This is a genomic window from Acidobacteriaceae bacterium, from assembly GCA_035944135.1.
In the GTDB taxonomy this organism is placed as follows: domain Bacteria; phylum Acidobacteriota; class Terriglobia; order Terriglobales; family Acidobacteriaceae; genus Granulicella.
This window is the reverse complement of record DASZBM010000008.1, coordinates 115,343-230,685: the sequence shown is the minus strand read 5'-3', so window position 1 is coordinate 230,685 and position 115,343 is coordinate 115,343. Positions and strand designations below refer to the sequence as shown.

Annotated in this window: 95 protein-coding genes and 1 other RNA gene (2 of these 96 running past the window's edge); 50 read left to right on the top strand and 46 right to left on the bottom strand. The window is 60.9% G+C overall.

Going from position 1 to position 115,343, the window contains the following annotated elements; genetic code table 11:
• Nucleotides 1-729, top strand: partial view of an NAD(P)-dependent alcohol dehydrogenase gene (locus VGU25_13560; protein ID HEV2578229.1) — the 3' portion only. The gene continues 300 nt to the left of window position 1, outside the view; 729 of the gene's 1,029 nt are visible here — the last part of the coding sequence; its start codon lies off the left edge, out of view; it ends in the stop codon at nt 727-729.
• A 72-nt stretch (nt 730-801) separates the two neighbouring features.
• Here the strand turns inward: VGU25_13560 and VGU25_13555 are convergent, their stop codons facing one another.
• The 3 genes from VGU25_13555 to dprA all read right to left on the bottom strand — a co-directional run bounded on the left by VGU25_13555 (nt 802) and on the right by dprA (nt 5,513).
• Nucleotides 802-1,089 carry a DUF427 domain-containing protein gene (locus VGU25_13555; GenBank protein ID HEV2578228.1) on the bottom strand — a complete coding sequence of 96 codons (288 nt, stop codon included), beginning with the start codon at nt 1,087-1,089 and terminating at the stop codon, nt 802-804.
• A gap of 275 nt (nt 1,090-1,364) precedes the next feature.
• Nucleotides 1,365-4,304, bottom strand: a complete 2,940-nt coding sequence (gene topA, locus VGU25_13550) for a type I DNA topoisomerase (GenBank protein HEV2578227.1) — start codon at nt 4,302-4,304, stop codon at nt 1,365-1,367.
• A gap of 201 nt (nt 4,305-4,505) precedes the next feature.
• A complete protein-coding gene (gene dprA / locus VGU25_13545) occupies nt 4,506-5,513 on the bottom strand; it encodes a DNA-processing protein DprA (GenBank protein ID HEV2578226.1) in 1,008 nt (335 codons plus the stop codon).
• A gap of 281 nt (nt 5,514-5,794) precedes the next feature.
• Here dprA and VGU25_13540 point away from each other — a divergent pair, with 281 nt between their 5' ends.
• The 5 genes from VGU25_13540 to VGU25_13520 all read left to right on the top strand — a co-directional run bounded on the left by VGU25_13540 (nt 5,795) and on the right by VGU25_13520 (nt 9,147).
• Nucleotides 5,795-6,679, top strand: coding sequence for a menaquinone biosynthesis protein (locus tag VGU25_13540; GenBank protein ID HEV2578225.1), 885 nt, complete (start codon nt 5,795-5,797; stop codon nt 6,677-6,679).
• Nucleotides 6,680-6,744: 65 nt separating this feature from the next.
• Nucleotides 6,745-7,434, top strand: a complete 690-nt coding sequence (locus VGU25_13535; GenBank protein HEV2578224.1) for a VTT domain-containing protein — start codon at nt 6,745-6,747, stop codon at nt 7,432-7,434.
• A 53-nt stretch (nt 7,435-7,487) separates the two neighbouring features.
• Nucleotides 7,488-7,586: signal recognition particle sRNA small type (ffs, locus tag VGU25_13530), an RNA gene on the top strand.
• A 92-nt stretch (nt 7,587-7,678) separates the two neighbouring features.
• Entirely contained in the window at nt 7,679-8,695 is a 1,017-nt protein-coding gene (locus tag VGU25_13525; protein ID HEV2578223.1) for a beta-ketoacyl-ACP synthase III, read from the top strand.
• 113 nt (nt 8,696-8,808) lie between these two features.
• Entirely contained in the window at nt 8,809-9,147 is a 339-nt protein-coding gene (locus VGU25_13520) for a hypothetical protein (protein ID HEV2578222.1), read from the top strand.
• 37 nt (nt 9,148-9,184) lie between these two features.
• Here the strand turns inward: VGU25_13520 and VGU25_13515 are convergent, their stop codons facing one another.
• The 3 genes from VGU25_13515 to VGU25_13505 all read right to left on the bottom strand — a co-directional run bounded on the left by VGU25_13515 (nt 9,185) and on the right by VGU25_13505 (nt 12,872).
• A complete protein-coding gene (locus VGU25_13515; GenBank protein HEV2578221.1) occupies nt 9,185-10,873 on the bottom strand; it encodes a hypothetical protein in 1,689 nt (562 codons plus the stop codon).
• 49 nt (nt 10,874-10,922) lie between these two features.
• Entirely contained in the window at nt 10,923-12,038 is a 1,116-nt protein-coding gene (locus VGU25_13510; GenBank protein ID HEV2578220.1) for an acyltransferase, read from the bottom strand.
• A 102-nt stretch (nt 12,039-12,140) separates the two neighbouring features.
• Nucleotides 12,141-12,872, bottom strand: a complete 732-nt coding sequence (locus VGU25_13505) for a choice-of-anchor R domain-containing protein (GenBank protein ID HEV2578219.1) — start codon at nt 12,870-12,872, stop codon at nt 12,141-12,143.
• Between the two features lie 150 nt (nt 12,873-13,022).
• Here VGU25_13505 and VGU25_13500 point away from each other — a divergent pair, with 150 nt between their 5' ends.
• The 4 genes from VGU25_13500 to VGU25_13485 all read left to right on the top strand — a co-directional run bounded on the left by VGU25_13500 (nt 13,023) and on the right by VGU25_13485 (nt 18,999).
• Nucleotides 13,023-13,493, top strand: coding sequence for a GNAT family N-acetyltransferase (locus VGU25_13500; GenBank protein ID HEV2578218.1), 471 nt, complete (start codon nt 13,023-13,025; stop codon nt 13,491-13,493).
• Between the two features lie 27 nt (nt 13,494-13,520).
• Nucleotides 13,521-14,225 (top strand): 2-C-methyl-D-erythritol 4-phosphate cytidylyltransferase, encoded by a 705-nt coding sequence (gene ispD, locus VGU25_13495; GenBank protein ID HEV2578217.1) that lies wholly within the window; start codon nt 13,521-13,523, stop codon nt 14,223-14,225.
• 232 nt (nt 14,226-14,457) lie between these two features.
• The gene (locus VGU25_13490; protein HEV2578216.1) at nt 14,458-18,384 is read left to right on the top strand and encodes an FG-GAP-like repeat-containing protein; all 3,927 of its coding nucleotides are present in this window, start codon (nt 14,458-14,460) and stop codon (nt 18,382-18,384) included.
• A 15-nt stretch (nt 18,385-18,399) separates the two neighbouring features.
• Nucleotides 18,400-18,999: a hypothetical protein gene (locus VGU25_13485; protein HEV2578215.1), complete on the top strand. Its 600-nt coding sequence runs from the start codon at nt 18,400-18,402 to the stop codon at nt 18,997-18,999.
• Between the two features lie 5 nt (nt 19,000-19,004).
• On the opposite strand, the gene VGU25_13480 is transcribed toward VGU25_13485, so the two are convergent.
• Nucleotides 19,005-19,775, bottom strand: coding sequence for a LytTR family DNA-binding domain-containing protein (locus VGU25_13480; GenBank protein ID HEV2578214.1), 771 nt, complete (start codon nt 19,773-19,775; stop codon nt 19,005-19,007).
• 2 nt (nt 19,776-19,777) lie between these two features.
• On the bottom strand, nt 19,778-20,953 hold the full coding sequence (locus VGU25_13475) for a histidine kinase (GenBank protein HEV2578213.1): 1,176 nt from the start codon (nt 20,951-20,953) through the stop codon (nt 19,778-19,780).
• Nucleotides 20,954-21,140: 187 nt separating this feature from the next.
• Here VGU25_13475 and VGU25_13470 point away from each other — a divergent pair, with 187 nt between their 5' ends.
• The 6 genes from VGU25_13470 to VGU25_13445 all read left to right on the top strand — a co-directional run bounded on the left by VGU25_13470 (nt 21,141) and on the right by VGU25_13445 (nt 28,689).
• Nucleotides 21,141-22,094, top strand: coding sequence for a tetratricopeptide repeat protein (locus VGU25_13470; GenBank protein ID HEV2578212.1), 954 nt, complete (start codon nt 21,141-21,143; stop codon nt 22,092-22,094).
• Between the two features lie 158 nt (nt 22,095-22,252).
• On the top strand, nt 22,253-25,522 hold the full coding sequence (locus tag VGU25_13465) for a choice-of-anchor D domain-containing protein (protein ID HEV2578211.1): 3,270 nt from the start codon (nt 22,253-22,255) through the stop codon (nt 25,520-25,522).
• A 178-nt stretch (nt 25,523-25,700) separates the two neighbouring features.
• Nucleotides 25,701-26,324 (top strand): 2-C-methyl-D-erythritol 2,4-cyclodiphosphate synthase, encoded by a 624-nt coding sequence (ispF, locus tag VGU25_13460; GenBank protein ID HEV2578210.1) that lies wholly within the window; start codon nt 25,701-25,703, stop codon nt 26,322-26,324.
• A gap of 72 nt (nt 26,325-26,396) precedes the next feature.
• Nucleotides 26,397-26,705, top strand: coding sequence for a hypothetical protein (locus VGU25_13455; GenBank protein HEV2578209.1), 309 nt, complete (start codon nt 26,397-26,399; stop codon nt 26,703-26,705).
• A gap of 48 nt (nt 26,706-26,753) precedes the next feature.
• Nucleotides 26,754-28,268, top strand: a complete 1,515-nt coding sequence (gene gltX / locus VGU25_13450) for a glutamate--tRNA ligase (protein ID HEV2578208.1) — start codon at nt 26,754-26,756, stop codon at nt 28,266-28,268.
• Between the two features lie 31 nt (nt 28,269-28,299).
• Nucleotides 28,300-28,689: a VOC family protein gene (locus VGU25_13445; protein HEV2578207.1), complete on the top strand. Its 390-nt coding sequence runs from the start codon at nt 28,300-28,302 to the stop codon at nt 28,687-28,689.
• Here VGU25_13445 and VGU25_13440 read toward each other — a convergent pair.
• The gene (locus tag VGU25_13440; GenBank protein HEV2578206.1) at nt 28,686-29,192 is read right to left on the bottom strand and encodes a protein-disulfide reductase DsbD domain-containing protein; all 507 of its coding nucleotides are present in this window, start codon (nt 29,190-29,192) and stop codon (nt 28,686-28,688) included. The two genes, VGU25_13445 and VGU25_13440, sit on opposite strands and share 4 nt — an antisense overlap.
• Complete coding sequence (locus tag VGU25_13435) at nt 29,189-29,800, bottom strand: redoxin domain-containing protein (protein HEV2578205.1); 612 nt, start codon at nt 29,798-29,800, stop codon at nt 29,189-29,191. The genes VGU25_13440 and VGU25_13435 overlap by 4 nt, the downstream gene beginning before the upstream one ends.
• Nucleotides 29,801-29,888: 88 nt before the next feature.
• On the opposite strand from VGU25_13435, the gene VGU25_13430 reads away from it, so the two are divergent.
• The gene (locus tag VGU25_13430) at nt 29,889-30,938 is read left to right on the top strand and encodes a KpsF/GutQ family sugar-phosphate isomerase (protein ID HEV2578204.1); all 1,050 of its coding nucleotides are present in this window, start codon (nt 29,889-29,891) and stop codon (nt 30,936-30,938) included.
• Here the strand turns inward: VGU25_13430 and VGU25_13425 are convergent.
• Nucleotides 30,935-31,705, bottom strand: a complete 771-nt coding sequence (locus tag VGU25_13425) for a Crp/Fnr family transcriptional regulator (protein ID HEV2578203.1) — start codon at nt 31,703-31,705, stop codon at nt 30,935-30,937. The genes VGU25_13430 and VGU25_13425 overlap by 4 nt on opposite strands.
• A gap of 90 nt (nt 31,706-31,795) precedes the next feature.
• On the opposite strand from VGU25_13425, the gene VGU25_13420 reads away from it, so the two are divergent.
• Together VGU25_13420 and VGU25_13415 are read left to right on the top strand one after the other, a co-directional pair.
• Nucleotides 31,796-33,673: a proline--tRNA ligase gene (locus VGU25_13420; protein HEV2578202.1), complete on the top strand. Its 1,878-nt coding sequence runs from the start codon at nt 31,796-31,798 to the stop codon at nt 33,671-33,673.
• A 35-nt stretch (nt 33,674-33,708) separates the two neighbouring features.
• Nucleotides 33,709-36,216 (top strand): transglycosylase domain-containing protein, encoded by a 2,508-nt coding sequence (locus VGU25_13415; protein ID HEV2578201.1) that lies wholly within the window; start codon nt 33,709-33,711, stop codon nt 36,214-36,216.
• On the opposite strand, the gene VGU25_13410 is transcribed toward VGU25_13415, so the two are convergent.
• Both VGU25_13410 and VGU25_13405 read right to left on the bottom strand, forming a co-directional pair.
• Nucleotides 36,213-37,088, bottom strand: coding sequence for a DNA-formamidopyrimidine glycosylase family protein (locus VGU25_13410; protein HEV2578200.1), 876 nt, complete (start codon nt 37,086-37,088; stop codon nt 36,213-36,215). The two genes, VGU25_13415 and VGU25_13410, sit on opposite strands and share 4 nt — an antisense overlap.
• The gene (locus tag VGU25_13405; GenBank protein HEV2578199.1) at nt 37,081-41,823 is read right to left on the bottom strand and encodes a DEAD/DEAH box helicase; all 4,743 of its coding nucleotides are present in this window, start codon (nt 41,821-41,823) and stop codon (nt 37,081-37,083) included. Before VGU25_13405 ends, VGU25_13410 begins: the two co-directional genes overlap by 8 nt.
• A gap of 190 nt (nt 41,824-42,013) precedes the next feature.
• Between VGU25_13405 and VGU25_13400 the strand changes: the two genes are divergently transcribed.
• Nucleotides 42,014-42,454: a cytidine deaminase gene (locus VGU25_13400; GenBank protein ID HEV2578198.1), complete on the top strand. Its 441-nt coding sequence runs from the start codon at nt 42,014-42,016 to the stop codon at nt 42,452-42,454.
• Nucleotides 42,455-42,473: 19 nt separating this feature from the next.
• Entirely contained in the window at nt 42,474-43,847 is a 1,374-nt protein-coding gene (locus VGU25_13395; GenBank protein ID HEV2578197.1) for a thymidine phosphorylase, read from the top strand.
• A gap of 9 nt (nt 43,848-43,856) precedes the next feature.
• Here VGU25_13395 and VGU25_13390 read toward each other — a convergent pair whose 3' ends face one another.
• Nucleotides 43,857-44,267: a hypothetical protein gene (locus tag VGU25_13390; protein ID HEV2578196.1), complete on the bottom strand. Its 411-nt coding sequence runs from the start codon at nt 44,265-44,267 to the stop codon at nt 43,857-43,859.
• Between the two features lie 136 nt (nt 44,268-44,403).
• Nucleotides 44,404-44,604, bottom strand: coding sequence for a cold-shock protein (locus VGU25_13385; GenBank protein ID HEV2578195.1), 201 nt, complete (start codon nt 44,602-44,604; stop codon nt 44,404-44,406).
• A 257-nt stretch (nt 44,605-44,861) separates the two neighbouring features.
• Here VGU25_13385 and VGU25_13380 point away from each other — a divergent pair, with 257 nt between their 5' ends.
• The 5 genes from VGU25_13380 (at nt 44,862) to udk (ending at nt 49,352) form a co-directional block, all read left to right on the top strand.
• The gene (locus VGU25_13380) at nt 44,862-46,112 is read left to right on the top strand and encodes a nucleoside transporter C-terminal domain-containing protein (GenBank protein HEV2578194.1); all 1,251 of its coding nucleotides are present in this window, start codon (nt 44,862-44,864) and stop codon (nt 46,110-46,112) included.
• A gap of 5 nt (nt 46,113-46,117) precedes the next feature.
• On the top strand, nt 46,118-46,474 hold the full coding sequence (locus VGU25_13375; protein HEV2578193.1) for an MmcQ/YjbR family DNA-binding protein: 357 nt from the start codon (nt 46,118-46,120) through the stop codon (nt 46,472-46,474).
• A 238-nt stretch (nt 46,475-46,712) separates the two neighbouring features.
• Nucleotides 46,713-47,624, top strand: a complete 912-nt coding sequence (locus VGU25_13370; protein ID HEV2578192.1) for a hypothetical protein — start codon at nt 46,713-46,715, stop codon at nt 47,622-47,624.
• Nucleotides 47,625-47,668: 44 nt separating this feature from the next.
• Nucleotides 47,669-48,571 (top strand): purine-nucleoside phosphorylase, encoded by a 903-nt coding sequence (locus tag VGU25_13365; GenBank protein ID HEV2578191.1) that lies wholly within the window; start codon nt 47,669-47,671, stop codon nt 48,569-48,571.
• 139 nt (nt 48,572-48,710) lie between these two features.
• Nucleotides 48,711-49,352 (top strand): uridine kinase, encoded by a 642-nt coding sequence (gene udk, locus VGU25_13360; GenBank protein HEV2578190.1) that lies wholly within the window; start codon nt 48,711-48,713, stop codon nt 49,350-49,352.
• A gap of 555 nt (nt 49,353-49,907) precedes the next feature.
• Here the strand turns inward: udk and VGU25_13355 are convergent.
• The 5 genes from VGU25_13355 to VGU25_13335 form a co-directional block, all read right to left on the bottom strand.
• Nucleotides 49,908-50,969, bottom strand: a complete 1,062-nt coding sequence (locus tag VGU25_13355) for a deoxyhypusine synthase (GenBank protein ID HEV2578189.1) — start codon at nt 50,967-50,969, stop codon at nt 49,908-49,910.
• 64 nt (nt 50,970-51,033) lie between these two features.
• Nucleotides 51,034-51,207, bottom strand: a complete 174-nt coding sequence (locus VGU25_13350; GenBank protein HEV2578188.1) for a hypothetical protein — start codon at nt 51,205-51,207, stop codon at nt 51,034-51,036.
• 86 nt (nt 51,208-51,293) lie between these two features.
• Complete coding sequence (locus VGU25_13345; GenBank protein HEV2578187.1) at nt 51,294-51,419, bottom strand: hypothetical protein; 126 nt, start codon at nt 51,417-51,419, stop codon at nt 51,294-51,296.
• Nucleotides 51,420-51,521: 102 nt separating this feature from the next.
• A complete protein-coding gene (locus tag VGU25_13340; protein ID HEV2578186.1) occupies nt 51,522-51,710 on the bottom strand; it encodes a helix-turn-helix transcriptional regulator in 189 nt (62 codons plus the stop codon).
• Nucleotides 51,703-52,125 (bottom strand): hypothetical protein, encoded by a 423-nt coding sequence (locus tag VGU25_13335; protein HEV2578185.1) that lies wholly within the window; start codon nt 52,123-52,125, stop codon nt 51,703-51,705. The genes VGU25_13340 and VGU25_13335 overlap by 8 nt, the downstream gene beginning before the upstream one ends.
• Nucleotides 52,126-52,413: 288 nt before the next feature.
• Between VGU25_13335 and VGU25_13330 the strand changes: the two genes are divergently transcribed.
• The 3 genes from VGU25_13330 to VGU25_13320 all read left to right on the top strand — a co-directional run bounded on the left by VGU25_13330 (nt 52,414) and on the right by VGU25_13320 (nt 55,675).
• Nucleotides 52,414-53,043, top strand: a complete 630-nt coding sequence (locus tag VGU25_13330) for a PEP-CTERM sorting domain-containing protein (GenBank protein ID HEV2578184.1) — start codon at nt 52,414-52,416, stop codon at nt 53,041-53,043.
• A gap of 102 nt (nt 53,044-53,145) precedes the next feature.
• A complete protein-coding gene (gene pncB / locus VGU25_13325) occupies nt 53,146-54,465 on the top strand; it encodes a nicotinate phosphoribosyltransferase (GenBank protein HEV2578183.1) in 1,320 nt (439 codons plus the stop codon).
• Nucleotides 54,466-55,021: 556 nt separating this feature from the next.
• Complete coding sequence (locus tag VGU25_13320) at nt 55,022-55,675, top strand: TIGR03435 family protein (protein ID HEV2578182.1); 654 nt, start codon at nt 55,022-55,024, stop codon at nt 55,673-55,675.
• A 176-nt stretch (nt 55,676-55,851) separates the two neighbouring features.
• On the opposite strand, the gene VGU25_13315 is transcribed toward VGU25_13320, so the two are convergent.
• Nucleotides 55,852-57,132, bottom strand: coding sequence for a hypothetical protein (locus VGU25_13315; GenBank protein ID HEV2578181.1), 1,281 nt, complete (start codon nt 57,130-57,132; stop codon nt 55,852-55,854).
• A gap of 446 nt (nt 57,133-57,578) precedes the next feature.
• Here VGU25_13315 and VGU25_13310 point away from each other — a divergent pair, with 446 nt between their 5' ends.
• The 5 genes from VGU25_13310 (at nt 57,579) to VGU25_13290 (ending at nt 62,113) form a co-directional block, all read left to right on the top strand.
• Complete coding sequence (locus VGU25_13310; protein HEV2578180.1) at nt 57,579-58,559, top strand: nuclease; 981 nt, start codon at nt 57,579-57,581, stop codon at nt 58,557-58,559.
• Nucleotides 58,560-58,573: 14 nt separating this feature from the next.
• Nucleotides 58,574-59,344 (top strand): lysophospholipid acyltransferase family protein, encoded by a 771-nt coding sequence (locus tag VGU25_13305; protein ID HEV2578179.1) that lies wholly within the window; start codon nt 58,574-58,576, stop codon nt 59,342-59,344.
• A gap of 315 nt (nt 59,345-59,659) precedes the next feature.
• Complete coding sequence (locus tag VGU25_13300) at nt 59,660-61,231, top strand: response regulator (GenBank protein HEV2578178.1); 1,572 nt, start codon at nt 59,660-59,662, stop codon at nt 61,229-61,231.
• Between the two features lie 35 nt (nt 61,232-61,266).
• A complete protein-coding gene (locus VGU25_13295) occupies nt 61,267-61,638 on the top strand; it encodes a response regulator (GenBank protein ID HEV2578177.1) in 372 nt (123 codons plus the stop codon).
• Between the two features lie 7 nt (nt 61,639-61,645).
• A complete protein-coding gene (locus VGU25_13290) occupies nt 61,646-62,113 on the top strand; it encodes an Hpt domain-containing protein (GenBank protein ID HEV2578176.1) in 468 nt (155 codons plus the stop codon).
• Between the two features lie 69 nt (nt 62,114-62,182).
• Here the strand turns inward: VGU25_13290 and VGU25_13285 are convergent, their stop codons facing one another.
• On the bottom strand, nt 62,183-65,113 hold the full coding sequence (locus tag VGU25_13285) for a DNRLRE domain-containing protein (GenBank protein ID HEV2578175.1): 2,931 nt from the start codon (nt 65,111-65,113) through the stop codon (nt 62,183-62,185).
• Nucleotides 65,114-65,299: 186 nt separating this feature from the next.
• Here VGU25_13285 and VGU25_13280 point away from each other — a divergent pair, with 186 nt between their 5' ends.
• Complete coding sequence (locus tag VGU25_13280; GenBank protein ID HEV2578174.1) at nt 65,300-65,905, top strand: TonB family protein; 606 nt, start codon at nt 65,300-65,302, stop codon at nt 65,903-65,905.
• A gap of 101 nt (nt 65,906-66,006) precedes the next feature.
• On the opposite strand, the gene VGU25_13275 is transcribed toward VGU25_13280, so the two are convergent.
• The gene (locus VGU25_13275) at nt 66,007-67,206 is read right to left on the bottom strand and encodes a YncE family protein (protein ID HEV2578173.1); all 1,200 of its coding nucleotides are present in this window, start codon (nt 67,204-67,206) and stop codon (nt 66,007-66,009) included.
• A gap of 102 nt (nt 67,207-67,308) precedes the next feature.
• On the opposite strand from VGU25_13275, the gene pgm reads away from it, so the two are divergent.
• Nucleotides 67,309-68,970 (top strand): phosphoglucomutase (alpha-D-glucose-1,6-bisphosphate-dependent), encoded by a 1,662-nt coding sequence (gene pgm, locus VGU25_13270; GenBank protein ID HEV2578172.1) that lies wholly within the window; start codon nt 67,309-67,311, stop codon nt 68,968-68,970.
• A 23-nt stretch (nt 68,971-68,993) separates the two neighbouring features.
• Nucleotides 68,994-69,434, top strand: a complete 441-nt coding sequence (locus VGU25_13265) for an SRPBCC domain-containing protein (GenBank protein HEV2578171.1) — start codon at nt 68,994-68,996, stop codon at nt 69,432-69,434.
• Between the two features lie 94 nt (nt 69,435-69,528).
• Here the strand turns inward: VGU25_13265 and dxs are convergent, their stop codons facing one another.
• The gene (dxs, locus tag VGU25_13260; protein ID HEV2578170.1) at nt 69,529-71,403 is read right to left on the bottom strand and encodes a 1-deoxy-D-xylulose-5-phosphate synthase; all 1,875 of its coding nucleotides are present in this window, start codon (nt 71,401-71,403) and stop codon (nt 69,529-69,531) included.
• A gap of 144 nt (nt 71,404-71,547) precedes the next feature.
• Between dxs and VGU25_13255 the strand changes: the two genes are divergently transcribed.
• Nucleotides 71,548-72,591 carry an alpha/beta hydrolase gene (locus tag VGU25_13255; GenBank protein ID HEV2578169.1) on the top strand — a complete coding sequence of 348 codons (1,044 nt, stop codon included), beginning with the start codon at nt 71,548-71,550 and terminating at the stop codon, nt 72,589-72,591.
• A 9-nt stretch (nt 72,592-72,600) separates the two neighbouring features.
• Here VGU25_13255 and VGU25_13250 read toward each other — a convergent pair whose 3' ends face one another.
• Nucleotides 72,601-74,040, bottom strand: coding sequence for a cation:dicarboxylase symporter family transporter (locus VGU25_13250; protein HEV2578168.1), 1,440 nt, complete (start codon nt 74,038-74,040; stop codon nt 72,601-72,603).
• Nucleotides 74,041-74,155: 115 nt separating this feature from the next.
• Here VGU25_13250 and VGU25_13245 point away from each other — a divergent pair, with 115 nt between their 5' ends.
• From VGU25_13245 to VGU25_13235, 3 genes are all read left to right on the top strand, one after another.
• A complete protein-coding gene (locus VGU25_13245) occupies nt 74,156-77,572 on the top strand; it encodes a PDZ domain-containing protein (GenBank protein HEV2578167.1) in 3,417 nt (1,138 codons plus the stop codon).
• Nucleotides 77,573-77,628: 56 nt separating this feature from the next.
• Complete coding sequence (locus tag VGU25_13240) at nt 77,629-78,174, top strand: nuclear transport factor 2 family protein (GenBank protein HEV2578166.1); 546 nt, start codon at nt 77,629-77,631, stop codon at nt 78,172-78,174.
• Between the two features lie 115 nt (nt 78,175-78,289).
• A complete protein-coding gene (locus tag VGU25_13235) occupies nt 78,290-80,839 on the top strand; it encodes a PAS domain S-box protein (GenBank protein HEV2578165.1) in 2,550 nt (849 codons plus the stop codon).
• 5 nt (nt 80,840-80,844) lie between these two features.
• Here VGU25_13235 and VGU25_13230 read toward each other — a convergent pair whose 3' ends face one another.
• The 5 genes from VGU25_13230 to VGU25_13210 form a co-directional block, all read right to left on the bottom strand.
• On the bottom strand, nt 80,845-81,372 hold the full coding sequence (locus VGU25_13230; protein HEV2578164.1) for an SRPBCC family protein: 528 nt from the start codon (nt 81,370-81,372) through the stop codon (nt 80,845-80,847).
• Nucleotides 81,373-81,459: 87 nt separating this feature from the next.
• On the bottom strand, nt 81,460-82,011 hold the full coding sequence (locus VGU25_13225) for a hypothetical protein (protein HEV2578163.1): 552 nt from the start codon (nt 82,009-82,011) through the stop codon (nt 81,460-81,462).
• Entirely contained in the window at nt 82,011-82,856 is an 846-nt protein-coding gene (locus VGU25_13220; protein ID HEV2578162.1) for an SPFH domain-containing protein, read from the bottom strand. Before VGU25_13220 ends, VGU25_13225 begins: the two co-directional genes overlap by 1 nt.
• Nucleotides 82,857-83,011: 155 nt before the next feature.
• Nucleotides 83,012-84,823, bottom strand: a complete 1,812-nt coding sequence (locus VGU25_13215; protein ID HEV2578161.1) for a TonB-dependent receptor — start codon at nt 84,821-84,823, stop codon at nt 83,012-83,014.
• 2 nt (nt 84,824-84,825) lie between these two features.
• Nucleotides 84,826-86,190, bottom strand: coding sequence for an FAD-binding oxidoreductase (locus tag VGU25_13210; GenBank protein ID HEV2578160.1), 1,365 nt, complete (start codon nt 86,188-86,190; stop codon nt 84,826-84,828).
• 54 nt (nt 86,191-86,244) lie between these two features.
• Between VGU25_13210 and VGU25_13205 the strand changes: the two genes are divergently transcribed.
• The 5 genes from VGU25_13205 (at nt 86,245) to VGU25_13185 (ending at nt 92,796) form a co-directional block, all read left to right on the top strand.
• The gene (locus tag VGU25_13205; GenBank protein HEV2578159.1) at nt 86,245-87,957 is read left to right on the top strand and encodes an MFS transporter; all 1,713 of its coding nucleotides are present in this window, start codon (nt 86,245-86,247) and stop codon (nt 87,955-87,957) included.
• 94 nt (nt 87,958-88,051) lie between these two features.
• Nucleotides 88,052-88,999: an IS1595 family transposase gene (locus VGU25_13200; protein HEV2578158.1), complete on the top strand. Its 948-nt coding sequence runs from the start codon at nt 88,052-88,054 to the stop codon at nt 88,997-88,999.
• A 199-nt stretch (nt 89,000-89,198) separates the two neighbouring features.
• On the top strand, nt 89,199-89,855 hold the full coding sequence (locus tag VGU25_13195) for a DUF433 domain-containing protein (protein ID HEV2578157.1): 657 nt from the start codon (nt 89,199-89,201) through the stop codon (nt 89,853-89,855).
• 682 nt (nt 89,856-90,537) lie between these two features.
• Complete coding sequence (locus tag VGU25_13190) at nt 90,538-92,325, top strand: glycoside hydrolase family 3 protein (protein ID HEV2578156.1); 1,788 nt, start codon at nt 90,538-90,540, stop codon at nt 92,323-92,325.
• Between the two features lie 249 nt (nt 92,326-92,574).
• The gene (locus VGU25_13185; protein ID HEV2578155.1) at nt 92,575-92,796 is read left to right on the top strand and encodes a hypothetical protein; all 222 of its coding nucleotides are present in this window, start codon (nt 92,575-92,577) and stop codon (nt 92,794-92,796) included.
• A 437-nt stretch (nt 92,797-93,233) separates the two neighbouring features.
• Here VGU25_13185 and VGU25_13180 read toward each other — a convergent pair whose 3' ends face one another.
• The 3 genes from VGU25_13180 to VGU25_13170 all read right to left on the bottom strand — a co-directional run bounded on the left by VGU25_13180 (nt 93,234) and on the right by VGU25_13170 (nt 96,884).
• The gene (locus VGU25_13180) at nt 93,234-93,596 is read right to left on the bottom strand and encodes a GIY-YIG nuclease family protein (protein ID HEV2578154.1); all 363 of its coding nucleotides are present in this window, start codon (nt 93,594-93,596) and stop codon (nt 93,234-93,236) included.
• A gap of 108 nt (nt 93,597-93,704) precedes the next feature.
• Nucleotides 93,705-96,284, bottom strand: a complete 2,580-nt coding sequence (locus tag VGU25_13175; GenBank protein ID HEV2578153.1) for a 2-oxoglutarate dehydrogenase E1 component — start codon at nt 96,282-96,284, stop codon at nt 93,705-93,707.
• A gap of 192 nt (nt 96,285-96,476) precedes the next feature.
• Nucleotides 96,477-96,884, bottom strand: coding sequence for a response regulator (locus tag VGU25_13170; GenBank protein HEV2578152.1), 408 nt, complete (start codon nt 96,882-96,884; stop codon nt 96,477-96,479).
• A 54-nt stretch (nt 96,885-96,938) separates the two neighbouring features.
• Between VGU25_13170 and VGU25_13165 the strand changes: the two genes are divergently transcribed.
• Complete coding sequence (locus VGU25_13165) at nt 96,939-98,678, top strand: RNB domain-containing ribonuclease (protein HEV2578151.1); 1,740 nt, start codon at nt 96,939-96,941, stop codon at nt 98,676-98,678.
• Between the two features lie 24 nt (nt 98,679-98,702).
• On the opposite strand, the gene VGU25_13160 is transcribed toward VGU25_13165, so the two are convergent.
• On the bottom strand, nt 98,703-99,794 hold the full coding sequence (locus VGU25_13160; protein HEV2578150.1) for a putative sulfate exporter family transporter: 1,092 nt from the start codon (nt 99,792-99,794) through the stop codon (nt 98,703-98,705).
• 535 nt (nt 99,795-100,329) lie between these two features.
• Here VGU25_13160 and VGU25_13155 point away from each other — a divergent pair.
• Genes VGU25_13155 through VGU25_13145 form a run of 3 tightly spaced genes read left to right on the top strand, consistent with a single transcriptional unit; the run spans nt 100,330 to nt 102,943 of the window.
• Nucleotides 100,330-100,878: a hypothetical protein gene (locus VGU25_13155; protein ID HEV2578149.1), complete on the top strand. Its 549-nt coding sequence runs from the start codon at nt 100,330-100,332 to the stop codon at nt 100,876-100,878.
• Nucleotides 100,879-100,896: 18 nt separating this feature from the next.
• Nucleotides 100,897-101,727: a 5-dehydro-4-deoxy-D-glucuronate isomerase gene (kduI, locus tag VGU25_13150; GenBank protein ID HEV2578148.1), complete on the top strand. Its 831-nt coding sequence runs from the start codon at nt 100,897-100,899 to the stop codon at nt 101,725-101,727.
• 13 nt (nt 101,728-101,740) lie between these two features.
• A complete protein-coding gene (locus VGU25_13145; protein HEV2578147.1) occupies nt 101,741-102,943 on the top strand; it encodes a glycoside hydrolase family 88 protein in 1,203 nt (400 codons plus the stop codon).
• Nucleotides 102,944-102,999: 56 nt separating this feature from the next.
• Here VGU25_13145 and VGU25_13140 read toward each other — a convergent pair whose 3' ends face one another.
• From VGU25_13140 to VGU25_13085, 12 genes are all read right to left on the bottom strand, one after another.
• The gene (locus VGU25_13140; protein ID HEV2578146.1) at nt 103,000-103,710 is read right to left on the bottom strand and encodes a hypothetical protein; all 711 of its coding nucleotides are present in this window, start codon (nt 103,708-103,710) and stop codon (nt 103,000-103,002) included.
• The gene (locus VGU25_13135) at nt 103,710-105,269 is read right to left on the bottom strand and encodes a hypothetical protein (protein ID HEV2578145.1); all 1,560 of its coding nucleotides are present in this window, start codon (nt 105,267-105,269) and stop codon (nt 103,710-103,712) included. Before VGU25_13135 ends, VGU25_13140 begins: the two co-directional genes overlap by 1 nt.
• Nucleotides 105,256-107,013 (bottom strand): HAMP domain-containing sensor histidine kinase, encoded by a 1,758-nt coding sequence (locus VGU25_13130; GenBank protein HEV2578144.1) that lies wholly within the window; start codon nt 107,011-107,013, stop codon nt 105,256-105,258. Before VGU25_13130 ends, VGU25_13135 begins: the two co-directional genes overlap by 14 nt.
• Before the next feature lie 100 nt (nt 107,014-107,113).
• The gene (locus VGU25_13125) at nt 107,114-107,851 is read right to left on the bottom strand and encodes a response regulator transcription factor (protein HEV2578143.1); all 738 of its coding nucleotides are present in this window, start codon (nt 107,849-107,851) and stop codon (nt 107,114-107,116) included.
• 108 nt (nt 107,852-107,959) lie between these two features.
• Complete coding sequence (locus VGU25_13120) at nt 107,960-109,258, bottom strand: O-antigen ligase family protein (GenBank protein ID HEV2578142.1); 1,299 nt, start codon at nt 109,256-109,258, stop codon at nt 107,960-107,962.
• Nucleotides 109,259-109,263: 5 nt separating this feature from the next.
• Nucleotides 109,264-109,641 carry a c-type cytochrome gene (locus tag VGU25_13115; protein ID HEV2578141.1) on the bottom strand — a complete coding sequence of 126 codons (378 nt, stop codon included), beginning with the start codon at nt 109,639-109,641 and terminating at the stop codon, nt 109,264-109,266.
• Nucleotides 109,642-109,735: 94 nt separating this feature from the next.
• Complete coding sequence (locus VGU25_13110) at nt 109,736-110,098, bottom strand: cupredoxin domain-containing protein (GenBank protein HEV2578140.1); 363 nt, start codon at nt 110,096-110,098, stop codon at nt 109,736-109,738.
• Between the two features lie 116 nt (nt 110,099-110,214).
• Nucleotides 110,215-111,114: a WecB/TagA/CpsF family glycosyltransferase gene (locus tag VGU25_13105; GenBank protein HEV2578139.1), complete on the bottom strand. Its 900-nt coding sequence runs from the start codon at nt 111,112-111,114 to the stop codon at nt 110,215-110,217.
• On the bottom strand, nt 111,051-112,496 hold the full coding sequence (locus VGU25_13100; GenBank protein HEV2578138.1) for a sugar transferase: 1,446 nt from the start codon (nt 112,494-112,496) through the stop codon (nt 111,051-111,053). Before VGU25_13100 ends, VGU25_13105 begins: the two co-directional genes overlap by 64 nt.
• 2 nt (nt 112,497-112,498) lie before the next feature.
• Nucleotides 112,499-113,689: a glycosyltransferase family 1 protein gene (locus tag VGU25_13095; GenBank protein ID HEV2578137.1), complete on the bottom strand. Its 1,191-nt coding sequence runs from the start codon at nt 113,687-113,689 to the stop codon at nt 112,499-112,501.
• A complete protein-coding gene (locus VGU25_13090; protein HEV2578136.1) occupies nt 113,686-115,014 on the bottom strand; it encodes an oligosaccharide flippase family protein in 1,329 nt (442 codons plus the stop codon). The genes VGU25_13095 and VGU25_13090 overlap by 4 nt, the downstream gene beginning before the upstream one ends.
• On the bottom strand, nt 115,011-115,343 hold the 3' end of the coding sequence (locus tag VGU25_13085) for a lipopolysaccharide biosynthesis protein (protein HEV2578135.1). It continues 735 nt past the right edge of the window; only the last 333 of its 1,068 coding nucleotides appear in the window; its start codon lies off the right edge, out of view — the gene reads right to left on this strand; it ends in the stop codon at nt 115,011-115,013. The genes VGU25_13090 and VGU25_13085 overlap by 4 nt, the downstream gene beginning before the upstream one ends.

The following is a 115,343-nucleotide window of genomic DNA, read 5'->3' as shown; positions in this document are numbered from 1 at the left end:
CTCACCGGCAAGTCCGCCCTCGGCGGCGCCATCGACGGCGTCTTCGCCACCGAGCGCGTCCTCCCCGAAACCGGCCTTATCCTCGCGCCCGCACACCTCAGCTTCGAAGAGGCCGCCACCCTCCCCTGCGCCGCCCTCACCGCCTGGAACGCCCTCGTCGAACAGGGCCACCTCCGCGCCGGCCAGACCGTCCTCGTCCAGGGCACCGGCGGCGTCTCCCTCTTCGCCCTTCAGATCGCCCGCATGCACGGCGCCACCGTGATCCTCACCAGTTCCTCCGACCAGAAGCTCGACCGTGGCTGCCGCCTCGGCGCTCACCGCACCATCAACTACAAGTCCACACCCGACTGGGACAAAGCCGCCAAAGACCTCACCGCCAACACCGGCGTCGACCACGTCGTCGAAGTCGGCGGCCAGGGCACGATCGCCAGATCCCTCAGCGCCGTCCGACCCTCCGGCCACGTCCACGTCATCGGCGTCCTCTCCGGCAGCAACCCCGACGCCGGCTCAGGTATCGACGTCCGCTCCATCCTCACCAAATCCGTTCACATCAACGGCATCTACGTCGGCAGCAGGGCCATGTTCCAGCGCATGAACGCCGCCATCTCCGCCAACCACCTCAAGCCCGTCATCGACCGCGTCTTCCCGCTCTCAGAAGCCCGCGCCGCCTTCGAGCACATGCAGAACGGCAGCCACTTCGGCAAGATCGTCCTCTCGCTAACCCGCTGAAAACACAATCCCTGACGCAGAAAGCCCCTGCGCTCTGGCAGGGGCTCACCTAACTGAATTGTGTTCAGGACGTTAGGTCGTAACGATCTCAACTCCGCGCCAGAACGCCACATGGTGCTTCACTGACTTCGCAGCCGGCTTCGGGTCAGGGTAGTACCACGCCGCGTCCAGATTCTCCTGGCCGTCCACGAGCACCGTATAGTACCGCGCGCGTCCCTTGGACGGGCACGTCGAGCTGCTCGAGCTCGGCCGCAGATACGCCCGGTTCACGCTCTCCTCTGGGAAGTAAATGTTTCCCTCGACGGTCTCAACCTTGTCGCTCTCCGCCAGGGTTTGTCCGTTCCAAATCGCCTTTGCCATATCGCCTTCCTGTCTTTTCAGTCAGATAGAAGCAGCCCGGCTCTTCCGCACCTGTCCAGAGAGCTCAGTGGCCGCAGCCTATGCGGCTGGTCTAACAGCAGTTTATCACGGTTGTACCGGAAATGGAAAGTCCAGCTTCGTATTCCTACAGAACTTCATAGAAACCAATAGCTTTATTGATTAGCTAAAAACGAACGCAGCTCCTGCATCCTGCGCATTGCCGGCTATATCCCCCACCAGCTTGCTCCGCGTCTGCCGCGGTCGCCATCGCCGCCTCAGGCCACCGCCTCGACCACCGGCCGTGTCTTCTCCGGATCCGGCCGCTTCAGCTCCTTGGGCTCTTCCTTCGGCTTCGGCGGCCCGATCTTCTTTTCGTACGTGCAAACGACACCATTCGCAGACTGCTCGGGTCCCTTCTTTGACCGCCGCTTCGGCATCCGCTCCTGGTTATTCGGGCACACTAGCCATGTGCCTTCCTTGTCCGAAACCTCCAGCAAATACGGCGACTTGCACTTCGGGCACGCCTGCGCCACCAGCTTCTGGTTGCTCGTAAAGTCGCACTTCGGATACCGCGTGCATCCGTAGAACACATCGCCGCGCCGGTTCTTCCGCACGGCAACATCGCCGCCGCACTTCGGGCACGGCACGTCCAGGATCTCCTGCTTCACGTACTTGCACTTCGGGTAGCCCGAACACGCGATGAACTCGCCATACGGCCCTTCGCGCTGCAGCAGCGGCTTGCCGCACTTCGGGCACGCCTCCTCCAGCTGCACCGGCGGCTTCTGCTGCACCTTCTGGTTCAGCTTCCGGATCGTCTTGCACGGAGGGTCCTCGTTGTACCCCGGGCACGCCATGAACGGACCCCACGGCCCATTCCGCAGCACCATCTGGCGGCCGCAGTTATCGCAGAACTCCTCTTCCTGCTCGTCCGCGGCATCTGCTCCCGGCGCATTCAAGTCCGGCTTCGCGGCAATATTCTCCTTCGTGTAGTCGCAGCTCACCGGCTCGACCGAGACCTTCTTCCAGTCCTTCATCGCCAGCCGCAGCGCCGCCGCCAGCTCCTTCCGGTCCTTCGAATCAGTGACTTCAACAGCCCGCTCCGTGCCCTCGGCGTCCGTCCCCCGCACCTTCAGCGTCGCGTGGTGGAACTTCTCTGAGATCTTCTTCAGCACGTCGCGCTCGCTCTTCTTCCACGCCGCGGCGCTCACGCTAGTCGGCTTCTCATTCGTGTAGTTCGCACATGAGTAAAAGCTCCCGAACTTGCCCCACTTCAAATACAGCGGAGCTCCGCACTTCTCGCAGATCTGGTCCGTCTCCTCTTCCATGGCCTTCACGTCCGCCATCTCCTCGCTGGCAACCTTCAGCTCGCCCTCGAGATGGTCGTAGAAGCCATTCAAAAGATCCGTCCACTTCTCCGTTCCTTCTTCCACCGCGTCCAGCTCGTTCTCGAGGCCGGCGGTGTACTCCACCTTGAAGATGTACGGAAAATTCTTCACCAGCAGGTCCGTGACCACCATGCCGATCTCAGTCGGCACCAGCCGCGCCTTGATCTTCTTGACGTAGTCCCGCTCCTGGATCGTGTTGATGATCGACGCATACGTCGACGGCCTTCCAATGCCGTTCTCCTCCAGCGTCTTCACCAGACTCGCCTCGTTGAAACGTGGCGGAGGCTGCGTGAACTTCTGCTGCGAATCCAGCTTCAACTTCGTCAGCGCCTGCCCATCGTTCAGCTCCGGCAACCGGCGCTCCGCCTCGTCCTCTTTCGCTCCATCCCCATCGGCGTCACCATCGGCGCGCGAATCCTGCGCCTTCTGTTCCTGCCTCGCCGCATCCGCAGAAGCCTTCACATCGCGCGCAGCCTTGGCCTTTTTCGCCTGCTCCTCGTACCACAGGAAGCCCGCAAACTTCAGCACGCTTCCGGTGGTCCGGAAGTCATAGCTAATATCGGCCTTCGCTTCAATGTCCACCGTCGTCTGGTCGAACACCGCCGGGACCATCTGGCTCGTCACTGCGCGCTCCCAGATCAGCGAATACAACCGGAACTGCTCGTCGCTCACATACCGCCGCACAAACTCCGGCGTCCACGCAATGTTCGTCGGCCGAATCGCCTCGTGCGCATCCTGCGCGTCCTTCTTCGACGAGTACACATTCGGCTTCTCCGGCACATACTCCTTGCCGAGCTGCTTGCTCACATGCTCGCGGATCGCCTCAATCGCATCCGGGCTCATGCGCGTCGAGTCAGTACGCATGTAGGTGATAAGGCCCACCGTGCCTTCCGCCCCCAGATCGATGCCTTCATACAGCCGCTGCGCCACACCCATCGTGCGCCGCACACCAAACCCCAGCCGTCCCGCCGCCTGCTGCTGCAACTGCGACGTCGTAAACGGAGGCCGCGGCTTGCGCCTCATCTCCTTCTTCTCGACCGTCCGCACGCGCCACGTCGCGCGCTCCAACTGCCCCATCACCTCATCGACCGCCGCCTTGTCCGGCAGCGCATTCGCAATATACTTCCCCTCCTCCGCGCGGTCTTCCACGCGCACCGGTGTGCCCTTCACTCCAACCATGCGCGCGGTGAATTGATTAGCCTCGCCATCCTTCCCGCCGCTCGGCGCCAGCACCGCATCAATATTCCAGTACTCCGTCTGCGGGAAATCCTTGATCGCACGCTCGCGCTCCACGATCAGCCGCAACGCCACAGTCTGCACGCGCCCCGCGCTCAGTCCGCGCTTCACCTTGTCCCACAGGAGCGGTGAAATTTGATACCCCACCAACCGGTCCAGGACTCGTCGCGTCTGCTGCGCGTCGACAAGGTTCTCGTCCACATCGCGCGTATGCTGAAACGCCTGCTGCACGGCCTTCTTCGTAATCTCGTTGAAGGTCACGCGCTGAATCTTCTTCTTGTCCTTCACAGCCGGCAGAAGCTGCATCCTCAAATGCGCGGCAATCGCCTCACCTTCGCGGTCCGGGTCAGGCGCCAGGAACACAGAATCGCTCTTCGCCGCCAGCTTCTTCAGCCGGTCGACCACCTTCTCCTTCCCCGGCGACACAATCAGCGTCGGCTCAAACGTCCGCCGCTTCAGCTCCACACCAATATCGTTCTTCGGCAAATCCATGATGTGGCCAATCGAGGCCTCCACCACATAGTCATTGCCGAGATACTTCCCGATCGTCTTCGCCTTCGCAGGCGACTCTACGATCACAAGATTCTTTGCCATTCTGTTGCCTTACTCCAGTGGGGGGCACCTGCCCTCCCGTCCATCAACCAACGTCAATGCACCCTAACACGCCCCGCCAAGGCGAAGTCAAACGCCGCCCCAACAGGCAGTCGTTCCGTTGGACGTTCTCAATCGTTGGAAATTGTGGAAAAATCAGGTGTTCAAAACGCTCTAAAACCGCTCAAAAACGATTCAAAACAGCTAAAAACAGCGCACGTAATTTTTGCCGGGCATCTGTTTTACCCTCCCCGCGAGCTCTAACTCGAACAGCGCCGTAAAGATCTCACCCGAGACCATCTTAGGCTCCAGCCGTTCAATCAACTCATCCAGCTGAACCGCCTCATCTGCTCGTAACTCGCTGAAAACAAGACGCTCATGCTCGCTCATCGGCTGCCCTGCTCCGCTTGAGCCGTCGCTAAATAAGGATGCGGTTCCCCCCGCTCCGGATTCAAGCCCCTCCTCCAAAGCAATCCGGTCCTGGGAGCGCAGATCCTCCCAAATGTCCTCCCATGTTGCAGTTAGCTTCGCCCCCTGCTTGATCAGCGTATTCGGTCCCCACGCATTCTTGTTAGTCGCATTCCCCGGCACCGCGTAGATGTCCCGCCCCTGCTCCAATGCGCATCGCGCCGTAATCCGCGTCCCCGAGTATTCCGCAGCCTCCACCACCAGAACCCCAACGCTCATGCCGCTCAGCGTGCGGTTGCGGATCGGAAAGTTCTGCGGAGCCGGGAAGGTCCCCAGCGGGAACTCGCTCACAACGGCCCCGCCGCTGGCCACGATATGCTCTGCAAGTTTTTTATTTTCTTTAGGATAGATGACGTCGATTCCCGTCCCCCATACCGCGACCGTCTTGCCTCCGGCCTCAATCGCGCCCTTGTGCGCGCAGGTGTCCACGCCTCGCGCCATCCCGCTCTGGATCACCACTCCACGCTTGGCCAGGTCCCGGCTCAGCATCTCCGCCATGCCCGAGCCATACGGCGTCGGATTCCGCGTGCCCACCACCGCAATGCCTGCGCGGTTCAAAATCGACGCATCGCCCCGCACCCACAGCACCGGCGGCGGATCGAAGATCTCCATTAACCTGCCCGGATAGTCCGCGTCATCCATCGTCAGGAATGCCGCGCCCGCGTCTGCCAACCGGCTGATCTCCTCGGCGGCCGCCTTTCGCGCCCGGCCATCGAAGACGAACTGCGCCGCAGCCGCGGGCATCCCCAAGCTCTCCAACTCCGTCAGCGACGCCCCAAAGAGCCGCTGAGCGTCCCCACCGAGCCTCTGCACCGCCCTCGTACACCTCGTTGGGCCCATTCCGGGGGTCAGCACCAGAGCCATCCATGCCAAACGTGCCTCCGCCGGTACCCCCATCCGTTCGCCCACCCCTGACCCAACTCCAGTCCCTGCCTCAACCATCTGCGTCATTACCTCAACATCCGTAACGTGCTCGCATCGTATCGCACGGCGATTCCACACCAATATCCCACTAAAATCTGGTTGTGCCCCTTCGCGTCTCTGCCATCTCATTTCTCAACCCGGCGCCCCTCCTCTTCAACTTCCAGCACCCACCCACCGCGGCCTTGCTGCGCCCCTGCTACGAGCTGCATTACACCTCCCCGGCCCATTGCGCGCGCGAGCTCCACATAGGCGCCGCCGACCTCGGCCTCATTCCTATAGCGGAGCTCACTCCCGAGTTGGCCATCGTTCCCGGCTGCACCATCGCCAGCCTCCAGGAGGTCCGCAGCATCCTGCTGCTGGTCAAAAATCCCGGCAACCTATCCGTCGAGGAAGCGCTCGCCAACGTCACCACAATCGCCACCGACAACGCCTCGCGCAGCTCCACCGCCTACGCGCACATCCTCTTCGAGCACTTCCACAACACCCGCCCCACCTTTTCCGAGCACCGCGCCGATGCCGTAGGCATGCTCGCCACCGCCGACGCTGCGCTCCTCATCGGCGACCCCGCGCTCCTCGCCCGCGAGCAGCGCGACCAGATCCAGGCGCACATCGACGCCACCTTCGGCCCCACCCCGCTCCTCTGGCTCGACCTCGCTGCCCTCTGGCGTCACCACACTGGCCTTCCCTGGGTCGCCGCCGTTTGGGCCGTCCGTCCGGTCGCACTCCAGCTCGCCGGCGTCTCCGCCCAGCAGCTCACTCAGGACCTCACGGCCAGCCGCGACGCCGGCCTCGCCAACATTGACACCCTCGTCCGCGAATGGACGCCGCGCATCCAGGTCCCACCGGACATCATCCGGACCTATCTCACGCGCAACATCCACTACACGCTCGACCCGGATTGTCTCCTCGCCATCGAGCACTTCCGCGGTCTCGCCACCCAGCTCGGCTGCCTGCCATCGCTCCCGGTGCTGAACCTCCTCACCTAACTCCCTGACTCCACACTCCTAACTTCCTTGAACTCCATCGCCTCGGGCAGCGTCTTACATCCAGCATGAAGCTCGCGCCCCAGCCGATCGCCGTCTTCCTCGCCGCCTCGGCCAACCACACGATGATGCACGCCTTCTATCACCTCGGGCTTGCAGGCCTCGTGCTCATCTCCACCGTCGACAGCTCCTTCGTTCCGCTGCCCATCCCCGGCGTCACCGACATCCTGATCATCCTCTACGCCGCCAACCACGCCAATCTCTTCCTGCTGGTCTTTCTCGCGACGATTGGCTCCGCGCTGGGCGGTTTTCTGTCGCACTGGGCCGGTCAGGTTGGAGGCATGGCCTTCCTTGAAAAACATGTCTCCCCGCGCTACCTCAAACCCATCCAGCACTGGGTAGAGTCGCACTCGATCCTCTCCGTCGCTCTGCCCGCCATCCTTCCGCCGCCGATGCCGCTCTCGCCCTTTGTGCTCGTAGCCGGCGCCGTCAAGATGAACCGCAGGAAGTTCATGACTGCGTTCACCATCAGCCGCTTCGCACGCCACGTCCTCGCCGCCTGGCTCGGCGTGCATTACGGCAAAGCCGTGCTCCATCTCTGGAATGAGTTCTCCGCCCGGTGGGCCGTCACCATCCTTGTCGTCTTCTGGTCGGTCACGATCATCTTCACCGCGATCGGCATCTGGAAGCTCGTCCAGACCTCGCGGAGCATGAAGCTCCGCCCCAACGCCGCCCCTGCTCAGCCCACCACGCCGTAGCGTTTTCCTACGCCCTAATCCGTACTTCCTAATCCCTGCTAAACTAACTCCTGTGCCGGGTCCTACGCGACGCGTACCCGCCAACCCCGCCAGGTCCGGAAGGAAGCAACGGTAACGGGCACACGCGGGCGCAGTAGGTTAACCCGGTACACTTCTTTTCCCCCTCAAAATCTGCGCCTGATCTCTCGCCTCCGCACGCGATAAGATTCTCTGTGGCTACATATTCGCGTTGGAGGACTACATTTTGAGTCTCACCCTGAAGCCCCGGCATGCCGTCCGCGCCAAAATCTCCGCACTCGGCACATACGTTCCGCCCCGGGTCCTCACCAACTCCGACCTCGAAAAGATGGTCGAAACCAACGATCAGTGGATCGTCGAGCGGACCGGCATTCGCGAACGCCACCTTGTCGACAAAGGCGTCGCCACCAGTGACCTCGCCGTTGAAGCCGCACGGCGCTGCCTCGCCTCCCGCGGCGTCGAGCCCACCGAAGTCGAGGCCATCATCATGGCCACCGTAACGCCGGACATGATCTTCCCCTCCGCCGCCTGCCTCGTGCAGAACAAGCTCGGAGCCACCGGCGCCTGGGGCTTCGATCTCTCTGCCGCCTGCTCCGGATTTCCATATGCCCTCCAGGTCGGCGCCAAGCTCGTCGAATCCGGCGCACACAAAAAGGTCCTCGTGATCGGCGCCGACGTCATGAGCTCGATCATCGACTACACCGACCGCTCCACCTGCATCCTGTTCGGCGATGGCGCCGGCGCAGTCCTCCTTGAACCGTGTGAAGAAGGCGAAGTCGGCCTCATCGACTTCTGGCACGAGATCGACGGCTCGGGCGCTGTCTCGCTGAACATGCCCGCCGGCGGATCGCTTCTTCCCGCCTCGCATGAGACCGTCGACAAGCGGCAGCACTTCGTCTACCAGGACGGCCAGTCCGTCTACAAGTTCGCCGTGCGCAAGATGGCCGAAGCCGCCGAAAGAGTCCTCGAGCGCAACGGCGTCACCGGCGCCGACCTCGGCTGCTTCATCCCGCACCAAGCCAACAAGCGCATCATCGAGTCCACAGCGCATCGCCTCGGCATGCCCATGGAGTCGGTCATCCTCAACATCGACCGTTACGGCAACACTACCGCCGGCACGATTCCGCTTGCAATGGACACCGCCATCCAGGAAGGCCGCTTGAAAAAGGGTGACCTCGTTCTGCTCGCTTCGGTCGGTGCTGGCTTCACCGTGGGGGCAACGCTCCTGCGCTGGGAGTTTTAGAGCATTTCTCCTGATACTGTAGTTTCGCGAGAAATCTGTGGAGGTCGTTTTCTTTGGACGCCAACGCTATTCGCTTCGACCACACCTTCAGGAGAATGCTCTAGCTTTCGCCGATGCCCCGCAACATCCTCGTCGCACTCAAATCCGGAACCGACCCCATCGCTCCACTTCCACCAGCTGCGTTTCATCGCACGCTCGAAACACTGCTTTACTGCCCCAGGTGCGAGACCACTTACGTCCTGCTCGCCGACTATGACTGGGCCGTCAGCCGCCACTTCGAAGAGGAGTCACGGCAACATTTAACCCTGTTGCGCAAAACCATCAAATTCGGCCACGATCACGGCCACCGCGTCACGCACTTCGAAACCAACGGCGTCATCGTTACGCGCCACACCCAGCCCGAACGGCCCTCACTTGACGACCTGCGCCCGCTCACGGATCTTCCGCAGTAACCTGCGTGCACGCTTCTGCTGCGAGTTCTGAGCCGGTTTACCCGGCTCGCCGTTGCAGTATCGTCATCTCCCCGAACGTCTTTACCCACTGGTAGTGCTGCGCGATGTAGTTATCCAGCAGATGCACGCCCGTATGCACTGAACTCCCGTTCGGCTCATGGACCGCGTCGAACTCGCTGTCCAGTACGACGTAAGGCGGCTTGTTGCGCTCCAGCTCCGCAACCATCTCCTGCTGTATCGGAGCCGTGTTCTGGAGGAACGGATCGAAGTGCGACCACTTCGTCGCAGGGAGCCGTTGCGTCGCAAAGTACGTCATGTTGTCGTTGATGAAGATCCGGTCGTGCTGAGGCAGACCCACGAATAGCGTGTCGCCCGGCTTTGTATGCGCCTCTAAAAACTCCACCGTCTGGATATGATCGCTATCCATCGAGTAACAGACTCCCCGGGTCACGGGGTTCCTGTCGCGGCACCAGCCGTCGAACGGCGGCTGAGGGTCCATCTTCGCTGGCTCAATCATCCACAGCAACATCGACGACTTGAACTTGTGCAGTCCAGAAACCGCATGCAGTGCTCCCCAACCGGCAAAGATCCAGAGCAGCACAATCATTACCCTCAACGTCTTGCGCAGGCCCTCACTGAAGATCTCTCTATGCTCGTACAACACCGCGGTCATCACGATGCACGGCATGGCAGCCAGAGCTTCGCCCGCCGCCCCTAAGCGCACAACACCCTTTGCATAAGCCATCAGCGCGATGAACAAAAAGGGGATGAGCACGGCGATCCACTCCGGAATCACGTCCGTCTGGACACGCTCGCGTTTCCGAAAGGCGATCATATAACGGGCTGCCACATACACACTGATCGCCATCAGGACGACCAGGACATACACGACGAGATCCTGCAGTTGCGCCAGATGCCGCCAGGGAAACGGCAGTGCACGGGCAGCATGGTAGTGGTGCGCCGTGTACAGCACGATATCGAACAACAAATCGTGAACAGGCGCGACGCGCAGGTATGCCCACGCCGGTGGTGCAACCACTACCGCGAGACCAAGAACATATCCCCAAAGGCTCCGCGCCATCGAGACCGCTCGCGAACGCAGGCTGTCACGGCGCAGATAGCTCGCCACTCCGATCGTCAGAACATGACACGCCAGGATGCCAGCCCCCATGTCATAGCGGAGCAGCGTCGCTACACCCACGAGCGCGCCCGCGGCAAATGCACGGATTGCCGGCAGATCACTCTGGAACACCTTTCTCAGAAGCCACGTTGCCCAAAGCATGACCACCGCCAGCAGCGACCACGCTCCCAGCCCGAACATCCAAAGCAATCCGTAGCACCCAGCGACGGTCGCCACCTTCGGCTTGCAAAGCCGGCGGGTCATCGCGTACAGCGTCACCACCAGCAGCGAATCTGCAAACAGCGCCAGCAGTCTCTCAACCAGCACTGACGGCCCAAACAGCTTGAACAGTCCCGCGATCAAATAAACCGTGGCCGGACCGTAGTTGTAATAGAAGTCTCGATGCGGCACCTGCCCGGCCATCACCCGCATGACACCGGTCAGCAGAATCCCTTCGTCATAAACAACGACGCGACGGTTGCTGGCTAAGAACAACAACAAAAACACGCCCACAAACCCAGCCAGATACTTCCACGCATTCGCCACATTCGTGGCGTGATGCGTGGACCCTTTTGCGCGCTCTTCACGCGCCGAGACCGTCTGCATTACCTCAGTTGTCCTCCGAGATCTTCAGTCTACCAACCGAAACTGGCGACTAATTCCTCGCAGCCCCCATAGGTTGTAGAGCGGGAGCCTGCCTCTTCTCTCGGGTGTTCGCGGCCGGCAGAAGTCGATTCGCCACGCGCAGCAACGGCTTCTCGATCAGGAGATAGAAAACAACGCCGAGCCCCATCAGCACACCGGCGACCGCCAGTTCAGCACATATCAGTTCCACGTACCCGTGCAGCATCACGCGTCTCGAAATCTTTGGACCAACGGTCTCGAAAAGGTAGCCGGACAGCAGGTAGGCCGAGTACGACGAGTTTCCCAGCAGCACCATCACCCTGCCTGCAAACGACCGCATCCCCGGAGACCAGAACACCGTTCCTGCCACGATCAGCCCCGCCGTCACGCCCAGTGTCAACGCGCGCAGCATCACTCCTCTGCCTGCCAGGATGTCGTTCTGAAACTGCCCCATCCCCAGCGTCTTCCACGAATACGCCACGAACGCGAGCGTCCATCCCAGCACGAAAAGCACGACGCCCACCCGCGGCTTGCGTTTCAACCCGTAACGCGAGTACAGGATCGCGATACACACTCCAAAAGCAAATTCCAACAGGATCGGATTCATCACCACAGCCAGAATCGGCCGCCGGAAGTCGATCACTGCACCGAGGCAAACCAAACCCACCAGCATCCAGCCCATGATCGCCGCCGCCCGGCGCACCGCCACCAACAGCAGGGCCGCAAACAGCAGGTAGAAAAACATCTCGAAGATCAGCGTCCAGCTGAAGTTCGCCAGCGTCGGCAGATCCGGGAAGCGCAACCCTGGCAGAAGAAAGATAGCCGGAACATAGGTCAGCCCCTCGGCCAGCCCGTGGTGAAAGTGATGCGCCAGCGGAAGCAGCGCGAACACGAGATACACGGGAAAGATCCTGACCAGGCGTCGCCGCAGAAAATTCCACATCGTCCGAACGCCGGGCGGCCGCGTCTCGCGCAGCACCAGCAACGACAGGATGAAACCGCTGATCACGAAGAAGACGTCGACGCCGAAGATGCCTAACTGCGGCAGGTTCATTCCCGTACTAAGGAACAGCTGCCCGCAGTGCGTCCATGCCACCAGGAACACGGCGATCGCGCGCAATGCCTGAAGACCATCGATCTGTCCCACCTTCGGTGAGGGCAGCGGGAGGCGCAGAGCGTCCCGGCTCACGATGGTCCCCATAGGATGAATGCTAACGAATCGCTGCCTTCCGGTAAAACGGAGCCGCTCCTATCGGGCACTACGAGCGCAGAGCGTAAGGCCCTTCAAGGCTCTTCGCCGCTCTATCGCCACCACTCCCACCAGGCCCAATGCAAGGAGAGCCAAAGTCCCCGGCTCCGGCACCGGCGACACCGAATTCGTCGGAGTTCCAGTCACATCAAACGCCGAGAAATTATCTCCCTGGGTTGCCGCCGTCCACGGCCCTGTCGCGCTGCCCAGTTCGTTGTAATACCACGTGCCGGTATCACCAAAGCTATAGAGCCATCCCGTCGTATTCGCCGAGTCCGTCTGCTGGGCCACAAGCCAATACGTCGAGCCCGCATCCAGCGTCGCGCAGCTACCGCTGCAGTTGAAGTTCACCACCGTAGTCGTGGGGTAATAGGCGTAGCTTCCGTTCTGCGTCAGCGTAGCCAGAATGGCGCCAGGAGTCCCGCCGGAATTCGACTCGATGTACACCGTCAGCGGCGTCAGAGTCTGAACCGTTCCCGGAGGAGGAACCAGCGCCAACGCCAGGTCCGCACCCGTTACCGTCGCCGTCTCGCTCGGCGCAAAAGAGAAAGCATCCACTTGCGTTCCAGCCGGCGATGTCGAATTCCCGACGTTCCACCATGCGTTCCCCACGTAGGTTTGCGATGGTCCGAAGTTCGAAAACACAGTATCCGCCCGCATCTGTCCTGCAGACCCGACCAGCATCAAACCCGCCGCCACACTCGCCAGCACACCGAAAACCCGTACACGCATAGGAAACTCCCCGTACCCTTTTGAGGCGCGAAGTCCTCCCTGAAGATGCCCCGGTGACAAACTCTTCACATTTGCAGAGACACCGCCAATTCGCTCGTTATCCATTAACGTCAAGTTCTGCAACCGGATACGTGGTTTTACCATCAGAGAATGCCCACTCTTCGCCGCGCCACACTCAACGACGCCGCGCTCATCACCGAACATCGCCACCTCATGTTCGCTGACAACAACTTCACCACCGAAGAACGCCTGCGCGAGATGGACGCAGCCTTCGAACCGTGGGTCCGCAATCACCTCGCTGACGGCAGCTACGTCGGCCTGTTCCTGGAAGAAGACGGCAAGGTCCTCACGGCAGCCGGCATTTACTTCCTGGAGTTCCCTCCGCACTGGATGGACCCCGAGCCGCTCCGCGCCTATCTGCTCAACTTCTACACCGTTCCTGAAGCCCGCGGTCGCGGCTTCGCAAAACAGATCCTGGAGGCCGCCGTCGCCGAGTGCCGCAGCCGCGGGCCACGCGTCATCACCCTTCACGCCTCCCGCTTCGGCCGCCCGATCTATGAGCGTTTCGGCTTCACCCAAAGCACGGAGATGATGCTCCCCCCTGACTCCCCAACTCCCTGACTTCAAAAGCGGTATACTCGCCTTCCCATGTCTGTGTTCGTTATTCTCCCCGCGGCGGGGATCGGTACCCGTATGGCCTCAGCAACAGGAGGCGCTCCCAAGCAGTTCATCCAGCTCGGCGGCATCCCCATCCTGCTCCACTCTCTCCGGGCCTTCCTCGCGGTCCCACGCATCACCGGCATATACGTCGCCGTGCGCGCGTCAGAGCAGCCACGCGTCTCCGCTCTGCTTGACGAGCACAAGCTCTCCAACCGCGTCCACGTCGTTCAAGGCGGCGACACCCGCCAGGACTCCGTTGCTAACGCCCTTGCCGCGCTTCCGTCCACCGGCGACGACGACATCGTCCTCGTCCACGACGCCGTCCGCCCACTCATCGACACCGCCACAATCGGTCATGTGATCGACGGTATCGAGAAGCACGGTGCCGCCATCGTCGGCACCCCGGCGATCGACACCATTAAGCAGGTCGAGCGCACCGCCGACGGCGCCCTCATCACCGCCACCATTCCGCGCGAGCTCATCGTCCACGCCCAAACCCCGCAGGGCGCCAGGGTCCCGCTCATGCGCCGCGCCTTCGATGAAGCGCAGGCCGACCAGTTCACCGGCACCGACGAGGCCTCGCTCCTCGAGCGCGCCAACATCCCCGTCTATGTCGTCCCCGGCACCTCCCGCAACCTGAAGGTCACCCAGCCGGGCGACCTCGAAATCGCCGAGTTCTATCTAGCGGGCTGAGGCTCCCTCGCCGCCGGCTGAACCGAAGCGTTACCTTCGGGGTTCGGAGTTCTATCGTGGCGCGCTATACTGAAGCGCCCCAACACCCCGCTCCGAAATGTTCTCGAAGCTCACCAGGCTCCGTTCGGCCCTCTTCGCTGCCTTCTTGCTTCTCAGCGTCGGCCCGTCCTGTCTTTCTGCAGAAACCTTTAAGAACCCGCGCCGCATACCGACTCCCGTCGACCCCGCAACGATGGCTATCGGCGACTTCAACGGTGACGGACTCCCGGACATTGCCTGGGTCGACTTCTCGACCTCGCCGTCCAAACTGCACATCCTGATGGCCACCGCCGGCGGTGACTACACCAACGCACCCGACATCACCTTTCCGGTCACGACCAGACCTCCGGAGTGCGTCGTCGCAGACTTCAATAAGGATGGCCATCAGGACCTGGCCTGCACCAGCGCCTACGAATTTACGAATAACGTGGACGTATATCTCGGCAATGGCGACGGGACCTTTCAGACCCCGGTCGTTACTGCTGTCCCCTTTCAAGACAACGGCAGCTACTCTATCCCCCTGCTGATGCTGGCGGGAGACCTCAATGGCGACGGCTACCCGGACCTGATCGAGGGCCAGGGATACGGCGGCCAGAACGAAATCCTCCTAGGCGACGGCAAGGGTGGCTTCACGGTTGCTTCGGCCGTTCAGTCCGACATCAACAACGGTGCAGTCTTCGCCGCAGACGTCAACGCAGACGGCATACCTGACCTTCTGCTCTCGCAGGGCCCCGAAGTCGAGCTCGGTACCGGCGGCGGAAAATTCGGCCTGGTAACGAACTACTCCACGCTCGCGAACTACGGTGCGAACTGCGTCTTCCACGACATGGAAAACTCAGGGCATCTTGACGCCGTCTGCGGCTTCGTCGATTCCAGCGACGGAGACATAACAGGCGGCTCCCGACTCATCATTCTCCGCGGCAATCCAGACGGCTCGTTCAACACCACCCCAATCTCCACAACTCAGTACGGCGACCAGGCGTACGAATTAGATGGATTCGGGACGTTCTTATTCCCCAAAGCCGTCTACGACGCCAACGGCGATGGCATACCGGACGTACTCGCCTACGCAGCGGATGGCACCTCCGTCCTGCTGGGACAGACCGGACTCACCTTCGCCTATCCGATGCACTTTGCGACCGGCTACTTCGCCAGCGATTTCGGGCTGGCCGACTATCAGTTTCGCGTCGCGGATATGAATGGCGATGGTATCCCGGACGTCGTATCGATTGCTGCACACGGCATCTACATCAGCTACGGCCAGAGCGATGGAACCCTCGCAACTGCACCGGCCTATGAAATGGGAGAACTACTGACCGCCGCTACGGTCGCTGACTTCAACGGCGACGGCGTTCCCGATGTCGCCAGCACTGGCGAGGTGCCCATTCACCTGAGCCTGGGAAAGGGCGATGGTACGTTCCTTGCACCAACGAATCTGTCCAACGGCACTTCCAGCATTAACTTCAGAGGCGGCTGGATCCTGCATGGTGATTTCAACGGGGACCACAAGCAGGATCTCGTCGCCAGCGATAGCACCGGCGCCCCCTGGCTACTCTTCGGCAATGGCGACGGCTCGTTCCAGCCGCCGATTGCGATCACCAGCGCTTCAAACAACTACTTCCACAATCTCAGGGACGCGGCCGCGGTCGACATCAATGGCGACGGTCGCACTGACCTGATGAATGCAACCGTCAACTCGACCGGCGCCACACTGATCGCCAACCTCTCAAACGGCGATGGTTCCTTCACATCAGTGACCAGCACCGTTCCGGACGATGCCATCTATAACATTCCGCTTCCGTCCTTCGCAGATTTCAATAAAGACGGAAAGCTCGACGCAGTCTATGGAGGGCTTACCCATCTCTACACAGCACAGGGCAACGGCGACGGTACCTTCACACCCGGCGTAGCATTGTCGATCCCCGCACTCTCCGGAATCGCGACAACGAACGCCATTGCGACAGCCACCGCAGACTTCGATGGCGACGGCAACGCCGACATCGCCGTTCTCGCCGTTTATGGCAGCACGGGGTCGTGGAACAACACCTACTACACCGCGGTCTGGGTTTACTACGGCAATGGGAACGGAGGATTTTCCACTCCGGTGTTTGCGGGTTCATTCGACCGCGAGTATCTAAACCTCACTGCGGTTGATCTCAACCGAGACGGCCTCGCCGATCTCGTGCTTGGATTCAGTAGTGCGTACGCTACAAGCCTCGTCGACCTGGCCTTCGGTGACAATGTGGCCGTTGTAAACTCCCAGCCTGGTCGGACATTCGGTGCGGAGATGGATTACACAGCCGGCTATTCAACACTTGTTCCTATCGTGACCGATCTCAATGGCGATGGATATCCGGACATTGTGGTTCCCAATAACGGTGGCGCTTCGTCCGAACTCAGCGGAAACTCCATCACGGTCCTGCTCAATTCCGGCGCAGTCACCGGTCCACCATCCACTACCAGTCTCACCTGCTCTCCCGCATCCATTACCGTCTTCAACACGGCTGCTCTCACCGCGACCGTCATTTCCACTAGTGGCACGCCCACAGGCTCCATCGCATTCACCGACAACGGAGCCGCGCTCGCCACGCAAAGTCTTCTCAGCGGCGCAGCCAACCTCACCTACACCGGCCTTGTCGTCGGAACCCACACCCTCACCGCGACCTTCGTTCCCACCGGCGCATTCGGCGCCAGCTCCGCCTCATGCACGGAGACCGTGACGACGCTTCCCTCCACTTCCGTTCTGTCGATCACTCCATCCACCTCCACCTATGGCTCGCCGGTCACGCTCAACGCTACAGTCTCCCCCGCGACACCGCCCGGCCCCAGCACTCCCACGGGCACCGTCACCTTTTACAACGGCAGCTCCGCGATCGGCACCGCGACGCTCGCCGCCGGATCCGCCTCTCTCACGCTCAGCACACTTCCTGGCGGCACCGACAACCTCACCTGCACATACAGCGGAAGCTCCATCTACTCCGCGAGCTCCTGCAACATCGTTCCCCTGCCGGTGAACGCAGCTCCAACAGCCTTGACGCTCACATCCAGCAACAATCCCGCAACCGCGCTCACCGCTGTCACCTTCACGGCGTCGCTCGCCGCCAACGGCAAACCCGTCGGCGCTGGCGATACCATCACTCTCAGCCTCAACGGACAAACCTTCACCCTCACCACCACTGCAAACGGCTCGGCGACGTACACGATCAACACACTGACGCCCAACACCTACCCGGTCACCGCCAGCTTCGCTGGCACATCCAATCTGCTCGCCAGCACGGGCTCTCTCACTGAAGTCGTCTCTCCCGCTCCAACTACAACCACGCTCACCGTCTCTCCAAACCCCGCCTACGCGACCCAAACCGTCAACATAACGGCAGCCGTCTCCGCACAAGGCACGTCCGCACAACCTACCACCGGCACTGTCACGTTCTATGACGGCGCGACCTCGCTCGGCACACAATCCGTCAGCCTCGTGAGCACCGCCACGCCGACCATATCCACACTCGCCGTCGGCACGCACCCCATCACCGCTGTCTTCACTCCAGCGACCGACACCTTCGTCACCTCCACCTCACCCGTTGTGAACGAAGTCATCCTCGCCAGCGGCTTCACCATTGCGCTCGCCCCCGGCAGCATCACCATGCAGCGCGGCGCATCTGCGACCGCCGCCATCAAGCTCACGAGCGTCGGCAACTTCGCCGGCCCGCTCTCCCTCACCTACGGCACCCTTCCCACCAACGCATCCGCTTCCATCAACCCCGGCTCCGTGACACTCAGCACCGGCGGCACAGCCTCGTCAACACTCAGCCTCAATACTCTGCTCAAGTCCAGCGGCTCTGTCAGCGATATCCCCACCCGGCCCGGCTCCCGTGCACTCCCCGCTGTATTCGCAGCCTTCGCGCTCCTGTTCGTTCCGCTCGGCTGGGCGCGGCGCAAAAATCTCACGCGCCTGCTGAGCCTCGCCCTTCTGGCCCTCGCGCTTCAGACGACCACCGGCTGTACCAATGCCTGGTACACCGCCGCCACCGTCGCTCCCGGAACCTATCAGATCCCTGTCATCGCCACCGACGTGAACCACAACACCCAGACCGCCACGCTCACCATCACCATCACACCCTAATCCTGAGGAATGGACTTGCCTCGCGCCTCACGCTTACTCATCCTGTTCACTCTCTGCGCGCTCGCAGCCCCTCTTCATGCAGCCGCGCAGGGAGGCTCCACGGCCAGCAGGCGCATCACTCCATCCGTCTTCGCCGGCATCACCGGCGTCGAGACCGGCCTCGATGCAGGCCGCAACGTCAGCCTCACCGCCGGCGTCGATTTCGACTTCCTCCCCGACCACATCCTGCACCCAGCCATCGAGTACCGCGGCACCTACGCCATCGCCAAAGGCCAGGTCGACAGCCTCAAGACCAACCTTGCCGGCCTCAAGATCTCGAGACCCTTCCGCCGATTCCGCCCCTACGCCGACTTCCTTGCCGGCCGCGGGGAGACCACCTACGCGAACGGTGGCTACCAGGTCCCCGGCAAGCTCGTCTTCTATACGCTGTCATCTTCAAACGTCTTTTCGCTCGGCGGCGGTACCGACGTCTTCGCCACCGGCCACCTCGCGCTGAAGCTGGACCTGCAGATGCAGCGCTACTCGAGCCCAGTCACAACCTCCGGTCACGTCTACTCGGAGACAGGGACCATCGGAGTCGCGTACGTCTTTCATATCGGCCGCAGGCCGCTCTAGCGCTCTCAACGCGCGTGACTCGCTCGTTTTCCCAGCAGCCGCTCGACCGCCTCTTTCTGATAGCGCGACATCCGCAGTTCCTCGCCGCTCTGCAGAACGATGATGTGGCTGCCCTGAAACCACGGCTGCACCTCCCGGATTCGTCGCACATTCACAATTGTTGACCGGTGAATGCGAATGAACTCGCCCGGGTCCAGCTTCTCCATCAGTGCCTGCAGCGTCTCGCGGACCTCATACACGCGGCGCCCCACATGCAATCTCGCGTAGTTGTCCTCCGCTCCAATCCAATCAATCTCCTCCACGGCGACAAACACAATCCTTCCGCTCGAAGCCACAGCGAGGCGCCGTACATAATCTGACGCATAACGATTCTCCAGCAGAGCGAACAGCCTCTTGGCCGCATCTTTGTCCTGCCGGTTCTGCCAGCCATCCCGTGCCCGCGCCAGTGCGCGCGACAGTCGATCCGGCACAAATGGCTTCAACAGGTAATCCACTGCATTCGCGTCAAACGCGCGCATCGCGTACTTGTCATATGCCGTAACGAAGATCGTCGTCGGCATCTCTTCCACTCCAATGCATTCGATAACCTGAAACCCGTCCATCTCGGGCATCTGGACATCGAGAAACACTACGTCGGGTTTCATCTGCCGGATCGACCGCACCGCCGATTCTCCGTCCTCGCATTCACCGACAATCGTGATTCCACCATCTCGCTTCAGCAGGCGCGATAGCGCGGCCCGCGCCAGCGCCTCGTCATCCACGATCAAGGCCCGCATCGTCATACTGCAGCCCTCGATGGAACGCTGGTCGCTGCCGGCACGCCGGAATGCAGAGGGATGACGATCAGGACAACCGCTCCTCCGGGACTCAGCGGACGAAACGTAAGCGACGCGCCCGATCCATAGCTATACTCCAGCCTCGCCCTCGTATTTCTCAGGCCGACGCCGCGCTGGTCCAGCGGTGTCTGCGACTCCTCCACGATGCTGTTCCGGTTCCACACTTCAATCTGCAGATCATCCTCATGCCGGCGCGCAAAGATCTCGACGCAATCCTGTCCTTTGCGTTTGCCGATGCCGTGCCGAATGGCATTTTCGACAAGCGGCTGCAGGATCAGCGGCGGCACCGAATAATTCAGCACCGCAGCATCCGCGTGAACCTCTACCGCAAGACGCTCACCGAAACGGCGTCGCTGAATACCGACATACAGATCCAGAATCTCCAGCTCCCGGGAAAGTGGAATTTCCTTCGCTTCCATTTCATCCAGAGCCACACGCAGCAATTGACTGAGGCGGAGAAGAACATCCTCCGCAGCCTGCGGGTCCTGCTGAACCAGCGTTATCGCGGCCTGAAGCGTGTTGAAGAGAAAATGCGGCTGCAACTGGATGCGCAGCTTTTCGAGGTCGGCGGAAGCCAGGGATGCTTCAACCTGGGCCCGGTGAACCTCGCGTTGTCGAGCTTGCTCGCGAAGCTGCACCCGTCCCGCTATCAGAATGATCGTCAGGTACGCAATCACCGCGAAAATCCCGCGCATCGCTATCCACTGGCTCACCAGACCGATGAACGTAGCGGGCAGTTCGTGATGGCGTGTATAGATCCACCCGGCGCATCCCCTTCCCAGGGCTTGCGCACCCAGGCAGACAAAAAAGCCGAAGGCGTGAGGCTTGATGAGGTGCGTCGTCCACTTCGGCCCGACAATCGGGTAATGCTCCCCAAGCTGATAGATCAGCGGAGTCAGCGGGACCATGACAAACCAGTTGAACGCTGCCCACGCGAGATAATGCACAAACGGCAGCTGCCTTCCCAACGGAACATCCGCCGCGAAGACCTGGCTCGCCTCAAGGATGATGAGCCCGCTCCAGCAGAGCACGGAGAATGCAAGCTGTCGCAGATAGCGTTGGCGGGAAGTCACCCGCGGACCAAACGCCGCACCCGGAAATGACGACGATCCTTGCATACATCTCTGAGACCGCAGTCTAGTGCGTGCAGCGATCACACCGCCACGTGATTCTCCATCTCAAAAATTCGCGATTACGATTCACCTCGCGCCTCTGACCATTCACCCCAACAAATTTCTCGCGGACCCTTTCGCATAGGTCGGAGCTGCACCTTCCGCCTATCTTCTTGCCACGAGGTGAGAACGTATGCGCTCTTCGATAATCCTGACCGTTGCCCTCTTCATCCTGATTGCTAGCACCAGAACCTTCGCCCAATATGCACAAATTGACCCGCGCACCTTGCCCGCCGAGATCGCCGCACAAGAGACCATCGTGGCATCCGCGGCCAGCAAGGACTGGCAGGCATGGCTGAAACTCGCGGTTCTCCTTGAGGATGCTGGAAGCTACCGTCAATCCGAGGACGCCTATCGTCAGACCATCGCTCTCTTGCGAGCGCCCGACCCGCTCACCGTCGCGGACGTCTTCGATCACATGGCCACCATGTACATCGCGAGCGGCCGGCCATCGGAAGCTGAGCCCATTGAACGTCATGCCCTCGCCATCCGCGAATATCAGCACGACAAACTCGGCGCAGGAGTCAGCCACATGCATATGGCGATGATCCTGCTGGGCGAGAACGCGCTGCGCCCCGCTCAGGCTGAAGCACAGACCGCCGTCAATCTCCTCGTCCCTGAATACGGTGACCACGCAGGCGTATCCGTCGCGACTCCCGAAGAGAAGATGAACGCGTTAGTCGATCTCTCGCTGATTCAATCCGCCTCGGGTGCGAGCCAGACCGCGCTGGCCGCTCTCCAGGGAGCGCTTCGCATCGCGCACGAAAACTATCCGGATGACAGTATTCCCGTTGGCTACATCGAATTCACGCTCGGCCAGACCTTGTGGAAGACCGGCGATGCAACCCAGGGGGACATATTGATGGACCGCGGCGTACAGAAACTTTCCAGCGAGATCAGTTGGAGCCATCCGGCCTACCTCGGAACCCTGCGGCAATACAAGGTGTTTTTGCTCGCCACAAAACAGCAGGGCAAGGCTCAGCAGATCGCGGCCAAAATCGCTACGCTCGAGAAGCTCGATCACCCTTTGGTCTCATTCGCCGTAGCCTCAGCCAGCGCCGCGAACTCTCACAACCTCCCGAAATAATTGCAATCCGGGCGAGATGCCTGAAGGGGAGGGTCTACCCACAATTGGCCTCAGTCCTCCCCACACAATTTTCACGTTCGAACCTGTCCTCTCTCGGCTATACTCCCCGGCGAAGTTCACTTATTTAAATCTTCGTTATCCGGGCCATGGGGTGTGCTTTGGGCGTAAGGCGTTCGATCTTCTTTGCTGGCTTTCTTCTCGGTTCATTCGTCCCTCTCACAGCTCAGGTTCCCGCACGATCAAACGCAAAGATCGTCGGCAGCAATCTGCCCATCGTCTTCGAGCCTGCACCTGCCGCACAAGACAGTTCCGTCGCCATCATCGGCCGCGTGGCTGGCGGGACCGTCGCCTTTCGACCTTCGGCAATCGAGATCTACACCGGTCACCAGCCCGGCCCGTTCGCAATCACCTTCGATGGCGCTCAACCGACCCCACCCAGCGCTGTTGACCGTGCGCAGAGTCAGACCAATTACCTGCTCGGAAGTGATCCGGCGCTGTGGCGCACTCACGTCGCAAACTACGCCAGGGTCGTCTATCTCGGCTTGTACAAAGACATCGACGCTGTCTTCTATGGCAACGGAAGCCACCTCGAGCATGACTTCATCGTGAAGCCCGGTGCGGATTACCGGCAGATCCGTATGCGTCTCCCGGCGAACTCGCAGGCTCACATCGAGAGCGACGGCGCGCTCACGATGACCCTCGCCGGCATGTCACTGCGCATGGACGCGCCTTCTATCTATCAAAACGTAAACGGTCAAAAGCAGCCTCGCGACGGAGCATTTCACTTGCAGTCCGACGGCTCCATCGGCTTCACGGTCGCACACTACGATCCACGTTTCGACCTGGTCATCGATCCGGTACTCGACTTCTCAACCTATCTGTCTCCTTTGGGATCGGACGGACTCGCAATCGCGACGGATGCGAATGGCAACAGTTATGTGACAGGCACGGGCTCGCTTGGGTTCCCAGTCACCAGTGGTGCATTTTCCAGTTGCGCCACGTGCACGGCGAACAACGGTGTCACCTTTATCAGCAAACTCAGTTCCGATGGCTCAAAGCTGATCTATTCCACCGTGCTCGGCGGCAACAGCTTTGCCCAGCCCACCGGCATTGCGGTGGATGCAAGCGGAGATGCCATCGTTTCGGGTTGGACCGGCGCGACGGACTTCCCCACCAAGTCAGGCCAGCCGATTCTGCCTCAGAACAACAACTACGTGGGATTTCTCGTCTCGCTCTCGCCAGATGGCTCTTCGCTGAACTACGGCACCCTGCTGAGCAGCGGGCCGGCGGCCACGCAGAGCGCGATGACGTATGCGACCGCCGTCGCCTTGGACAGCACCGGCAATGCCTACGTAACTGGAGAGACCGGGGGCGGATTTTTCATCTCATCCGGAGCTCTGAACCATGCCGTCACGGGCAACTCTTCTTACAACAGCTTCGACGTTTATCTGGCCAAATTCAGCCCCGCCGGCGCTCTTGTCTACAGCGCGGTGCTCGGAACCGCTGACCCGCAAAACGGAGGCGGAGGACCGATCGGCGCAAGCGCCATCGCCGTCGATGCCGCTGGCGACGCATACGTCGCCGGACAGGCCGGCACACTTTGGCCCATCACAAGCGGCGCCTATCTCAGCACGATCGCAGGATCGCAGCCGTACGCGACTCCCTTCGTCATCAAAGTTGCACCGGATGCGAAGAGTGTCCTCTATTCCACCTACCTGGACTACGCCTACGTTGTGAAGGGCCTTTCCGTGCTCGGCAACGGAAATGTATTCATCACGGGTGACGACGCAGGAAAGACGTACCCCACGACGAGCAACGCCTACCTGGCGAACAACGGAAGCGGCTCTTCTTCGTTTCTGACCGAGCTCAATGCGAGCGGATCCGCCCTAGTCTACTCCACCATGGTCTGCGCAACATGCACTGTGAATGGAATGGCGATCGACTCCAGCGGCAACATCTGGCTGGCGTCGCAGACCAGTGACGCGCAGTTTCCGCTTAAGCTGCCGCTGCAATCGATCATGGCATCACCCATGTCAGTCGTAAGTGAATTCGATCCGACCGGACAGAACCTGGAGTTCTCAACTTTTCTGGGTGGCCCGGCCGCCGGATATGCAAGCAGCGTGGCCATCGATCCGAACCTGCGCGTGCACGTCTCAGGAGCAGCCCAGTATGGCATGTACACAACCAGCGGCGCCTACGCCGGTTCGGTTCCTGTTCCCGGCGCCGGATACACCTCATCCACCTACGCCTATGTCGCTCTGATCGATCCCGCAGTCTCCTCGGCCGGCCTGTGCCTCAATCCCAACTACGCCTTCAACCTGACTGCCCCGGTTGGCAGTTCTACTGAGAGACAGCTGACAATCACCAGCTGCGGTGCGCAGCCGCTATCCATCACCAACATCACGACCCCTTCAGGGGACTTCTCCATTCCTTCAGCCGAGAATGGATGCCTCCAGAATCTGGCCGTCGGCCAGAGCTGCACGGTTTCGGTGCATTTTGCGCCGTCTGTTTCGGGCAATCAATCCTCTACCCTGACCATCGCTTCAAACTCGCCCATTCCCGCAGTGCTGCCACTTACAGGCACCGGAACGACGGCACCGGTGATGACACTCTCGGCCACCTCCCTCACCTTCGGCCCCCAACTGGTTGGCACGACATCCGCCGCTCAGACCATCACGATCTCGAATACAGGAAATGCCACTCTCAACGGCATCGGCTTCGGACAGATCTCGGCCGATGAACCGATCTTTCCGCTCACCTACACGTGTGGCTATTCGCTCGCTCCCAATACCTCCTGCACATTCAGCGTTGCTTTCAAACCATCGGCGACAGGTACAACGTCCGCCACAGTCCTCGTTGAAAACAGTTCGAATCTACCTTTGCAGCAGGTGAGCCTCTCTGGGACATCCCCGAAGACGCCATTCTCCATCGGCACCCAAACCGCCGGGAGCACGAGTAACACGGTTACCGCTGGCGTCACGGCAAACTACGCACTCTCCATCACTACCGCCGGAGGGTATACCGGCACAGTGAACATGTCCTGCACTGGCCTTCCGGCGAACGCCTCGTGCGGCTTCACTCCTGCCAACCTCTCTCTTACCAGCGGCACTCCAACAAATTTCACGCTCTCCATCTCTACTGAAACCACCCAGACCGCCGCTCTGCTGCACACAGGTGAATGGGGAACAGTCCTCGGACTTCTCCTTGTGATCCCGTTCAAGCGGAATCGAAAACGAGCTGCAGCCCTGGTCTGCTTCGGAACGCTCCTGTTTGCCACCGCCATTTCCGGATGCAGCGGTGGCGGAGGTTCGGGAACGACAACCCCGCAACCGCTAAAGGTCGCACCGGGCACCTACACGATCCAGCTAACGGCTTCCGATGCCTCCTCAAACCAGGCGACAGAAGCCATAACCCTGGTCGTTCAATAACCGTTCGACCACTTGACAAACCCCGACGCATAAAAGCGCGGAGAACCCTTGCGCCGGGTTGCGGCTTCAGATCAGGCAGCCATAAAGTCCAGACCTAAAGTCTCTTTTTCGAAGACTTTGCACAAAAAAGTACGGGGGGAGGGGTACCACCCCAAAACTTCGATTTACGATAGTCAGAATGTCGATGCGCATCGGTCTCGGCTTTGACTCACACGCCTTCAAGGCCGGAGTTCCGCTGGTCATCGGCGGCCTAAGGATCGACCACCCCGAAGGCCTCGCGGGCCACTCCGACGGCGACCTCCTTCTCCACGCCATCACCGACGCCCTTCTGGGCGCCGTCGCCGCCGGCGACATCGGAACATTTTTTCCGCCGAGCGACCCGAAGTGGAAAGGAGCCGATTCCACTGTCTTCCTCCAGACCGCCATTGAGGAGGTCGCGCTCGCCGGCTATAAGATCGTCAACATCGACTGCGTGCTCGTGATGCATCGGCCGAAGATCGTTCCCATCGCGGCTGAGCTCCGTGAGCGCGTCGCCGACCTGCTCTCGCTCGACATCAAGCGGGTGAGCATCAAGGGCAAGACCCCCGAAGGCCTCCTCCAGGACTCCACCGCCGTCTGCCACGTCGTCGTTCTTCTCGAATCCATCGAGCTTCCTGCGGAAGACAAACTGATCGCAGTTTCTGCAGAAGCGCCCGATGAGGCTGAGATCGACGGTGTGGTCAGCTCGTTGCTCGAAGAGCCCCACGACCTGACCGCGCTCGGCCGCAAGCGTCCGGCGTTCGACCCCGACGACCTTACTTAGTAAATCGCTGAAATCTCTTGGTTAGGCTCGCGGTTCTCGGATACATTGGGTGCAATCCCAGGAGGCAATTCCATGGACCAATATCAGGCACAGCATCTAGGCGCCGCGTTCGCAGGGATGATCGGGGTTTTCATGTTCATCGCCCTGATCTGCCTGGCGTTCATCATCTTTTTGTTCTGGCGAATCTTCACGAAGGCGGGTATGGCGGGACCTCTTTCGCTGCTCGTCATTCTCTGGCCCATCGGCCTGATCGTAGACCTCTGCATTCTTGCTTTCGCGCAGTGGAACGTTGTTCCGGCGCCACCGCAATATGGCACGTTGCCGCCGAATTATCCTCCGCCATACCCTCCCGCGCCGCCTACGCCTCCATCGCAGCTCTAGTCCACACCGGGCGGCGGAAGAAGCTCTAGTACCATTGAAGTTGTTCCAATGACTGAGACTTCCTCCGCCGCATCGCCTGCCACGTCCCGCCCTGTCCGCGTCCGCATCGCCCCTTCCCCTACCGGCGACCCACACGTCGGCACCGCCTACATCGGACTGTTGAACTATCTCTTTGCCGCGCAACGAGGCGGCAAGTTTGTGCTGCGCATCGAGGACACGGACCGCACCAGGTTCGTTCCCACCTCCGAGCAGATGATCTTCGACGCCCTGCGCTGGCTCGGCCTGAGCTGGCACGAGGGACCGGACGTCGGCGGACCGTATGGTCCTTATCGCCAATCTGAGCGCACCGAAATTTATCGTGAATACTGCGACAAACTGGTCGAGAGCGGCCATGCTTACCGTGCATTTGAGACGCCCGAGGAGCTCGATGCCGAGCGCAAGGCGCAGCTTGCGGCCAAGCAGCCGCCGAAGTATGGCGGGCGCTCGCGCAATCTTTCGCAGGATGAAATTGATGCGAACGTCGCTGCGGGCAAACCGTTCACTGTTCGGCTGAAGGTTCCGCTCGAGGGCTCAACGAGCTTTCGCGATGAGCTGCGCGGCGAGATTACGTTCGATCACTTCAACGTTGATGATCAGGTTCTGCTCAAGTCCGATGGGTTTCCGACGTACCATCTCGCAAACGTTGTAGACGACCACCTGATGGGCATCAGCGATGTGATCCGAGCGGAGGAATGGATCTCATCGACGCCGAAGCACGTGCTGCTCTATAAGGCGTTCGGATGGGAGCTGCCGCGCTTCTGGCACATGCCGCTGCTGCGTAACGCGGACAAGAGCAAGATCTCAAAGCGCAAAAATCCTGTTTCGCTGAACTACTACCGCGAGGCAGGATTTCTGCCGCAGGCGATGCTGAACTTCCTTGGGCTTATGGGCGGCGGCATGCCGCATGCGACCGAGCAGGAGATCGTCAGCAAAGGCCTCGATACCAAGCAGGCTGACCTCTTCACGCTTGACGACATGCTGGAGCGTTTCGACTTTTCGCGCATTTCGCTGGGGGGCCCGGTCTTCGATCTCGTGAAGCTGCGGTGGATGAACGGCGAGTATCTGCGCAACCTGTCGGCAGAGGAGTTCTTCGCAGCGATGCGCGCGACTGTGTTTTCGGACGCATATCTGAAGGCGATTGCTCCGCTGGTGCAGACGCGCATCGACACGCTGGGCGCGTTTGGCGACATGGCCGATTTCTTCTTCAAAGACAACGTCATGCCGGCGGAAACCGTTTGGGTTCCGAAGAAGCGCACACCGGAGGAGACGGTGGCGTTCGCCGGCGACCTTCTGGCGACGCTCGAAGCCGCGGCCTGGGAGCCTGAGGCGATCGAGTCGGCGATGAAGAGGCTGGGCGAGGAGAAGGCCTGGAGCGTGAAGGAAAACTTCATGCTGCTGCGCGCGATCATTACGGGCAGCGTTCAGTCGCCGCCGCTGATGGACTCGCTGATTGTCTTTGGAAAGGCGCGATCCATTGATCGCTTGCGTCGATTTATCGAGACGCAGAAGAAGATGAAGCGGTAGACTGCGCTCACCCGTTGCCGTGGAGCGAACGATGAATCTGCGGACAAATGAGCCGATCGCGTTTATCCCGACGCGCAATCCAGCCGTCGCACGAGAGTTCTATGAGCGGAAGCTGGGGCTGCAGTTCGAGAGTGAGGATGACTTTGCGCTTGTCTTTCGCGCGGGGCAACCGCCGGGCCTGATGCTGCGCGTCGTGAACACGCCGGAGTTCCAGCCGGCGCCGTACACAATCTTTGGATGGCAGGTCGACGATATCGTCGCGAGCGTGAAGAAGCTGGTCGCGAGCGGGGTTGAGCCGCTGCGCTATGGCTTTTTCGAGCAGGACGAACTGGGTATCTGGTCTTCGCCGAGTGGAGCGAAGGTTGCGTGGTTCAAGGACCCGGATGGGAACACGCTATCGCTCTCGCAGCACCGGGCCTAACGTGCAGCGACCGCGATCTGTACCGGAAGCGTCCTGGCCGGAAAGCATGCGGCCGTGTCACACGCCTGGTAGCGCAGCGTACCGGTGAGAGTGGTCGCGCCCTTCGGCGCCTCCACGCGAATCATGACACGAAACTCACCCTGATAGACGTCAAGGTCTTCGCCGCTGCCCACCTGCAGGCGGAAGTGCTGACCTGGGGGATACTGCTCGTCGGCAATGTGGAGTGAGCCGGAATCGAGCTTGAGGATAGTTGGGATCAGCAGCTCATCCTTGGGCGTGTGCGAGTTGATGTGAAAGCCGGGCTCGACTCGGAAGCGCAGTTCGATATCCTGCGGCTTGTTCGCGGTGAGTTGGAGCGCGTCGGTCAGCAGCTCAACGTGTTGCTTCTTCGCCTGTGGCGCGCGATCGATGCCGCCAAGCGAAATTTGCGCGGCGGCGATGAGAGGAACCGCTATAGCCGTGCCGACAAGAGCGAATTTCTTCGCTGTGAAGGTGCGCTTCACGCACCACCTGCCGCGATGGCCTTCTGAATGAGCGCTTCCATCTGGTCCTTGCTGGGCGCGCCTGCAGTTACGTCCACGACTTTGCCGGCGCGGTCGATATAAAACGTCTCGGGCAGATAATCGACGCCGCCATACTTTTTCGCAACTTTCTCGTCAGGCATGAGGATTGGGTAAGTGACGCCGATCTTCTTTGCCGCGTCGGCGACGTCCTGGCGCGAAGCGCCGTCATCCTGCGAGAGGCCGAGCACTTCAAGTCCCTGTCCCTTGTACTTCGTGGAGAACTCCTGAAACCACGGCATCTCCAGTTTGCAGGGGCCGCACCATGTGGCCCAGAAGTTGATGACGACGGGATGGCCTTTGAAATCTGCCAGCGAGACTTTCTTGCCGGAGAGATCCGTGAGCGTGAAGGTGGGCGCGTCCTTGCCACGGAGTTCGGCGCCTTCGGCTTCGGGTGCGGGGGAGTTGTCATCGGCGGGTGAGGCGGGGATGAGCGTGATGTGCGGGATCTGGCCGAGTGCGCGGCGGTGGCGCAGGTTGTGTACGCCGGCCCAGAAGAGCACGGCCACCAGCGCGATCATGATTGCAAGCACAGCCAGTCTACGTCCCACGAAATCAGTTCCCCCTTCGGCTTTGCGCTGCTTCAAGTCTACGCTGGACGATGCGCTGGCGTCCGCGAGGCTGCCGGGCTCTGCTAGCATGAGCGTCAGTTTGCAGCCCATGGATAAAGTGAAGCTCGACGCGACGCAAATAACTGACAACCCAAGCCCCTCCGCACTCGTGCGCATCGAAGCGACCGCGCTCGAACAGCTCGCGGCGAGGCTGGAGGGCGGTGCAGGTGAGACATTCGAGCTCGTGGCAGCGTTATTAACGGACGCCGCGCGCGGCGGCCGGCGCGCGATTCTTACGGGTGTTGGTAAGAGCGGACTCATTGCGCGCAAGATTGCGGCGACGATGGTGTCGACGGGAACGCCAGCATGCTTTCTACATCCGAGCGACGCGATGCATGGCGACCTGGGCATAGTGGCGCGCGGCGATGTAGTGGTCGCGCTCTCGTATTCTGGCGAGACGGAGGAATTGCTGCGGCTGCTGCCGGTGTTGCCGCGACTGGGCGTGACGCTGGTGAGCCTGTGCGGGTGCGCTGGATCAACGCTGGCGCAGGCGAGCAAGCATGTGCTGGATGTAAGTGTGGGCCAGGAAGTGTGTCAGCATCAGCTTGCGCCGACGGCGTCCACGACAGCGATGCTGGCGCTCGGCGATGCCCTGGCTATGGATGTCAGCCGGCGGCTCGGCTTCCGGGCGAACGACTTTGCGGAGCTGCATCCGGGCGGGAATCTTGGGCGCAGACTGATGCCGGTGGCGAAGCTTATGCACACGGGCGATGCGATTCCGACGGTTGGCCCGGACGCGAGCCTGCCGCAGATTGTGCATGAGATGAGCGCGAAGCGGCTGGGTATGACGACCGTGCAGGAGAACGGGCGGCTGCTTGGCGTACTGTCGGATGGCGACCTGCGGCGCATGCTGGAGCGCGATGGCGTGCGGGCGTTCGGCAAGACGGCGGCGGAGGTGATGAACCGCTCCCCGCGCACCATTGCGCCGGAGCCGCTGGCGCCAGAGGCGCTGGAGATCATGGAGCGGCACCGGATTACCTCGCTGGTGGTGACGGAGGACGGCACAGCGAGCAGTGCGGTGCTCGGTGTTCTGCACACGCACGACTTGTGGGCCGTGCCGGAATCGTCGAAGAGCTAGGAAGTCTCCTGCCCCCAGGTTCGCCGATAGGCTGATGCGACGATGGAGTAGCACTCGCACGCGGCGTCGATAGTGCGAGGCCGGTCGAGAATGGTGATCTTGCCGCGCGAGTACGTGATGAGGCCGCGGTCCTGGAGGGCGCCCGCGGCGACGGTGACGGTGGAGCGGCGGGCGCCGAGCATTTCGGCCATGTACTCCTGGGTGACGAGCACCTGGTCGGACTCGGCGCGGTCGGAAAGCGTGAGCAGCCAGCGGGCGAGGCGCTGCTCGACCTCATGCAGACGGTTGCAGAGCACGCTTTGCGCGGCCAGCACCATGCGCATGTAGAGCACGCGATAGACAAGACTGCGGAAACCGGGGCAGGACTGCACGAAATTGCGAAACGCGGCCGCACGCATGCGGTATCCCCGGCCGGCGACCTGCACGACGACACCGTGGGCCATCTCGGGCAGGTCAAAAAGAGCGGCGACGCCGGAGAAGCCTTCCCTGCCGGCGAGAAAGACCTCGACGGACTCACCGGCGGAGGTGGTCGCGACGGTGGAGATGCACCCGGAGCTTGGGAAGTAGACGAAGTCCACGGGAGCGTCGGGCTCGGTGAGCTTCATGCCCAAAGGCAGGTCGACCTCTTCCAGAAGTTCGGCGATTTGTCGCCATTCATCGTCCGGCAACCGATCGAACAGGTGATTGCCGGTCCCGCGGAGCAAGGCCGTTTGACCATCCGTATGTTGCACGTTTTCCTCGAATTCTTTGAGCGTACGTGGCGCCACTCCGGGCGCCATCCGGTTGAAAATTAGATGCTTTCTGCAGCCTTCTGGTCATCGTTGATATCCGGACGCTTCGGTACAATCGAAGGAGACATGCATCGTTGGTCCAAGCTCTTCATTCCTACTCTGCGCGAGGCCCCGGCCGACGCTGAGGTCGCCAGTCACAAGCTCCTGCTCCGCGCGGGTTACATCCGCCAGTTGGGGGCCGGCATCTACAGCTATCTCCCCCTCGGTCAACGCGCGCTGAACAAGATCACCGCCATCGTTCGTGAGGAGATGGACCGCATCGGGCAGGAGTTTTACCTGCCAGCGCTGAACCCGCTCGAGTTGTGGCAGGAGTCGGGCCGCGACGCAGTGATGGGTCAGAACATGTTCCGGCTGAAGGACCGCAAAGGGGCCGATCTCGTCCTCGCCATGACACACGAGGAAGTCATCACCTCAATCGCGCGCAACGAGGTGCGCAGCTACAAGCAGTTGCCGCAGATCTGGTACCAGATCCAGACGAAGTTCCGCGATGAACCCCGTCCCAAGGGGGGCCTGCTGCGGGTGCGGCAGTTCATCATGAAGGATTCGTACTCCTTTGATCTTGACGCCGCGGGGCTGGACGAGAGCTACAACAAGCATGACGCCGCGTACCGCGCCATCTTCACGCGTTGCGGGCTGCAGTTTGTTGCAGTTGAGGCCGACTCGGGGGCAATGGGTGGTTCCGGCTCGCAGGAGTTCATGGTCTACACGGATGCCGGCGAGGACCTGATTGCGAGTTCGGCGTCGGGGTACGCGGCCAACCTCGAGAAGGCCACTTCGCAGCTTCCGCGGGTGAACGACCTTGAAGCGACGAGCGACAAGCCTGAACTCGTACATACGCCGGGCAAGGCTTCGATTGCGGATGTGACGGAGTTCTTTGGCATTGCGGCTGCGCAGGACATCAAGTGCGTGGCGTTTATGGGTGCGGGGCGCGACCATAAGCCGGGCGAACCGCTCCGTCCCGTTGTTGCGTTTTTGCGCGGCGATCACCAGGTGAATGAGACGAAGCTGAACGGGATCGCCGGGACCGCTGACCTGCGCCCGATGATGCCTGAGGAGCTCGCCCTGCACATCGGCGGACCGGCGGGCTATCTGGGACCAGTGGGTATAGCGCAGATCATGACTGAGGGTTCGCTGAATGGCCTGAAGTCCGGGAAAGCGCTGGAGAAGCTCAAAGGCGTGCTTCGCGATAACGCGAGCGAGGGTCTGCGGACAATCGTTGTCGTCGATCTGGGACTTCAGAACCGGAAAAACCTGGTTGCTGGAGCGAACAAGCTCGACTATCACTACAAGAACGTGACGCCGGGCCGCGACTTCACCTGGACTGCCGTGGCCGACATTCGCAATGTGAATGAAGGGGAGCTGGATGCGTTGGGCGGCCAGCCGCTACGTATCGGCAAGGCGGTCGAGATCGGGCATATCTTTAAACTCGGCTATAAGTACTCCGAGTCGATGGGCGCGCGTGTGCTCGACGCAAATGGTAAAGAGGTGATGCCGATCATGGGCTGCTATGGCATCGGCATTGAGCGCATCCTGACCGCAGCGATTGAGAGCTCCGCCGCAGCGTTCAAACAGCGCTTCCCGGATGCCGAGCCGTCGGCTAACTCTGCCGACCAGTACGCTTTGCCTCCTTCCATCGCGCCGTTTGAGGTTGTGATCACCATCACGAATGTGCGCGAGACAGAGTTGCTGGCCGCCGGTGAGCGGATTGCCGAAGAGCTGACGCGCGCCGGTGTGGACGTTCTGCTGGATGATCGTGACGAGCGCGCCGGAGTTAAGTTCAAGGACGCCGAGTTGATCGGCATACCGTACCGCGTGAATGTGGGCAAGAAGCTCGCCGAAGGCAAAGTTGAGATCGTTGACCGACTGCAGCATACCTCGGCTGACGTAACGATCGAGGCGCTCGCTGCGCACATCCAATCACTACTGGCCGCGTCCAAGAGTTAACATCCTCGACGCGCCCCCTGCCAGACTGGAACCCGATGCCCGTAAAAGTAAAGATCGACCAATCGCAACAGCATTCGATCTGGTGGAAGCTACTGCGAATTGTCCTCGTTCTTGTGCTCGCGGCGGTCGTGGTGGCCGCCAGCGTGTTCGCCTACTTCTACCACGAGTACCAGGGCATGGTGAGCGAGCGCCTGAAGCAGGGACCGCTCTTCGCCTCCGTTGCGCAGATTTACGCAGCACCGCAGGAGGTTCGTCCGGGACAACAGCGCACCGCAGACGAGATCGCCGCGTCCCTGCGTAAGGCCGGTTACAACACCAACCCTGAGATGGGCACCTTCCGTTTGGAAGGCGAGACGATCCAGGTGAAGCCGGGGGCTCAGAGCTACCTCGCTGCGGACGGCGCGACCATCGTGACCACAGATGGCGTGGTGAAGACGATCACCGCCGAGGACGGCGCTCCGCTGGCCGGTTACAAGCTTGAGCCGCAACTGATCACCGCGCTTTCTGAGGGCAGCAGTCGCACGAAGCGCCGCATGGTGACCTACAGCCAAATTCCTCCAATGATGGTTCAGGCCGTCCTTGCCATCGAAGACCGGCGCTTTTTCGAGCACGGCGGCATCAATTACGTTCGGACCGTCAAGTGCGCCGTACAGGACCTGACCGCTCACCACATGAGCTGCGGCGGGTCGACCCTCACCCAGCAACTCGCGCGCGGGTTCTTTCTCACACCTGAGAAGAAGGTCTCACGCAAGATTGCGGAGGTCATGATCACGTACCAGCTCGAGGCCCGCTTCACTAAGCAGCAGATCTTCGAGATGTACGCGAACGAGATCAACCTCGGCCAGCGCGGCAGCTTTGCCATCAATGGGTTCGGTGAGGCTGCACAGGCGTATTTCGGCAAAGATCTTCGTCAGCTCGATGTGGCCGAGTGCGCGCTGCTCGCCGGCATGATCCAGCGGCCAAACTACTTCTCTCCATACAAGCATCCGGACCGCGCGATGGAACGCCGCAACGTGGTGCTTGACTCGATGGTGGAGACCGGCGCCATAACCGCGTCGCAGGCGGAGCGCGCGAAGGCCGAGCCACTGGGCCTTGCGCCGCCAAACGTAGACGGCAGCGAAGCCCCCTACTTCGTTGACCTCGTGCACGACCAGATTTTGCAGCGCCTTGGCGACACCGATGTCGCACGGTCCGGCTCGCTGCGCATCTATACCTCGCTCGACCCCGCGCTACAGGCCGCCGCGACGGACGCAGTCGAAGCAGGGATGAAGCATGTCGATGATCTAATACGCAAGCTGCACAAAAAGGGTGACGAGATCACCTATCCGCAGGTAGCGCTTGTCGCGCTGGACCCGCATACCGGTCAGGTGCTCGCGCTGGTTGGCGGCCGCAACTATGGTGTTTCGCAGCTCGATCATGCAATGGCGGAGCGGCCTACAGGTTCTATCTTCAAGCCGTTCGTTTATGCAACGGCATATAACACTTCGCTGAACGGAACCAACCTCGACGGCAACGGCGTGTTCACCGCACTGACCAGGTTGAACGACGATCCGACTACCTTCACCTATGACGGGAAGGCTTATACACCAGGCAACTTCGAGCGCGGCGAATATCCGGGTATGGTAACGGCCGTCACGGCAATCGCGCATTCACTGAACATTGCAACCATCAACCTGGCGCAGATGGTCGGCTTCGACAATGTCGCTTCGCTCGCGCGCCAGGCCGGCATCGTCAACGCGCGCGGAACACCGTCAGTGGCAATTGGAACCTACAGCGCGACACCGCTCGACATGGCAGGGGCGTACACGGTGTTCGCGAATAACGGCGTTCACCTGAAGCCTTGGCTACTGTCCAGTGTGCGCAATCCGAACGGTGACATCATCGCGGACTACGCGCCCGAGGCGAAGCAGGTTCTGGATCCCCGCGTCGCGTACCTTACTCAATCGCTGCTTGAGAACGTGATGACCTACGGCACCGGCTCTTCCGCGCGCAAGGCCGGCTTCACCGCGCCAGCGGCAGGCAAGACCGGCACATCGCACGATGTGTGGTTCGCCGGTTACTCCTCGAATCTGCTGTGCGTCATCTGGGTCGGCAATGACGATTACACCGACATCTCGCACGGCTTGACACACGCGCTGCAGGGAGCAGATGCGGCCGCGCCAATCTGGGCTGAGTTCATGAATCGCGCAATCAAGCTGCCGCAGTATTCCGACATGAAGTCGTTCTCGGCACCTGACGGCATCGAGACACTGCGCATTGATCGCGTGACGGACCTCCCGGCCGATGCAACATGCCCGAGTGACAGCATGACTATCGCGTTCCTTAACGGAACGGCGCCGCAGGGTACATGCTCGCAGATGGGAGAGGACTCTCAGACGCTCGCGAACAGGTTGTTCCATCCTGACGCCACCCCGGATAATCAAGGCAATCCGAACGCACCGGATGACGGGACGAAGCACCGCAACTTCTTCCAGAAGATGTTCGGCATAGGCAAAGGCAAGCAGCAGGACCAACAGCAGCAGCCCGCGCCTCCGCAGGATTAACTCGGGACTGTAGTGTTGGCTTCAGAATCAATCCAGGGCTGGCACGAAGGGCACCAGTAGCTGGAGCGGGCACCAGTTCCCTGCCTCCGCATTTCGATGACCGCTCCGCAGCGCCGGCACTCCTGGCCGTGCCGCCCATAAACCCACAGCCGAGCACCCCGATCCATCGCGCGTGTTGTTCGCCGATTGCCCGTGTAGGTGACGATCGCTTCGCCAACGTCTTCGCTGATGTTTGCCTGCATATAACGTTCAGCGATTTCTGCGATGCGCTCAAGTTCACGGTTGCTGATCGTCTGCATCGTGCGAAACGGATTCACGCCCGTGGCAAATGCGATCTCGGACTTGTAGACGTTACCAATGCCTGCGAGTACACGCTGATTCAACAGAACATTTCCGATCTCGGCATCGGGGTGGGACCGGCGATACTCCTGTAGCGCATGCACTGCTGTATCTATGCTGTAATCCCGGCTAAGCACATCGACTCCTAGCTTCGGCACATCGGGGCTGCGCTCGAGCGAACGCGCGCTGTGAAACTCCGCCACCGGAACGTTGAATGCGACCGCCTGCACATCACCGCAGGTGATCACAACGCGCATCGCACTGCGCGGAGCTTGCCATCGCTCGCCCGTCTTGTAGATGTGCCATGAGCCCGACATTCGCATGTGCGTGAGAAGAATGAGGTCGCCGGAAAAGAAGATGAGGCACCACTTACCGCGTGCCTCCACCCGCTCCACCGTGCGGCCTGCCACCGGTTTGTCGTCGTTCACACATGCGAGCGGAGCGAGTGTCGTCTCGAATTGCGTGATCACTCTGCCACCGAGTGCCTTGTTCAGTGCACGGGCGGCACGAAAGATGGTATCGCCCTCAGGCATCGCTGCGTGTCTCAGCAGTCGCGCCCGGCAACGACGGCAGACCGCGCCGAACGTTGAACCCGAGCGGCGCTGCTTGGAAGCCTGCATCGAGCAGGAAGCGGGACAGCGGATGCTCGGCCACAGGAACGCCATTGACGCTGCTGATAAGCATCGACGTGCGGCCGCGGCCTTCAGGGTTGTCCACACGCTGAACATACGCAGCGAGGAACTCCGCGAGCACGCGTGCGACCTGCGAACGCGCGGGGTCATCCTCCGGCAAGAGCACCTGCAGGTTTGGATTGCCCCGGCGAAGGTATGCGGTCAGCGCGCCATCGACCAGCACAACGCGGGCTCCCACCGTCCGCGTGAGCATCGATCCCTCTTCCGGCGCGGCCGGCCAGCGCAGCAGTGCACCATAAGGATTCGCAGGATCGGTCGCGGCGAGCATCACCACCTCATGCTTTTCCTGTACGGGCGCACGCAGCGAACGCAGTAGATCGATCGCAGCCGGAAGCGCAAACTGCGTCGCACCGAGATCGGCCGCGAAGTAGCCGCGACGAATGCGCCCGCCCTCCTCCAGCGCTTTCAAAACGTCGTAGATCGCGCTGAAGCCGCCGGGAAGATTTTCAGCGTGCGCGGTTTCGCGAAATACGATTCCGTATCGTGCCAGCAATTGTTGCGCGATGGCGTGACTCCAGACAGTCTGCTCGGCAGACGAAGTGCGGGTCTCAGCAAACGCAGCAGTATTCAGGCTCCATCGTCCTTGCGCGCTGGGAGGAGTGGTTCGGCGACTGCGGAATCCTTGCTGATTGTGGATGCGTCGCGTCTGCTTCGTACTTCGAGATGACGTCGGCGGCTTATCGCAGTAGGCGCGCAGAGCATTCATTGCATCGTTCGTCACGAGGCCGCGCCACACAAGTGACCACAGTGCATCAATCGTCTCGCCCGGATATCCGCCACCAACTCCCTCATGCAATGGTTGAAAGAACGAGGCTCCGTTCCGTGTGAGATATCCGACGACCGCCTGTTCGCGATCGCTCAGCGCGGGGCTCTGTTTTTCGCCGCTGATCACCACACGATCGGGAGGCCACAACAGCGCGACCTTATCCGCGAGATACAAACCGATGCGGCCATCGCGTTCACCCAAAGGCTCCAACCCCACCCAGACCACTTCACCCGCGGCAATGAGTGTGTCGAGATCCGAGCGCTGGTAGCCGATAATCCGCGCGGGCAGTATCTCAGTTTCCAGCAGGGACGCCGGTAGTGCCGCTCCTTGCAGAGTCTCGATTACATCCAGCAGTGCGTCGAGTCCGCGGCGCGGCTGCACCACACCCTGCCATCGCGTAAACAGCCTCGCCAGCGTGCGCTGCTCAACTGGCTCAACTTCTTTGCGAAGCCGCGCAAGCGACCGCCTGCGAATCGTGCGCAACACTTCGACATCGATCCACTCACGGTTTACGCCGCTCGGACGAAAGCCGCCCTCGACGATGCGACCCATTCCCACGAGCCTCTGCAAGATTGGCTCGATTCCGGCAGTGGAGAGCCCGTAGCGTTTCGACACCTCGACCGTCGTGAACGGGCCATGCGTGCGCGCATAGCGCCGAACGATGTCAACCAAGGCCTCGGGTATTTTTCCAGTAAAGGCATCAGGCAGCCCTGGCGGTAGCGGCACCCCCAACGCATCGCGCACCCTGCCCGCGTCTTCGATCGCGATCAAGCGGGGTTCGGCTGCGATCCTCACCTGCAGCACTCGCCGGGCACGCAGCAGACGGGCCACGCTTGCGTCCGCATCCACCCCCTCGCACCGCGCAGCTAGTTCCGCTGATGTGAGATCTCCAAGTCGCAGCAACAGATCGTGCACGGCATCCAGATTGCGCGCCTTGTAGCCGTCCGCAATCGCCTGAAGCTGCTCCTCTGTCTCCTCGATCGCATTCACATCCAGCAGCTCGCGGAGGTCAGCGTCGCCGAGCAATTCACGTAATTGCTCCTGATCGATCGACAGCGCCTGGGCCCGCCGCTCTGCCAGCGGCGCATCGCCGTCATAGATGTAGTTCGCGACGTAACTGAACAACAACGCACTTGCAAATGGCGACGGCGTCCGCGAGTCCGCCACGTGGACACGAATGCTGCGGTTCGCAATCGCGCGCAGTGTCTCCGACAGCGCCGGCATGTCGAACACATCCCGCAGGCATTCGCGATACGCCTCTAGAAGAATCGGGAAGCTCGCATATCGCGCCGCGACGCTCAACAGGTCGTACGCACGCTTGCGTTGCTGCCACAATGGTGTACGGCCATCGGCACGGCGCCGAGGCAGAAGCAACGCTCGGCTTGCAGCTTCCCGAAACTTAGCCGCGAACAGCGCCGTCGATCCAAGCTGATGCTGCACAAACTCCGCCGCCTCCGCTGGATCCAGCAACAGCAGATCGGCTTCAGGTGGCTCGTCCGTCTCTGGGAAGCGCAGCACGAACCCGTCCTCGCTCCACATCGTCTCAACATCCAGCCCCGCAGCCTTAACCTTCGCGGTTGCTGCCATCGCCCACGGCGCATGCACGCGACTGCCAAACGGAGTCAGACAGCAAACCCGCCAATCACCTAACTCATCGCGCACACGCTCTATCACAATGGTGCGATCATCCGGCACCTGCTCTGTAGCAAGTTCCTGATCCGCGAGATAGCGCAACACGTTTTCCGCAGCCTGCTGATCAAGATCGTGCTCGCGCGTGAGCTTCGTGATGGCAGCACCCCGCGGCAATTCACGCAGCTCGCGCACGAGCGCACCGATGCGGCGGCCGAATTCGATCGGCCGCCCTGCCTGATCGCCATGCCAGAACGGCATCTTGCCCGGTTCGCCGGGCGCGGGGCTCACGAGCACCCGATCGTGCGTGATCTCATCGATCCGCCACGTGGATGCACCGAGCACAAAGGTCTCGCCCTGGCGCGCCTCGAACACCATTTCCTCATCCAGCTCGCCCACTCGCACCGGCTTCGCATGCGTTCCGCTGAGGAAGACTCCATACAGCCCACGGTCCGGAATCGTCCCTCCATTCAGGATCGCGATGCGCTGCACGCCCTGCCGCGGTGTGATCCAGTTGCGCTGCCGATCCCAGGTCACACGTGGGCGCAGCTCCGCAAACTCATCCGACGGATAACGGCCCGCCAACATGTCCAGCACGCCGTCAAACACCGCCGCACTCAATCCAGCGAACGGGGCCGAGCTGCGCACAATCGAGAGCAGCGCCTCATAGGAAATTCCCGGCGACTCTGACTCAATCTCTCCGCGCCCTCGAAGGCGTCCCGCTTCACCAACAGGCAGTGGCGGATATGCCACGGTCGCGACCATCTGCTGCGCGAGCACGTCGAGCGGATTGCGAAGAAATCTTGTCGACTCCACGTGCCCTTCGTGCATCGCCTGCGTCACTGCCGCACACGCAATCAGGTCCGCGCGATATTTCGGGAAGATGATTCCGTGCGACGGCGCGCCCACCTGGTGCCCCGCACGCCCAATGCGTTGCATCCCGCTCGCCACACTCGGCGGCGCTTCAATCTGGATGACCAGGTCCACCGCGCCCATGTCGATGCCGAGCTCGAGCGATGACGTACAGACGAGTGCGCGGATGCGCCCCTCCTTCAGCATCTCTTCAATCTCACTCCGCTGCGCCGCTGCCAGCGAGCCATGATGCGCGCGCGCGATCGGTTCACCTGCGAGCTCATTTAGCGCGCCTGCGAGCCGCTCCGCAACACGTCGCGCGTTCACAAACAGCAGCGTCGACGTGCGACTGCGAATAATCTCCAGCAGACGCGGATGGATCGACTGCCATATGCTCGTTCGCTTCGGTCCCTGCGCGGCCGGCCCGCTCGGCTGTTCCTCAACCTCGCCGAGCTTCGCCATGTCTTCGACCGGAACCTCTACGCAAAGCACCAGCGGCTTGCGAGCACCGGCGTTCACGATCGTCACGGGCCGAAAACGCACGCCCTCGATCTCGGTCCCAGATCGATCCTCGTCGCTCAGCTTTCGGGTGACGGATTCGTCGCTAAGTTGCTGACTCGCTGACTTGCTCGTTTGCTGACCTGCCAAACCCGCATCGGCACCACCGAGGAATCGCGCAACTTCCTCCAGCGGCCGCTGCGTCGCGCTGAGACCGATCCGCTGTATCGGCCTCCCAACAAGCGTTTGCAGTCTCTCAAGCGAAAGCGCCATATGCGCTCCACGTTTCGTCGGCACCAGCGCATGAATCTCATCGATGATGATCGTCTCGATGGAACGCAGCGCCTCACTCGCACTCGAGGTCAACATCAGGTACAACGACTCAGGAGTGGTGATAAGAATTTCGCCGGGATGCCTCTTGAACCGTGCGCGCTCCCGTGGGCTCGTGTCGCCGGTGCGCACACTAATCTCCGGCAGGTGAACGCGCACGCCCTCGCGCTCCGCCATGTTCGCAATGCCTGCAAGCGGCGAGCGCAGGTTGCGCTCCACATCCACCGCGAGCGCCTTGAGCGGCGATACGTACAACACGCGGCAACCTGGCGTCGCCGGTTGTTCGCGCAGCATCAGCCGGTCAAGACACCAGAGAAATGCAGTCAGCGTCTTCCCCGTTCCCGTCGGCGCCAGAATCAGTGTGGATTCGCCACGCGCAATCGCGGGCCAGCCTTCGCTCTGAGGAGCGGTTGCCCCCTCAAACACCGCGCGGAACCAGGCTGCAGTTACGGGATGAAACAGATCGAGGACATCCTCCGGAGCGGACGCCGACACGTTCATCGGCGTCTCCGCAGAGGCCCGTTCCTTCGATCGACGTTCCCGATTCGCCAAGGATTTCGCTCCAGATTCTGCCTCTGCTTTTGATGCATTCGTGCGCTGCACAGTCTCAATTCCCGGCCATCTGCTGTTCCAGACTCATGCTTGACACCTTGCCTTCGTTCGCCCGAGCGGCTACCCTAAACAACTCGTCATGTCGTCTGCCGCTGCCACAAACTCGCTTTCTCCCGCTGATCAGCAACACCTTCGTGAATTCGCCCGGGCCGCGGCCGCAAACTCCTACTCACCTTACAGCCACTTTCGCGTGGGCGCCGCGCTGTTATTGACCGATGGTTCGATCATCACCGGCTGCAACGTCGAGAACTGCTCCTACCGGCTTACCAGTTGCGCCGAGCAGGCGGCGGTCGCACGCGCTGTCTCCGAGCGCGGTCCCTCCGTCCGCCTGCGTGCCGTCGCAGTAGCCAACCTGAATAATTCAGCGTCGATGCCCTGCGGTGCCTGCCGTCAGACACTCAGCGAGTTCGGCGACGATGACGTTCTCATCCTCTATCCCGGCGAAAGGGGTGCAGAGGAATCGACTACACTCGGCGCGCTGCTTCCACACGCCTTCCGCATGCAGTTTCTCCAGAAGTAAAACCCGCACCGAAGCGAATATGTCCGAGCAAGTCTTCCATCCTATCGATCTCATCCTTCACAAGCGCGACGGCCACGAGCTGTCCACCGAAGAGATCAATCAGTTCGTCCGCAGCGTCGTTCAAGGTGGCGAAAGAAAATCTACGCCAACCATCACCGACGCGCAGATCGGCAGCTTCCTCATGGCGGTCTTTCAGCGCGGACTGTCGCCGCGCGAGCTCGCCGATCTCACAACCGCGATGCGTTATTCCGGTGAGACTTTCGACGCCTCCGGGTTGGACACATTCACCGTCGACAAGCACTCAACCGGTGGCGTCGGCGACAAGAGCTCGCTGCTGATCGCTCCGGTGCTCGCGGCAGCGGGACTCGAAAACAGTCCCAGCATCTCGGTCCCGATGATCTCTGGCCGCAGCCTGGGTCATACCGGCGGAACTCTAGACAAGCTCGAGACGATTCCCGGTTTCGACACACAGCTCTCACTGCCGCGCATGCGCGAAGTGCTGCGCGAGTGCCATGCCGCACTCGTGGGCCAGACGCCGCGGCTCGTCCCCGCCGACCGCATCCTCTACGCGATGCGCGACCACACAGGCACCGTAGAATCGCCATTCCTCATCACCGCAAGCATCATGAGCAAGAAGCTCGCCGAAGATCTCCGCGGCCTCGTACTCGATGTGAAGGTCGGCTCCGGCGCATTCATGCCGACATACGAGAAATCGCAATTGCTCGCCAATCTCATGGTCTCCACCGGTGAACTCGCAGGCACACGCACTGTTGCCCTGCTCACATCAATGGAAGAACCCCTCGGCCGTTTCAGCGGCAACTGGGTCGAAGTCTGGGAGTGCGTCGACATCATGCGCGGCACGCGTCACGCAATGTCCGCCGACCTCATCGAGCTCTCGAATGCGCTCTCCGGCTGGATGCTCTTCCTCGCCGGCAAAGCGCAGTCACCCGACGACGGCGCGAAGCTCTCGGACAACCTGCTCCGCTCCGGTGCAGCCTATAAAGCGTGGCTCAACATTGTGCGCGCGCAAGGCGGAGACACCAGCATCTTCGACAACCCCGCTGCGTTTCACAAACCAAAGGCGACGCGGACGCTCGCAGCGTCGCGTGCGGGCTACCTCAGGGGTATGGATTGCAAGGAGGTTGGCTGGGCCGTGCAGCGACTCGGAGCGGGCCGCGCAAAGCCTGGCGATCCGGTCAGTGCGCATGCTGGCATCGAATCGCACGCAAAACTCGGCGCAAAACTCGAGGCGGGCCAGCCGATCTTCACGCTGTTTACCGAAGATCCGGCGCTGCTCGACGAACCCTTCCGCATGCTTGAGGAAACTGTCTGCATCGCAGACCAGCCGCCCGCGCCGCAGCCGCTCATCCGCGAAATTGTTCGCCGGCAATAGCGCTCTGCTCTACGCTTTGCCCTTCTTCAGCATGTATTGGCGAACGCTTGCCTGCCAGTCGAGCGAGGTGCCCGCATAAGGTCCGCTGCTCTCACGTCCCAGGCTCCGGCTGGGGGCCGGCTGCTCGACAACAACTGTCTCCGCAATCACCACCGCCGGCGGAGGCGGCTCAGGCTCGCCTTCCGGTCGCATGGACCGCGGCAAATCTCCCGGCTTGAACTCAATGCCTTCCTCGGCCAGCCGCGTCGCTGTTTTGACCAGCGTCTCGCGCTTCACCCTCATCTTGCGTGCAGCTTCGTCACGCGCGGCCTCTGTCTCAAACTTTTCGAACTTCATCAGATGCGCGAGCTTACGGTCGAACAGGCCGATCTCTTCGTGAATGGATTTGAGGTGGTACTTGTCTGAGATAACGACGGCCATGAATCCTCCAGGCACTTCGGTTCAATGAGGAAATCCGTCCTCACGGGGCTGCAGGTACGCAGCCATCCTGCTCGCGTGTGCAAAAGGGAAAAGGGCGGTCAACCGACCGCCCTATCCGAATTCAACTTCGCAACGCTTAGAGAGCGCGAACGTTCTCTGCCTGCCAGCCCTTGGGGCCCTTCACAACGTTGAACTCAACCTGCTGGCCTTCCTGCAGCGAGCGGAAGCCGTTGCTCTGGATTGCCGAGTGATGCACGAACACGTCGTCGCCTGAAGCCCGGCTCAGAAAGCCGAAGCCCTTCGCATCGTTAAACCATTTCACTGTTCCCTGTTCCATATTCACTTGTTCCTATTCAATTAGATGTACCGCTGAACGCAATTTGGATTTCGCGAGGTCGAGCGGTAGAGCCGGAACAAGCAAGAAAAACCAGATCGGAGTTCGTCGATCTGTTCCAGTATACCACGTGCGAACATCTTCCATGCACTCAATGATTTATTTGATGCAGCAAACGCTCATCGCGTCAACTTCGCTGTAGCGAATATTCACACAACTCGTTACACTCCACCCATTCCCCTCCAGTACAGGAGTGCGCGTTGGGCAGATTTACTGGACTGATTGGACTTGCTGTTCTTATCGGCGTGGGCTACACGCTCTCCACTGCCCGGCATGCGATCCGCTGGCGAACTGTGATCTGGGGACTCAGTCTGCAGATCCTCTTTGCCTTCCTGGTCATCAAGTGGACGGTCGGCCAAGTCATCCTCAAGTGGTCCGCCGACCACGTAACAGCCATGCTCGGCCATGCGGCCGATGGCTCCATCCTCGTCTTCGGGCCCCAGCTCGGCGACCCCAAAAGCCCGCTCGCGGTCTTCGCCTTCGCGGTTCTGCCCACCATCATCTTTGTCTCCGCGCTCTTCGCGATGCTTTACCACCTCGGCATCATGCAGCGCGTCATCCAGGTCGTCGCCTGGCTCATGCAGCGCACCATGGGCACCTCCGGCGCCGAGTCCACCAACGTCGCCGCCAGCATATTCATGGGCCAGACCGAGGCCCCACTCACCATCCGCCCCTTCCTCGGTGACGCCACGCAGTCCGAGCTCATGACCATCATGACCTCCGGTATGGCGCACGTCTCCGGCGGCATCATGGCCGCGTACATCCTCTTCGGCATCCATGCGCAGGACCTGCTCTCTGCCGTCATCATGACCGCGCCGGGAACCATCCTCATCGCCAAGATGCTCGTGCCGGAGACCGAAGTTCCCGCCACACTCGGCACGGTGAAGATGCCAAAATCCGAGGAGCACCAGGAAGAAAATCTCGTCGGTTCCATCGCACGTGGAACCATTGATGGCGGCAATCTGGCATGGAACGTCGCCATCATGCTCATCAGCTTCCTCGCGATCGTCGGCCTCATCAATGCCATCATGCTTGGCATCTCCAACGATCTTTGGGCGCACGGCCACATCCACTTCCCGCACTCGCTCGGCAATGCGCTCGGCGTACTCTGCTCGCCTATTGCGTGGATGATCGGCGTGCCCTGGCACGATGCCCCCATCGTCGGCAACCTAATCGGCACGCGTGCTGTGCTCAATGAGTTCATCGCCTACACGCAGCTCGGCACGCTGGCGAAGACCGGCGCCATCAGCGCGCGCACACTCTCCATCGCCACCTTCGCGCTCTGCGGCTTTGCGAACATCGGCTCCGTCGGCATGCAGATCGGCGGCATCGGCGCGCTCATCCCTCACCGCCGCAACGACCTCGCCCGCCTCGGCCTGCGCGCTCTGCTCGCCGGCACCATGGCGAACCTCATGTCCGCCAGCATTGTGAGTATGCTTCTGCCAAGGTAAGAGCCGTGGCCACCATCGCCGACTTCCGCCGCATCGCGCTCTCGTTTCCCAATGCGGAAGAAGCTTCGCACATGGGACAGCCCGACTTCCGTGTCGGCGGCCACATCTTCGCCACGCTCGCGATGGCAGACAAGGGCTACGGCAACCTCATGCTCACCCCCGAAATCCAGGCAGGCTTCGTCGCCGACGCGCCTGAAGTCTTCCTGCCCATTTCCGGAGGCTGGGGCCGCATGGGCGCCACACACATCATCCTCGCCGCCGTCGACAAAGACACGCTGCACGACGCGCTCCAGACTGCCTACAAACTCCGCGTCGAAAAGAACGCTTCCACCCGCAGGCCAAAGAGCCGTAAACCGCACTAGCCTGCATCGCTGCGGGCCGATGGTATTATCTGCGCAAACCATGTGCACATCCTTCCTCATCGTCAGCTCGAAAGACGATTCAGATGCCACTGTGCGACTGCAGTCCGAGGCCCTGCTACGTGGTCTGCAGAGCATGCCTGGTACCTCCGCACGCCTCGTCCCGCCGTCTCAGGATCTTCAAATCGAGGATGGCTCTTGCGTTCTTTTTCATTTCGACGATCTCCCCGCGATTACATCCTTGAAAGCATCTCGCAACACGGGAAGAAAGTTCCTCGCCGCATGCTTCGGCAGCGACATCTACGAATTCTCTCGTTATCTCCCGAGCTACGAAGTTGCGGACCTCTTCCTGATGCCGACACCTCTGCACAGGAAGGTGCTCGCCAGCCAGTTCTACAAGCCCGTCTACTACCTCCCCGAGGCAATCGACCCCATCGCCGGCACGGACAGCCAACACCCACCAACATTTCCCATCAAGCAAACTTCCAGGCTCCTCTGGTTCGGATACGCCGAGAGCTTCAACAAGGGGATGGCCTCGCTCATTCCTGTGCTCAGATTGCATCTGGCGGCTGACCGCATCACAGATTTCTCACTCATCGTGAATGAAGCAGAGTTCAAAAATGAGTTCAATTTCCCCACCATCCCCTATCGCAACGATTCATTTCAAAAAGAAGCCACCGCCTTCGACTACTGCATCCTCAGTCACTTTTCGCTCGATCTCGCGCTGAATTCCTATATCAAGTCGCCAAACAAGCTGGTCACTTCCCTCATGGCGGGCCTCATTCCCATTGCGTCGGACACACCGAGTTACTCCGCCCTGCTGCGCGAATTTCGCCTGGACCGGTTCCTCTTCGACTCTCCCGAGCAATTGGATCAGATCTTGCGCAATCTCGATCCCGCCAACGACTCACAAGCGATCATCGACTCCGGCGTGATCGAAACTCTCTGGCAGAGGTTCTCCACGCCTCAGTTAGCCAAAGACTTTCTCTCCATCCTGTCGCAGTACAACGATCGCGAGGCTCCTTCATTCGCCAACATCTCGCCGCAGATGATCTCACCTCCCCGGCCGCGCAATGAGCTCTACTTCACCGAGCACCTCAAGGACCTGCTGCCTAGCTTCAAGAGAGCGCTTCGAAATCGCACGTCACGTTAGCGGCCGTTTCACGAGACTCCGCGTGCTTCGCTTATAGTTTTCGAATGGCCGATCAGAAGCAGCCGACAACCGCCACAGAGTCAAACGCGCCAGACCTCCACACGCGCGTCACGCAGGCCCTCACCCATATCTTCCTCAAGACTGACGTACAGCCGGCACTCGGCATCATCCTCGGCTCCGGCCTCGGCGGGTTCGCGTCTCAGGTCGAAAACCCCACCGTCATCCCCTACAGCGAGATCCCGAACTTCCCGCGCTCCACCGTCGAAGGCCACGAGGGCAAACTCGTCCTCGGCACCATCGCGGGCGTTCCCGTCGCCGTCATGCAGGGCCGCGTGCACGCCTACGAAGGCTACGCAATGTCTGAGGTCACGTTCCCCACACGCGTGCTCGGGCTGCTCGGCTGCAAAGCGCTCATCGTCACCAACGCCGCCGGCGGCATCAACAAGTCCTTCGCGCAGGGCGGCATCGTCTGCATCTCCGACCACATCAACCTTACCGGCCAGAATGCCGCCCTCGGGCCCAACGATCCGCGCTTCGCCATCCGCCCCGGCGCGGGCCTGCGCTTCTTCGACATGACCACCGCCTACTCGCCGCGCCTGCGCAAACTTGCCGCCGAAAAGGCCGCGCGCCAGAACATCCCGCTGCCCGAAGGCGTCTACCTCGCCGTCCTTGGCCCCAGCTACGAAACACCCGCCGAGATCCGCGCCTTCCGCACCCTGGGCGCCGACCTCGTCGGCATGTCCACCGTGCATGAGGTCATCATCGCGCAGCACATGGGCGTCGAAGTCCTCGGCCTCTCACTCGTCACCAACATGGCAGCAGGCGTCGTCGATCAACCCATCCATCACGCCGAAGTCATGGAGACTGGCCTACGCGTCGAAGCCCAATTCACCTCGCTCGTCAAAGCCCTCATCCCGCAAGTCGCAGCAATCGTTGCCAACGCATAAACCCGGGTGGCCCATCCTTTGCGCGCGTTTGCGTAAAGGGTGGGGTATCGCGCGTAAGACGCGCCAGCGCTTTGCGCTCTTGTTGTCATTCCCGAAGGGAATCTGCTTTTCATTCCTGCTGCCCGATAAACTATCAACCGTGCCCCAGCCCGAACAGCTCAGCCTTCCCGCGCAGCCGATCCTCATCGGCATCGCCGGCTGTTCCGGCTCTGGCAAGACCACCCTCGCGCGCGAGCTCGCCGCGCAGCTTGAGGCCACACTCTTCCCGCTCGACCTCTACTACCGCGATCTCGCGCACTTCCCGCTTGACTCGCGATGTAAGCAAAACTTCGACCACCCCGATTCGCTCGAGAGCGAGCTATTCATCCCGCATCTCCTCGCGCTCAAGCAGGGCCACGCCATCGACCGCCCCATCTACGACTTCCGCACGCACACCCGCGTGCCAGGCGCCTTCGACCGCATCCAGCCCACGCGCTTCGTCGTCGTCGAAGGCATTATGGCGCTGCACTGGCCCGAGCTCTGCGCAGCCTACGATCTCTCCGTCTACGTCCACGCACCCGACGAGCTCTGCCTCGCCCGCCGCATCCACCGCGACATCCGCGAGCGCGGCCGCACCGAAGACTCCGTCCGCGAGCAGTACAACGCTGCCGTCAAGCCTATGGCCGACCTCTACGTCATCCCTTCACAAACCCGCGCCACCATGACCGTACTCGGCACCGACGCCCTCGACTGGTCCATCGAACAGATCTTCCGAGAACTGCGCACGCGCGGGTTATTGTGAACTGTTGACTATGCAACCAGTGATTCCGTTCAAAGCAAACCCGGGAGTCGACCTGGCAAGCTTGCTAGCGCGCCCATTCCATAGAATCTCAACAGAGTTCGCGTCCTACGGAGGACCGACTCAGGTCACGCTTTGGTTCGGCAACGAGGACGGCCTCCGCATCTCATCCGAGATGCACGATGTCGCGTACCGAACGGAGATTGGGAGTTTGCGCTTCGAACGTGTTACTGAACCATCTCCTGACGATCTCCTGCTCGATATAGTTGGCTTCGAAGATTCGGTACGTGCGGCAGAAGCTTATGATCTCGGATGAAGGCCACACGATTGAAGCCGGCGGCAGCTTTCTAGGTTCTGCAGGAGCGGAGCTTATCATCTGTGCGGCTGCTTTCCCGTGCCACCTCTTCATCTCAGGGATCAACACACCGCCCCAGAGAGGAGCTGATCCCGAATATCACTTAGAGAAGTACTCGAGGACTGATATCGCCTAACGCAAAACGGCGGAGCCGAAGCTCCGCCGCTCACTAACCACTAACTACTAACCACTAACCACTCTCGTTACGCCGTCACCAGATCCAGCTTTTCCGCAAACGCCTTGCCCTTGCGCGCTGCGAACGCCTTCTTGTGATACGCGTAGCCTGCAATCAGCGGGAATGCGATCGTCGCTTCGGCGAAGACCATCTGCTCGTAGGTCAGGTCGACCTTGCCCCAGGAGCTTGCTTCCTTGAGCGTCGAGCCGGAGAGCGCACCGTCGCGGGCGTCGGCCACTGTGATCTGGATCGCGTACTTGTGCATCGAGGCCTCGACCCCGAGGATGTCGGCCGCGACCACGATGTCCTGCGCGAAATTCTTCGGCACGCCTCCGCCGATCATCAGCAGCCCCGTCGTCGGGTTCTGGATCTTGATCTGCGTCAGCTCGTAGAAGTCCTTCCCTGAATCGATGGAACAGTGCGGCTTGCCCTGGCGCGCGTGCATGTGTGCCACGATGCCAAAGCCGAACGAGCAGTCCGAGAACGCGGGGCAGAAGATCGGCACGTTCTTCTCATAGCAGGCAAGGACGATCGAGTCCGCGTTGCCCTTCTCAGGCGTGCGGCCGTTCTCCTTTAGGTAGCGTCCCATCTCGCGGATGAACTCACGCGAGCTGTACGCGCCGGGCTTCATTCCGTTGATGATCTTCTCGGTCGTCTCATCGCAGATGCGGAGTTCTTCCTCGTCGATGAACGTGTCATAGATGCGGTCGATCATCAGCTCGCGCAGGTCGGCATCGCCCGCGCCGTACTTGTACTCGTCACCCGCGATGTAGTGGCGGAAGCCGAGCGCCTCGAAGAAGTCCTGGTCGACGATGTTCGCGCCGGTCGAGACGATCGCATCGACCATGTTGTTGCGCACCAGGTCGACGATGACCTTCTGCAGGCCGGCCGAGATAAGCGAGCCGGCGAGGCAAAGGATGACGCCGCACTCGGTATCGCGCAGCATCATGTCGTAAATGTTGGCCGCACGCGCCAGATCGCGCGAGCTATAGGCCATCGAAGCCATCGCGTCCACCAGCGGCACAACATTGTGCTCGGTGATGTCGATGTGCTGAATCTTGTTTTGGAGGAGTTCTTTTTTGGTAGCCATGTCAGCTTCCAGTTTATCGTGTTTCGCTAGTAAACACGGGGGTCCAATACAAATGCGCGATAAATTACGCGAGCCTCATCATAGGACGATAAGCTGGGCGGTTCATCGGCAGCGAACTGGTTCCCTGCTGGGGTTGGATCTGGCTCGTCGTCTCTGCCGGAGGCAGGGGGTTCAAGAGCAGAATGATTCCGAGAATGATCAGTGCCGCCGCCACGACATACTGCAGAATCGTCTTCATTTCCGTACCTTCGCTAGACATGTTCATCCTACTCTCCACTACGCCACGCAAATACTTACAACATCAGCAATCGCCCAGGACACTTGTCATGCGCAGCGTCGTTTCCGCAGCGCCAGCAGCCCCAACCCGATCGTCATCACCGACCCAGCCACCACTCCAATCAGCCACGTCCGGCCGTGGTGCACAGGCGGCATTGCCCACGTCGGGGTCATTGACGACACCATAACCGCAACCCAGAATGCAACGTTTGCCCTATCGCTCCTGCATGCCCACTTCATCGCAACGTTCCTTTCGCCTTTTTCAAAAACCCTCAACTACTCCGAGAAAATCTCTTCAATCGTTTTGCCGAATATCCTCGCGATCCGGAACGCCAAAGGCAGCGACGGATCGTACTTCCCTGTCTCGATCGCGTTTACGCTCTGCCGCGAGACTTCAAGCTTGTCCGCCAACGCCGCCTGCGACCATCCGCGTTCTGCCCGAAGATCTTTCAACCGGTTATTCATCGCGCACCCGGTTGCGGAAGGTGAGGATCGCCTGCGCGAGAGCCATCGAAATCCAGAAAATTGTGAACTCAAAAAACGGCGGAGGAGCAGTGATCGACTGGTAGGCTCGCAGGAAATCGATGAACGCCATCAGGGCAAGGGTGAAGCCAACCGCCCACAGAATAGATACGACAAGTTGATAACGCTTGAATTCGTCGATCTCCTCGCGTAGGTACAACCCGACCACGACGATCATCGCAACAACATCAAAGGCCGGCACGGCCGCGAGCACGAACAACTTGGCTCCCGTCGGCCGGTGCTGATGCACGTACGTCGTAATCACCCACACGGTGGCCAAGTAAACGAGTGCGATAGCACCCATGCGCTGAACGTAACGCTTTGCTGCTTTGGTCTGATTCCCGCAGATCGCTCGCATCTTTCGCCTCTCTCCTGATGACAAGCAAACTTTACGTCAAGCGTCCTTGTCATGTCAAGCACCATTGACAACTTTCCTGGAGAGGAGCGAAGCGCGTTTTCCCTAACAATCCCGGTAACCACCCAAAGAGTCTTGTTCAGTTACTTTTACCTTCTTGTTCGCTTGAGGAGCCGTTTGGTATCTCTTCTCATGCCTAATCTACTTTCCTTGCAGAGTCTTTCGGGAAGAGCACGTGTGTCTGCGGGCCTCAGGGAGATTGGTGGGCAATTCTCTCTAACGAGGTGCGTAGTGAAAAAACTGAACCTCCTACTCTGTGTGCCAGCGCTGTTGCTGACGACTGGAGTCATGCACGCGGACACCGTCTTTTCGGAAAATTTCAACGAGACGACCGCTCAACTTGATGTGACGACCGCCGGTGCCTTTACTGCGATCAATGGAACGAACGTAGATATCGTCGGCCCCGCTGACGGCTACGGATATCTGTGCAGGGGACCGGAATCCGGCAACTGCGTCGATATGGGCGGCACCGGCGGAAACTCGGCCGGAAACCTGAATTTGACGACGACCCTGAACCTTGCGGCGGGGAGCTACCTCCTGAACTTTGACCTGATCGGTTCAGATCGCGGCGTCTCGAGCACCACCGAGGTCATCGTCAAGTCCCCGACCCAGACCTTCTACGACCAGACGTTCACCCTGGCCAGCGATGACATCACATCGGGTGTCGTCACAAATGCCCTTTTCAATGTCACCTCCGATCCAGTTCAGCTTCAATTCATTGACTTGGGGCCAAACAACAACATCGGTGCGTTGCTCGACAACGTCAGCATCACGACAACACCCGAGCCCAGCAGCCTTGCCCTTCTGGCAACCAGCCTGCTCGGCTCAGCTGGCATTCTTCGCCGCCGCTTCAAAGCTTGATCTAATCTGCTTCAGCATCCCGGAAGAGGGCCGCTCGAGCGGCCCTCTTCCTTTTGCGCCGTTTTCCGTCGGTGGACATCCATGTAGGCTTAGGAACGAGCCATGAACGTGAACTTCGCCGAGCGCGCGCATAACCATAACTGGAAGCTGGACCCGATCGTGCGCTCGCTGCTCGATACGGACTTTTACAAGTTCCTGATGCTGCAGTTCATCTGGAAGAATTTTCCGCGCGTGACGGCATCGAGCGAAATCACCAACCGGACGGTCAAGGTGAAGCTGGCGGAGCGCATCTCGGCGGAAGCGCTGCGTGAGCAGATGGACTACGTGACGCGGCTGAAGTTCCAGCGGTCAGAGCTTGTGTGGCTGGCAGGCAATACCTTCTATGGCGTGCGGCAGATCTTCGAGCCCGCGTTCCTGGACTGGATGGAGCATAGCTTCCGGCTCTCGGACTATGAGATCAGCGAGCAGGACGGTCAACTGGTGCTGCGGTTCAGCGGACTGTGGACCGAGGTGACGATGTGGGAGGTCTACTCGCTGGCAATCGTGAGCGAGATGAAGACCCGCGCGGCCCTCGCCGAGTTGAACGAACTCGAGTTGGACGTGCTCTACGCGCGTGCGAAGACGCGGTTGTGGGACAAGATTGAGAAGTTACGCAGGGTGGAGGGGTTGCGGCTGTCGGACTTTGGGACCCGGCGGCGGCATAGCTTCCTGTGGCAGGAGTACTGCGTGGAGGCGCTGCAGGCTGCGCTCGATGTGGGCGAGGAGCGGTTCAGCGGCACCTCGAACACAGCGCTGGCGTACAAGCACAACCTGGAGGCGATCGGCACGAATGCGCATGAGCTGCCGATGGCGCTGGCGGCGATGGCCTCGCGCGGGAGCGACGAGGAACTGCGCGCATCGCAGTATCGGGTGCTCGAGCTGTGGCAGCAGAGCTATCACGGCGAGTTGCTGATTCTGCTGCCGGATACGTTTGGGACGAATCAGTTTTTGGAGGGGGCACCGGAGTGGGTGGCGCGATGGACCGGGGAGCGCGTGGACTCGAAGGACCCGTTTGAGGCCGGGGATGAGTACATTGCGTGGCTGCTGCGGCATGGCCAGGACCCGCGGACGAAGCGGCTGATTGCGAGCGATGCGCTGGACGCAGAGACCATCATTGCGCTGCATGATTACTTCGAGGGGCGGATACGGTTTGCGGCCGGCTGGGGGACGCTGCTGACGAACGACTTCCGAGGGTGTCATCCGCGCGGCGAGGATTCGTTTGAGCCGATCTCGCTGGTGTGCAAGCTGACCAGCGTGGACGGCATGCCGACGATTAAGCTTTCGGACAATGCGAGCAAGGCGACCGGGCCGGCGGAGGAGATTGCGCGCTACCGGAGCGTGTTCGGCACACCGGTGCTAAGGGAGCAGCCGGTGCTGGTTTAGGGGTACCCCCCCCCTCCCCCCGGTTTTTTGTGCAAAGTCTTGATTTGTTTATGGTTAGGCCTGGACTTAATTTCCAAAGTCTTCATTCCAGATACTTTGTGCGCAAAGTCTTGATTCTGCTGGAGTTCTGACCTGGAGTGATAGACCTCGAAGCAAAGCCGCCCTTGGGGAACCGGGTGGGTTGTCAAGCGTAATAGGTTTTGGAGCAAGCTGTCCGGGCGGCGAATATGGCGGATCGGCTGCAGGATGATTACAAGCTGACGGCGAGCCCCGGTGGCGTTGACGCTCAGACGGCATTGTGAAAGGCTTCCGTTGTTTTTCTTTTAATCTTTCGGTTTTTTCCAGCTTGGCGAATTAGGGTATTGGCGAACGGATGAACCGGATGGCACCTGGAAAATGCGGAGATGTGAGGTTTCCAGGCTTCACAAGGTTACCTGTCGTGGTTTTGCTGCTGTTGCTGCTGTGGTGGTCGTCTGCGGCCGTTCCTCAGACCGCCGACCGGAGTCGACTCGAACCAGCCAGGACGAATGGGCCTCACCCAGTTGAGTCGTTCGAGGTGGCGTCGTTCAGGGTCTCCGACGATCCGGTTCACGTCTTTGCCAGGAGCGATCCGGGAGCTTCCGAGTTCATCGTGCGCAATGCTTCGCTTTCCACCTTGATGATCCTCGCTTTTGGCGATGTTCGGGTGATAGGGCAACCTAAGTGGTTCTTTTCGACGGCGTACACGATTCGAGCCAAGGCGGAGGGTGAACGGGGGCTTTCCTATGAGGAACTGCGGCTTCCGTTGCAGCATCTGCTCGATGAACGGCTGCACCTCCGATACCACAGCGAGACGGATGAGGTTCCGGGATATGGACTGGTGATTGGAAAGGGTGGTCCAAAGCTTCAGGAGAGCAAGGGCGGGTCCTATCAGTTGGGTTTTACCCAGGGAGCGCAAAACGGATTCATGGTCGCCAAAAACGCGACGATGCAGGATATTGCGTCGATGTTGGGGCGGCCGTTGGGGTATCGGCCTACGGTTGATGAGACGGGACTGAAAGGCAAATACGATTTTCGGTTGAGCTACGCGTCGCCGGAGTCGACTGATTCATCGCTCCCTTCGTTGCTGACCGTTCTTCGTGAGAGTCTTGGGCTGCAGTTTGTGAAGGAGAAGGTACAACAGACGACGATTGTCATCGAGCATGTTGATCAGGTTCCGACGGAGAACTGATAGCTGGGGCTGGGCCTTTCGGGGCGCGTTGAGAAAAGCAATTCAGGCGCTTCACCCTTCGGGCTTCGCGCTGGCCTTCGGCAGAGCGGAAGCGCGCGATGCGCGCGGGGTTTACGGCACGGCTGAAGCCGTGCCCCTTCGGGGCTGTGGCTCTCGCGAGATCTCTCGCGTGTACGTTATTCGACGACGAGAGATTTGAGGAATTCGTCGAACTCTGGTTTGCTGGTCGCGAAGATCTGCTGGTTTGAATCGAGCAGGACGAGATAGTAGAGCTTGCCGGGGATGCGGTGGAAGATGTAATCGAAGTGGAAGGCTACTGGCTTCTCCTGCGGCTTTTCTACGGGCGGGCCCTGGGGCTTTTCGAACGGAAGGCCGTCGTAGCGGGGCTGGTCACGCTCAAAGGCGACAAGCAGGATATGGGCGCCCCCCTGTTTCGAGTAGACGGTGGGGGCAACGATATCAAGCGAGAGGCAGCGATCGACGGGACAAGGCAGACCCTGCGCTGTAACTATCCGGGTGTTGCCTTCTTTGGAAACGTCGTGATCTTTCAGATAGGACCTCGCGAAGTCGTCGAGGGTCTGGCCTGCAGGGGGAGTGGTGGCGATGACGAGGAAGGTGGGAGCGGGAGGCTTCTCCGATGGTGGACTGGCCATTGCATAGCAGGCGCCGTTTGTTACGTCGGAGATGCGTATGTCTGACCTCACGTCGACGATGAAAGAGACACCACAGAGGTGGCTGGTGAAGAGGTCGCGATTGTTCGGAAGTATTTCGTCTGCCCAGGCTTCATGGGCATTGATGGTCTTGGTGAGATCTGCAGTTTTGTAACGGCTGGCCGCTATTTCGGAGAGTTGGTGGTAGCTTTCCGGGGATTGGCCGTCGGCGACGGCGCGGTCAATGGCGCGGAGCGTGTGCGCGGGAAGGATCGCAATGCTGGCGCAGGTGATGTAGTCGTACCAGAAGTCAGGCGGGGGGTTCTTATCTTTGGCCTCGACATTCGGGAGACGGTTCATGCCGGCAACAACCTGAAGCGCCTGGCATTGGTGGATGCCGAGGAACCAGTCGCCGCGGATATCGGCGGGATCGCTTGCCGCGGCCTTCGTGAGGTTGCTGGTGGCGGGGTCGAAGGCGGCTTCGTCGTTGACGTTATAGGCGAAGTGGGCGACGAGGCCGGTGAGCAACTGGAGTTCGTGGTTGTTGGGATCGCTTTGAACGGCTTTGCTGAGGATGCCGAGGTCGTCAGCGAGCTTGTCCTGAACCTGAGCCTTTGGGATGTCGTAGTTCCAATTCAGAGTCCACGTATCGGCGTAGCGCTCGAGATCCTGGGCGCTGCGGAAGGCGGCTTGAACGGCGGGACTTTGAGGGAGCTTTGTGGCGTCGATTTCTTTGAGCTGCGCGATAGCAGGCAGCGCAATGAGGAAAGAAATCAAGCTGAAGGTGAGCGTGCGGCAGAGTTGCATTGATAGCCCTGTTGTGGAGGTCAGAGGGAGTGTAGCAGGCGCCCAGGAAGGCAATTCAGGCGCATCGCCCTTCGGGCTGCGCTTGGGCCTTCGGCAGAGCGGAAGCGCGCGGTGCGCGCGGCGGTTACGGCCCGACTGAAGTCGGGCCCTTCCCGTTCTCGTTGTGGCTGTATGGCACGGCTGAGGCCGTGCGCTTGACGAGACTCCTTCTCGATGTAGTCGCGGATGTCTGTTTCAAGAATTCTGCCGAATTCGAGTTTCTTCTCGCGCGTCTTAACGCGCGATACCCCACCCTTTCACGATAAGACCGTGAAAGGATGGGCCACCCGGGTCTGGGGTCGGCTGAGCACGGTACCTCAGGGGCTAAAGCTCCGCGCGTTCTCGGCTAGCTGCGGCACGGCTGAAGCCGTGCCCTTAACGAAACTTCTCACACGTATACTTCCGCAATGCGATTTGGGCGAGGGTTAGTAGGGGCTGCGGTGGTGGTTGCGGCCGTGTTGGGGTGTGGTGTTCAGAGCGCGTGGGCGTGGGGCCGCGATGGGCACATGATGGTGAACCAGCTGGCGGTGGAGAATCTGCCAGCCGATGTGCCGGCGTTTATGCGCAATGGGAATGCGGTGGATGTGGACACGTGGATGGGGCCGGAGCCTGACAGGTGGAAGCAGACGGATGCGGAGCCGGAGCTGGTGGCGGTGCAGTCGCCGGACCACTTTCTGGATTGGGAGTGGGCGGTGCTGGCGGCGACGAAGTGTGCGGAAGGGACGACCGATTGCGTCGATGGGTACAAGTTTCCGCGGCGGCGGTATGACTTTATCCGGGCACTGGCGGCGGCGCAGGCGCAGCATCCGGAATTGAAGCTGGATGAGAGAGTGGGGTTTCAGCCGTGGCAGGTGGAAGAGGTTTGGCAGCGGCTGAAGTCGGATTTGCGGGAGTACAGGAAAGAGGCTGCGGCGAATCAGGATACGAGCGGCGTGGAGCTCGCGGTCCTGTATGACGCGGGGTGGCTGGGGCATTATGTGGGCGATGGGTCGCAGCCGCTGCATCTGACCATTCAGTACAACGGGTGGACGGGGCCGAATCCGAATGGATATACGACGGAGCACAAGATTCATTCGGAGTTTGAGTCGGTGTATGTGAGCGCGAATGTGAAGCGGGCGGATGTGGACCCGCTGGTGAAGGCGGCGGCTCCGGTGAAGATTGACGATGAGTGGACGCAGTACTGGAAGTACATTGAGCACTCGCAAGGACTGGTGGAGAAGGTGTACCAGTTGGAGAAGGCGGGAGGGTTTACGGGCGCGGGGACTCCGGAGGCGAAGGCGTTTACGGACGAGCGGCTGGCGGCGGGGGCGATTGAGTTGCGGGATTTGATTTATTCGGCTTGGGTGCATAGCGCGGACCCGGTTGAGGAGTATCACGGGGCGCCGTAAGAAGGGTTGGGCTAGTGGGTGTGTTCAGGAAGCTGTGGCGCGCGGCAGGCATCGTTGGCGTGATTGCCGTGCGGGTGATGAAGTTTATGGTGACGCGGCCGCGGACGAGGCGAGAACGCGCCGAGTGGCTCACGGGGACGTGCAGGTGGGCGCTTCGGGTGGCGAAAGTGACGTATGAGACTGAGGGTCCGGTGCCGATGGAAGGCGCGGTGATTACGAATCACCTGAGCTACCTGGACATCGTGGTGCATGGGGCGATCCGGCCGTGCGTATTTGTGTCTGCGACGGACACGCTGGAGATTCCGGTGATCGGGTGGATCAGCAAGATGGTGGGCACGGTTTATGTGGAACGCGGCGGGGGTGGGAGCGCGGAGAAGGCGGCGAAGGGTATGGCGAAGGGGTTCCGCGATGGGCTGCCGGTGGTGTTCTTTCCGGAGGGCGGGACGTTTATCGGGGATGAGCCGGTGATGCCGTTCCGCAGCGGGCTGCTGGCGGAGGCGATGGAGGCGGAGGTGCCGGTGTGGCCAGGGTTTATCCGCTATGAGGTGTCGGAGCAGGACCGGGCGGAGGGCAAGAGCGCGCGGAACGATGTGCACTGGAGCTCGCAGACGCTGGTGCAGCACCTGTGGAATTTTCTCGGGCTGAATGAGGTGCAGGCGGAGGTGCGGTTTGCGGAAGAGCCGGTGGAGTTTTCGCGGGCGGCGCTCGAGGACCGCAAGGTCGCGGCGGCGGAGGCTCGGGAGGCGGTGCTGGCGGTGAGCGGAAGGGCAGATGTTGCGGCTTAGGTCTTAGCGGATAGCGAGACGGTGTGGCCTGCTCAGGCAGTTATTTAGCATTGGAATCTTGTGTTTACAAGCGGCTTTGGGGAGGTTGCCGGAGCAGTTACGAGACCAGAAGTCGTAGAAAGGCGCGACCTTCGTACCCGTACTGGTACAACGATTGTTGCAGGTCTGCGGTACCATTAGGTTCCGGTCCGCACTGCTTTTATGGTTTTAATCTGGCTCTCAGCGGCTCTGATCGTCGCGCTTGTAATTGTCTCGGTGGCTCTGGTGCGGGCACGCCGCCGAAGCGCGTTGCTGGCAGATGAGCTGGCGAGGGCGATGCGGGAGATTCTGCAGCATCAGACGGCGCTGCAGCAGCGGAAACAACTGGACAATCTGAAGGATGAGTTCATCTCAACGGTGTCGCATGAGCTGCGAACGCCGCTGACGAGTATCCATGGAGCGCTGGGGCTGCTGTCGTCGGGCAAGGCCGGGCATGTGGATGAAAAGGCTGCGAACCTGCTGCGGATTGCGAGCAGCAATACGGAGCGGCTGGTCCGTCTGATTAACGACATATTGGACCTGGAGCGGATGGAGTCGGGCCGGGCGCCGCTGCAGATCCGGCGGCTGGAGTTGCGCGACGTGGTGGCGCAGTCGGTCGAGACGATGCGGTCGATGGCGGAGAAGTTTGGGGTGGCGCTGGAGATTGCGCCGGAGCCGGCGGAGACGCCGATCTCGTTTGACGGCGACCCGGACAGGATTCAGCAGGTGCTGACCAACCTGCTCTCGAATGCAGTCAAGTTTTCGCCACGGGGCGGGCAGGTAAAGGTGATGACGGCCTCGGACGGCGACAACCTCGTGCTGCAGGTGGTGGACGTGGGGCGTGGCGTGCCGCTCGACAAGCTGGAGAGCATCTTTGACCGGTTTGGGCAGGTGGAAACGTCGGATGCGCGACAGAAGGGCGGGACGGGGCTGGGTCTCGCGATCTGCCGCAGCATCGTGGCGCAACACGGCGGGACGATCTGGGCGGAGCGGAACGATACGAAGGGCGCGGGACCGGGGACGACGGTGATCCTGCGACTGCCGCGATACTCGACGGCGGAGCAGGCGGCGGCACTGCCGGCGGCGTCGGAGGGGGCCATTCTCGTCGTCGATGATGACCCGATTGTGCGCAACGTGGTGCGCGAACATCTGCGGCGCAATGGGTACACCGTGATTGAGACGGCCAGCGGCGAAGAGGCTCTGGAGGCTGTGGCCAAGCAGCAGGTGGATGCTGTGCTGCTGGACCTGTGCATGCCCGGGATGTCGGGCTGGGAGACGCTGGAGCGGCTGAAGAGCAAGCCGGAGACGGCGGAGATTCCGGTGGTGGTGCTAAGCGTGCTTTCGCCCGCGACACGGACGCCGGATGTGCCGACGACCCAGGGCTGGGTGCAGAAACCGTTCCATGAGACTCTGCTGCTGACCGAGATTACCCGGGCACTGCACCCGACCAGCGGGCCGGGGAAGATTCTGCTGGTGGAGGATGACGAGGACCTGGCGACGGTGGTTCTGTCCAGTTTCAGGTCAGCGGGCGAGGAGGGTTCGCTGAGCATCGATCACGTGAGCTCGCTGGCGGAGGCGGAGAGTTATTGCCAGGAAAATGCACCGGATCTGCTGATTCTGGACCTGACGCTGCGGGACGGATCAGGGTTTGCGCTGGTGGACTGGCTGCGGAGGCAGCCGAAACTCAGGACATTGCCGCTGGTCGTTTACTCTGGCAGCGAGCTGAGCGAGGCGGAGATGGCGCAGCTGCGTTTGGGACCGACGCAGTTCCTAACCAAGGCCAGAGTTCAGCCCCGCCACGTTGAAGATTTGATACTGGCCATGGTTCGGCATTTAGGAAAACCGGCAATGGGATCGGTATCAGCGTAGAATAAAGCAGCAATTCTCATCTCCAGGTCTGGTACATGCGCCGTATTCTCATCATTGATGACGAGGACGACATCCGCGAGGTTGCGGCTCTGTCATTGGAATCTGTTGCCGGCTGGTGCGTTTTGACCGCATGCTCCGGTGCTGAGGGCATTCGTGCCGCCCATGAAGAACAACCGGACGCCATTTTGATGGACGTTATGATGCCTTCGATGGATGGGCCTACCACCTTTCGTGAGATGCAACGTCTACCAGAGATCGCTAAGATTCCCGTAGTTCTACTGACAGCGAAAGTTCAAGGCGTAGATCAAAGGCGCTTTGCGGGGCTCGGCGTTGCGGGTGTTTTATTCAAACCGTTCGATCCGCTTACGCTTGCCGAGCAAATGGCGACAACGCTGGGATGGAGTTAGAAGCACGATGGAGTCTGGCTGTCACCCGCCGAAGCGGCGTAGCACACTCAACGGCGCGGGCAACGGCCTGGGAAACGTTTCTCACAACGGACACGGGTCGGGCAACGGCTTGGGACACGTCTCTCACAACGGACACGGCTCTCTAAACGGGCACGGCGCGGGAACGAGGCCGGGCGACGTTGCGCGGGAACTGATCAGCGCGCTATGGGAGCGCAGCGTGCCGTTGCTTTCAGATCGGCTGAATGGATTGGACATCGCGTGCGAGGCGGCAGTGATCGGGAGGCTTTCTCCGATTATGCGGCGCGGCGCGGCGGATACCGCGCACAAGCTGGCGGGGTCGCTGGGAATGTTCGGGTACCCGCGCGGAACGGAGCTGGCGCGGGAGATCGAGCATTTGCTGGAGGACGACGGCGTGGTAGACCCTGTGACTCTGCGGGAGCTAGTGGTGGAGCTGAGGGCGTCTTTACCGTTGTAGTCCTGTTCTGCACCCATGCTTGCTGAGACGCCGAAACAGCAGGACACGTAACCTATTGAAAGTACAACTTTAGTTGCAGGTAAGTGAGGTCCAGACGCCGGCGACGGTGCCGGAGGCTCCGCTGATGCGGAGGTCGACGAAGCTGCCGGCCGGGATGGAGACAGAGCCGAGCGCGGGGCAGGAGCCGGCGCTCGATGGCGTGCAGGCGAGCGTGGTGTCGGCCATAGTGGTGGCGGAGGCGCCGAGGCGGAGGGTAACCGTGATGTTTCCGCTCTGGCGGGACTGGACGTCGAACTCTGTAGCCGTGCAGGCCTTGGGAATCCAGGCGAGGACGGCGTCGCTCTCGGTGGTGGAGGCGTTGGGCGAGTTAAGCGCGTAATAGGTGTTGTTGTAGCTGGTGGGGTGGTACATCGCCGCGAAACTGCCGGATGTGGTGGTCGTCGAGCCGCTGCTGCCCGCGGGGCCGGTCGCGCCTTGCGGGATGCCGAAGTTGAGAATGGCGTCCTGGGCGGTGCCGGAGTTGGTGACGGTGGCGGAAGAGCCGGCGGCGAGAGTGGTGACGGTCCCGACGGTGATGGTGCCAGCGCTGCCTGCGGGACCGGTGGGGCCGGTGCTGCCGGCCTGAGCGATGACGGTCCAGACCTGCGCGTACTGGTCGGGCTCCTGATTGGAGCCGGCGGAGAGCGCGAGGTAGGTTGAGCCGTCAAAGCTGACGGCATCATTGGTGGAGTAATGGACGGCGGACGACCATTGGCCGCGGAAGTTCATGCCGGGAGCGCCCGTGGCTCCGGTGGAACCTGCTGGGCCTTGCGGGCCGGCGGGGCCCTGTTGGCCGGTCGCGCCTATTGCCCCTGTGGGGCCTTGTGGGCCGGCCGCGCCGGGGGTTCCGGCGGGGCCCTGGGCGGCGAGGAGCATCCAGTAGGCGGGAGACTGGTCGGGCGGCTGGCCGTGGTTTGAGGCGACGAGAGAGGCGTAGCTGGAGCCGTTGTACGCGACGACGTCGCCGAGGTTGTAGCTGGTGGTGGCGGAGTAGGCGCCGGTGAGGTTGAGTCCCTGCCCTGCCGGGCCGGTGGCACCTTGCGGGCCGGCTGGGCCGGTTGCGCCCTGCGGACCGGTGAGTCCGGTGGGGCCTTGCGAGCCGGTTGCGCCTGCGGGACCCTGCGGGCCGGGGGCTCCGGCGGCGCCGGTGGGACCGACGGGGCCTTGCGCAGCGAGCAGCATCCAGTACGAGGGCGATTGATCGGGGATGTTGGCGTGGTTGGTGGAAGCGAGCGAGGCGTAGCTGGAGCCGTTATAGCTGACGACGTCGCCGAGGTTGTAGCTGGTGAGATTGCTGTAGGTGCCAATCAGGTTGAGGCCCTGGCCTGCGGGACCTGTGGGGCCTTGCGGGCCGGTGGGACCTGTTGCGCCTTGTGGACCGGTGACGCCGGAGGGGCCTTGCGGGCCGGTGGGGCCTGCGGGACCCTGGGGGCCGGGGGCTCCGGCCGAGGCGAAGAGAGACCAGGCGGAGGGGGATTGGTCGGGCGCATTGCCGTGGTTGTTGGCGAGGAGCGAGACGTAGCCTGAGCCGTTGTAGAGGACCGCGTCGGCGAGCGCGTAGTTGCGGGTGGGGTCGTAGGGGCCCTGGAAGTTAAGGCCGATGGGACCGGCGGGGCCTTGAGGGCCTGTGGCGCCTTGAGGGCCGGCGAGACCTTGCGGGCCAGTGAGGCCCTGCGCTCCGGGCTGTCCGGGGATTCCCTGCAGGCCTTGGGGGCCGGTTTGGCCGGGAGGGCCGACGGGGCCGATGGGGCCCTGGGCGCCGGTGGGGCCTTGCGGGCCGGCGGCGCCGGTGGCTCCGGGGGCGCCCTGGGAGGTGAGCGTGCCCCAGGCGGAGGTCTGGCCGGGCGTGTTGCCGTGGTTGTTGCCGAGCGTGGAGACGAAGCTGGAGCCGGAGAAGAGGACGACGTCGCCGACGGCGTAGTTGTGGGTGGGGTCGTAGGCGCCCTGGTAGGCGAGGCCGGGAGCGCCGGTGGGGCCTTGCGGTCCGACGGCGCCGGTTGGGCCGGTGGGGCCAGTGGCTCCGGGCGGGCCTGTTGGGCCGGATGGGCCCTGGGGACCGGCGATTCCCTGCGGGCCCTGGACGCCGGTGGCACCGAGGGCGAGGGTTCCCCAGGCCCAAGGGGTCGAGGATGGGGTGTTGCCGTGGTTGGCGTCGGCGAGGGAGACGTAGGTGGAGCCGCCGAAGGTGACGACGGAGCCTTGCGCGTAGTTGGTGGAGGAGCTGTAGGCGCCCTGGTAGACGAAGGCTCCGGCGCCGGAGGCTCCGGCGGGACCGGTGGGACCCTGCGGGCCGGTCGCTCCGGTGAGGCCTGCGGGGCCTTGGAGACCCTGTGGGCCTGCAGGACCCTGGGGGCCGGCGGGGCCTTGTGGGCCTACCGTGCCTGCGTCGGAACTGCCTGCGGCGAGGGCGATCTCGAGTTCGGGGGCGTGGGAGGTCTGGTCGTTCTCTTTGCTGTCGAACTGGAGGATAGCGGCGGCGGAGGTGAGGGCGAGGCCGTTGTTGGAGGACGGGGCGGTGACCCAGGACTGGACGGCAGAGGTGACGTCGACGGTAATGAACTGGCCGGCGGCAGGGACCTGCATGGAGCCGATGGGGGAGCCGATGGTGGGGAGGGTGTTGAAGGTGACGCTGTACTCGCCCCAGGCGGAGGTGATGGGAGCGACGGAGACGGCCCCGGGGGTGGTGGCGAGGTTGCAGTAGAGGCGCAGGGTGGCGCGGGTGATCTGGGAGGCCGTTGTGCCGGAGGGAAGGATGCCGAGGTCGAACTGGATGAGCGTGGTGTAACCGCCGCCGACGTTGAGGTTGGAGAGCGTGCCAGAGTTGACGTCGGGCTGGGCGGAGGAGACGTGAGTGTCGGCGAGGAGGGTGGCCTGGACGGCGAAGACGGGAACGCTCCAAAGCAGCGCGAGCAGCGCGCAGAGGAGGCTCCTCCAAGTTGTCCGGTGATGCGGTCCCGACAAACCTCTTAACCCTTTCAGCGATCGAAACTCAGCGTGTCACATCGCTACAGGGCGGGTGACCGGATACAGCAGATGTGGTGAATACTCGTTTGTTTTGTAGCGGGATAAGGCATTTCGTGCAATACAACTCAATGTTGATGCTGGAGTTTCGGAGAGAGCGGGCCTAGACTGTGTGGCATGGGACGGATGGCGCCAAATCGCCGGAGTGCGCTGCTGTCGATTGGCGTGCATGCGGGTGTCGCCGGCGTGCTGGCCCTGATGGCGCATGTGCATGGGCCGTTGCTGGCTCCGAAACATATGCCGGGGACGGCGCAGGGCACGGTGCTGATGTTCAACTATCAGCTGCTGGGAGCGCCGCCCGGGTCGGCGAGCGCGGCTCCGCGCGTGCAGGCAAAGGGGCCGGCTCTGCCTGCGCCGGCGAAGAGCCTGACCCACAAGGCGAAGCAGTTGACGCAGGCGGCGACGAATGAGGCGCCGGGGAATGCGGCGGACGGATCAGAGGGTGACGGCAATATCAGCATCGCGCTGGTGCAGTTTCATCCAAGGCCGACGCCGGATCTGTCGACGCTGGCGCCGGGGACGAGCGGCGATGTGGTGCTTGATGCGCTGATCGATGCGCAGGGGAAGGTTACGAACTTGTCGGTGAGTAAGAGCCTTGGGCCGGATGTGGATCAGCAGGTGATGGCGACCGTGCGGACGTGGACGTTTACGCCGGCGACGCGGAATGGGACGCCGATCGCGAGCGAGCAGGAGCTGCTGTTTCATTACGAGCGGCGTGGGACTGCGGCGTAGTCGCGACCCCAGGGGCTAAAGCCCCGTTTTTCTCGCGTCAAATGGCACGGCTGAAGCCGTGCCCCTTCATTTCGTGGTTGTGCCCCTTCCCTGCACTGTTTTCACTTCATGGTGAGGAGCAGCACTTTGTCGGCGAGGTAGACGGTGAGGAGAAGGGTGCGGCCGTCGGGTGAGGCGGTGATGCTGCGTGGGAAGTCGCCGGTTTTGATGGTCTGGATGACCGGCTGTTTGTCCGGGTCGATGGTGAGGTCGATGACGGCGGCGTTGCCGGGGCCGTCGGTGAAGCGGTTGGAGTTGGCGACCAGAAGCTTGCGGTCGTGATCGAAGAGGGCGAGACCGACGGGGGCTTCGCCGCTGGTGTCGATGGTGCGGACGAGGGCGTGCTCCGGGTCATGCTCGAGCGCGGCGGTATTGAAGACGAGCACCTTGTTGTCGCCCTGCGCGGTGAGGTAGACGGTGCGGCCGTCGGAGGAGACGGCCTCGTGCATGGGAGAGCAGCCGGCGTTGATGACGGCCAGGGTAGCGTGGCGCTCCTGCTGCGGGCTGAAGTCTTTGGTGGGCGCGGCGGCCTTGGCAGTGTCGATGACCGAGAGACCACCGTTCTGCATGGGGTGATTGATGTCGTCCTGCACGCAGTTGCCGTGCTGGAGGTCTGGGTTGGCGTGGCCGGGGAGTCGCTCGGGCTGGTGTTCGGGGAGGAGCTCGTTGGTGGCGTAGAGGCGTGTGCCGTCGGGTGAGATGGCGATGCCGGGAGTGACGAGCTGGGTCGAGATTTCGCCGATGCCGACGGGCGCGAGCTGGCCTTTGGGGTCGCGGCGCAGGGAGATGACGCCGACGCTGCCACCGCGGAGGAACTCATTGGCGACGAAGAGCGTTTGGCCGTCAGGGGTGACGGCGAGATCACCGGAGCCGGCATGGTCGCCCTGCGGGATGATGTGCGCGGCGGCGTTGCCCTGGAGCACGGAATCGAGCGGGAGGAAGGCGACGCCGGCGTCGAAGAAACCGACGGCGACGGTGCGGCTGTTGGGGATGAGCAGGATGCCGCCGGCGGGTTCGGCGCCGAGGGGGTTATAGGCGATGCGCTTGATCCTGTCGCCGTCGATGTGAAAGACCTCGATGCCGGAGCCGAGGCGGTGCTCGTGCGTGACGGTGACGAGGATGTACTGGCCGTCAGGGGTAAAGATGGCCTGGGATGGATGGCCATCGGTCGGGATAGGGCTTACGTCAAGGATGTGGGTTGAGGTTTGCGCGGCCGCGAGCGGGCAGAGGCAGAGTGCGGCCGCGGCGAGCAGAAAGCGCATGGAGCAACCATATCGCCCGGCGGAGGGTCTGTCAGCGAGGAAGTTAGAACTTTGAAGGGGCGGATGTTCGCCGTATTCTTGTGACCTATGCCTACTGAGACGATGAACGCGACTGCCGCTGATACTGAATTGAATACGCCGGGGCATCTTGCCTCACCTGATCGGCTGGTGAATGTTCCACGGCTGATTACGGCGTTCTATGCGCGGCATCCGGATGTGGCGAACCCTTCGGAGCGGGTGAGCTTCGGGACGAGCGGGCACCGCGGATCGTCGCTGACGACGAGCTTCAACTACGCGCATATTCTGGCGATCACGCAGGCGATCTGCGAGTATCGCGCGAAAGAGAAGACGACGGGACCGCTGTTTCTGGCGCAGGATACGCATGCGCTGAGCGAGCCGGCGTTCTCGACCGCGCTCGAGGTGCTGTCGGCGAATGGCGTGCAGGTGCTGATTGATAGAGACCTGGGCTATACGCCTACACCTGCGTTGTCGCACGCGATTTTGAAACACAATGCAGATCCTAAGTCGCCGCGCGCCGATGGCATTGTGATTACGCCATCGCACAATCCGCCGGAGGATGGCGGCTTCAAGTACAACCCGCCGAGCGGCGGCCCGGCGGACACGACGGCGACGAAGTGGATTGAGAATCGCGCGAATGAGCTGATTGCGGCGAAGCTGCAGGGCGTGAAGCGGCTGGCGTATCACCGTGCGGTTTCGGCCGAGACGACGATGAAGTTCGATTTCATCGGGTCATACGTGGATGAGTTGCCGAGCGTGGTGGACATGGAGGCGATTCGCACGAGTGGGCTGAAGCTGGCGGTGGATCCGCTGGGCGGCGCGGGCGTGCACTACTGGCCGCGGATTGCGGAGCAGTACAAACTGCCGCTCGAGGTGCTGAATAAGTATGTCGATCCGACGTTCCGGTTCATGACGCTGGATTGGGATGGGCGCATTCGCATGGACTGCAGCTCGCCGTTTGCGATGGCGTCGATGATTGCGAAGAAGGACAAGTATGACGTGGCGTGGGCGTGCGACACGGACCATGATCGGCACGGCATTGTGACGAGGAGTTCGGGGCTGCTGAATCCGAATCATTATCTGGCGGTGTGCATTCAGTATTTGTTTATGCATCGGCCGGAGTGGAGCGAGAAGGTGGGGATTGGCAAGACGCTGGTGTCGTCGAGCATGATTGACCGCGTAGCGAAGGGGCTGGGGCGGAAGATGCTCGAGGTGCCGGTGGGCTTCAAGTGGTTCGTGGATGGATTGCTGGATGGCACACTGGGGTTTGTCGGCGAGGAGTCGGCGGGCGCGAGCTTCCTGCGGCGTGATGGGAGTGTGTGGTCGACGGATAAGGATGGGCTGATCTGCGGATTGCTTGCGGCGGAGATGACGGCGACGACGGGCAAGGATCCGGGTGTGCTGTATGGGCAGTTGACGGCGAGATATGGCGCGCCCGTGTATCAGCGGATCGACGCAGCGGCCACGAAGGACGAGAAGGCAAAGCTTGCGAAGCTCTCAGCCTCGCAAGTGACGGCGAAGACGCTGGCGGGCGATCCGATTACGGCGATCCTGACGGAGGCGCCGGGGAATGGGGCGGCGATCGGCGGCCTGAAGGTGGCGACGGCTGAAGGATGGTTTGCGGCGCGGCCGAGCGGCACGGAGGATGTGTACAAGATTTATGCGGAGAGCTTCAAGGGCGAGGAGCATCTGAAGCGGATTCAGGAAGAGGCGAAGGCGCTGGTGAGCGCGGCGTTGAAGGGGTAGAGAGCACTCCGAAGGAGATTAAGATGGCTGAGCAGCCTCCGCTGGAATTTGTGTTCTACATCGCCGCGCCGGCGGAGAAGGTGTGGGAGGGGTTTACTTCTGCCGAGTCGAACCGTGTGTTGTTTATGGGGGCGACGTTAGAGGCGGAACTGAAGCCCGGTGGGTCGATGAACTGGGTGGGCACGGGGCCGGATGGGAAGCACGTCACGTTTGTTCGCGGTGAGGTGATCAAGGCGGAGCGGCCGAAGCTGCTTCAGTACACGTTTGCAATGGGCGACTTCAGCAGAGCGTCGCGCGTGACGGTGGAGCTGACGCAGGAGAGCGAGGCGACGCAGGTTGTCGTGACGCATGATCGGTGGGCGGAAGAGGACAAGACGTCTGCGGCGACGGCGGATGGATGGCCGCGAATTCTTTCGCGGATGAAGACGCTGATTGAGACGGGGAAGACGTTCAAGCCGCATTGATGCGGCAGCTTTTGACGCAAAGGGCCCAAAGGAACGCAAAGGACCGCCACGAAAGTTGTGGCGGTCCTTCATGTTTTCGTCTGCGCTGACTCGATCAGACGCCCACTGCGTGGCGGAGATGCGGGCGGACGCGCTCGAGGGCAGCCTCGGCGGTGAGGCCGTACTTCGCGCGGAGGGATTCGACCTTGCCGTGCTCGATGAACTGGTCGGGCCAGCCGATACGAACGACAGGTGTGTCAATTCCCTGCTCTGCGAGCGACTCGAGCACGGCGGAGCCGAAGCCGCCAGCGAGGACGTGGTCCTCGAAGGTGACGAGCAGGGGGCAGCGTTTTGCGTAGCGCGCGACGCATTCGTGATCGAGCGGCTTGGCGAAGCGCGCGTTGATGACGGCGACGCTCTGGCCTTCGTTGCGGAGCATTGCGGCGAGGCGCTCGGCTTCGGGAAGCATGCCGCCAAGCGAGAAGATGGCGACGTCCGAACCGTCGCGGAGGACTTCAGCTCTGCCGATCTCGAGGGCTTGCGGCTGGGCTTTCACTTGAGTGCCGGGCCCGACGCCGCGCGGGTAGCGGATGGCGCTAGGGCCGTTGTGCTGCAGCGCGGTGAACATCATGTCCTGCAGCTCGTCTTCGTCTTTGGGGTCCATGTGGATGATGTTGGGGATGCCGCGCAGATAGCTGATGTCGAAGAGGCCGTGGTGCGTGGGGCCGTCGTCGCCGGAGAGGCCGCCGCGGTCCATGCAGAAGACGACAGGGAGCTCCTGCAGGGCGACGTCGTGGACGACCTGATCGAAGGCGCGTTGCAGGAACGTGGAGTAGATGGCGCAGAACGGGCTGAAGCCTTTGGTGGCCATGCCAGCGGCGAAGAGCACGGCGTGCTCCTCGGCGATGCCGACATCGAAGTAGCGATTGGGGTGGTGCGGGCGGAAGAGATCGAGTGCGGTGCCGTTGGGCATGGCCGCAGTGATGGCGACGACCTTGTCGTTCGAGTCGGCGAGCTTGGTGAGGCTCTCGGCGAAGACTTCGGAGTAGGTCTTCTGGCCGGTGGGTTTGGTTTCGCCGGTCTCTGGATCGTAGGGGCCGAGGCCGTGGAACTTCTTCTGCTTTTCGAGCGCGGGTTGGAAGCCGCGGCCCTTCTGCGTGATGGCGTGCAGGATGACGGGGCGATCGAGCTGCTTGAGCACGCGGAACGTTTCGATGAGCAGCGGAAGATTGTGGCCGTCGATGGGGCCGAAGTAGTCGAGGCCGAACTCTTCGAAGATCATGCCGCGGCCGACGATGCCCTTGGCGGCTTCTTCTGCCTTGCGCACGATGTGGCGAGCGGCCTTGCCGCCGATCTTTTCGACGAGGCCGGTGGCGCGGTCGTGCAGGTTGATCCAGGTGGCGCTGGTGGCGACCTTGTGCAGGTACTCGGCGATGGCACCGACGTTCTTGTCGATGGACCACTCGTTGTCGTTGAGCACGATGATCATGCGCTTCGTTTGAGCAGCGATGTTGTTGAGCGCCTCGAAGCTGATGCCGTTGGTGAAGGCGGCGTCGCCGGCGAGCGCGACGATGTGTTCGTGGCCGCCGGCCATGTCACGCGCGACGGCCATGCCGAGAGCGGCGGAGAGCGCGGTGCCTGCGTGACCGGCGCCGAAGCAGTCGTGCTCACTCTCGGTGCGGAGCATGAAGCCGTTGAGGCCGCCGGGCTGGCGGATGGTGTCGAAGCGGGATTCGCGGCCGGTGAGCAGCTTGTGGACGTAGCTCTGGTGCGAGACGTCGAAGACGAAGCTGTCGCGGGGGGTGTCGAACACGTAGTGCATGGCGATGGTCAGCTCGACCACGCCGAGGTTCGGCCCGATATGCCCGCCCGTCTTGGCGACGCCGGTGATGAGGCGTTCGCGGATCTCTTCGGCGAGGCGTTCTAACTCTATTAATCCAAGCCGTTTAACATCTGCCGGGGACTTGATCCTGCTCAGGTACTCGCTCATTGGAACCTATTTCGTGCCGGGCTGATGGCTCAATCTTGGGAGCTGATGGCTCCGTTTTGACGTCAGCGCACCGACTTCTCAGTGTATCAACCATGAGACGTTAAACCCGACACGGGCAGTTGTGGTTGCGGTAGCATGGCTGCCATGAAGGTCACGGCCCTTGGGATTGTGTTGTCTCTGCAACTTGCCGGCGCTGGCTTGATTCACGCGCAAACCGTCCTCCCGCTATGGCCGCATGGCACGCCGGAACCTCCGCAGACGACGGAGCCGGAGAAGGATGTGACGACCGATCAGGACGCCCTGATCAACGGACACCGTACAGCACGTTTGACGAATGTTACGGAGCCTACGTTGACAGTTTTCCTTCCGCAACATTCGATGGGAGTTACGTCTGCAGCCGTTGTGTTTCCGGGCGGAGGGTACCGTCGGCTGGCGTGGGACGGCGAAGGAATTGACGTCTGCCACTGGCTGAACTCGATTGGCATGGCGTGCGTGCTGGTGAAGTATCGGGTGCCGGAGACGGGGCATTATCCGGAGAATCCAGCGGACCTTGAAGACGCGCAGCAGGCGATGCGGATGGCGCGTGCGCATGCAGCGGAGTGGCACATCAATCCGGCGAGGATCGGAGTGATCGGGTTCTCGGCAGGCGGGCATCTCGCTGTGGCGCTGTCGAATCACTTCGACGATAAGAGTGTGGAAAGCACGCCCGCGGCGAAGGATGTCGATACGAGCATCAGCGCGCGCCCGGAGTTTGCGATCCTCGGCTATCCGGCGTATCTGTCGGCCGGGCCGAATGGGACACAGCTTGATCAAAACCTGACTCCGAATTCCAGGACGCCGCCGACGTTCATGGTGCAGGCGGAGAATGACAGGACGTACATCGACAGCTCGCTGGTGTACTACCGCGCGTTGAAGGATGCAGGTATTCCGGCGGAGCTGCATCTGTACGCAACGGGCGGACATGGCTTTGGCGTGCGCCCGGTGGGTTTCCCCGAGGAGCACTGGACGCACACGGCAACCGATTGGCTGCGACGCATCGGAATGCTGCAGGGACGAAACGGGGAATTTGCGCAGACGCAGGGACCGGCGACGCCTCAACCCTGCCCTGCGCATCAGCTGGCGATTGGAAGACCTGCGCCCGCGCCGACAACTCCCGCCGGCGCGCCTGAAAATCCGAACTGCCTGTAAGTCAATTACTCAGGCGTCGATCGCAGCTTCCAGCGCGGCCGGGCTGGGCTGCTCGGTGCGGAAGGTGTGCTCTGATCTCGCCACAACTACGCTGGCGAGGCAGTTGCCGACGACGTTCACGGTGGTGCGCGCCATATCCATGATCGTGTCGACTCCGAGAAGAACGAAGAGTGGTTCGACGGGAAGATGGAAGGTCGACACCGTGCCGAGCAGGATGACGAACATGGAACGCGGAACGCCGGCGACGCCTTTGCTCGTCAGCATGAGCGTGAGCATCATGATGAGTTGCTGCGCGATGGACATGTGAATGCCGCCGGCCTGCGCGATGAAGATTGAGGTTACGGCGAGATAGAGCGTTGTGCCGTCGAGGTTGAAGCTGTAGCCCGCCGGAATGACAAAGGCCACGATGCGGCGAGGAACACCGAAGGCCTCCATCTGCTCCATGGCGCTGGGCAGGGCTGCCTGACTGGCGCCTGTGGCGAAGGCGATGGTTGCGGGCTCGGCGACGGCGCGCAGGAATCCCATGACGGGGATGCGGAAGAGCAGAGCGACCGGCAACAAGACGCCGAAGCCAAAGACCGTGAGCGCGACGAACAGCGTCAGCACAAGCTTGCCGACATTGACGAGCACACCGAGGCCGAGGCCGCCGACCGTGAAGGCCATCGCGCCCGCGACACCGAGCGGCGCGAAATACATGACGATGTTGGTGAAGCGGAACATCACCTCGGCGAGGCTTTCGCAGAAGCGCAGCATGGGCGCGCGTTTGGACTCCTGCACCAGCGCAAGCGCGATGGCAAAGAGAATGGAGAAGACGGCGACCTGCAGGATCTGGCCTTCGGCGACGCTCTTGGCGAAGTTTTCCGGAAAGATGTGGATGAGGAAGTCGTTCCAGTGCGTGGGCGGAGGGGTAGCCTGCGGCGCGATGCTGCCGGGAGTGAATGCCAGCCCTACGCCGGCCTTGCTGATGTTGATCGCAAGCAGGCCTATGAAGAGCGCGACGGTCGTGACAAGTTCGAAGTAAACGATGGACTTGATGCCCATGCGGCCGACGCTCTTGAGATCGCCGTGGCTGGCGATGCCGACGACCAGCATGGCGAAGATGAGCGGAGCGACAACGCATTGAATCAGGCGCAGGAAGATGTCGGAGAGGACGCGCAGTTGAACGGCGAATTTGGGCGCGTCGAAGCCGAGCTCGGCTCCCGCCACCATCGCGACAAACATCCAGACGGAGAGGCTGCGGCGCAGTGTGGCGAAGACCAGCAGCGCGAGAACTCCGAGGCAGCGAAGGACGAGCGCGGCGGTATGCGGTCCGTGCAGCGCGGCGAGGATAATGCCGGCGCAATAGCAGACGATACCCGCGATGAGCGCAGTGGTTTCGCGGAGAGCGGCGCGCCGGCCGCGAGGCGGACGTGCGGCCAGTGAGCCAGTTGAGCCGGGGTCTTTGGACATCGTTCGGGAAGGATATCAATGTCCCGATATGCCGCGGGCGTCTGCGATGCAGCGCAGAGGTTGCGTGTAGGATAGCGGCACACCTGAAACCCTTCCGGGAGAGAAGCCTGTGCGCTTGCGTCTTGCTGTTCTCAGTCTCGCCGTTTCGTTGTGCTCCATTCCGTCCTTCGCCGCCGATCCTCATCCGCACATCCTCGAGCAGCCCGCGATCAGCAGAGATCTGATTGCGTTCAGCTATGCGGGCGATCTGTGGACGGTGCCGCGGTCTGGCGGACGTGCCTCGCGCCTGACGACCGGCGTGGGCATCGAGAGCCAGCCGGTCTTTTCTCCTGATGGAAAGACCATCGCGTTCACCGGCGAGTATGACGGCAACACGGACGTGTTCACGATTCCAACGACGGGCGGAATTCCGAAGCGCATCACGTATCATCCGGCGGCGGATGTCGCGGTGGGATGGACGCCGGATGGCAAGAGCATTGTGTTTCGGTCGAACCGCGATGCGGCGAGCCGCTACACGCAACTCTTCGAGGTGCCGGCGGAAGGCGGCGTGGAGAAGGTGCTTCCGCTGCCGACTGCGTACACGGGAGAGCTCTCGCCGGATGGGTCGCGGATCGCATACAACCCGCTGGGGCCGGGCTCGGCGTTCAACTTCACGACGTTTGTCTCGTGGGGCAATTATCACGGCGGACTGGCGCCGGCGATCTGGATTACGACGCTGCCAGGACTGGAGTCTGTCGAGGTCCCGCACGAGACTTCTGCGGACTATTCGTCGACGTGGGCTGACGGCAAGCTCTATTTCCTCTCGGGGCGCAAGGGGCTGATTTCGATCTACAGCTACGACGCGTCGAGCAAGGCCGTGGCCGAGGTGTATCAGAGCACCGGGTCGGACATTCACTCGCTGGCGAGCGACGGGCATACGCTGGTCTTCGACCGGCTGGGCGAGCTGTACACGATGGAGCCGGGCGGACAGCCGCATCTGGTGGACATCGACGTTACGGGCGATTTGCCAGATGTGCGTTCGCACTTTGTGAAGGTCGCGACCGAGATTGAGCACATGTCGCTGTCACCGACGGCGCTGCGCATCGCGGTGGAGGCGCACGGCGAAATCCTTACAGTGCCCACGAAGAATGGGCTGGTGCGCAACCTGACGAACTCGCCGGGCGTGATGGAGCGCGGGCCCGCGTGGTCGCCGGATGGGCAGTCCATCGCGTTCTTTTCCGATGAGCCGAGCGCCGATGGCAAGCCCGCGCTGTATCACCTGCACGTCGTCTCGCAAACAGGCGCGGGCGCGGTGAAGAAGTTTGCGCTGGCGCCGGAACCCGCGTACTACTTCGAGCCCGTGTGGTCGCCCGACTCGAAGCTGATTACGTTTTACGACAACCGCATGCGGCGTTTTCTGCTGGACACGACGAGCGGCAAGCTCACGCAGATCGGCGAGCCGAATGTCTTTGGCGGGTTCTCGAATGAAACCCATGCAATTGCGTGGTCGCCGGATTCGAAGTGGCTGGTCTATCCGCGCTCGATGCCGAACCATTTGCACTCGCTGTTTCTGTACTCGGTGGACAAGGGCACGTCGACGCAGTTGACCGACGACATGGCGGACGCGCACACGCCGGCGTTCGACCGCAACGGCAAGTACATGTACTTCCTAGCGAGCAACAACGAGGGCGCGACGGAGGCCGGCCTCGACATGACGAGCGACCTGTACACCGTGACGAGCTCGATTTACTCGCTCGCGCTTTCTGCGAAGACGCTCTCGCCTGTGGCGCCAGAGAGCGATGACGAAAAGGCTCCGGCGGAGGTGAAGGAGAAGGCGAAGGAAAACGCCGACGTCACGCCCGCGGGCGCGACTGCTGAGGAGAACAAGGAAGCAACGCAGCATCCAACGCTGCCGCAGAAGCCCACTCCACCGAAGCCGACCGATATCGACATCGCAGGTGCGAGCCTGGAGACGATTGCCGGACGCATGGCTCCGCTGCCGCTGCCGCCGCGCAATTACAGCGATCTTTCAGCGGGCAAGCCGGGCACCGTCTACTTCGTCGAGACGACGGGATCGCGGCGCTTCGGTGGTGGCGGAGACAACACGCTGAGCCGCTTTGTGCTGGAGGGCCGCAAGACGGAAAAGCTGGCCGAGCATGTAGAGAGCTACGAGATCTCAGCCGACGGCGAGAAGATGCTGCTGCGTATGGGCACTCCTGAAGAAGGCGCAGAGCCACCTGCAGGCGGTGCCGCTCCTTCGGCGCCGAAGCTCTTCATCGTCTCCGCGACTGCGCCGGTAAAGCCCGGTGATGGCGCGGTGAAGATTGACGATCTGCAGGTGAAGGTCGATCCGCAGGCCGAGTGGAGGCAGATGTACCACGAGGTGTGGCGCATTGAGCGCGCTTACTTCTACGACCCGCACTACCACGGCGTGAACACGGTCGAGGAGGAGCAGCGCTTCGAGCCGTATGTCGATTCCATCGCCTCGCGCGCGGACCTCAACTACATCTTCCAGGAGATGCTGACTGGTTTCTCCGTCGGGCATCTGCGCGGGCATGGCGGCGCGATCCCCGAGGCGCAGCGGGTGCCGGGTGGCTTGCTGGGCGCCGACTACACGATCAAGAACGATCGCTATTGCATAGCCAAGATCTACACCGGCGGCACGTGGTCGCCGACGGTGAAGGCGCCGCTCGCGCAACCCGGGCTGAATGTGCACGCGGGCGACTGCATTCTCGCAATCAATGGGCAGAACCTGACTGCGGCGACGGACATCCAGGAGCCGCTCGAAGGTACGTCCGGCCACGCCGTGACGCTACACATCGGCGCGGCGAACGGAGACGGCGCGCGCGACATCACCGTCACTCCCGTCGCTAACGAGCTGCAGCTTCGCAATGCGGATTGGATCGACGCCAACCGCCGCAAGGTCGATCAACTCTCCGGCGGAAAGCTGGCGTATGTCTATTTACCGGACACAGGCGCCGGTGGATTCACGAACTTCAATCGCTATTTCATGGCCCAGACCAACAAGGAGGGCGTGATCGTCGACGAGAGATACAACGGCGGCGGACAGGTCGCGGACTACATCATCGAAGTGCTCGCCCGGCAGGTGGAGGCCTACTGGTCGCCGCGGTATGGTGCGATCGAACACACGCCGAATGCCGGCATCTACGGGCCAAAGGTGATGATTGCGAACGAGTCGGCTGGCTCGGGCGGCGACGCTCTGCCGTGGCTGTTCAAGCACGACCACCTGGGCACGCTCGTCGGCAAGCGCACCTGGGGCGGATTGGTCGGCATCGGACAGATCCCCGTCCTGATGGATGGCGGCGAGGTCACCAGTCCGAGCGTGGCGTTCTTCTCGCCCGCCGGCCAGTGGGACGTCGAGAACCACGGGGTCGAACCGGACATCTCGGTCGAGCAGGACCCGAAGGCGGTTGCCGAGGGACACGATCCGCAGCTCGAGAAGGCGGTGGCCGTTGCCCTGGAGCAGCTAAAGCAGAATCCGCCGGCGGAGCCGCATCGGCCGGCGTACCCGAACTACCACCAGGCGCAGTAACTCGCTGACGCGGCCCCCACTCGATGAAGTCCGGCGAACGGAAGTAGACTTTCTGCATGTCTCGTACGTTCGCCGCCCGGCTCTCTTCGCTCCCGCTCGGTCTCGCTCTCCTGGTCCCGGCCGCCGCCGCGCAGCAGCCGTCCATGCCTGCGCCGGTTCCGGCGGACAGGCACACGCTGATCCCGCTGCCGACGACGAAGATCTCGGCCGGGGCGCTGGAACTCATGAAGCTCGAGGGCGACTTCGCGAACGACGTCGCCAAGGGTGGCGGGAAGGCGTTTGCGTCGTGGTTTGCTGACGATGCCGTGACGCTGAACAACGGCCAACCCGCGGTGCAGGGGCAGCCGGCCATTGCAGCGCAGGCCAACTGGGACCCGAAGTCCTATCAGCTCTCCTGGTATCCCGAGGGGGCGCAGATGGGACCGGCCGGCGACACGGGCTTTACTTGGGGCCATTATGAGGCCAAGGGCCAGGATCCGAAGGGGCAGCCGATAACGTCCTCGGGGCGGTATATCACGTTCTGGAAGAAGGTAAACGGCCGCTGGAAAGTCGCCCTGGATGCGAGTGCGAACGATGCTCCTCCGGCGGTGTCGCAACCCTAAGGAAATCCACAGAAACCGCTCTTTCAGAAAGAGTTGCCTTGACCCAACGTTCGCGGCTTGGCGCGAAAGTGGGACGTCCTCCCCCACGCACAATTCGTATTCTCGGATACGTAGCATGATCGAGCTGACCCCACTAAACTCGACGCTTGAGCAGCCTCGCCTTGAGGCTCTGAGCCACTACGATCTTCGCGAGGCCCCGCACGACTCCGCGCTGGACGACATTGCCCGCCTGGCAGCGCACGTATGCAACGCGCCGATAGGGGCAGTCACGGTTATCGATCGCCACGAGGTGCTGATCGTCGGCCGCTATGGCATTGAGCAGACCTCGGCGCCGCGGCGCACCTTTCCCTGCGAAACCACAATCAATGGCGACGGGCTGTATCAGATACCCGACGCCCGGCGGGACCCCGAGTACGCGCCGCATGGAATTCCTCTCGGCGACAAGCGGTATCGCTTCTATGCCGGAGCTCCGATCTCCACACCGGAAGGGGTCGCCATCGGTTGCGTCCTGGTGCTCGACTCCTCCGCGCGCAAGCTGACGGGCCAACAGCTGGAGGCGCTCGAATCCCTTGCCAATCTCGTTACGACCCGGCTCGAGCTCGCGCGGCGTGTTCGGGACATAAGCCAGTCCTCGCGCGTGCGCCAGCGCGTCGAGTCGGCACTTACAGTGGAACGCAATTTCGTCTCCGCCGTGCTCGACACGGTGGGCGCGCTGGTCGTCGTCTTTGATACCGCCGGGCGCATTGTGCGCTTCAATCGGGCCTGCGAAATCATCTCCCGCTATCAGTCTTCGGACCTTATCGGCAAGTTCGCCTGGGAGCGGTTGATCCCGAAGGACGAAATTCCGGAGTACGTCGACAACTTTCAGCGCATTATCAACGGGCAGTTCCCGACTACCTACGAGAACTACTGGCTGTCGGCCGATGGCGTGCGCCGCCGGATCTCGTGGTCCGCAACCGCGATGCTTGATTCGCACGGACAGGTCGCGTTCGTCATCGCCACCGGTATCGACGTCACCGTTCAGCGCGTCGCCGAAACTGCCATCCGCGAGAGCGAAGCGCGGTATCGCCAGATCGTTGAAGGATCGCTCGGCCTGGTCTGCACACATGATATGGAGGGCAAGGTCCTCACGATCAATGAGCACGGCGCGTCAGGGCTGGGCTTCACCGTGCAGCAGGTTGTCGGCAAGAGCCTGCAGGATTTTATGGAGCCGGAGCGCCGCAGTGTGCTCGAACGTTACTTCGAAGAGCTGCGTGCGAAGGGCGAGGCGCAGGGGCTGTTTCATCTGGTGAATGCGCGCGGGGACGAGAGAGCCTTCGCGTATCGCAACCGCGTGGTTGCGCCGGTTGACGGTGAGCGCTACGTGCTCGGCTTCGGTGTCGATATCACGGAGCAGATTCGTGCGGAGGCGCAGCTCGATACGCTCAGCCGGCAGAGTAACTCGGTGCTCGAATCCGTGGGCGACGGCATCTTTGCGCTGGACCTCGAAGGCCGCATCACGCTCGTAAATCCTGCAGCGGCGCAGATGCTCGGCTACAAGCAGGAAGAGATCCTCGGCCGCAATATGCACGACCTGATTCACCACACGAAGCTGGACGGATCTCCATACCCGATAGAAGAGAGTCCGATTCAGGCGAGCCTCACGCACCTCTCCACGGTGCGCATCGCAAACGAGGTCTTCTGGCGGAAGGACGGCACCGGCTTCCCTGTCGAGTATGTGGCGCGTCCGCAGATCGAAGCCGGTGAGCTCGAGCCTGCCGAACTGATTGAACCCGGAAAGCGTCAGGGCGGGTGGTTTGGCGGGAAATCCGCCGCAGAGCATGGTTCACTTGCGGATTCGCATGAGCTGTCCGCGTTCGATTCGCACGCGATGGATCTCTCGCACGATCAGCGCGGCCGCGCCGTCGGCGTCGTCGTCGCGTTCACCGATATCAGCGAGCGCAACGCACTCGACCGCATGAAGGACGAGTTCATTTCCACGGTTTCGCATGAGTTGCGCACACCGCTTACCTCACTGCGCGCCGCACTCGGCCTCGTCTCCGGCGGCGCGCTGAACGCTCGGCCCGAGAAGATGCGCCAGATGATGGAGATCGCGCTCGGCAACACAGACCGCCTCGTGCGGCTGGTCAACGACATTCTCGATCTCGAGCGCATCGGCTCCGGCAAGGCGGAGCTGCACTTCGCGCAAACTTCGGTCGACGACCTCTTCAGGCGCGCGACGCAGCAGCAGCAGAGCGCAGCCCAGCGGGCCAACATCCGCTTCACCATCGAGCCCAACAACGTGACTGTATGGGCAGACCCCGACCGCATCCTGCAGACGCTGAACAACCTGCTCTCGAACGCGATCAAGTTTTCGCCGCAGGCCTCCACGATTCCAAGCGAGATCCGGCTCACCGCCCACTACGTCACACCGGATGAGGCGCTCATCGAGGTCGAGGACCACGGGCGCGGCATCCCCACGGACAAGCTGCAGCAGATCTTCGATCGCTTCAAACAGGTGGATGCGTCTGACTCACGCGCTATGGGCGGCACCGGGCTTGGGCTCGCCATCTGTCGCAGCATCGTACAGCAGCACGGCGGTCACATCTGGGCCACGAGCACGCTGGGCGAAGGCTCAACCTTCCATTTCACGTTGCCGACACGGCCCAGCAGCCACCTCGGCTGAAGAATCTACGATCGCTCGGCAGCCGACTTCAGGTTTCCAAGTCCGGCCTCGAAGTCCTTGCCGATCATCTTGTCCATTGAGACGAAGACGCTCATCAGCTTGCTGGTGAATGTGTTTGGCCCATCCATGCTCCACGTCACGCGCGTAGCATTCCCCTCCGGCTGAAGCACGAAGTTCGAATGATTATGACTCTCGAACGGTTGCAGGAAATCAAGCTTGATTGAGGTCGCTGTCGGTTCGGCCGCAAGGATCTCCATGCGTCCCTTGCCCACCTTGCTGTTGCCCTGCCACTCGTACACAGCGCCCGGACCAGCCGTCGCGCCGCTATAGGTCACATGCATGTTCGGGTCGAGGTGCGCCCACGGTGACCACTGGTCCCAGTTGTGAAAGTCATCGACCAGCGGCTGGATCTTCTCCGGCGTAGCGGCAATCGTCGTCGATCGCTCGACGTGGAACGTCGCCGGTTTCATTGCAGCCAAAAGCAAAATTGCAATGACTGCGACGACAACAATCACGCCCAACAGCTTCCACATGACTCGCTCCTATGAATAGCTGAGCCAGTCTAGTAAAAATGTGCTCGCGGTTGGCAATTCTCGTGCAGCGACACTTCGCGGGGGCACTTACTGCGACTTGCTCAGCAGCAGCGCCTGCCGTTTCATCAGCGTCGCGTCGATCGCCTCCAGACCTCGGCGAATCTCGTCCATCTTCTCGACGATCCACGCTCCATCGCGCTTTTCCAGCGATGACCGCAGCAACTCGCACTGACCGACAAGTTGTTCGTCCAGCGCGATCAGCGCCTGCAGCGTCGGCGCCTCCTCACGAAAGCGCTGCGTCATGCGATCGTTCTCCGGAACCGGCAGCTCTGCCAACCGGTTCGCAACCGCGCTAATATCCTTCGCGAGCCGCTCCAGTTCTTGCGCCCCGCTCACCGCTGCCGCATCGGGAAACGGCTTCGCTCTGCTCGGCGCCGGCAGAAACTCGCGGCGATACTCACCCTCTGCCGCACGCACGCTCGCCGCAGCATTGCTCAATATCCATCCAGCCTTCGCGCGGACGAGCTGATCGTCCGCGCGAAGCTGGTTCTCTCGCTTGTAAAAGTTGTAGCCCCATCCATAAAACAGATTCGTCGCAATCTGCCGGAGAGTGCCCGCGTCATAAAAATCCAGCGCCATCACTTCGTTCCTTGCGCTTGCCCATTCGTGCCCGCATCCACCGGATAAAATCCGCCGGTCGGTCCGCCGATCTGGAACGCCACGCCCGCCGCCGCATTCGGCGCCGAGACAAGTCCCTTCTCCGCCATCCGAAGCGCGAGATAGTAGCGCACAGCCTCAATCGGCGACAGCCCAATCGCCTGCAGCGAGATCAGCTCGCGCATGCGCTCATCCTTCGGCACAATCAGGATCTTCAGATCGTTCAGCGTGATTCCGTACGTCGCGAGGAAGTCTGTCAGGTGCTGCTTCGCGAGCTCGCGAATCTCTTGAATGTGCTCGTTGATGTCTTCCATCTTCGTCACTTGCACAACCTGGTTAATCGCCTGCTCAATCGCCGGGCCCGCATAATCCGCGACCTCTTTGATGTCGATGACATTGCCGTTGAACGGAAGATGCGTCATCAGATCCAGCGCCGCCTGCTTCGAATCGACGTGAATGTAGTAGTCAACCTGGTACGCCATCTCCGCCATCTCGGCCGAGGTCGCAACACCCTGGCTGCGAATCAGCAGCTTCGACCGGTTGATGTAAATGACCTCGTAAACCCACGGCGAATTCCCGCCGAAGAAGCCTTGCGCGATCGAGCCCAGCAGCGGTTTGTCCGGCGTTTGAATCGCGTACTGGCCGGTCTCGTAAACATTCAGCACCGCGCCGCGCGACTTCAAAATGCAGAAGTGATTCGACTCAACAGTTAGCAGAGACCCGGAAACAATCGACTCGTCAGCAATCTTCACTGCGAGCATCGTGGTCCCGAGCATGTCGGTCCCATCGGACATAAGAGAGGTGATGACTTGACGTGCGATAGCCATGGAACGATCTTTCTTCCTTTACGGTGAATGCAACGCTCGTAGCATCCGTTGCGAGAATATTTCGCAACGAACAAGTTCATGTTTTCGGTGCACGCCAACGATAGAGCCTCGCCGCAACAGTGGCAACAATCTCTTTCCGAATGCTCAAACTTTAGTCATCGATGGCGAGGGGACCAATCGAATTCGAGTCCAGCCATGATCGTCCGGCCTTGCAACGGGACGTCGGGGATCTCCTCATAGCTCGTGTTGGTCAGATTCAGCACGCGCAGATACGGTCGAACTCTACCCGACCTGCGCGCGAAAGCCACGTCCCAAAGCGGGTAGGGCGATTGTGTCGTCTTCTGAACAACCGCAAGCTGCGTGCGTGCAATGATCTGCGCCGGTAGCTGCGCCGTCCATCCGATCAGCGCACTCTGCGCAGCATAGTTGAAGGCATACTCCGAAATCAGGCCGGGCGGCGGCGAGGTCGCCTGCACAGCCGTATAGCTCAGCTGAAGTTGCTGCGACGCCGGAAGCCGAAGATGCAGGTCAGCCTCAGCTCCGTTGTAGGCGAAGTTCGCAACATTGGTCGCCTGCCATGGTTTCGAAAGATCGTACTTGGAATAGTCGATCCCATTCTTCTGATGCAGACTGAATCCTGTTGCAGTCAGCGTGAGGGGGGCCTTCGAAGGACTCCAGTCGAGTCCGCCCTCATAGCTCCACGATGATTCAGGTTTCAGGTTCGGATTTCCAATCGTCGTCGGGTCCGAGTAGTAAAGATCAACATAAGTGGGAAGCCGATAGCCGTGACCTACAGACGCACGCGCCCGCAGCGTGGATGTGATGCTGTAAGCCGCGGCAAGCGAAGGCGAGAATACGGAATCGCCACCGGAAAATATCTGTTCGCGCGCTCCAATGCTCAATGAGAACTGCTTCAACGAGCGAAGCGAGAGATTCGCATATCCCGCGCCCTCATTGCGCGCATGATGGCCCAGGTTTGTGCTCGCAATCGAATCGCCGTTCGCTTCAAGTCCATACGAGAACGTGGTGTTTGTGCTGAACGAATCTGCGCGGCGGAGTGCGCCTTGCCACGCGCCCGTCACGTGATTGTTGCGATAGTAATTCGGATCATCCAGCAGGAGCACGAACAGATCAGTGTGCCGGCGATAAGCAAACGACGCTGAAGTATTCTCTCCAAGCCGCTGTTGAATCGCAGCAAACCAGCCTTTCGTGCGTTCCCACGAATCGTACGGTCCATAGAACTGGTTCGCACCATACGGACGATCGCTTGCACCCAGGAGAATGTCGCTGGTGTTCTTTCCGAAAAGGTTCAGCCAGCTCTCTGACGCCAGAGCGTTGCTCGAATAGTTCCGGTCCGGCATGAAGCCATCGGAGGTCTCGCGGCTGCCGCTAAGCTGTTCGGAAAAACGTGATCGGCTATAGTCCGCACGGAGATGCTGCTCGAGCGATCCGTAGTTCCCTGCGCCCGATCGCGCAATGACACTTACATGATCTGGCCGCGTGGTAACGAGATTGACCGCGCCGCCAATCGCATCCGAGCCATAGAACGTCGATCCCGATCCATGCAGAACTTCGATCCGCGAAATCGCATCCAGCGGCACTGGGATGTCAAGGTTCAAATGCCCTGTCTCGGGGTCATTCACGCGCAGGCCGTCGAGCAGAATCAACGACTGCTCAAACGTAGTTCCACGGATCGAGAGATCAGCCTGCACGCCAACCGGACCGCGCGCCTGCACATCGAGCGATGAGTCGGCGCGGAGGAAATCAACTGCACTTGGAATCAGCAGTGATTGCTCTCGCGTATCGATGGTCTCGACTGAACGATCCGATTCCGAGAGAGGGATAGGCGGGACTGTCGCAGTGACGGTGACGGTCTGCGGAACAGGCGCGGAAACAGGCGGAGCGCTCTGCTGTGCGGATGCGGCAGCAGCCAGGAGAAGTAACAAAGAGCAAAAACGTTGTTGCATGATCACAAGGCGCCCGCAAATCCCGAGCCGAACAGCGTTCCTCGCCCGAGCAACTCCTGAGGATCGAAGCGGCGCTTCACCGCGCGCATGGCTTCAATCTGTTCCGGCGTGTACTGCAGCGCGAGCAGGCCTGCCTTGCGCTTGCCTAGTCCGTGCTCCGCCGAAACCGTTCCTCCGAGCTTCACGGCCTGCGCCGCAAACTCGCGCAGCAGACGCGTTGCAAGCTGCGCCTCTTCCGTATTCGTGGGCAGAATGTTCAGGTGCAGATGCGCATCGCCGAGGTGCCCGTAAATGACATAGCGGCCAGGCAACTCCGCCTCGAGCCGCTCGCGGTAGTAGCGCAGCATCTCGCGATCTTTTTCCAGCGGCACGGCGTAATCCGTTCCCATGTTCATGAAGCCGCGCTTGCGGTTCGTCTCCACTACAACTTCAGGAAACGCGTGCCGAAACGCGCGGAACCGCTCACGGTCCTTCGGCTCCAGCCCGAACCACGATGCATCGAGCAGCGCATGACTCTCCACGAGCCTTTGCTCCCATCCCTCGAGGTCGTCGCCCTCGGCCTCAATCAATAAGCACGCCTGTGCTGCTCTGGGAATCTCCGGGTATTGTGACCGAATCAGATCGAGCGACGGCCGGTCCGCGTACTCCAGCATGCGAAGTTCGGGCACGCTGCGCCACCGCGCTACTGCGTCCAGCGCATCGTCGTCGCTCGCGAAGAACACGACTCCTGAAAGCAGATGCTCAGGAATCGGCAGCAGCGCAACCTCGGCTTCCAGCGTCACTCCAAGCGTTCCCTCGGATCCGCAGAACAGATCGACCCAGTCCATGCCCGGCGCAAGCCTGTAACCTGCAGTGTTCTTCGTTGTTGCGGGACTCGGAAGCACGGGAACGTCGAAGTCAATGGTCTCGCCGCGCCGGTACCAGCGGATCGTTCCATCGAGCAGCGCAACCTTGAGCGCACGCAGATGCCGGCGCGTGCTGCCGAACCGAAAGCTGCGCGAGCCGCTGGCATTCGTTGCAATGCTTCCGCCCATCGATGCCGTGATCTCCGTCGGGTCCGGCGCATAGAACTGTCCGGTTTTCGCTGCGGCGTCGCGCAACTCCAGCAGCGTGACGGCCGGTCCCACGCGGGCGAATCCGTCTTCAATCTCGAGTTTCCGGAAGCGCTCCATCGAGATGGCCCATCCGCCCTGCGGCACGCACGATCCGGTCAGTCCTGTGCGGGATCCGAGAACGGTAATCGGCGTCGCCGAGCGAATCGCCTCAGCCAAAATCTGAACAAGTTGTTCTTCGTTCTCCGGAACGACGATCCGTTCAGCATGGCCTTCAAAGCCGGACGCGTCCGCAATCTGTACAGCACTTGCCATGCCCGAATTTTACCGTTGCACCGATGCAGCGAACGAACAGGCATCATAGAAGCCGTGGGACATACAGCCCAGACTGATTCGAGCGACCTCGCTCCTTCGAGCGCAACGCCGCCACAGGCCGAAGAGCGAACCGGCAGCTTCGCGCCGCTGCGCATCGCGCTGTTTCGCGACCGCTGGATAGCAGCCACCATCTCCGGCGTCGGCACGTGGATGCAGGACACGGCAGCCACGTGGCTGATGACCGTGCTCACCGCGTCGCCGCTGTTGATCGCGCTGATGCAGACCGCCGCGAGCCTTCCTGTGCTTGCGCTCGGGCTGTTCGCCGGAAGCACGGCGGACATCTACGATCGCCGGCGCCTGCTGATCTTCTGGCAGACGTGGATGCTGGTCAGCGTCGGCATCCTGGCGGTACTCACGTTCACCGGCGTCGTTTCGCCATACACGCTTCTCTTCTTCACGTTCCTGCTGAACATCGGCTCGGCAATGAACAACCCTGCGTGGCAGGCGATTGTGCCGGAGCTGGTGCCGATGGATCAGCTGCCGGCCGCAGTCACGTTGAACGCAGCGAGCAACAACATCGCGCGTGCCGTCGGCCCTGCGCTGGGCGGTTTGATGGTGGCTGCATTTCTACGCGCCGACACTGGCGCCAGCTGGGTCTTCGCACTCAACTCGGCATCCTTCGTTGCGGTGATCTGGATCCTGTGGAAGTGGCACCGGCAGCCGATCTTCCGCAGCGCTCTTCCGGCGGAGCGCATCCTGGGCTCGGTGCGCTCAGGCCTGCGCTACCTGCGCTACGCGCCCGACCTGCAGGGTCCGCTCATTCGCGCGTTTGTGTTCACCTTCTTCGTCAGCGCCATCTGGGCTTTGCTCGCTCTGGTGGCGAAGAATGATTTGCGGCAGGGGGCGATGGGGTACGGCATCCTGAACGGGTGCCTGGGGCTGGGGGCGGTGTTGGCGGCGATGAGCCTGGGCTGGATACGGCGGTATATCAATGCCGACGTGCTGCTGGCGATCACGTCGGTGTACTACATCACGTCTCTGCTGGTGATCGCGCTGGTGCGGTCGCCGTGGGCCGTGATTCCGGCGCTGCTGGGAGCGGGGTTCTGCTGGACGAGCACGATGTCCACGCTGAATGTGAGTGTGCAGCTCTCGGTACCGCAGTGGGTGCACGCGCGGGCGCTGGGGCTGTACCTGATGACGTTCCAGGGCGGGCTGGCTCTGGGGTCAGTGGTGTGGGGTGAGATTGCGCAGCGGAGCTCGGTGCGGATAGCGCTGATCTGCTCGGCGGGTGGGCTCCTGGTGTCGCTGCCGTTCACGCTACGGATCCACATCCTGAAGGGGTCGCTGCCGGACCTGACACCGTACAAGCCGAACCGTCCGCTGCCCAAGCTGCGGGCGATTCCGGAGCCGGATGAGGGACCGGTGCGGATCTCCATCGACTACTGCGTTTCGCCAGAGAACTACGACGAGTTCACGCATGCAATCCATGAGCTGAAGGGGGTGAGATTGCGAGATGGCGCGGTTCGGTGGGGAGTGTATCGCGACGCGGCGAACCCGACTCATGTGAACGAGACATTCATCATGGAGAGCTGGCTCGATTATTTGCGGTCGCGCGAGAGAGTGACTGCGGCGGACCAGGCGATTCGCGAAAAGGTGTGGTCGCTGCACAACGGCGAGGGGCCGCCGAAGATCAGCCATGGAGTGTGGGCAGAGGAGATTCCGGGGGTCCCCCCCTCCCCCGGCACTTTTGGTGCAAAATCTTCATAAGAAAAGACTTAGGCTTGGACCTCGCTTTTGCGGCTTTGTGCAAAGGTAATTATCCCTTGACAACAAGTAGAAGAAATGGCAAAATGATTTTATCATGGCGACGCGTCAGAGAAACCGGAACCACTCGCAGCCGAAGGCGCAAAAGTACACCATTGCGGACTTCAATGCCGAGTTTCCCAATGATGATGCCTGTCTGAATCACGTCTTTTATGCCCGCTGGCCTGACGGCATCACCGTTTGCGATAGCAAGACGTGTGGCAACGCGGAACGCCGCCATCACCGGGTTTCTGGGCGGACGGCATTCGCCTGCGACTACTGCGGGAAACACATCTATCCGCTTGCTGGCACGATTTTCGAGAAGACGACCACCCCGCTCAAGCTCTGGTTCTATGCGATGTACCTGATGGGTTCGACCCGCTGCGGCATCTCTGCCAAACAGATTCAGCGTGAGACGGGCGTCACGTACAAAACCGCTTGGCGCATGTTCAAACAGATTCGCACCCTGATGTCGGAGGACATCAGACTGGAGGGATCGTCAGTCGAGTGTGATGAGACCTATGTTGGCGGTCTCGAAAAGAACAAGCATCTCGGAAGGCGCGGCGGCAATCGCGGACGTTCCACGAACACGAAAGCGACCGTCTTTGGCATTGTTGAGCGCAAGGGCCGCGTGATTGCCCGCGTCACGCCGGACGCGAAAGAAAAGACCATTTTGCCGATCATGGCAGAGCGCATCCTTCCCGCATCCACCGTCTACACGGATAGCTATACGACGTATGACAAAGTAGGTGCCATGCCGCAGGGATACGCTCATCACCGCATCAATCATTCAGAGCGCGTATACGTGATGGGTCACGTCCATACGCAGACTATTGAAGGGTTCTGGAGTTTGCTGAAGAGGGGGATCGGAGGGGTTTATCACTCCGTTAGCCGAAAGTACCTACAGAGCTATTGCGATGAATACGCCTACCGCTATAATCACCGCGACGATAGACAGCCCATGTTTACTTCGTTGCTTTCAGAGGTTTGTGAGCGGGCGTCTTAATAGCCCGCTTGAGCAGTGAGTGGAAGTCGTCTCGCGTAAACACAGGTGGTGGCAGCCCCGGTGATTTCGCTTTCGGCTTCGATGGTTCTGACAATTCAGCGCCCTCCCCGAGATTTTAACACGGAGAGGGCAAATGCGCGGCTGTGTAGATGAGGGTAGGGACATAGGGAGACGACAGCAAATTCGACTCGCAGGGGATTTGCGCAACTACCCCCGCTACAGTATCGAAGAGGCGGCGGGTTATCTGAAAATCCCTGTAAGCACACTCAAGTCTTGGGTGCGTGGCTATACGCGCACCGACAAGCATGGGCATCGTGTACGTTATCCCGGCGTTATTCGCTTGGCCGATCCGGAGCGAGGTCTCCTGTCATTTCTCAACTTGGCCGAAGCCTATGTTCTCAGGTTCTCGCGAAACAAGCATGTATCGCTGAAACGTGTCCGGCTGGCCGTCGAATACATCAGGTCGCACTATGACGGAGAACACCCCCTGCTTCATCCGAAGCTTGCGACGACCCACGGTTCAATATTCATTCGCGAGCTGGGTTTGCTCTTGAACGCGAGCAAGCATGGGCAACTTGCAATGAAGCAGATACTTGCAAAGCATCTATCCGCCATCAAGCGCGGGCCTGACGGGCTTCCAGAGGAGTTCGCACCGCTAACCAACAAAGTTGTTTCAATCAGCCCCTTTTTCTCTTCTGGCGAGCCTGTTGTTGCGGGTACTGGAATCATGGTTTCGATCCTGGTATCGCGCACGGGCGCTGGTGACAGCCCCGATGCCATTGCACGCGATTACGGTTTAGATCGGAAAACTATTGAGCAAGCGGTCAAGGCCTACAGGAGGCCGCAAGCGGCCTAGAAAACACGTTTTCTATCTTGACCGTAATCTCTGCTCGGACGACCTAATACAGCCGCTCAGAGATGCGGGATACGACCTTATCGCATACAGCGACGAACACGGTCGCGTGTGGAATCAGCGCATTCCCGATCCTGAAATAATCGCTGAGTGTGGCCGAAGAAAACTCGTGCTCATAACTAGCGATGGCAAGCTTGAATATACCTATGCCGCAGAGATATATGCAGCGCGGATCGGTGTCATATTGCTCATGTCTAACAATGATGGCGTCGCAAGTTGGAAGAGGCGGCTAACGACGGCACGGCCAGCGATTTTGGAACAGATCGCGAAGCGCAAGAAGCCGTACCTAATGCGCGTTTCAATGGATGGAACCCTCACAACCCTGCGGCTCTACCGCAAGGCTGGCACCACTAGTCTCCAGCTTTATTAGCCTTCACTTGTTCTGAGGGGATATTTACCCAAGCGAAATACCGAGATCCATCGCCTTCGGCTCAGGATGACGGCCTCCGAGGAGTTGGGTCAGGATGACGGCGGTGGAGAGTGGTGTGGTTGTTGGGACCCGGTACGGCTCAGGATGACGGCATTAAGGATGGACTTGGCTTTGTGAGATAGAGTCGGTTTTATGACTTCTGTTAAGTGCGGCTTGGCCGCATTCGCCCTGTTCGTGGCCGGCGTCTCTTCTGCCATGGCTTTCTCAAAGAAGGCACAGACCGCGGAGCCTCAGAGTATCGGCACGGTGACGCGTGCGCAGGAGCGGTGGGCGGATCGAACGCTGAAGCACCTGACGCTGGAAGAGAAGATCGGCCAGATGATCGAGGTGCGGGGAATCTTCGGGTTTTATAACTCGGAGGACCCGCGGTGGACGCAGTTGATTGCGGATATACGGAAGTATCACCTGGGCGCGGTGCACCTGTCGGTGAATGTGGATGGGCCGCTGCTGCTGCGCATGCCGCCGTATGAGGCTGCGATGACGACCAACCTGTTGCAGGAGGAATCGCGCGGAAAGGTTCCGCTGATTTTTTCCGTGGACTTTGAGCGGGGGCCGTCGATGCGGCTGACGCAGGTTGAGGATTGGCCGGAGCCGATGGCGTTCGGGGCGACGGGAAATCCGGCGTACGAGGAGCGGTTCGCGAAGATTGTGGCGGAGGAGTCGCGCGCGCTGGGGATCGACTGGAATTTTTATCCGATCGCGGACGTGCAGATCAATCCGCAGAACCCGATCATCAACACGCGGTCATATGGCGAGGATCCGGCGGCGGTGTCGGAGTTTGTGCAGGCGTATATCAAGGGCTCGCATGAAGGCGGGATGCTGACAACGCTGAAGCACTTTCCCGGGCATGGAGACACGGATGTCGATTCGCATCTGAACCTGGCGCGGGTGAATGCGCCGCTGGAGCGGCTGAAGACGGTGGAGCTGCCGCCGTTTCAGGCGGGGATCAATGCCGGGACGGATGCGGTGATGATTGCGCATGTGGCGTTCCCTGCGCTGGAGCCTGATCCGACGAAGATTGCGACGACCTCGCACAAGGTGGTGACGGGGCTGCTGCGCGAGCAGATGGGATTCAAGGGCGTGATTGTTTCCGACGCGATGGAGATGCATGGGCTGACGAAGCTGTACCCGGGCGATCCGAGCCAGGAAGCGGGGCGGGCGGCGGTGGATACGGTGAAGGCCGGGCAGGATTTGCTGGAGCTGCCGTCGGATTTGGAGGGAACGTACAACGGGCTGCTCGCGGCGGTGAAGTCAGGCGAGATTCCGCGCGCGCAGATTGATGCGAGTGTGCGGCGGATTCTGCTGGTGAAGGCGAAGGCCGGGTTGAACACGCGGGGCAAGCACCTGGTGGATTTGGATGATCTTCAGAATCATGTGGGCAAGCCGGCGAGTTATGCGCTGGCGCAGGAGGTTGCGGATAAGTCGGTGACGCTGGTTCGTGACGACAATCATTTGGTGCCGATGGCTGGTGGAGATGGGTCGACGCTTGTGGTGATTTTTGTGAGCGATGCGCATGGCGATGAGGGGCATGCGTTCGAGCGGCAGCTGCGGTCGCGCATTCGGAATGCGCGGGTGGTGTATGTGGACCGGCGGTCGGCGGACGTTGAGGCAGATGCGATTGCGAAGTTGGCGACGAATGCGACGCGAGTGATTGCGGCGGTGTTCAGCGTGTCGCAGCCCGGGCCGGTGGAGGCGGCGGCGACGAGTGCGAGTGGGTTGGCTGCGGAAGGGTCGGCGGGGATTTTGCGGGGGATTTTGTCGAACGCAGCGGATAAGACGGTTGTGGTGGCGCTGGGGAGTCCGTATGCGATTCTGAATTTTCCGGGGATCAAGAGCTATGTGTGCACGTATAGCTGGGTGACGACGTCGGAACGCGCGGCGGCGAAGGCGCTGACGGGAGAGATTGCGATTAGTGGGAAGTTGCCGGTGACGTTGCCGGGCGTGGCGAAGAGGGGGGATGGGATGGTGGTGGGGGTGCGGTAACAGCGGACCTCTATCCTGATACTGCAAAACGTCAGAGAAATTCCTATCGGCTATTCTCACGGGATGGTGTCGAGGCCTTCCGAACTCGCAGCAGGGATCACGAACGCATTACCGAAAGTTAAGAGCGGCACGTTGAGGTTCTGGGGGCAATGGTTTGGCAGGCCATACGACAACATCCACACACTGATCTCGTGCGATGCAACGGATGACTGTTTGCGCCTGCGATTCGATTCAGGAGAAGTCCTGGCCGTGTGGAACCCTGTTGGGACTGAGATTAATGCGACTGAATTTCGCATTGAGAGTGCGGATGCGGTGCGATGGACTTGGTATTACTACGGACGTCCTCAGACGCCTGAGAACCTGTTCTACAAGGATTATGTGAAGGAGAACGGCGTCATAGTGTTCGGACTAACTGGGACCAGGTACCCGGCACCGGCACGCTGGATTCAGCGGCTGAGTTCCCTGCTGTAGAGATGTTCTGATCGGATTCTTCAAACTGGAGTGAAGGCATACCCCGGGGGTTAAGCCCGTTTTTGTTTTTTCGCTCTGGGAGACCCGAGGCTGAAGCCTCGGGGTACCAGAAGCAAGAGCTCGGGCGACGGAACAGTCGTGGGGGGCCGAAATACGGAGGTCCTTCGCCTACGGCTCAGGATGACGGCCGTTTGGAGAGTGATGGTCAGGGGTTGGGACGGTGGTGGTCCGAAATACGGAGGTCCTTCGCCTGCGGCTCAGGATGACGGCGGTTGGGAAAGCGTCGGGTGAACGTCGGCGTTCGGGGTGGTCTGAAATACGGAGATCCTTCGCCTACGGCTCAGGATAACGGCGGTTGGGAAAGCGTCGGGTGAACGTCGGCGTTCGGGGTGGTCCGAAATACAGAGGTCCTTCGCCTGCGGCTCAGGATGACGGCGTCAAGAGATGGACTGCTTGGGCGGGAAGGTTTTCGGGGGCTTTAGATCTTCTTCGCGAAACGGCTGGATGGATTTGCCCCAGTCTGCGCTCAGATCGCGCCAGTCGGGGTTGCTGCTCACGATGAGGGCGATCTTTCGATAGCGGAGCCAGCCTTTTAGTTCTTTTTCGCGCGCGATTGCGGCGGTGATTGTGGTGAATTGCTCGAAGTAGACGAGCTGGTTGATGTTGTATTTTGCGGTGAATGAGTCTGGGTGTGTCTTGTTTTTGTGTTCCCAGATTCTTTGTTCCAGCTTGCTTGTTACTCCGATGTAAAGGCGCTTGCCATTGCTCGAGAGGATGTAGACGTAGGCGTATTCGGGCATGGTGTCGTGGTGGTCCGAAATACGGAGATCCTTCGCCTACGGCTCAGGATGACGGCGGTTAAGGAATGGTGGCTCGAGTGACGATGCAGGAGAGCCATACGAGATCGATTAGAGGCCGAAGGCGAGATCGATGAGGGTTTTTTCTTCGAGCTCGTGGGCTTTGGGGCTGCCGGTGGCGGGCGAGGCAGAGGCGGTGCGCTTGACGCTGAGGACGGCGCGGTTGCCGGCGAGCTTGCGGAGGCGCGGCATCACGTAGTTGAGGGCGCCCATGTTGGCCGGCTCCTCCTGCACCCAGACGATTTCAGTGGCGTTGGGGTGCTGCGCGATGGCGGCAGAGAGATTCGCTTCGGGCCAGGGGTAGAGTTCGTCGACGAAGAGGATCGCGACGTCGTCGATCTTGCGCTTGGCGCGTTCGACGCGGAGGTTGTGGCCGATTTTGCCGGAGCAAACGAGGATGCGCTGCGCGTTGGTGACGGAGGTGTCTGAAAGGACGGGCTGGAATTTGTCGACGGCGAAGTCGGGGACGGTGCTCATCGCGTCGGGGTGGCGGAGCATCGACTTCGGAGTGAAGACGATGAGGGGCTTGCGCCATTTGCGCATCGCCTGTCGGCGCAGGAGGTGGAAGTACTGCGCGGCGGTGGAGGGTTGCGTGATCATCATGTTCTGCTGCGCGGCGAGCTGGAGGTAGCGCTCGATGCGCGCAGAGGAGTGCTCGGGGCCCTGGCCTTCGTAGCCGTGCGGGAGCAAGAGGACGACGCCAGAGAGCAGGCCCCACTTGGCTTCGCCGGCGGCGAGGAACTGGTCGATGATGATCTGAGCGCCGTTGGCGAAGTCGCCGAACTGGGCTTCCCAGAGGACGAGGGCTTCGGGGTAGTCGCGGGCATAGCCGTATTCGTAGCCGAGGACGGCAGCCTCGGAGAGCATGGAGTTGTAGACCTGCCAGCGGGCTTGATTGGGGCTGATGTGCGAGAGCGGCGACCAACGAACTTCCGTCTCGGTGTCGATGAGGACGGAGTGGCGCTGGTTGAAGGTGCCACGCTGGGAGTCCTGGCCGGAGAGGCGGACGGGCGTGCCGGACTTGAGGAGTGAGGCGTAGGCGAGGAGCTCGGCGAAGCCGTAGTCGATGGGGCGTTTGTTGGCTCCCATCTCGATGCGCTGGGCGAGCAGTTTTTCGACCTTGGTATGGACGTGGAAGCCTTCGGGAGCGTGCGTGAGCTTGTCGGTGAGCGCGGAGATTTCGGCGGCATCGAGGCCGGTGACGGGATTGTCCGAGGGCGAGAGCGGGCCGCCGGCGTAGTTGTTCCAGTAGTCGGGCAGAGAGTGCAGACGCTTCATGACGAAGGCGCTGTAACCGCCGGCTTTCTTGGCGGCCTTTTCGTCTTTGGCGTCGGACTTGGTGGCGGCGCGCTGGGCTTCGAGGAACTCCTGCTGAACGGCGGCGACCTCGGCGGTGATGTCGGCGTTGAGCTTCTGCGCGTAGATCTTGAAGAGGGGCGGGTGGTCCTTGATGAGGGCGTAGCGGCGCGGTTGGGTGACGGTGGGATCGTCGACCTCGGAGTGGCCGTGGCGGCGATAACCGATGAGGTCGATGACGACGTCGGAGTTGAAGGCGTTGCGGTAGTCGGCGGCGATGGCGGCGATGCGGACGACGGCTTCGGGGTCCTCGGAGTTGACGTGGAAGATGGGGATGGGGAGGCGCTTGGCGAGGTCGGAGGCGAAGCGCGAGCTGTTGGATTCTTCGGGGTTGGCGGTGAAGCCGAGCAGGTTGTTAACGATGACCTGGATGGTGCCGCCGACGGAGAAGCCGTCGATGGTGGCGAGGTTGAGGGTTTCGGCCCAGATGCCCTGTCCGGCGAAGGCAGCGTCGCCGTGGATGATCATGGGGAGGATTTGCTTCGTCGCGTCGGCGTCGCCGCGAGCTTCAGCGCGGTCGATACGGGCGCGGGCGCGGCCCATGATGACGGGGTCGGCGGCTTCGAGGTGCGAGGGGTTGGAGGCGAGGTGGAGCGCGACGGTCTTGCCGTTGGCGGTGAGGAAGTCGCCGGTGGCGCCCATGTGGTACTTGACGTCGCCGCCGCCCATGGTGGTTTCGGGCGAGACGTCCTCGAACTTGGAGAAGATTTCTTTCGCGCTGCGGCCGACGGTGTTGACCATGACGTTGAGGCGACCGCGGTGGCTCATGGCGAAGACGGAGCGATTGACGCCGTTTTCGGCGGCGGTGGTGAAGAGCTGGTCTAAAAACGGGGTGAGGACGGTGAGGCCCTCGAGGGAGAAGCGCTTGGTGCCGAGGTAGCGCTGCTGGATGACCTGCTCGAATAGGTCGGCGCGGATGAGATCGGAGAGGATGCGCTTCTGGTCGATGATGCCGGGACCGGGGCCTGCGTCGAGGCGCGTGGGGTCTTCGAGGCGTTCCTGGATCCAGGCGCGGCGCTCGGCCGAGGGGATGTGCATGAACTCGGCGCCGATGGAGCCGCAGTAGTAGCGGCGCGCTTCCTGGGCGTCGGGACCGTCAGGAGCAGGGGTCGGGAAGGGCTCCGGAGGGAGGTACTGGCCGAGCGGGTCGAGCGAGGCCTGGAGGTAGCCCCAGCGGCGGAAGATATCGAAGACGGCTTCGCGCGGGAGGGTCGATTCGGTGCTGGGTTTTCCGTTGGTGAGGGATTCTGGCGCGGCCGGTGACTTGGTAGGCATAGCTAATCCCATGCTAGCCTTTTCGGCTTATGAGTTCGAGGGTGCGTGCGGTAATCGAATGGGACGTTCGGGAATGAGAGTGAGGCTTTTGTGGGCCGGAGAAAAGCAGGTTCCTGCCCCTCGACAAGCTCAGGGGCGGAATGACAGAAAGAGCAAAAGCAAGGGCAGTACCAAAAGAAAAGGCAAGCGGAATCAGCTGCAGTTTTCTTGGGCCTTGAGCCTGTCGTCCTGCTGCTTGATGGCGCTTGAGGCTCGAGGAAAGAGCTTGTGGAGGAGTTCGAGGAGACTGGCGGGGTCGAAAGAATCGACGAAGTGAGACGCGCCGGGGCAGGGCTCCGAAGACGGACCCTGAACGACGATGATGGGCAGCTTTGGGGAGCGAGAGAGGATTGTAGCGACAACCTGCTCGCAGGGAACGTCGTGAATGGTGGCATTGAGGACGACGCCGTCGATGTTGGGGAAGCGCTCAAAGGTTTCGAGAGCCTCGGCTCCGCTGTAGGCGGTGATGACGTTGAATTTTGCGGACTCGATGACGAGCTTGCGGGTGGAGATGGTGCCGGAGTGTTCGCGGTCGATTACGAGGAAGCAGGGCCGGGTCATAGATAGATGGTAGACGGATGAACCGGATGTTAGGGACGTGGTAGGCTGCGTTGGATGTCAGGACACCATAATCGCCATCGTGACGCAAAAACGTTTGAGCCAAATGGGGCTGCGGAGCAGGGCCCAGCTTCGGCGCATCGGCAGCATACAGACGGGCATCATCAGCAGCATGTAGACCCCGACCATTTCGATCTGGCGCAGGCGGCGCTGGATGAGATGCACGAGGCGGGGTTCAAGCCGGAGTTTGGTCCGGGCGTGCCGGAGCAGGTGAACGAGATTCGCGAGAGCCTGCGCAAGGAGTTTAAGCGGGCGGAGCCTGGGTTTGGCGTGCCGGATTTGCGGAATCTGGCATGGTCGTCGATTGATAACGACACGTCGCGGGATCTGGACCAGATTGAGGTGGCTGAGAAAGTCGCGGACGGAATTCGCGTGCACGTGGCGATTGGCGATGTGGCGCGGGCGGTGGAGAAAGACACGCCGATTGACCAGCACGCGAAGGCCCAGACGCAGACGATCTATACCGCGGTGAAGAACTTTCCGATGCTGCCGCTGGAGCTCTCGACGGGGATGACGAGCCTGAATGAGAACGGCGACCGCATGGCAGTGATGATGAGCTTCACTGTCGGCGATAACGGTGCGATGAGCGATGAGGTGGTGTCGAAGGCGTGGGTGAGGAATCGCGCGCAGCTTGCGTACTCGCGGGTGGGGCCGTTTCTGGAGCAGCATGCGGGCGCGACGAGCGCGGCGGGCGTACGATGCGAAGATGTGGAGCAGTTGCGGTCGGATAGCGCTCGGCAGAGCGAGGATGTGGATGGGCCGGCGTTTGTGAATGATGCCGCGGGGCGTGAGTTGGCTGGAGCGCTGGCGGACCAGTTGCTGATGCAGGATATTGCGACGCAGGCGCTGCATCGGGCGCGCATACAGAATGGCGCGCTCGACTTTCATAAGGCGGAAGCAGAGCCGGTAACCGCCGACGGGCACGTGGTGAGCGTGCGTGATGTGATTCAGAATCGCGCGATGTCTTTGATCGAGGACCTGATGGTGGCCGCGAATGGCGTGATGGCGCGCGCGCTGCGCAAGGGCGGACGGTCAGGGCTGCAGAGGGTTGTGCGCGTGCCGAAGCGGTGGGACCGGATTGTGGCGGTGGCGGCGGAGCATAAGTGGGAGCTGCCTGCGAATCCAGACTCGCAGGCGCTGAATGATTTTCTGGCGCATATGCGCGCGACGGATCCGGATCATTATCCCGACCTGGCGGTGGCGGTGATCAAGCTGATGGGGCCGAGTGAGTACATGGTGATGCGTCCGGATGATGACCCGACCGGGCACTTCGCCCTGGCAGTGCGTGACTATACGCATTCGACGGCACCGAATCGACGGTTCCCGGATATGGTGACGCAGAGGGTGCTGCACGCAATGATGGATGGCGCGCCGCCCCCTTACAGCGATGCGGAGCTGGCAGCGGTCGCGACGCACTGCAATGAGGCGGACAAGTCGCTGAGGAAGATTGAACGCGACATGCGGAAGCGCGTGGCAGCGGTCGCGATGGCACATCGGATCGGAGAGATCTTCCGCGGCGTGATCACGGGCGCGAGCGACAAGGGCGTGTATGTGCGGGTGATCGATCCGCCGTTTGAGGGACGCTTGATTCAGAACTTTGAGGGGCTGGATGTGGGCGATCGCGTGAGCGTGAAGCTGCTGCATACGGATCCGGCAAGGGCGTTTATTGATTTTGCGAAGGTGAGCGGAAATGGGCAGCCGCGAAGTGCTCAAAAAGCAGATCCCCTACGGGGATGACAGAAAGAAAAGCAAGAGCAAAGATCAGCGGGCGGCACCGTGGGTTGAGAAGAAGACCATCGCGAGGGTGAGCGCGGCGAGGAAGATTTCGCCGAGGACGCCGACGAGAATGGGACGCCAGCCCTGATCGAGCAGGTCGCGCACGTTGGTGCGGAGGCCGACGCCGGCGAAGGCGGGAAGGAATGCCCACCTGGAGAGATTGCCGAGTGAGTTGAGCTGCGCGTGCGTGAAGAAGCCGGCCGTGGCGAGGATGGAGATGGCGACGAAACCGAGAATGAACTTGGGGAATTTCTGCCAGAGGAAGAGCGCTTTGTGCTCGACGTGGCGGGCCTGGCCGCGGCTGGCCCAGTAGACGGCGTAACCGAGGACGACGAAGCCGATGAAGGACGAGCGCGCGGTTTTGGCGAGGATGGCGATGCGGCCGGCTTCGTCGCCGTAGAGTGCGCCAGTGACGGTAGCCTCGGCGGTGTTGTCGACGGCGAGGCCGGTCCAGAGGCCGTAGGATTGCTGGCCCATGTGGAGGGCGTGGCCGATGGCGGGGAATGCGAAGAGTGCGAGCGCGCCGAGGGTGAGGATAGCGGCAATGGCGGTGGAGGTGTCGCGCTCTTCGGGGTCGATGGCGCCCTGCGCGGCCATGATGGCGGTGACGCCGCAGATGGAGCTCCCGATGGCGAGAAGGCTGGTGAGTTTGGGACGCAGTTTGAAGACGCGGCCGAGGAGAGTCATGACGGAGAGCGAGAGGATGAGCTCGATGGCGACGAGGATGAGGGAGAGGCCGCCAAGATGGAGCATGTCGCCGAAGAGGAATTTTGCGCCGACGAGAACGATGCCGAGTTTGAGCCAGAGCTCGTAGGTGGCGAAGCCGGGGCGGAAGATTGCGGGAAGGCGGACGGCGTTGCCGATGGCGAGGCCGAGGAGGATTGCCCAGAGAACGTACTCGACTTGCGGGAAGGCGATGTGGCGCGAGCGCAGGAGGTGGCCGAGGGATTCGATTCCCTTGCCTGCAAAGCCGACGGTGAAGAGCAGCGCGGTGCCTGGGGCGAGCGCGGGGAGTTGACGCCAGAGCGGGCGCTCGTGCGTGGTGTCCAGAGGCAGGGGGATGGTGCGGGTCGACAAAGGTGCGGGCTACCAGCCGATGTGCGGGAGGAGGTTGAAGCGAATGAGCGCGCCGAGTGCGAACGCAATGAGGATGGCGGCGGTGTCGGCGTTGAAGATGAGCTTGGTGTCAGGATGCGGATCCATGATGTGCTCCGTGCTGCGATGTGGAGGGTGCGCGAGCGACGTGGGCACAAAAAAGAAAACCCACGCCCGGAGTCGGTTGCGTGGGTGCTTGGGGATCGGGTGCTCGGTGGGAGCTAACGCGATCAGGCCATACAGACACCGGCGCAACAGAGCATGCGACAAGGCATGCAACAGAGCGCGGCGGCGTGAGACGGCTTCATAGATATGAGGCTATGGGGATGACGGGTGGAAGTCAAGGGTTTCGCTGCTGTTGTAGCTCGCAGATCTGTCGTGTGGGTTTTCAGTTTTCAGATTCGAGTTGCCAGTTTTTTAAGTGCAAGCACGAACTAATTTGTCGTCGTGCGCTGACACGGGTGAATGGACTTGCGTATGCTGTTTGTCCTGAGAGTTTTCCGAGAGGAGTAAACACATGCGGAGACAACGGATTGTCTGCGGGATTGGCGCTGTGGTGTGCGGAGGGATCATGCTTTTCGCCGGAGCGCCGGCGAAGGCGCAGGCAGCACAGCCGGCGATTACAACGACGCCAGAGGTGCTGAACTTCGACGAATTGGCGCAGCGTGGGAAGGCCTTGCTGGACCAGGCGCGGCAAGGAAGCGGAAGCGCAGGGATCACGCTGGCGCGATACAACGGGCATTACACGATGCTGACGGCACGCACGGCCAGCGGCGGAGCGGAGTTGCACGGGCGTTTCTCGGATTTTCTGATTGTGGTGGACGGCGAAGGCACGGAGATGACCGGCGGAACGATCGTCGACCGCAAAGATGGCCAGAACGGCGAAGTTCGCGGAAAGACGCTGGAAGGAGCGACGCCGCATGTGCTGCACAAGGGCGATGTGATTCACATTCCTGCGGGGACACCGCATCAGGCGATTGAGGCGCCGGGGCAGTCGATCACGATTTATGTGATCAAGGTGGAAGAGCCTGCGATGGCGATGACGAACACGGCAGCGGGACGCTGAAGAGGTTTTGGAGGAGAGATGAAACTACTGCAGATGGCTGATCCCGTGCGCTACCCGCGGATGACGACAGAAGAGCTGCGCGAGACGTTTTTGCTGAATGAGATGTTCAAGCTGGGCGCGATCACTCTGGCGTATGTGGACCTGGACCGCGCCGTTGTGGGCGGTGCTGTTCCGACGACGGGCGCGTTGAAGCTAGAGACATCGCCGGAACTGCGGGCGGAGTTTTTCCTCGAACGGCGCGAACTGGGGGTGTTCAACATCGGCGGTGCGGGAACTGTGACGGTTGATGGCAAGGAGTTCAAGCTCGAGAAGATGGACTGCTTGTACGCGGGGCGCGGGAGTCGCGAGGTGAGTTTTGCGAGTGATAGCGCCAATGAACCGGCCGCGTTTTATCTGCTGAGTTATTTGGCGCACGCGGAGTATCCGACTGGCATGGTGAAGTTCAAGGACATTGAGCCGGTGAAGCTGGGAGCGGTCGCGACATGCAATCAGCGATCCATTTACAAGGCGATCCATCGCGACGGGACTAAGAGCTGTCAGCTGGTGATGGGCTTCACGTTGCTGGAAGAGGGATCGAACTGGAACACGATGCCTCCGCATACGCATATGCGGCGGAGTGAGATCTATATGTACTTTGACGTGGATCCGGCGCATCGCGTGGTGCATTTGATGGGGCCGCCGCAAGAGACGCGGCATCTGCTGATGGCCGATCGCGACATTGTGGTCTCGCCTGGTTGGAGCATTCATGCAGGCGTGGGGACGACGCGGTATGGATTCTGCTGGGGCATGGGTGGGGAGAATCAGGACTACGGCGATATGGACGGCGTAGCGGTTGCTGATCTGCTGTAAGGAGAAAGAACGGATGAGTCTTTTGGTGCGGGGGGCATTTCCTGTCGGGGTGTGCTTGTTGAGCATGGCGCTGGTTGCGAGCGCCCAGACGCAGAATCAAGCTCAAACGCCGAGGCCGAGCGCGAAGGAGTTACATGATGCCGCGGGCGATATCGCGACGGATCCGGGACCGATTGACACTTCCCTTTCGCCGAAGCTGACGCGTGTCGATGTGCGTAAGGCGATGCAGAAGGTTGCGGATTGGTCGCTTACAAATGAGCAGCCGCACTTTACGCAGGACTGGACGTATGCGCCCTTGTACACCGGGCTGCTGGAGGCGTCGAAGATACTGAACGATAAGCGATATCACGATGCAGTGCTGGGGGCGGCGGAGAAGTTCAACTGGCAATTGCTGCCGGGACGGTATGATCACGCGGACGATGAGGCGATCGGGCAGGCGTACGAAGCGCTGTACGAAGAGAACAAGGATCCGATGCGCATCGCGGCAGTGAGGGATAATTTTGCGCTGGTGATGATGCGGAAGGATGACAAGAACAAGGACCTGTGGTGGTGGTGCGATGCCTTGTACATGGCTCCTCCGTCACTTGCGAAAGTGGCGCAGTTGACCGGCGATCACCGCTACCTGGACTTCATGGACCATGAGTGGGGGCTGACGCAGGGACACCTGTACGACTACGATCAACATCTCTTCTTCCGCGACGCGACGTTTCTGCATAAGGCGGAGCCAAATGGGAAGCCGTTGTTCTGGAGCCGTGGAAATGGATGGGTGCTTGCGGGGCTGGCGCATGTGCTGACGGTGATGCCGAAGAATTATCCGGACCGCGCGGGTTACGAGACTCTGTTCAAGAATATGGCGAACCGTGTTGCCGATCTGCAGCCGGCGGATGGATTGTGGCGCATGGGGCTGCTGGATGCGGATGCATATCCGCAGGGTGAGATTTCAGGCACCGCCTTCTTCACGTATGCGATGGCGTGGGGAGTGAATAATCATTTGCTGCCGAAGGAGAAGTTCGAGCCGGTGATTGAGAAGGCGTGGGCTGGGATGCTGCAGCATGTTTATGTAGATGGGCGACTGGGTGCGATTCAGCCGATTGGCGCAGCGCCGGGCGATCTGCAGCCGGGGTCAACGTGGGCATACGGCGTCGGTGGATTTTTGCAGGCAGGAGCGGAGATTGACCGCGGGCTCGGGCCGGTGCCTCACGCGAAAAAGAAGTAAGACGATGGATATGTAAATAGAAGAGGCGCGTGAAGCGTCTCTTCTTTTTTCTGCGCCTAGTATGGGGAGCCCGGCTGGCGGTCGTACGCGTTACCGAATTCGTTGGTGTGAGTGGTGTTGGTGGCGATGGGCACGCTGACGTTGCCGAGGTCTGTCGCGCCAGCCGCGAGATGGAGGTCGCGCGAGAGGCTTTGGAGCGAGCCGGGGAGTGCGCCTTCCACCCAGATGTGCAGACGGTAATCTCCCGGCAGGATGTTGCGGAGATCGAGTGCGTTAGAGGCGTCGGCGACGGAGTAGAGCGGCGTGGAAAGGCTGATGATCACGGCGCTCATCTCCGGGTGAATGTTGCAGAAGATGTAAGAGACGCCGGGACGCGAGAACGTAACCGACTTGGTTTTGCCGGCTTCGTAGAGGCCGAGGTCAAAGCGTTTGCCGTCGAAGAGCGAGAAGACGTTGTGGAAGAAGGGGTCGGCGTTTGGAAATTGGACGACGCTGCCGACGGGAACGACTTGCAAGTGCGGGATGAAGGTGCGGTTCTTTTGCAGGAGAGTGTAGTGGGATTGCGGAGCGAGTGTGGCTACCGGTGTGTTGCCGAGCGGATCGAGCCATGCGACGGCGGAGACGCGATGGTGAGGGGTGGATGGTGATGTGGCGATGTGGAGGCGCAGTTCGGCGAGCGGATTGCGGGGACGGTTTTGGGCGCGCAGAGATGGGGCGAGCAGGATAAGTGCACATGCGAGCGCGATCGGGAGCCGAATGATGCGCATCAGAATTTATATCCCGCAGATAGACCGATGACGTTTGCGTTCGAAGACAAGCCGATGACGGGAGCGCTCGCAAGGTAGCGGTACTCGAAGGAGAAGAGAAGATAGGCACTCGGTGAGTAGATAATGTTGCCGGTCCATGTGCGATTGCGAGCGAGATTCTGATAGATGGCCCCGCTGGGATTTGCGTAGCGATGGAGGTCGCTGGCGAAGCCGTTGTCGATGCCGAAGGAAGCGTTGAACTCCAAACGCTCGTTCCACTTCTCTTTCAGCTGGGTCCAGCCGCCGACGTCGTTAAGTGGGCGGAAGTAGTACTGATCCTGAACCGACGAATAGATATAACCGTAGTCTTTGTAGGCGCCGGCGCCGAGTCCGCCGAGCGCGAGGCCACGATAGAAGCTGCCGGAGAACTCGAGACGTCCGGGCAAATGGAAGCGGGTGTCGAGTGTGGCGGCCCACGCGTCGAAGCGCCGGCCGGACGGAAGAACATGCGGGGAAAAATATCCGCCGACGCCGATGTGATCGCGGTCATCGCGCACTGGGCCAAGCGCGGCAATGCGAGCTTCGAGACCCGGCCAGCGGCTTTGCTGCGCAGAAGAGGGCGGCGCTGCGGCGGCACTATATAGACCCGAGAGCGATACGGGAGGATCAGCTACGTCGATGAGTGCAGCCTGCAGTTGGAGTGCGCGCGAGTCGGCGAAAGGAACGTTCTGCGTGACTGTGAGTTGCGGATTCCACGCCCACAGGTTTCCGGACCATGCGAGGGATGGAGTCGCCACAGCGGTGAGAGAGGATGGCGTGTCGGGACTGAGGATGGGGCGATCGTAGGAAAAGCCGGCTTCAGTGTTGTCCCATTGCAAGCCGGCGTGCGCGGTCCTGAGGCGCAGGAAACTGTCGTTGGTCGAGTACGAACCAAAGGTGGTGTTCGGGGTCGAGTTGCCGAAGAAGTCGACACGGAGATCGGCGTAGCTGCGAGCACCGAAAAGATGCGGCCCGCGCGCATCGATACCGAGGATCGTCTGACGCACTGAAGCACCGGTGTTGCCTGAACCTGGCAGTGCGACCGTCGGTGTCGCGGCTATATCGACGGCGCTCGTATTGGTGAATGCGTTGAAGAGGAGAAGGCCGGTGATTTTGACGGGGTACTTCGACTCCGATTCGACTTTCGTCTGGTCGTGAGTTGCGATCTGCGCGTCCTGCGCGGCCTGGTGTTCGCGGATGGCTTCGAGTTCGGCGGATGTGTCCTGCGGCAGCGCGGCGGTTTGCGGTGGATCGGCTGCAGGCGTGGCTGTTCCCTGCTGGCTTGCCATCTGCTGTTGCAAATTCGCCAGCTGTTGACGCATGTCGTCGAGCTGCCGCTGCGATTCTTTGAGCTGAACCTGCGTGCGCTCCATCGCTGCCGTCAATTGCTGGATCTGAGCGGGGATGGTGGACTGGTCTGTCTGCGCGTTCACAAAGGGTGCAGAGAGCACGAGCAGGGTTGAGAAAATCGCGAGTGGCCGCGGGCAGTGATGAGAAGCTGCGCAGAGGCGTGCATTGCGAAGAAGCTCAGACGTTTTCATGGGCGACGACCTGATCGCGGTGATTGGGTTCAGAATCCGTGGCGACCGCAACTCGTGGAAGATCACGGGCGACCTGCATCTGGAAGACCGTCTCACCGGGACGGCTGCTCAGCAGAACGACCTCTCCACCGTGCTCGACTGCGATGCATTGCGCGAGAGTCAGGCCCAGCCCAGTTCCCTTCTGCTTTCCCTCGCTGACAAATGGCTCGAAGAGACTAGTGCGAATGTTTTCTGGGACACCTGGACCGTTATCCGTGACCGTGATGATGCAGTTGCGTTGCCGTGTTTCGAGCGTGACCGTGACGACCGGCTCTGCGCTGCCGGTGCGCGCGGCCTGGCAGGCGTTGAGCAGCAGGTTGTAGAACGCACGCTCGATCTGCTTTCCATCGACGAGTGCCGTGCCCTCGGTGGAGTCACCGACCCGAGTGATAATCCGAACTCCTTCGGCATCAGGATGAGCACGGAAGAGTGCGACGGTGCGTTCGAGCAGTTGCGGCATGGACTCGAGCACGCGCGTTGTACTCGCACCGGTGCGGCTGAGGATGAGGAGCGATTCGATCATGTCTGTCGTGCCAAGAACCGCAGCACGAATGTCGCCGAAGATCTCATTGCGCTCAGATTCAGAAAGGCGGCCGGAGGCGAGGAACTCGGCATTGGCATAGACCGCAGCGAGATAGTGACGGAGATCGTGCGAGACGGAGCTGGCCATTCTGCCGATGGTGGCGAGGCGTTCGGATTCGAGGAGCGCCTGGTGCGCCTGCTGAATTTCATCGCGCATGCCGGCGAATGCTTCGCTAAGTTGACGGACCTCGCGCGGGCCGTGACGAGGCACATGATATTGGCTATCGCCCATGCCGAAGGCGCGAACGCTACCAGACAGCTCTTCGAGCGGGCGTGTGAGCAGCCGTGCGAGCGCAATCATCAAAATCGTGCCCGAGACGAGCGCAAGGAGACCGGTGCTAAGCACCATGCGATCGATCCGCTTCATCCAGCGCTCGGCTGGATTGAAAGATTTGAGAACGACGAGCTGGAGTGGAGAGGAGGAAACCGGCGAAAGGTCTTCCGTTGCAGCAAGAAAGCGCTGCGATCCGAGCTCGACGCGGAGCGGGTTCTGTGTCGTTGCAGAGAGCAGTCGCGGGTTGGAGAGTGCGGGCTGATCGGATGGGCCGAGCGTACTGGTGACGACGCCTCCTTCGCTGAGGAAGGCAGCCTCAACGTCGGTGGGTTCGCTGATCTGACGCACCGTGCGTTCAATAGAAATGCCGCTGAAGACGTAGCCGAGCAATGTGCCGTTTTCTTCGCTGCCGAAGTAGAGCGGACGCAGTGAGCACTGATAGAGCGACCGGCCGTCGACCAGATAGTGCCGATCCGGAGAGGCCAGCAGCATCTGCAAGGCGCGATGCAAAGAGGCGCCGCTGGAATTGTTCGTTGTGTAGACGGCGATGACTCTGCCTGACGCGTCGGCGAGCGCAAAGAGATCGTTGCCGCTGAGCTGCCAGAACTCGATCGCACCGTCCTGGATGGTGAGGTCATCGCCACTTGTCATCAGTGCTTTGAGGGTGGGCAGATCAGACAGCAGCGCGTTCTCGCGATCGAGTGCGCGCAAACGCTCGCCCTCGAGGTTCTGGAAGGTGATGACGGAACGACTGAGATCTTGAGAGAGATCGGTTGTAACTTGCGCACTGAGCCGATGGCGCAACAAGATGAGGAAGAGCGCGGTAACGATGACCGTCACGACCGCCATCGCCACAACGAGAAGAACGTGTGTTCGGATGCCCTCGTTACGATAGGCCGATGCTAGGCGCGAGAGAGTACGGGGTTGACTTGAGAGTACGGTTTGAGAGTCATGGGACAAATTTGTACCCCGCGCCATAAATTGTCAGCAAGTGCTGCGGATTCGCTGAATCTGTTTCGAGCTTCTGGCGCAATTTAAGAATCTGGTTGTCGACGGTTCGCGTCGTTGGATAGGCATTGTAGCCCCAGACTTCGTTGAGAAGAACCTCTCGAGTCAAGACGCGGTCGATGTTCTGGGTGAAGAACCTTAAGAGTTTGAATTCATGTGCGGTAAGCACGACAGCTGTCCCGGCGCGACGAGCAGTCATGCTGCGGAAGTCAATCTCGCAGTCGCCGAAGCGGTAGGTATTGGAAACGGGGGGCTTGCGTTGCCTGCGAATGGCAGCCTGCACGCGAGCGGTGAGCTCTCGAGGGCTGAACGGCTTGGTGACGTAGTCATCCGCTCCGAGTTCAAGCAGCAGCACCTTATCTACAACCTCACTGACGGCACTAAGGACGACGATCGGGGTTTCGTTCGAGATGGCTTTGAATGTCTGGCAGAGTTCACGGCCAGAGATACGCGGGAGGATGAGATCGAGAACAACAGCACATGGGTGCTCGGTGCGGAATAGATCGAGACCCGTTTGTCCGTCGCCCGCAATCGCGACGTTATAGTGCTCGTCAGCGAAGATCCTACGGAGGACCTTTTGCATTCTGGGATCGTCTTCGATCACAAGAATGGTGCCCAGTGTTACCGCAGGCACAGGCTGCATTTGGCGCTCGGCGCTGGTGAAATCAGTACCCGTCATAGTGAACCGGACCTCCCGCTCCTATTCTGTTCGAGGAAGTGTATAAGAGTCAGTACAAAGTTGCTCAAATGACAATCGAGTGACATTTGAGGAATTGCAGCAATGGAATCAGGGCAGGTGAAGGCCGGGTTGCGTGACTGCCGTAGTAAGCGTTGGAGCCGGAGGTTGCAACTCGATTGACCATCTTGAGTCGCTGGTTTCCGGATGGTCGAGCAATACGCTGAACAGTACGATCATCCAGAGCGGAAGCAGCAAATCAAACGGTTCCGCTTCTGCGATCCCACGAACGATGACGAACAATATCGCGCTGATACCGATCGTCCTCCAGCGTGCATCGGCGAATCGTCGAATATTGCGATAGAGGCTGCCATAGAGTCCGCAGAGGATCACGACGCCGGCAATTCCGTAGGAGTACAGCTGCTCCAGGATCTCGTTCTCAGCATGGCGCGCTTCAAAGGTTCCAAATGGGGGCACTACGTTCCACATGGAATCGAATCCATGCCCGATGAAGAGATGCTCGGGCAATGCGTTGACAACATAGAGCCAGATTGCGGTCCGTCCCGTGAGTGTCTCCGCTTGATTGCCATAGGTTGTGTAGAAGTCATAGTAGGCCTCAAACAAACCCCAAAACATCAGGATTACGACGACCGCAGCGATCGTCAGCAGCATCTTGTTTCTGCGGCTTATCGCGCGATCCTGGATTAATAGATATGTCCCAGCAACGAGGAAAGCAGCAATCGTGGACTTGCTCAAGCTGCGAAGGGCTGTGAGAACGAGGAAGAACGTTACGACGCCCATCTTCGCCTGTTTGGTTCTCATGAGGTACTGGGCGAAGAAGATGCCGAATACACACACATTGCAAATCGAATTGGCATTGAAGTAGGTCTCGTCTCCCAAACGAAGATCGTACTGGGTGGGCATCAACCATGCGATGCAGGCGATGGCAACTGCACCCCAGATGAATCCCTTCATTAACGAAGCCGCGACTTGAGGCGCATTCCCGCCGCCGAGTAGCAAAAGTACCATCGCAACGTCAGCAGTGGTGGCGGACCAATAGAGCGCTGAAGCGGCGGCGGAAGCGGTTTGACTCCAAAGCAAACTGCAACCGGACAATGCGAGGAAGAGCAACACCCATCGAACACTTGATACTTTGACAAGGCCGCGGAGTTTTCGAGTGCTGCCCAGCGATGTGAAGAGAACGGCGATCAAGAGAAGAAACTGTAACCCTAACCGTATGGCCGAACCCGCCTGCGAGTCCGCTCCAAACAGGTTCATCGACAAGATAGTAATCGCGAGTCGAAACGCGTAGAAGAACCCGACGACAACTGCGATCCCCGAACCGGCTGCAATGGTGTCGTTCCTGTCGCGAATGTCGTCTGGCATAGTTACCACCGCGTATGCACTCACAGCGGTCAGTGGGTATAGATGTCGGGAGGTCCCTGACTGCCGGCTGGTGGAAGATGCCGCAGGAACACGACGATGGACCAGAGCTCATCGTCGCTGAGAGTTCCCTTGGATCCGGGCATGCCAGATGGCCAGATGCCGTTATCGAGAATCCACTTGAGCTGGCCGTCTGTGTAGCTTTGTACATTCTTTGAGGCGAGCGAAGGGATCGGCGGCGAGATGTGATCGACGAATGGGACACCTGTGTTCTGACCGTCCATGCCATGGCACGCGACACAATAATGCGAGAACGCTTCTTTGCCGTCATTCCAGGTGTCATGGTTGTCGGGGAGCGGATTTTTCTGATTCTTGTTGCCTATGAGGAAGTGGTGCTTCGAAAAACTCATGATCCCTTTCTCGGCCTTCCCCGGAGGCGTGGCCTTGCACCCGATTATGCCAAGCAGTGCAAGCGTGATGGTGCAGCGGAAAGTTGGGGACACGTCATTCCACCACGTGCATTGTCAGAGTCATCTCACCATGACCCGAGCCACAGAAGACGGAGCAGTGGCCGACGAAGTCGCCGGTCTTGTCCGGCGTAAACGGCATCTCCGCGGTTCCACCCTTGCCAACCTTCACATTCAGATTGAGCTCGCGAAAGCGCAGACCGTGTGCTACGTCGGCACTTTTGATGACAAGGACAACCGGCTGTCCCTTCTTGACGGTGATCTCCGATGGATCGAACTTGAACTTCGTAGCCGTGATCTCTATCCGCCGCGGCGACTCTTGCGCGCGGCCGTTCCATGTCGAGGGCGCAATGACCAATCCAATCATGAGCAATGACATCAGAATGTACTTCGGCTTCATCAGTTCTCTCCCTCATAGATTCATGCAAATGAATCTGCCTGGGTACATATGTTCAGGTCAGGTTCACGATAACTAGTGTGACGAGAACGATTTGTCATCTGTGGGTTTGGAAATTGTCACGAGTTTGTCGTGGAGGGCGCTGCTTTCGGCGCAGGCGGACTCTCATGTTCGTAGCTCCGCAGATTGAGGAGTTGTAGCGCGATCTTCCAGAGAAAGACAGGGTTGTTGAGTAGATAACGTTGCCAGAGACGCCTCGGTTCCTGTAGCAGTCGATGCAGCCACTGGAGCCCTAAACGCTTGATCCATCCAGGTGCGTCGTGAATCCGTCCTGCATGGAAATCAAAGGCCGCGCCGACACCAATCAGGAGCGGCACACCGAGGCGTTCCACGTACTTGCCCATGAAGCACTCCTGCTTTGGCGTGCTCAAACCCACCCAGAGGACGTCAGGCTTTGCATGCCATACGTCGTCGAAAAAGGCGTCTTCCTCTTCTCGGCTGAGAGGCCTGAACGGCGGGCAAAAGATGCCAACAATCTGCAAGCCCGGGCAGCGCTCCTCCAATGCATTCTTGACTGATTGCGCTACACCTGGCTGACCACCATACAAATAATGGCGATACCCTTTGCTGATTGAAAGTCTGCACACGTTTGTCATGAAGTCTGGACCATAAACACGGTCCATCTGCGCGTGTCCGCGCAACCATCCGATCCAGGACATGGGCATGCCATCGGGAGCATTGATAACGGCGTTGTTGAGAATCTGTCCAAGTTGCAGGTTGGACTGTGCTTCCATCACGCCATGAACACCACTCATGCAGATGTAGCCGCTCCGTCCTGTAGCGATCCACCTTGCTGCCAGATCGATAGCGGCTTCCATATTGACGGCGGAGACATCGACGCCCAACACGTTCACATGCGGATGTGCGACCACGCTTTCACATGTCGAGTCGCTTTTCATATGCCGCCCCGCATAGCAAACAGCATTGTATGGAGAAGAATCGCCGCATCCATCCAGCAAGTACGGTTGCGAATGTAGTAGAGATCGTAATGCGTGTTCTGATGTATCGGAAACGCCCGATCGGTGCTCAATTGCCAGAGACCGGTGATTCCAGGAATGGCTCGCAGTCTCGGTCGATGCGCGCGAATGTGCCCCTCGACGAGGAAGGGCATCTCCGGCCGGGGGCCGACCAGAGACATTTGGCCCAGCAGCACATTGATGAGTTGCGGTGTCTCATCGAGCCCGGTACGCCGAAGAATACGGCCCACCCTGGTGATGCGGGGATCAGTTGGCGCGGTGGGCGAAGCCTCGTACATGGATGAGCCGCTGCGCATCGAACGAAACTTGAAAATATTGAAGAGCTCACCGCTACGGCCTACGCGCTTCTGGATGAAGAGCACGGGACCTCGCGAGTCGAGCTTGATGCACGCAGCGATGAATAGAAGTATCGGCAGGCCAGCAATCATCAGGAACAGCGCAACTGAGATGTCCATAGCTCGCTTCAGGAGGTCGGAATTCCCGGCCGAAAGCATGCGCGTTCGTGTAACCAGATGCAGCCCGTCGATTTCAATCCGTTCAAGAGGCTCTTCGCTCTCCGATGACGCCGAAAGGATACCAACAGGGGCTCCGCACTCGCGAGCGATGTTGGCTGTCACCGCGATCTCCTCCTGTGAGAGATGGGGCGCCGCGAGAATCAGCAGATTGCACTGAAACGAATTTAGCTTCGCCGATGTCAGCGGACCGCTGCTTATAGGAATTGAGCTGCAGAAGCCGTCTTTGGCTCGGAACATGCAGTGCACAGCATGAGCGGATTCGTCGTGGATGATGGCTGCCGGATGGAGTCCGCACGAGGGCGAGCGCAGCATGGCCGCTGCAATCTGCTTCGTAGTATCGGGATGACCGTAGATGACAACAGGAGCCGCTCCGTAACCAGCCCTGTGGACCCGGCGGAGGAGGAGCGTGATTCCGGCTCGCATCGCCAACATGGAGGATGCCATGGCGAAAAGAAACAGTGCGGAGGTCCACGCGCGAAGATGGATGCCGAGTACGAGATTGACGGAGAGAACAATCAACTGCGACAGGGCTGTGGAGCGGAGGACGCTCTCTGTCTCGCGGATCTGATTCAAGTTGGAGATGGATAATTCCTCCTGCTGGATACGGGAAAATGTGGCGACGATTCCGACAACGATGCTCATTATCATTCGCTGCCGTAGAGAGAGTGCGATGCCGGAAAGGCTGTAGATCAGGAACGTGCAGGTCGCAGCCGACAGAAGATCTGCCGATGGCCGCAATGTAGCCGCGATGCCGGCAAGAAGGCCGCCGTGAGGAGTTTCGCGGGCGTTCGCATGCGAATCCGTGACATCTGCACAGAGATTGGGAACGCAGGAGTCGGACGCGGCCACGTTCACACCCCCCGTAATGCGGAGCCGTCCCGCAATTCGCTGTGGTTCGGCTCGGATGCGATCTGTGCGAAGGGCCTTTGGATTACTTGTCGATAGAGAGCCACATACTCAGAGGCCAAGGCTTCAGCCGACAGGTGGGGCAAGTTGATTGCAGGTGGCTTCGGATGTTTGAGAATCGTGGTGATTGCGTTTGCGAAGGATTGTTCTTCTTCTTGACCGAGATCGAAGTACCGACAGTGTTCACCGCCAACTTCTCGAAGAGCCGGTATGTTGGAGCACACCACTCTACAGCCCGCCAGCAGTCCTTCCGCGACAGGCAGACCAAAGCCTTCTGTCGTCGAGGGAACCAGCAGCATGTCGCAGTGCTCATAGCACCACTGCAGCTCCGAGTCAGACAGGCCGTCGCGAAAACAGACCCGCTTGTTCAAAGAGCGTTGCGCGACCATCTCCTGGATGCTCGCCGTCTCAGGTCCAGTGATACCGACGATCAGGAGATTGGTTGACTCGTGGACTTCGCCTCGGCTGAGAAGAGACCCAAATACGCGGATAAGTAAAGGTATGTTTTTGTTGCGTCGATGCTGCGCTACGCAGAGGAGGAATGGTTTTCCGGATACCGCGGGCAACGGCGTGCTCCCCATGCGAGAGGCCGCCGACTCGACGCAGTTGTAGATGCGGACGGCGTTGCGCCATACAAGCTCGGGTGCGAATTGCTTCAGACGCAAAAGCGTCACATCTGAAACACAAGCAATAGCATCTACATTGCGGAGACAATGGCGCAGTGTAAGCCGATTAACAATGACCTGGGGAAAGCGGAAGTTGGAGGGAATCTCGTACGGATACAGATCATGGAGCGTGAGGACGGTTGGACATGGAAGGGCGTTCGCATCGATCGGGATGGGATAGGTGAGGTGAATCAGATCGGGCTGTAGATGCTTCGCGAGGTTTGGAAGGCTACGGTAGTGCCAGACATTTCGACTGATGGAGCCAGGCTCGAGGTGCGCGATGTGTATCTGGAGCCGGCTGTCAGGAGTGAGCCCCGCACTCTTTGTCATCTCCTGTTGCCATGACGCGATGACGAGATGAACTGCGGAAACCTGAGGGTGAGCCAAGAGACAACGAACAAGATTGAACGCATGGCGTTGGATGCCAGAGATCTTGGATGAGAAGGAAATGGCTGTCACGAGAATCTTCATGACTGGCCCTCCTGCATTTTGCCCACCGCATAACCTGGGGAGGTTTGCGCGATCCTAGATAGCCATAGCCCTCGAAGCAACGGAACATAGACCAGAAGTGCAGTTGCTCCGTAGAAGACCCTTGCAAGAACAACGCCTTCGATTCCGCGATGGCGAAGAAGATAGACAAGGAGAAAGAGGGCACATAGTCTCCCGCCGATATTCAACAGAGCCGCTGTGCGAAAGCGGCCGAGAGCCTGCATGGAGTACGTGCCGGTCACACCCAATGCCCAAAGGGCTGTGCCAAAAACGATGCCCGGGAGGATGGCCAGCGATTGTTCACTGATTGCTGACCCAGCCCAAATGCGGATGACACTTCGCCCAAACGCCAGCAACACAATGGAGGGAACGGCCACCACGAGCACATTAAGCGCAAACGATTTGGCAATCATTTGCTGGAGCGCCTCCAATGACAAAGTGGGCGCTTTGCGCGAAATCAGAGGAAAGAGGAACTGGAGACCTGATGCTGAAAGACCAAAGATCGGCGCTGCAAACTGCACACAGAGCGCATAGGGAGCGAGCGCTGCGGCCCCGAACGATACCGCGAGCAAGATACGGTCCAACTGACCAAAGACGACTCCGCATGCAGACTGGAACCACACAAACACTCCAGGTCGCACGAGCAGACGAAGTTCTTTGCGATCAAATGCAGGTCGGAAGGATATGTCGCCGAGGTATTTGCGGAGTCCGCGGAACTGAAGCCACACTCCAAGTGCAAGGGCGACACCGGTGGCAATCAGAATCGCGGGCACGCGATAGCCGGTCGTCGCCAGCAATGCAGCAGCCGCAAGCGTAAGGAGTCTCACACCAACGCTGATCTGAACGCTCCCGCGATACTCCTCGAACGCTCGATGGCTTGTGACGCCGACGCTTTCCAGAGCACGGAGCAGGATCCACGTGCCACTCATCCGAAGCGAATACACGCACTCCATGGAAGTGATGTGATAGGCGGCGACATGCTTCGCCGCGATCGGCGCAGCAAACCATACGAGAACGGCGACCAGCGCTCCCGAGATGAGATTAATGGTGAGGAGCGCACGAACTGTGCCTGCTGCTGTATGGATCTTTTGCGCTCCGCGAAGCCGTGCGATTCGTTGCATTCCGGCGTCACAAAATCCCGAGGCAAGAATGCCGCCTGCACTGACGACGGATGCGCACAAAATCCACAAACCGTATTCGGCCGCGCCCAGTCTGCGAAGCACAATCGGCGCGACGAGCAGCATAGCGACTGGATAGGACACATAGTCCAGCACGCCAAAGGTTGCGTTGGTGAGATGTTTTCTCATAGCGCGCCCTTTGCGACCAGCGCGAGCGCACTGCGTCGACCGATGCTACCGGTGATGGCATCGACAAGCCTCTTGCGCGGATCGGCATTGTCAACGTTTGCCCAACGCTCCCTGAGCAGGAGAAGCGCAGATGCGGCTGCAAAAGCGAGGAACGTCAGCACGGCGCTAAGAATTACTCGCGGAGGAAAGGACTTCTTTTCGGGGATGCCCGGCGGGTCGATAACCCGCACCACGGGAATGTCTTTGGCTTCCTCAATACGGGACATTTCGTACTGTTGCGTGAGGAGTTCAAAGACCGCTTCCTGTACCTTCACACGCCGATACAGATC

What these genes read in the sequence shown, in the direction of transcription:
- VGU25_13140 (HEV2578146.1), bottom strand. Translation starts at nt 103,710, where the DNA reads ATGCGCATCATTCGGCTCCCGATCGCGCTCGCATGTGCACTTATCCTG.
- VGU25_13295 (HEV2578177.1), top strand. Translation starts at nt 61,267, where the DNA reads ATGCGCCGTATTCTCATCATTGATGACGAGGACGACATCCGCGAGGTT.
- VGU25_13395 (HEV2578197.1), top strand. Translation starts at nt 42,474, where the DNA reads ATGTCCGAGCAAGTCTTCCATCCTATCGATCTCATCCTTCACAAGCGC.
- VGU25_13505 (HEV2578219.1), bottom strand. Translation starts at nt 12,872, where the DNA reads ATGCGTGTACGGGTTTTCGGTGTGCTGGCGAGTGTGGCGGCGGGTTTG.
- VGU25_13225 (HEV2578163.1), bottom strand. Translation starts at nt 82,011, where the DNA reads ATGGCGCTGGATTTTTATGACGCGGGCACTCTCCGGCAGATTGCGACG.
- VGU25_13290 (HEV2578176.1), top strand. Translation starts at nt 61,646, where the DNA reads ATGGAGTCTGGCTGTCACCCGCCGAAGCGGCGTAGCACACTCAACGGC.
- VGU25_13280 (HEV2578174.1), top strand. Translation starts at nt 65,300, where the DNA reads ATGGCGCCAAATCGCCGGAGTGCGCTGCTGTCGATTGGCGTGCATGCG.
- VGU25_13475 (HEV2578213.1), bottom strand. Translation starts at nt 20,953, where the DNA reads ATGCAAGGATCGTCGTCATTTCCGGGTGCGGCGTTTGGTCCGCGGGTG.
- pgm (HEV2578172.1), top strand. Translation starts at nt 67,309, where the DNA reads ATGAACGCGACTGCCGCTGATACTGAATTGAATACGCCGGGGCATCTT.
- topA (HEV2578227.1), bottom strand. Translation starts at nt 4,304, where the DNA reads ATGGCAAAGAATCTTGTGATCGTAGAGTCGCCTGCGAAGGCGAAGACG.
- VGU25_13255 (HEV2578169.1), top strand. Translation starts at nt 71,548, where the DNA reads ATGAAGGTCACGGCCCTTGGGATTGTGTTGTCTCTGCAACTTGCCGGC.
- VGU25_13410 (HEV2578200.1), bottom strand. Translation starts at nt 37,088, where the DNA reads ATGCCTGAGGGCGATACCATCTTTCGTGCCGCCCGTGCACTGAACAAG.
- VGU25_13115 (HEV2578141.1), bottom strand. Translation starts at nt 109,641, where the DNA reads ATGAGTTTTTCGAAGCACCACTTCCTCATAGGCAACAAGAATCAGAAA.
- VGU25_13345 (HEV2578187.1), bottom strand. Translation starts at nt 51,419, where the DNA reads ATGACCCCGACGTGGGCAATGCCGCCTGTGCACCACGGCCGGACGTGG.
- VGU25_13250 (HEV2578168.1), bottom strand. Translation starts at nt 74,040, where the DNA reads ATGTCCAAAGACCCCGGCTCAACTGGCTCACTGGCCGCACGTCCGCCT.
- VGU25_13210 (HEV2578160.1), bottom strand. Translation starts at nt 86,190, where the DNA reads ATGGCAAGTGCTGTACAGATTGCGGACGCGTCCGGCTTTGAAGGCCAT.
- VGU25_13490 (HEV2578216.1), top strand. Translation starts at nt 14,458, where the DNA reads ATGGCTATCGGCGACTTCAACGGTGACGGACTCCCGGACATTGCCTGG.
- VGU25_13110 (HEV2578140.1), bottom strand. Translation starts at nt 110,098, where the DNA reads ATGAAGCCGAAGTACATTCTGATGTCATTGCTCATGATTGGATTGGTC.
- VGU25_13275 (HEV2578173.1), bottom strand. Translation starts at nt 67,206, where the DNA reads ATGCGCTTTCTGCTCGCCGCGGCCGCACTCTGCCTCTGCCCGCTCGCG.
- VGU25_13350 (HEV2578188.1), bottom strand. Translation starts at nt 51,207, where the DNA reads ATGAAGACGATTCTGCAGTATGTCGTGGCGGCGGCACTGATCATTCTC.
- dprA (HEV2578226.1), bottom strand. Translation starts at nt 5,513, where the DNA reads ATGCCCGCGGCTGCGGCGCAGTTCGTCTTCGATGGCCGGGCGCGAAAG.
- VGU25_13515 (HEV2578221.1), bottom strand. Translation starts at nt 10,873, where the DNA reads ATGCAGACGGTCTCGGCGCGTGAAGAGCGCGCAAAAGGGTCCACGCAT.
- VGU25_13365 (HEV2578191.1), top strand. Translation starts at nt 47,669, where the DNA reads ATGGCCGATCAGAAGCAGCCGACAACCGCCACAGAGTCAAACGCGCCA.
- VGU25_13155 (HEV2578149.1), top strand. Translation starts at nt 100,330, where the DNA reads ATGCGGAGACAACGGATTGTCTGCGGGATTGGCGCTGTGGTGTGCGGA.
- VGU25_13310 (HEV2578180.1), top strand. Translation starts at nt 57,579, where the DNA reads ATGCGATTTGGGCGAGGGTTAGTAGGGGCTGCGGTGGTGGTTGCGGCC.
- VGU25_13535 (HEV2578224.1), top strand. Translation starts at nt 6,745, where the DNA reads ATGAAGCTCGCGCCCCAGCCGATCGCCGTCTTCCTCGCCGCCTCGGCC.
- VGU25_13415 (HEV2578201.1), top strand. Translation starts at nt 33,709, where the DNA reads ATGCCCGTAAAAGTAAAGATCGACCAATCGCAACAGCATTCGATCTGG.
- ispF (HEV2578210.1), top strand. Translation starts at nt 25,701, where the DNA reads ATGTCGATGCGCATCGGTCTCGGCTTTGACTCACACGCCTTCAAGGCC.
- VGU25_13175 (HEV2578153.1), bottom strand. Translation starts at nt 96,284, where the DNA reads ATGCCTACCAAGTCACCGGCCGCGCCAGAATCCCTCACCAACGGAAAA.
- VGU25_13235 (HEV2578165.1), top strand. Translation starts at nt 78,290, where the DNA reads ATGATCGAGCTGACCCCACTAAACTCGACGCTTGAGCAGCCTCGCCTT.
- VGU25_13340 (HEV2578186.1), bottom strand. Translation starts at nt 51,710, where the DNA reads ATGAATAACCGGTTGAAAGATCTTCGGGCAGAACGCGGATGGTCGCAG.
- kduI (HEV2578148.1), top strand. Translation starts at nt 100,897, where the DNA reads ATGAAACTACTGCAGATGGCTGATCCCGTGCGCTACCCGCGGATGACG.
- dxs (HEV2578170.1), bottom strand. Translation starts at nt 71,403, where the DNA reads ATGAGCGAGTACCTGAGCAGGATCAAGTCCCCGGCAGATGTTAAACGG.
- VGU25_13125 (HEV2578143.1), bottom strand. Translation starts at nt 107,851, where the DNA reads ATGACGGGTACTGATTTCACCAGCGCCGAGCGCCAAATGCAGCCTGTG.
- VGU25_13190 (HEV2578156.1), top strand. Translation starts at nt 90,538, where the DNA reads ATGGCTTTCTCAAAGAAGGCACAGACCGCGGAGCCTCAGAGTATCGGC.
- VGU25_13130 (HEV2578144.1), bottom strand. Translation starts at nt 107,013, where the DNA reads ATGGCGGTCGTGACGGTCATCGTTACCGCGCTCTTCCTCATCTTGTTG.
- gltX (HEV2578208.1), top strand. Translation starts at nt 26,754, where the DNA reads ATGACTGAGACTTCCTCCGCCGCATCGCCTGCCACGTCCCGCCCTGTC.
- VGU25_13335 (HEV2578185.1), bottom strand. Translation starts at nt 52,125, where the DNA reads ATGCGAGCGATCTGCGGGAATCAGACCAAAGCAGCAAAGCGTTACGTT.
- VGU25_13355 (HEV2578189.1), bottom strand. Translation starts at nt 50,969, where the DNA reads ATGGCTACCAAAAAAGAACTCCTCCAAAACAAGATTCAGCACATCGAC.
- VGU25_13400 (HEV2578198.1), top strand. Translation starts at nt 42,014, where the DNA reads ATGTCGTCTGCCGCTGCCACAAACTCGCTTTCTCCCGCTGATCAGCAA.
- VGU25_13170 (HEV2578152.1), bottom strand. Translation starts at nt 96,884, where the DNA reads ATGACCCGGCCCTGCTTCCTCGTAATCGACCGCGAACACTCCGGCACC.
- VGU25_13555 (HEV2578228.1), bottom strand. Translation starts at nt 1,089, where the DNA reads ATGGCAAAGGCGATTTGGAACGGACAAACCCTGGCGGAGAGCGACAAG.
- VGU25_13315 (HEV2578181.1), bottom strand. Translation starts at nt 57,132, where the DNA reads ATGCAACTCTGCCGCACGCTCACCTTCAGCTTGATTTCTTTCCTCATT.
- VGU25_13385 (HEV2578195.1), bottom strand. Translation starts at nt 44,604, where the DNA reads ATGGAACAGGGAACAGTGAAATGGTTTAACGATGCGAAGGGCTTCGGC.
- VGU25_13445 (HEV2578207.1), top strand. Translation starts at nt 28,300, where the DNA reads ATGAATCTGCGGACAAATGAGCCGATCGCGTTTATCCCGACGCGCAAT.
- VGU25_13300 (HEV2578178.1), top strand. Translation starts at nt 59,660, where the DNA reads ATGCGGGAGATTCTGCAGCATCAGACGGCGCTGCAGCAGCGGAAACAA.
- VGU25_13455 (HEV2578209.1), top strand. Translation starts at nt 26,397, where the DNA reads ATGGACCAATATCAGGCACAGCATCTAGGCGCCGCGTTCGCAGGGATG.
- VGU25_13165 (HEV2578151.1), top strand. Translation starts at nt 96,939, where the DNA reads ATGTCAGGACACCATAATCGCCATCGTGACGCAAAAACGTTTGAGCCA.
- ispD (HEV2578217.1), top strand. Translation starts at nt 13,521, where the DNA reads ATGTCTGTGTTCGTTATTCTCCCCGCGGCGGGGATCGGTACCCGTATG.
- VGU25_13215 (HEV2578161.1), bottom strand. Translation starts at nt 84,823, where the DNA reads ATGCAACAACGTTTTTGCTCTTTGTTACTTCTCCTGGCTGCTGCCGCA.
- pncB (HEV2578183.1), top strand. Translation starts at nt 53,146, where the DNA reads ATGAACGTGAACTTCGCCGAGCGCGCGCATAACCATAACTGGAAGCTG.
- VGU25_13265 (HEV2578171.1), top strand. Translation starts at nt 68,994, where the DNA reads ATGGCTGAGCAGCCTCCGCTGGAATTTGTGTTCTACATCGCCGCGCCG.
- VGU25_13430 (HEV2578204.1), top strand. Translation starts at nt 29,889, where the DNA reads ATGAGCGTCAGTTTGCAGCCCATGGATAAAGTGAAGCTCGACGCGACG.
- VGU25_13095 (HEV2578137.1), bottom strand. Translation starts at nt 113,689, where the DNA reads ATGAAGATTCTCGTGACAGCCATTTCCTTCTCATCCAAGATCTCTGGC.
- VGU25_13500 (HEV2578218.1), top strand. Translation starts at nt 13,023, where the DNA reads ATGCCCACTCTTCGCCGCGCCACACTCAACGACGCCGCGCTCATCACC.
- VGU25_13230 (HEV2578164.1), bottom strand. Translation starts at nt 81,372, where the DNA reads ATGTGGAAGCTGTTGGGCGTGATTGTTGTCGTCGCAGTCATTGCAATT.
- VGU25_13405 (HEV2578199.1), bottom strand. Translation starts at nt 41,823, where the DNA reads ATGAACGTGTCGGCGTCCGCTCCGGAGGATGTCCTCGATCTGTTTCAT.
- VGU25_13135 (HEV2578145.1), bottom strand. Translation starts at nt 105,269, where the DNA reads ATGAAAACGTCTGAGCTTCTTCGCAATGCACGCCTCTGCGCAGCTTCT.
- VGU25_13420 (HEV2578202.1), top strand. Translation starts at nt 31,796, where the DNA reads ATGCATCGTTGGTCCAAGCTCTTCATTCCTACTCTGCGCGAGGCCCCG.
- VGU25_13180 (HEV2578154.1), bottom strand. Translation starts at nt 93,596, where the DNA reads ATGCCCGAATACGCCTACGTCTACATCCTCTCGAGCAATGGCAAGCGC.
- VGU25_13200 (HEV2578158.1), top strand. Translation starts at nt 88,052, where the DNA reads ATGGCGACGCGTCAGAGAAACCGGAACCACTCGCAGCCGAAGGCGCAA.
- VGU25_13220 (HEV2578162.1), bottom strand. Translation starts at nt 82,856, where the DNA reads ATGGCTATCGCACGTCAAGTCATCACCTCTCTTATGTCCGATGGGACC.
- VGU25_13145 (HEV2578147.1), top strand. Translation starts at nt 101,741, where the DNA reads ATGAGTCTTTTGGTGCGGGGGGCATTTCCTGTCGGGGTGTGCTTGTTG.
- VGU25_13470 (HEV2578212.1), top strand. Translation starts at nt 21,141, where the DNA reads ATGCGCTCTTCGATAATCCTGACCGTTGCCCTCTTCATCCTGATTGCT.
- VGU25_13090 (HEV2578136.1), bottom strand. Translation starts at nt 115,014, where the DNA reads ATGAGAAAACATCTCACCAACGCAACCTTTGGCGTGCTGGACTATGTG.
- VGU25_13520 (HEV2578222.1), top strand. Translation starts at nt 8,809, where the DNA reads ATGCCCCGCAACATCCTCGTCGCACTCAAATCCGGAACCGACCCCATC.
- VGU25_13390 (HEV2578196.1), bottom strand. Translation starts at nt 44,267, where the DNA reads ATGGCCGTCGTTATCTCAGACAAGTACCACCTCAAATCCATTCACGAA.
- VGU25_13240 (HEV2578166.1), top strand. Translation starts at nt 77,629, where the DNA reads ATGTCTCGTACGTTCGCCGCCCGGCTCTCTTCGCTCCCGCTCGGTCTC.
- VGU25_13480 (HEV2578214.1), bottom strand. Translation starts at nt 19,775, where the DNA reads ATGCGGGCCTTGATCGTGGATGACGAGGCGCTGGCGCGGGCCGCGCTA.